Origin of the sequence: Pseudomonas sp. M2(2023), assembly GCF_030263955.1 — a bacterium.
Taxonomy (GTDB): domain Bacteria; phylum Pseudomonadota; class Gammaproteobacteria; order Pseudomonadales; family Pseudomonadaceae; genus Aquipseudomonas; species Aquipseudomonas asiatica.
The window spans coordinates 2,326,100-2,436,670 of sequence record NZ_CP127114.1; the positions used below are offsets into that span (position 1 = coordinate 2,326,100).

111 protein-coding genes (2 of these 111 only partly in view) are annotated in these 110,571 nt (G+C 62.6%); 62 read left to right on the forward strand and 49 right to left on the reverse strand.

Annotated elements, in window-relative coordinates; genetic code table 11:
• On the reverse strand, positions 1–229 hold the 5' end (the start) of the coding sequence (locus QN085_RS10710) for an MFS transporter (protein ID WP_023661146.1). Its footprint begins 998 nt before the window's first position; 229 of the gene's 1,227 nt are visible here — the first part of the coding sequence; its start codon is at positions 227–229; the stop codon falls past the left edge of the window.
• Positions 230–572: 343 nt separating this feature from the next.
• Complete coding sequence (locus tag QN085_RS10715; protein WP_015270020.1) at positions 573–1,448, reverse strand: universal stress protein; 876 nt, start codon at positions 1,446–1,448, stop codon at positions 573–575.
• A 245-nt stretch (positions 1,449–1,693) separates the two neighbouring features.
• Here QN085_RS10715 and QN085_RS10720 point away from each other — a divergent pair, with 245 nt between their 5' ends.
• Positions 1,694–1,927, forward strand: coding sequence for a hypothetical protein (locus QN085_RS10720; protein ID WP_013972143.1), 234 nt, complete (start codon positions 1,694–1,696; stop codon positions 1,925–1,927).
• 101 nt (positions 1,928–2,028) lie between these two features.
• On the opposite strand, the gene QN085_RS10725 is transcribed toward QN085_RS10720, so the two are convergent.
• Positions 2,029–2,406 carry a hypothetical protein gene (locus QN085_RS10725; RefSeq protein WP_024086821.1) on the reverse strand — a complete coding sequence of 126 codons (378 nt, stop codon included), beginning with the start codon at positions 2,404–2,406 and terminating at the stop codon, positions 2,029–2,031.
• Between the two features lie 289 nt (positions 2,407–2,695).
• Here QN085_RS10725 and pstS point away from each other — a divergent pair, with 289 nt between their 5' ends.
• The 11 genes from pstS (at position 2,696) to QN085_RS10780 (ending at position 13,064) form a co-directional block, all read left to right on the forward strand.
• Positions 2,696–3,727, forward strand: a complete 1,032-nt coding sequence (gene pstS, locus QN085_RS10730) for a phosphate ABC transporter substrate-binding protein PstS (protein WP_003259756.1) — start codon at positions 2,696–2,698, stop codon at positions 3,725–3,727.
• A 72-nt stretch (positions 3,728–3,799) separates the two neighbouring features.
• A complete protein-coding gene (gene pstC, locus QN085_RS10735) occupies positions 3,800–4,765 on the forward strand; it encodes a phosphate ABC transporter permease subunit PstC (RefSeq protein WP_023661148.1) in 966 nt (321 codons plus the stop codon).
• On the forward strand, positions 4,765–5,658 hold the full coding sequence (gene pstA, locus QN085_RS10740) for a phosphate ABC transporter permease PstA (RefSeq protein WP_023661149.1): 894 nt from the start codon (positions 4,765–4,767) through the stop codon (positions 5,656–5,658). The genes pstC and pstA overlap by 1 nt, the downstream gene beginning before the upstream one ends.
• Positions 5,659–5,733: 75 nt before the next feature.
• Positions 5,734–6,495 carry a phosphate ABC transporter ATP-binding protein PstB gene (gene pstB, locus QN085_RS10745; protein ID WP_031324478.1) on the forward strand — a complete coding sequence of 254 codons (762 nt, stop codon included), beginning with the start codon at positions 5,734–5,736 and terminating at the stop codon, positions 6,493–6,495.
• A gap of 93 nt (positions 6,496–6,588) precedes the next feature.
• Complete coding sequence (locus QN085_RS10750) at positions 6,589–7,287, forward strand: hypothetical protein (RefSeq protein WP_041506078.1); 699 nt, start codon at positions 6,589–6,591, stop codon at positions 7,285–7,287.
• A complete protein-coding gene (locus tag QN085_RS10755; protein ID WP_024086825.1) occupies positions 7,287–7,886 on the forward strand; it encodes a trehalose-phosphatase in 600 nt (199 codons plus the stop codon). The genes QN085_RS10750 and QN085_RS10755 overlap by 1 nt, the downstream gene beginning before the upstream one ends.
• A 160-nt stretch (positions 7,887–8,046) precedes the next feature.
• Positions 8,047–8,601 carry a helix-turn-helix domain-containing protein gene (locus QN085_RS10760; RefSeq protein ID WP_013972148.1) on the forward strand — a complete coding sequence of 185 codons (555 nt, stop codon included), beginning with the start codon at positions 8,047–8,049 and terminating at the stop codon, positions 8,599–8,601.
• Positions 8,602–8,628: 27 nt separating this feature from the next.
• Positions 8,629–9,975, forward strand: a complete 1,347-nt coding sequence (locus QN085_RS10765; protein WP_041506077.1) for a glutamine synthetase family protein — start codon at positions 8,629–8,631, stop codon at positions 9,973–9,975.
• Between the two features lie 79 nt (positions 9,976–10,054).
• On the forward strand, positions 10,055–10,828 hold the full coding sequence (locus QN085_RS10770; RefSeq protein ID WP_031324703.1) for a gamma-glutamyl-gamma-aminobutyrate hydrolase family protein: 774 nt from the start codon (positions 10,055–10,057) through the stop codon (positions 10,826–10,828).
• A 70-nt stretch (positions 10,829–10,898) separates the two neighbouring features.
• Entirely contained in the window at positions 10,899–12,257 is a 1,359-nt protein-coding gene (locus QN085_RS10775; protein ID WP_023661869.1) for an aspartate aminotransferase family protein, read from the forward strand.
• A 252-nt stretch (positions 12,258–12,509) separates the two neighbouring features.
• Entirely contained in the window at positions 12,510–13,064 is a 555-nt protein-coding gene (locus QN085_RS10780; RefSeq protein WP_013972152.1) for a helix-turn-helix domain-containing protein, read from the forward strand.
• A gap of 26 nt (positions 13,065–13,090) precedes the next feature.
• Here QN085_RS10780 and QN085_RS10785 read toward each other — a convergent pair whose 3' ends face one another.
• Entirely contained in the window at positions 13,091–13,861 is a 771-nt protein-coding gene (locus QN085_RS10785; protein ID WP_023661870.1) for an SDR family NAD(P)-dependent oxidoreductase, read from the reverse strand.
• Between the two features lie 158 nt (positions 13,862–14,019).
• Here QN085_RS10785 and QN085_RS10790 point away from each other — a divergent pair, with 158 nt between their 5' ends.
• From QN085_RS10790 to QN085_RS10800, 3 genes are read left to right on the forward strand one after another with little or no spacing between them, the layout of a single operon-like run.
• Positions 14,020–14,541 (forward strand): chalcone isomerase family protein, encoded by a 522-nt coding sequence (locus QN085_RS10790; RefSeq protein ID WP_023661871.1) that lies wholly within the window; start codon positions 14,020–14,022, stop codon positions 14,539–14,541.
• Between the two features lie 43 nt (positions 14,542–14,584).
• Positions 14,585–16,111: a cryptochrome/photolyase family protein gene (locus QN085_RS10795; RefSeq protein ID WP_023661872.1), complete on the forward strand. Its 1,527-nt coding sequence runs from the start codon at positions 14,585–14,587 to the stop codon at positions 16,109–16,111.
• On the forward strand, positions 16,108–16,290 hold the full coding sequence (locus QN085_RS10800) for a DUF2256 domain-containing protein (RefSeq protein ID WP_285690831.1): 183 nt from the start codon (positions 16,108–16,110) through the stop codon (positions 16,288–16,290). Before QN085_RS10795 ends, QN085_RS10800 begins: the two co-directional genes overlap by 4 nt.
• On the opposite strand, the gene QN085_RS10805 is transcribed toward QN085_RS10800, so the two are convergent.
• The 7 genes from QN085_RS10805 to QN085_RS10835 all read right to left on the reverse strand — a co-directional run bounded on the left by QN085_RS10805 (position 16,228) and on the right by QN085_RS10835 (position 21,733).
• Complete coding sequence (locus QN085_RS10805; RefSeq protein ID WP_013972156.1) at positions 16,228–16,716, reverse strand: DUF2878 domain-containing protein; 489 nt, start codon at positions 16,714–16,716, stop codon at positions 16,228–16,230. The two genes, QN085_RS10800 and QN085_RS10805, sit on opposite strands and share 63 nt — an antisense overlap.
• Complete coding sequence (locus tag QN085_RS10810; RefSeq protein ID WP_023661873.1) at positions 16,716–17,978, reverse strand: SAM-dependent methyltransferase; 1,263 nt, start codon at positions 17,976–17,978, stop codon at positions 16,716–16,718. The genes QN085_RS10805 and QN085_RS10810 overlap by 1 nt, the downstream gene beginning before the upstream one ends.
• On the reverse strand, positions 17,953–18,762 hold the full coding sequence (locus QN085_RS10815; RefSeq protein ID WP_023661874.1) for a DUF1365 domain-containing protein: 810 nt from the start codon (positions 18,760–18,762) through the stop codon (positions 17,953–17,955). Before QN085_RS10815 ends, QN085_RS10810 begins: the two co-directional genes overlap by 26 nt.
• Entirely contained in the window at positions 18,759–20,006 is a 1,248-nt protein-coding gene (locus tag QN085_RS10820) for an NAD(P)/FAD-dependent oxidoreductase (RefSeq protein WP_013972159.1), read from the reverse strand. Before QN085_RS10820 ends, QN085_RS10815 begins: the two co-directional genes overlap by 4 nt.
• Positions 20,007–20,012: 6 nt before the next feature.
• Positions 20,013–20,765 (reverse strand): SDR family NAD(P)-dependent oxidoreductase, encoded by a 753-nt coding sequence (locus QN085_RS10825; protein WP_013972160.1) that lies wholly within the window; start codon positions 20,763–20,765, stop codon positions 20,013–20,015.
• Entirely contained in the window at positions 20,762–21,184 is a 423-nt protein-coding gene (locus tag QN085_RS10830; RefSeq protein ID WP_013972161.1) for a nuclear transport factor 2 family protein, read from the reverse strand. The genes QN085_RS10825 and QN085_RS10830 overlap by 4 nt, the downstream gene beginning before the upstream one ends.
• A gap of 102 nt (positions 21,185–21,286) precedes the next feature.
• Positions 21,287–21,733, reverse strand: coding sequence for a PAS domain S-box protein (locus QN085_RS10835; protein ID WP_013972162.1), 447 nt, complete (start codon positions 21,731–21,733; stop codon positions 21,287–21,289).
• A 154-nt stretch (positions 21,734–21,887) separates the two neighbouring features.
• Here QN085_RS10835 and QN085_RS10840 point away from each other — a divergent pair, with 154 nt between their 5' ends.
• The 4 genes from QN085_RS10840 (at position 21,888) to QN085_RS10855 (ending at position 27,460) form a co-directional block, all read left to right on the forward strand.
• Positions 21,888–22,775 carry a MerR family transcriptional regulator gene (locus tag QN085_RS10840; RefSeq protein WP_013972163.1) on the forward strand — a complete coding sequence of 296 codons (888 nt, stop codon included), beginning with the start codon at positions 21,888–21,890 and terminating at the stop codon, positions 22,773–22,775.
• A 217-nt stretch (positions 22,776–22,992) separates the two neighbouring features.
• Positions 22,993–24,177 (forward strand): porin, encoded by a 1,185-nt coding sequence (locus tag QN085_RS10845; RefSeq protein WP_003257627.1) that lies wholly within the window; start codon positions 22,993–22,995, stop codon positions 24,175–24,177.
• Positions 24,178–24,429: 252 nt separating this feature from the next.
• Positions 24,430–25,593 (forward strand): nitric oxide-sensing protein NosP, encoded by a 1,164-nt coding sequence (nosP, locus tag QN085_RS10850; RefSeq protein ID WP_013972164.1) that lies wholly within the window; start codon positions 24,430–24,432, stop codon positions 25,591–25,593.
• Complete coding sequence (locus tag QN085_RS10855) at positions 25,562–27,460, forward strand: PAS domain-containing hybrid sensor histidine kinase/response regulator (RefSeq protein WP_003257629.1); 1,899 nt, start codon at positions 25,562–25,564, stop codon at positions 27,458–27,460. Before nosP ends, QN085_RS10855 begins: the two co-directional genes overlap by 32 nt.
• 45 nt (positions 27,461–27,505) lie before the next feature.
• On the opposite strand, the gene QN085_RS10860 is transcribed toward QN085_RS10855, so the two are convergent.
• The 6 genes from QN085_RS10860 to QN085_RS10885 form a co-directional block, all read right to left on the reverse strand.
• Entirely contained in the window at positions 27,506–28,171 is a 666-nt protein-coding gene (locus QN085_RS10860; RefSeq protein ID WP_013972165.1) for a response regulator transcription factor, read from the reverse strand.
• A 57-nt stretch (positions 28,172–28,228) separates the two neighbouring features.
• Positions 28,229–28,789, reverse strand: coding sequence for a PQQ-dependent catabolism-associated CXXCW motif protein (locus QN085_RS10865; protein ID WP_023661936.1), 561 nt, complete (start codon positions 28,787–28,789; stop codon positions 28,229–28,231).
• A gap of 292 nt (positions 28,790–29,081) precedes the next feature.
• The gene (locus QN085_RS10870; RefSeq protein WP_013972167.1) at positions 29,082–29,873 is read right to left on the reverse strand and encodes a lanthanide ABC transporter permease protein PedC; all 792 of its coding nucleotides are present in this window, start codon (positions 29,871–29,873) and stop codon (positions 29,082–29,084) included.
• Positions 29,870–30,610, reverse strand: coding sequence for a lanthanide ABC transporter ATP-binding protein PedB/LutE (locus tag QN085_RS10875; protein WP_038409366.1), 741 nt, complete (start codon positions 30,608–30,610; stop codon positions 29,870–29,872). The genes QN085_RS10870 and QN085_RS10875 overlap by 4 nt, the downstream gene beginning before the upstream one ends.
• Complete coding sequence (locus QN085_RS10880) at positions 30,607–31,596, reverse strand: YVTN family beta-propeller repeat protein (RefSeq protein ID WP_013972169.1); 990 nt, start codon at positions 31,594–31,596, stop codon at positions 30,607–30,609. The genes QN085_RS10875 and QN085_RS10880 overlap by 4 nt, the downstream gene beginning before the upstream one ends.
• Before the next feature lie 31 nt (positions 31,597–31,627).
• Positions 31,628–32,821 (reverse strand): lanthanide ABC transporter ABC transporter substrate-binding protein PedA1, encoded by a 1,194-nt coding sequence (locus QN085_RS10885; RefSeq protein WP_013972170.1) that lies wholly within the window; start codon positions 32,819–32,821, stop codon positions 31,628–31,630.
• A 151-nt stretch (positions 32,822–32,972) separates the two neighbouring features.
• On the opposite strand from QN085_RS10885, the gene QN085_RS10890 reads away from it, so the two are divergent.
• Both QN085_RS10890 and QN085_RS10895 read left to right on the forward strand, forming a co-directional pair.
• The gene (locus QN085_RS10890) at positions 32,973–34,247 is read left to right on the forward strand and encodes a HAMP domain-containing sensor histidine kinase (protein WP_015270048.1); all 1,275 of its coding nucleotides are present in this window, start codon (positions 32,973–32,975) and stop codon (positions 34,245–34,247) included.
• Positions 34,247–34,885: a response regulator gene (locus QN085_RS10895; RefSeq protein ID WP_003257635.1), complete on the forward strand. Its 639-nt coding sequence runs from the start codon at positions 34,247–34,249 to the stop codon at positions 34,883–34,885. The genes QN085_RS10890 and QN085_RS10895 overlap by 1 nt, the downstream gene beginning before the upstream one ends.
• A 161-nt stretch (positions 34,886–35,046) precedes the next feature.
• On the opposite strand, the gene QN085_RS10900 is transcribed toward QN085_RS10895, so the two are convergent.
• Both QN085_RS10900 and exaA read right to left on the reverse strand, forming a co-directional pair.
• The gene (locus tag QN085_RS10900) at positions 35,047–35,706 is read right to left on the reverse strand and encodes a pentapeptide repeat-containing protein (RefSeq protein ID WP_013972173.1); all 660 of its coding nucleotides are present in this window, start codon (positions 35,704–35,706) and stop codon (positions 35,047–35,049) included.
• Positions 35,707–35,773: 67 nt separating this feature from the next.
• Positions 35,774–37,669 (reverse strand): quinoprotein ethanol dehydrogenase, encoded by a 1,896-nt coding sequence (gene exaA, locus QN085_RS10905; protein WP_013972174.1) that lies wholly within the window; start codon positions 37,667–37,669, stop codon positions 35,774–35,776.
• Between the two features lie 254 nt (positions 37,670–37,923).
• Here exaA and pedF point away from each other — a divergent pair, with 254 nt between their 5' ends.
• The 10 genes from pedF to QN085_RS10955 all read left to right on the forward strand — a co-directional run bounded on the left by pedF (position 37,924) and on the right by QN085_RS10955 (position 48,453).
• Positions 37,924–38,385 (forward strand): cytochrome c-550 PedF, encoded by a 462-nt coding sequence (gene pedF, locus QN085_RS10910; RefSeq protein ID WP_013972175.1) that lies wholly within the window; start codon positions 37,924–37,926, stop codon positions 38,383–38,385.
• 5 nt (positions 38,386–38,390) lie between these two features.
• On the forward strand, positions 38,391–39,266 hold the full coding sequence (locus QN085_RS10915) for a substrate-binding periplasmic protein (RefSeq protein ID WP_015270051.1): 876 nt from the start codon (positions 38,391–38,393) through the stop codon (positions 39,264–39,266).
• A gap of 178 nt (positions 39,267–39,444) precedes the next feature.
• The gene (locus QN085_RS10920) at positions 39,445–40,212 is read left to right on the forward strand and encodes a quinoprotein dehydrogenase-associated SoxYZ-like carrier (protein WP_041506076.1); all 768 of its coding nucleotides are present in this window, start codon (positions 39,445–39,447) and stop codon (positions 40,210–40,212) included.
• Between the two features lie 39 nt (positions 40,213–40,251).
• A complete protein-coding gene (locus QN085_RS10925; protein WP_013972178.1) occupies positions 40,252–41,190 on the forward strand; it encodes a quinoprotein relay system zinc metallohydrolase 1 in 939 nt (312 codons plus the stop codon).
• A 162-nt stretch (positions 41,191–41,352) separates the two neighbouring features.
• Entirely contained in the window at positions 41,353–43,137 is a 1,785-nt protein-coding gene (gene pedH, locus QN085_RS10930) for a PQQ-dependent alcohol dehydrogenase PedH (RefSeq protein ID WP_024086834.1), read from the forward strand.
• A gap of 162 nt (positions 43,138–43,299) precedes the next feature.
• Positions 43,300–44,820, forward strand: coding sequence for an acetaldehyde dehydrogenase ExaC (exaC, locus tag QN085_RS10935; RefSeq protein ID WP_024086835.1), 1,521 nt, complete (start codon positions 43,300–43,302; stop codon positions 44,818–44,820).
• A gap of 272 nt (positions 44,821–45,092) precedes the next feature.
• Complete coding sequence (pqqA, locus tag QN085_RS10940) at positions 45,093–45,164, forward strand: pyrroloquinoline quinone precursor peptide PqqA (RefSeq protein ID WP_003253598.1); 72 nt, start codon at positions 45,093–45,095, stop codon at positions 45,162–45,164.
• Positions 45,165–45,216: 52 nt separating this feature from the next.
• Complete coding sequence (pqqD, locus tag QN085_RS10945) at positions 45,217–45,489, forward strand: pyrroloquinoline quinone biosynthesis peptide chaperone PqqD (protein ID WP_003257646.1); 273 nt, start codon at positions 45,217–45,219, stop codon at positions 45,487–45,489.
• Positions 45,490–45,578: 89 nt separating this feature from the next.
• On the forward strand, positions 45,579–46,742 hold the full coding sequence (gene ercA, locus QN085_RS10950) for an alcohol dehydrogenase-like regulatory protein ErcA (RefSeq protein WP_013972181.1): 1,164 nt from the start codon (positions 45,579–45,581) through the stop codon (positions 46,740–46,742).
• Entirely contained in the window at positions 46,726–48,453 is a 1,728-nt protein-coding gene (locus QN085_RS10955; protein ID WP_015270056.1) for a PAS domain-containing hybrid sensor histidine kinase/response regulator, read from the forward strand. The genes ercA and QN085_RS10955 overlap by 17 nt, the downstream gene beginning before the upstream one ends.
• Positions 48,454–48,666: 213 nt before the next feature.
• On the opposite strand, the gene QN085_RS10960 is transcribed toward QN085_RS10955, so the two are convergent.
• Entirely contained in the window at positions 48,667–50,319 is a 1,653-nt protein-coding gene (locus QN085_RS10960; RefSeq protein ID WP_031325238.1) for a SulP family inorganic anion transporter, read from the reverse strand.
• A 234-nt stretch (positions 50,320–50,553) separates the two neighbouring features.
• Between QN085_RS10960 and QN085_RS10965 the strand changes: the two genes are divergently transcribed.
• From QN085_RS10965 to QN085_RS10980, 4 genes are read left to right on the forward strand one after another with little or no spacing between them, the layout of a single operon-like run.
• Positions 50,554–50,691, forward strand: a complete 138-nt coding sequence (locus QN085_RS10965) for a hypothetical protein (protein WP_023662445.1) — start codon at positions 50,554–50,556, stop codon at positions 50,689–50,691.
• A 17-nt stretch (positions 50,692–50,708) separates the two neighbouring features.
• Positions 50,709–51,878: an efflux RND transporter periplasmic adaptor subunit gene (locus QN085_RS10970; RefSeq protein ID WP_038410393.1), complete on the forward strand. Its 1,170-nt coding sequence runs from the start codon at positions 50,709–50,711 to the stop codon at positions 51,876–51,878.
• Positions 51,875–55,048 (forward strand): efflux RND transporter permease subunit, encoded by a 3,174-nt coding sequence (locus QN085_RS10975; protein ID WP_041506075.1) that lies wholly within the window; start codon positions 51,875–51,877, stop codon positions 55,046–55,048. The genes QN085_RS10970 and QN085_RS10975 overlap by 4 nt, the downstream gene beginning before the upstream one ends.
• Complete coding sequence (locus tag QN085_RS10980) at positions 55,045–56,427, forward strand: efflux transporter outer membrane subunit (protein ID WP_041506074.1); 1,383 nt, start codon at positions 55,045–55,047, stop codon at positions 56,425–56,427. Before QN085_RS10975 ends, QN085_RS10980 begins: the two co-directional genes overlap by 4 nt.
• A 39-nt stretch (positions 56,428–56,466) precedes the next feature.
• Here the strand turns inward: QN085_RS10980 and QN085_RS10985 are convergent, their stop codons facing one another.
• The 6 genes from QN085_RS10985 to QN085_RS11010 all read right to left on the reverse strand — a co-directional run bounded on the left by QN085_RS10985 (position 56,467) and on the right by QN085_RS11010 (position 62,576).
• Positions 56,467–57,777, reverse strand: a complete 1,311-nt coding sequence (locus QN085_RS10985) for an MFS transporter (RefSeq protein WP_013972187.1) — start codon at positions 57,775–57,777, stop codon at positions 56,467–56,469.
• A 64-nt stretch (positions 57,778–57,841) separates the two neighbouring features.
• Positions 57,842–58,822, reverse strand: a complete 981-nt coding sequence (locus tag QN085_RS10990; protein ID WP_003257656.1) for a transketolase family protein — start codon at positions 58,820–58,822, stop codon at positions 57,842–57,844.
• A 3-nt stretch (positions 58,823–58,825) separates the two neighbouring features.
• On the reverse strand, positions 58,826–59,713 hold the full coding sequence (locus QN085_RS10995; protein WP_003257657.1) for a transketolase: 888 nt from the start codon (positions 59,711–59,713) through the stop codon (positions 58,826–58,828).
• 48 nt (positions 59,714–59,761) lie between these two features.
• Complete coding sequence (locus tag QN085_RS11000) at positions 59,762–60,853, reverse strand: glycerol dehydrogenase (protein ID WP_023663394.1); 1,092 nt, start codon at positions 60,851–60,853, stop codon at positions 59,762–59,764.
• Positions 60,854–60,995: 142 nt separating this feature from the next.
• A complete protein-coding gene (locus QN085_RS11005; protein ID WP_013972190.1) occupies positions 60,996–61,688 on the reverse strand; it encodes an SDR family NAD(P)-dependent oxidoreductase in 693 nt (230 codons plus the stop codon).
• Positions 61,689–61,772: 84 nt separating this feature from the next.
• Positions 61,773–62,576, reverse strand: a complete 804-nt coding sequence (locus QN085_RS11010) for a shikimate dehydrogenase family protein (RefSeq protein ID WP_013972191.1) — start codon at positions 62,574–62,576, stop codon at positions 61,773–61,775.
• 306 nt (positions 62,577–62,882) lie between these two features.
• Between QN085_RS11010 and QN085_RS11015 the strand changes: the two genes are divergently transcribed.
• The 8 genes from QN085_RS11015 (at position 62,883) to QN085_RS11050 (ending at position 72,897) form a co-directional block, all read left to right on the forward strand.
• Positions 62,883–64,079, forward strand: a complete 1,197-nt coding sequence (locus tag QN085_RS11015; protein ID WP_003257662.1) for a glycerol dehydrogenase — start codon at positions 62,883–62,885, stop codon at positions 64,077–64,079.
• A gap of 4 nt (positions 64,080–64,083) precedes the next feature.
• On the forward strand, positions 64,084–65,256 hold the full coding sequence (locus tag QN085_RS11020; protein WP_013972192.1) for an iron-containing alcohol dehydrogenase: 1,173 nt from the start codon (positions 64,084–64,086) through the stop codon (positions 65,254–65,256).
• Positions 65,257–65,377: 121 nt separating this feature from the next.
• Complete coding sequence (locus tag QN085_RS11025; RefSeq protein ID WP_041506073.1) at positions 65,378–66,652, forward strand: carbohydrate porin; 1,275 nt, start codon at positions 65,378–65,380, stop codon at positions 66,650–66,652.
• Between the two features lie 68 nt (positions 66,653–66,720).
• Positions 66,721–68,229, forward strand: a complete 1,509-nt coding sequence (locus QN085_RS11030) for an aldehyde dehydrogenase (protein ID WP_128637201.1) — start codon at positions 66,721–66,723, stop codon at positions 68,227–68,229.
• Positions 68,230–68,261: 32 nt separating this feature from the next.
• Positions 68,262–69,503, forward strand: coding sequence for a sugar ABC transporter substrate-binding protein (locus tag QN085_RS11035; protein ID WP_038410395.1), 1,242 nt, complete (start codon positions 68,262–68,264; stop codon positions 69,501–69,503).
• Between the two features lie 53 nt (positions 69,504–69,556).
• Entirely contained in the window at positions 69,557–71,068 is a 1,512-nt protein-coding gene (locus QN085_RS11040; protein ID WP_023661900.1) for a sugar ABC transporter ATP-binding protein, read from the forward strand.
• Complete coding sequence (locus QN085_RS11045) at positions 71,061–72,101, forward strand: ABC transporter permease (RefSeq protein WP_023661901.1); 1,041 nt, start codon at positions 71,061–71,063, stop codon at positions 72,099–72,101. Before QN085_RS11040 ends, QN085_RS11045 begins: the two co-directional genes overlap by 8 nt.
• Before the next feature lie 118 nt (positions 72,102–72,219).
• Positions 72,220–72,897, forward strand: coding sequence for a GntR family transcriptional regulator (locus QN085_RS11050; RefSeq protein ID WP_013972198.1), 678 nt, complete (start codon positions 72,220–72,222; stop codon positions 72,895–72,897).
• Positions 72,898–73,068: 171 nt separating this feature from the next.
• Here QN085_RS11050 and QN085_RS11055 read toward each other — a convergent pair whose 3' ends face one another.
• Positions 73,069–73,857: a formate/nitrite transporter family protein gene (locus QN085_RS11055; RefSeq protein ID WP_013972199.1), complete on the reverse strand. Its 789-nt coding sequence runs from the start codon at positions 73,855–73,857 to the stop codon at positions 73,069–73,071.
• A 913-nt stretch (positions 73,858–74,770) separates the two neighbouring features.
• Here QN085_RS11055 and QN085_RS11060 point away from each other — a divergent pair.
• Positions 74,771–75,385: a hypothetical protein gene (locus tag QN085_RS11060; protein WP_031324729.1), complete on the forward strand. Its 615-nt coding sequence runs from the start codon at positions 74,771–74,773 to the stop codon at positions 75,383–75,385.
• A 472-nt stretch (positions 75,386–75,857) separates the two neighbouring features.
• Here QN085_RS11060 and QN085_RS11065 read toward each other — a convergent pair whose 3' ends face one another.
• The gene (locus QN085_RS11065) at positions 75,858–76,088 is read right to left on the reverse strand and encodes a hypothetical protein (RefSeq protein WP_003257675.1); all 231 of its coding nucleotides are present in this window, start codon (positions 76,086–76,088) and stop codon (positions 75,858–75,860) included.
• 292 nt (positions 76,089–76,380) lie between these two features.
• Here QN085_RS11065 and QN085_RS11070 point away from each other — a divergent pair, with 292 nt between their 5' ends.
• The gene (locus tag QN085_RS11070; RefSeq protein ID WP_003257678.1) at positions 76,381–76,623 is read left to right on the forward strand and encodes a hypothetical protein; all 243 of its coding nucleotides are present in this window, start codon (positions 76,381–76,383) and stop codon (positions 76,621–76,623) included.
• Positions 76,620–77,414: an exodeoxyribonuclease III gene (xth, locus tag QN085_RS11075; protein ID WP_013972201.1), complete on the forward strand. Its 795-nt coding sequence runs from the start codon at positions 76,620–76,622 to the stop codon at positions 77,412–77,414. The genes QN085_RS11070 and xth overlap by 4 nt, the downstream gene beginning before the upstream one ends.
• Positions 77,415–77,432: 18 nt before the next feature.
• Here the strand turns inward: xth and QN085_RS11080 are convergent, their stop codons facing one another.
• From QN085_RS11080 to QN085_RS11115, 8 genes are all read right to left on the reverse strand, one after another.
• Positions 77,433–77,861: a hypothetical protein gene (locus tag QN085_RS11080; protein ID WP_013972202.1), complete on the reverse strand. Its 429-nt coding sequence runs from the start codon at positions 77,859–77,861 to the stop codon at positions 77,433–77,435.
• A 26-nt stretch (positions 77,862–77,887) separates the two neighbouring features.
• Entirely contained in the window at positions 77,888–78,997 is a 1,110-nt protein-coding gene (locus QN085_RS11085) for a mechanosensitive ion channel family protein (protein WP_023661904.1), read from the reverse strand.
• Between the two features lie 86 nt (positions 78,998–79,083).
• A complete protein-coding gene (locus tag QN085_RS11090; protein ID WP_023661905.1) occupies positions 79,084–79,257 on the reverse strand; it encodes a hypothetical protein in 174 nt (57 codons plus the stop codon).
• Between the two features lie 45 nt (positions 79,258–79,302).
• Positions 79,303–79,548: a hypothetical protein gene (locus QN085_RS11095; RefSeq protein ID WP_023661906.1), complete on the reverse strand. Its 246-nt coding sequence runs from the start codon at positions 79,546–79,548 to the stop codon at positions 79,303–79,305.
• A complete protein-coding gene (locus QN085_RS11100) occupies positions 79,548–80,012 on the reverse strand; it encodes a PA2171 family ribosome-binding persister protein (protein WP_004376291.1) in 465 nt (154 codons plus the stop codon). Before QN085_RS11100 ends, QN085_RS11095 begins: the two co-directional genes overlap by 1 nt.
• Before the next feature lie 148 nt (positions 80,013–80,160).
• Entirely contained in the window at positions 80,161–80,604 is a 444-nt protein-coding gene (locus tag QN085_RS11105; RefSeq protein WP_004376294.1) for a DUF421 domain-containing protein, read from the reverse strand.
• Between the two features lie 9 nt (positions 80,605–80,613).
• A complete protein-coding gene (locus tag QN085_RS11110; protein WP_023661907.1) occupies positions 80,614–81,120 on the reverse strand; it encodes a hypothetical protein in 507 nt (168 codons plus the stop codon).
• Positions 81,121–81,156: 36 nt separating this feature from the next.
• Positions 81,157–81,660, reverse strand: coding sequence for a CinA family protein (locus QN085_RS11115; RefSeq protein WP_013972207.1), 504 nt, complete (start codon positions 81,658–81,660; stop codon positions 81,157–81,159).
• A 186-nt stretch (positions 81,661–81,846) separates the two neighbouring features.
• Between QN085_RS11115 and QN085_RS11120 the strand changes: the two genes are divergently transcribed.
• Entirely contained in the window at positions 81,847–82,080 is a 234-nt protein-coding gene (locus QN085_RS11120; RefSeq protein ID WP_004376302.1) for a PLDc N-terminal domain-containing protein, read from the forward strand.
• Between the two features lie 297 nt (positions 82,081–82,377).
• Here the strand turns inward: QN085_RS11120 and QN085_RS11125 are convergent, their stop codons facing one another.
• Positions 82,378–83,577, reverse strand: a complete 1,200-nt coding sequence (locus QN085_RS11125; protein WP_013972208.1) for a zinc-dependent alcohol dehydrogenase — start codon at positions 83,575–83,577, stop codon at positions 82,378–82,380.
• 218 nt (positions 83,578–83,795) lie between these two features.
• Here QN085_RS11125 and QN085_RS11130 point away from each other — a divergent pair, with 218 nt between their 5' ends.
• Both QN085_RS11130 and QN085_RS11135 read left to right on the forward strand, forming a co-directional pair.
• Entirely contained in the window at positions 83,796–84,491 is a 696-nt protein-coding gene (locus tag QN085_RS11130) for a DUF2238 domain-containing protein (protein WP_023661909.1), read from the forward strand.
• A 199-nt stretch (positions 84,492–84,690) separates the two neighbouring features.
• Entirely contained in the window at positions 84,691–85,176 is a 486-nt protein-coding gene (locus QN085_RS11135) for a glycine zipper domain-containing protein (protein ID WP_013972210.1), read from the forward strand.
• A gap of 48 nt (positions 85,177–85,224) precedes the next feature.
• Here QN085_RS11135 and QN085_RS11140 read toward each other — a convergent pair whose 3' ends face one another.
• A complete protein-coding gene (locus QN085_RS11140) occupies positions 85,225–86,055 on the reverse strand; it encodes an AraC family transcriptional regulator (protein WP_013972211.1) in 831 nt (276 codons plus the stop codon).
• 130 nt (positions 86,056–86,185) lie between these two features.
• Here QN085_RS11140 and QN085_RS11145 point away from each other — a divergent pair, with 130 nt between their 5' ends.
• Together QN085_RS11145 and grxC are read left to right on the forward strand one after the other, a co-directional pair.
• Positions 86,186–86,704, forward strand: coding sequence for a carboxymuconolactone decarboxylase family protein (locus QN085_RS11145; RefSeq protein WP_023660544.1), 519 nt, complete (start codon positions 86,186–86,188; stop codon positions 86,702–86,704).
• A 13-nt stretch (positions 86,705–86,717) separates the two neighbouring features.
• Positions 86,718–86,972 (forward strand): glutaredoxin 3, encoded by a 255-nt coding sequence (gene grxC, locus QN085_RS11150; RefSeq protein ID WP_024086844.1) that lies wholly within the window; start codon positions 86,718–86,720, stop codon positions 86,970–86,972.
• A gap of 120 nt (positions 86,973–87,092) precedes the next feature.
• Here grxC and QN085_RS11155 read toward each other — a convergent pair whose 3' ends face one another.
• The 3 genes from QN085_RS11155 to QN085_RS11165 form a co-directional block, all read right to left on the reverse strand.
• Positions 87,093–88,109 (reverse strand): GlxA family transcriptional regulator, encoded by a 1,017-nt coding sequence (locus QN085_RS11155; protein WP_023660545.1) that lies wholly within the window; start codon positions 88,107–88,109, stop codon positions 87,093–87,095.
• A gap of 223 nt (positions 88,110–88,332) precedes the next feature.
• Entirely contained in the window at positions 88,333–89,718 is a 1,386-nt protein-coding gene (gabP, locus tag QN085_RS11160) for a GABA permease (RefSeq protein WP_285690858.1), read from the reverse strand.
• An 83-nt stretch (positions 89,719–89,801) separates the two neighbouring features.
• Positions 89,802–90,575, reverse strand: a complete 774-nt coding sequence (locus QN085_RS11165) for a creatininase (RefSeq protein WP_023660546.1) — start codon at positions 90,573–90,575, stop codon at positions 89,802–89,804.
• Positions 90,576–90,906: 331 nt separating this feature from the next.
• On the opposite strand from QN085_RS11165, the gene QN085_RS11170 reads away from it, so the two are divergent.
• Positions 90,907–91,470: a type 1 glutamine amidotransferase family protein gene (locus QN085_RS11170; RefSeq protein WP_023660547.1), complete on the forward strand. Its 564-nt coding sequence runs from the start codon at positions 90,907–90,909 to the stop codon at positions 91,468–91,470.
• A gap of 199 nt (positions 91,471–91,669) precedes the next feature.
• Entirely contained in the window at positions 91,670–92,881 is a 1,212-nt protein-coding gene (gene creA, locus QN085_RS11175; protein WP_013972218.1) for a creatinase, read from the forward strand.
• Positions 92,882–92,973: 92 nt separating this feature from the next.
• On the opposite strand, the gene QN085_RS11180 is transcribed toward creA, so the two are convergent.
• Positions 92,974–93,354, reverse strand: coding sequence for a cupin domain-containing protein (locus tag QN085_RS11180; protein ID WP_023660548.1), 381 nt, complete (start codon positions 93,352–93,354; stop codon positions 92,974–92,976).
• A gap of 110 nt (positions 93,355–93,464) precedes the next feature.
• Between QN085_RS11180 and QN085_RS11185 the strand changes: the two genes are divergently transcribed.
• Positions 93,465–94,316, forward strand: a complete 852-nt coding sequence (locus QN085_RS11185) for a LysR family transcriptional regulator (protein ID WP_013972220.1) — start codon at positions 93,465–93,467, stop codon at positions 94,314–94,316.
• Between the two features lie 99 nt (positions 94,317–94,415).
• Here the strand turns inward: QN085_RS11185 and QN085_RS11190 are convergent, their stop codons facing one another.
• Positions 94,416–95,315, reverse strand: coding sequence for a LysR family transcriptional regulator (locus tag QN085_RS11190; RefSeq protein WP_024086846.1), 900 nt, complete (start codon positions 95,313–95,315; stop codon positions 94,416–94,418).
• Positions 95,316–95,421: 106 nt separating this feature from the next.
• Here QN085_RS11190 and QN085_RS11195 point away from each other — a divergent pair, with 106 nt between their 5' ends.
• Positions 95,422–96,423, forward strand: a complete 1,002-nt coding sequence (locus QN085_RS11195) for a zinc-dependent alcohol dehydrogenase family protein (RefSeq protein ID WP_031324212.1) — start codon at positions 95,422–95,424, stop codon at positions 96,421–96,423.
• A gap of 122 nt (positions 96,424–96,545) precedes the next feature.
• Here the strand turns inward: QN085_RS11195 and arsJ are convergent, their stop codons facing one another.
• The 5 genes from arsJ to QN085_RS11220 all read right to left on the reverse strand — a co-directional run bounded on the left by arsJ (position 96,546) and on the right by QN085_RS11220 (position 101,060).
• A complete protein-coding gene (gene arsJ, locus QN085_RS11200; RefSeq protein ID WP_023660550.1) occupies positions 96,546–97,769 on the reverse strand; it encodes an organoarsenical effux MFS transporter ArsJ in 1,224 nt (407 codons plus the stop codon).
• Between the two features lie 9 nt (positions 97,770–97,778).
• The gene (locus tag QN085_RS11205) at positions 97,779–98,783 is read right to left on the reverse strand and encodes an ArsJ-associated glyceraldehyde-3-phosphate dehydrogenase (protein ID WP_023660551.1); all 1,005 of its coding nucleotides are present in this window, start codon (positions 98,781–98,783) and stop codon (positions 97,779–97,781) included.
• A 23-nt stretch (positions 98,784–98,806) separates the two neighbouring features.
• Positions 98,807–99,523, reverse strand: coding sequence for an arsenical resistance protein ArsH (gene arsH, locus QN085_RS11210; RefSeq protein WP_013972225.1), 717 nt, complete (start codon positions 99,521–99,523; stop codon positions 98,807–98,809).
• Positions 99,524–99,527: 4 nt separating this feature from the next.
• The gene (gene arsB / locus QN085_RS11215) at positions 99,528–100,589 is read right to left on the reverse strand and encodes an ACR3 family arsenite efflux transporter (protein ID WP_013972226.1); all 1,062 of its coding nucleotides are present in this window, start codon (positions 100,587–100,589) and stop codon (positions 99,528–99,530) included.
• Positions 100,590–100,703: 114 nt separating this feature from the next.
• Entirely contained in the window at positions 100,704–101,060 is a 357-nt protein-coding gene (locus QN085_RS11220) for a metalloregulator ArsR/SmtB family transcription factor (RefSeq protein ID WP_013972227.1), read from the reverse strand.
• Positions 101,061–101,444: 384 nt separating this feature from the next.
• Between QN085_RS11220 and QN085_RS11225 the strand changes: the two genes are divergently transcribed.
• The 3 genes from QN085_RS11225 to tcuB all read left to right on the forward strand — a co-directional run bounded on the left by QN085_RS11225 (position 101,445) and on the right by tcuB (position 105,130).
• A complete protein-coding gene (locus QN085_RS11225; RefSeq protein WP_013972228.1) occupies positions 101,445–102,365 on the forward strand; it encodes a LysR family transcriptional regulator in 921 nt (306 codons plus the stop codon).
• A gap of 148 nt (positions 102,366–102,513) precedes the next feature.
• A complete protein-coding gene (gene tcuA, locus QN085_RS11230; protein ID WP_023660552.1) occupies positions 102,514–103,968 on the forward strand; it encodes an FAD-dependent tricarballylate dehydrogenase TcuA in 1,455 nt (484 codons plus the stop codon).
• Complete coding sequence (tcuB, locus tag QN085_RS11235) at positions 103,949–105,130, forward strand: tricarballylate utilization 4Fe-4S protein TcuB (RefSeq protein WP_023660553.1); 1,182 nt, start codon at positions 103,949–103,951, stop codon at positions 105,128–105,130. Before tcuA ends, tcuB begins: the two co-directional genes overlap by 20 nt.
• Before the next feature lie 60 nt (positions 105,131–105,190).
• Here tcuB and QN085_RS11240 read toward each other — a convergent pair whose 3' ends face one another.
• On the reverse strand, positions 105,191–106,084 hold the full coding sequence (locus tag QN085_RS11240) for a LysR family transcriptional regulator (protein WP_013972231.1): 894 nt from the start codon (positions 106,082–106,084) through the stop codon (positions 105,191–105,193).
• Positions 106,085–106,231: 147 nt separating this feature from the next.
• Here QN085_RS11240 and QN085_RS11245 point away from each other — a divergent pair, with 147 nt between their 5' ends.
• The 4 genes from QN085_RS11245 to QN085_RS11260 all read left to right on the forward strand — a co-directional run.
• Positions 106,232–107,311 carry a 4-oxalomesaconate tautomerase gene (locus QN085_RS11245; RefSeq protein WP_015270082.1) on the forward strand — a complete coding sequence of 360 codons (1,080 nt, stop codon included), beginning with the start codon at positions 106,232–106,234 and terminating at the stop codon, positions 107,309–107,311.
• A gap of 73 nt (positions 107,312–107,384) precedes the next feature.
• Positions 107,385–108,698, forward strand: a complete 1,314-nt coding sequence (gene dctA, locus QN085_RS11250; RefSeq protein WP_003256769.1) for a C4-dicarboxylate transporter DctA — start codon at positions 107,385–107,387, stop codon at positions 108,696–108,698.
• 123 nt (positions 108,699–108,821) lie between these two features.
• A complete protein-coding gene (locus tag QN085_RS11255; RefSeq protein ID WP_013972233.1) occupies positions 108,822–110,126 on the forward strand; it encodes a CitMHS family transporter in 1,305 nt (434 codons plus the stop codon).
• A 58-nt stretch (positions 110,127–110,184) separates the two neighbouring features.
• On the forward strand, positions 110,185–110,571 hold the start of the coding sequence (locus QN085_RS11260; protein ID WP_015270083.1) for an OprD family porin. Its footprint extends 867 nt past the window's final position; 387 of the gene's 1,254 nt are visible here — the first part of the coding sequence; it begins with the start codon at positions 110,185–110,187; its stop codon lies beyond the right edge, outside the window.

Here is a 110,571-nt window from a genome sequence, read left to right on the forward strand (position 1 = left end):
GGGCGGCGAGGGCGGCCATGATGCCGGGCAGGGTAACCATCAGGCCGGCGTGGCCTGCACTGATGCCAAGGTCGCTAGCGACATCGTTGAGTACGCCCACCGGCAGGAACTCGCTGGTCACCAGGGCGAAAGCGCCGACGGCGACCGAAAGGATTGCCAGCCACTGCTGGCTGACGCTTTGTTGATCATGTTCGGGGAGGCCACGAGGGGCCTGGCTGGCACTTGGCATGGTATTGGATTCCAAGAGAGGGATGTCGCCTGAAGCAGGCGCAAGGAGCGGGGGAAATTTGCCGGGGATTATAGGGGGCGGTTTCGCCTGGCCAACATGCGGGTCGCTCGATAGTAGTCATCAGCGCAATCGATGAAACGCCTTGCGCAGAGGGCCCGCTGTTGGAGGGGAGAAATGCTGTGGTGCCTGAAGCCAGAAAAAACTGAGGGCGCTACGGTCGTGCCCACAACCTGAAGGCCAGCGCGATCCATGTGGGAGCGGGTTTACCCGCGAAGCAGGCGCCGCGGTGGATGACGGGTGCTTCGGTGGAGGACACGCAAGCGTCCTCCACATCACTTGCATCCTATGGCGATACCAGCACATCGCACTGGGATTCGTTCAGCACATGCTTGGTGACGCTGCCTATCAGCAGCTCTTCAAGCGCGCTTTCCCCTTGCTTGCCAACCACGATCAGGTCGCATTCCAGTTCTTGTTCCTGCTCGGCAATCCGCCAGGCAGGGTCGCCATGCACCACGATTTGCCGAGCATCTGCCACTCCGGCGGTTTCGCTCAAGGCCGCGAGCTGCTGGACCGCATCCTTGCGGATGACATTGCGGTAGTGTGCAAGGGTCTCATGGTCGATGTGGGCGAAACGCATGCTGCCTTCGAACGGCGCTTCGTAAACATGCAACAGAATGATCTCGGCCTGTGGGGCAATGGCTTTTGCCAGTTCGATGGAGCGCAGTGACGAAGGCGAAAAATCAACTGCAACCAGCAAGGTCCGGTAGGCATCGCGTGGCGCCTGCTTGACCACCAGCAAAGGGCAGGGCATGCGGTTCAGCATCTTCTGCACCGTGGAGCCCAGCAGCAGGCGCCGCGCGACGCTCTGGCCCTTCGCCCCGCATACCAGCAGGTCGCTGCGTTTATCCTGCACCACACGGGTGATCTCCGTGGTCACCGAGCCATGCGCTACCTGCACGCCAGCGGCGATGTCATGGCGCTGGAACAGCATTGCAGCCAGTGCGCGGATTTTTTCGCCAGCGGTATCCAGCACGCGCTTCAGCAGATCATCACCAGGTGCGACCAGCTGCTTCAAGCGCTCGAAGGGGGCCGGGTTGGCAACGTACAGCAGGTCCAGCGATGCCTGCTGCGCCTTGCTCAGGTGCGCAGCGCGCTCTGCCGCGTTGCGGGCGGAGGTGGACAGGTCGGTTGCTACCAGTACGTGGTTCAGGTGGCTCATGTGGGACTCCTTATCCAAGGCCGCGCACAGTGATCGATGGCGATGGCCTTGAGCACAATGCGCATGGCGGTTTTCGATTCGTTCCTTGCTGACAGCCATCGTCGCGCGAACCCGGCCCAGCGGCTTGACGTGCGTCAAGGGAGCACTTCGGCTGATAGGCTCGCAGGGCTATTGCGATTGTTTGCATGAGTCAACTTGATGCTTTCCCGTAGCAGTACTAATACTAAGAGACTGCCGGGAGGGGGATGATCATGCAGATGCGCTTTGTTGTGGTTCCCGCTGTGCCGCTCAAGAAAGAGATTTACCCGCGTAGTATTGGCTTTCCCGCAACGTTAGGGGAGGGCTATGACCTTTATGACACACAGGAAAAGCTGCGCCTGACCCTCAACTACCCCACACGTGCCGAGGCGGAATTCGTATGCGCATCCCGCAACAGTTGCCGGGATGCCGACACGGCGGATATCGCCGGGAATGGTTGATGCTGTGGCGGACACCGGCGTAGCCGGTGCCATGCATCACATTGCGTTCTTCGCGGGCACGCCCGCTCCCACAGGGATTGCGCCCGGTTCAGGGCTTGCGGTCATGCGTGCTTGAGCGCTTCCACCAACTGTGCCTTGGTCATGGTGGAGCGCCCTTTGATGTTTTTGCTGCGCGCTTCCTTCATCAGGCTTTGCTTGCTCTGGGTTTCCAGGGAGCTGCCCGATGTGCGGGAATGACCTTGGCGCGACTTCGCCGCCCGTTTGGCCGAGTCCGACCGGGCAGTTTTCTTCTCGCTGGAGGATGTAGCCTTACCCGAGCCACCTTTCTTCTCGCCTCCACCGGACTGTTTGTTCACGGTGGCCCAGGCACGCGCTTCGGCCTGGTCTTTCGGCACGCCTTTGTGCTCGTAGCTTTCCTCGATATGTTCGGCCTTGCGCTTCTGCTTGTCGGTGTATTTGTCCTTGTCGCCGCGTGGCATGGCATTCACTCCCGTCTGGTTTACATGAGCGGTTGAATGCCGCGGCAACGCCAGAGTGCCCGGTAATCGACCAGCGGTGCCAGCAAACCGGTTGCCCACTCTAAACAGTCATTCAACCGACACATCGAAGCCGTAGGGTTCAGACAGGAACCGCTCCAGGGCTCTGGCCCCTGATGTTGCCGTGATGGCGCCGCCAGACGGCTCTACCGTGCGGCCTGCCATTCATCGGTCACAAAGCTGTAACATTGCTGCTGCAAAGTGTGCCGGCCATCACACGGAGCGCTTTTCGATGATACGCCTGATGAAATCTGCTGCACTCGCCGTTGCCGTTTCTCTTTGCGCCACTTCGGCATCCTTTGCCGCAGAGAACATCCGCCTGACCGGTTCCGGCGCAAGTTTCCCGGCACCGATCTACCTGACCTGGTTCAAGGCCTTCAGCAAGGAAACCGACGGTGTCACCGTTGACTACCAGTCCAAGGGGAGCGGGGCGGGTGTTCAGGACTTTCTGAACAAGACCGTCGACTTCGCCGCCAGCGACTCGGCAATGAAAGCCGAAGAAATCGCCAAGGTCGGCGAGGGCGTGCAGTTGCTGCCAATGACCGCCGGTGAAATCGTCCTGGCTTACAACCTGCCAGGCAACCCCAAAGGGCTGAAGCTGCCACGCGATGTGTACTCCAACATCTTCCTCGGCAAGATCACCCAGTGGAACGACCCGCAGATCGTCGCGGCCAACCCTGAGCTGAAACTGCCAGCTACCCCGATCACCGTGGTCGTGCGTGCCGACTCCAGCGGCACCACTGCGGTATTCACCAAGCACCTGTCGGCCATCAACGCTGACTTCAAGCAAGCGCTGGGTGAAGGCAACACCGTCAACTGGCCGGCAAGCGACAAGTTCATCAAGTCGCCGAAGAACGATGGCGTAACCGCCACCGTCCGCCAGACCCCAGGTGCCATCGGCTACATCGAATACGGCTTCGCCAAGCTGGCCAAGGTCGACTTCGCCCAGCTGCAGAACAAGGCCGGCCAATACGTAGTGCCGAACGCCGAGAGCGGTGCCGAGGCGCTGGCTGCGGTGAAGATGCCGGAGAACCTGGTGGCCTGGCTGCCTGACCCGGACGGTGCCAAGTCCTACCCGATCACCTCCTACACCTGGATGATCTTCCGCAAGGACAACGGTAACCCGGCCAAGGCCAAGGCCATGCGCGAAATGGTCGAATACAGCCTGACCGAAGGCCAGAAGATCGCCGACTCGATGGGCTACATCCCGCTGCCAGCGTCGGTTGTCGACCAGGTACGCAAAGCGTCCGCCAACATCCAGTAACACGTCCAGGCGCTCCCGGTGTGGTCTGGTGGCCATGCCGGGTGTGTTTGCCCTCTGTCCCGGAACTTGCCCATGAACACTCCTTTTGCCATCCCGGCTAACCCCGACTCCGCGTGCCAGCCACCGTCTGCGAAAGACTTCCTGGTTGATCGCACCTTCCGTGCGCTTGCACGCATCGGTGTGGTGCTGGTGCTGGCGCTGGTCTTCGCGCTGGTCTACGAAGTGGGCCGCAAGGCACTGCCAGGCATCGAGAAGCACGGTTTTGACGTGCTGTTCGGCAGTGTCTGGGACGTCAACCAAGGCAAGTACGGTATTCTGCCAGCGATCTGGGGCACGCTCTACAGCGCCCTGATCGCCCTGTTGATCGCCGGTTTCTTCGGCGTCAGCATGGCCATTTTCCTGACCCAGGACTTCCTCCCGGCCCGGCTGGCGGCGGTGTTTCGCACCATCGTCGAGCTGCTTGCTGCCATCCCCAGCGTCGTCTACGGCCTGTGGGGGATCTATGTGGTCATCCCGGCCATTCGCCCGCTGACCACCTGGCTGAACAGCGAGCTGGGCTGGATTCCCTTTTTCGGTACTTCCCTGAGCGGCCCAGGGCTGCTGCCTGCCGCGCTGGTGCTGGCGATCATGATTCTGCCGACCATCGCCGCCGTTTCGCAGGACGCCCTGACCAGCGTGCCGATGAAGACCAAGCAGGCCGCCTACGGCCTGGGCGCCACCCACTGGGAGGCCATTCTCAAGGTAATGGTGCCATCGGCAGCCACCGGTATCTTTGGTTCGCTGGTGCTCGGCCTGGGCCGTGCGCTGGGTGAAACCATGGCGCTGGCCATGCTGGTGGGCAATGCCAACAACATTTCCCTGTCCTTGTTCGCCCCGGCCAACACGCTGGCGGCCTTGCTGGCCCTGAACTTCCCGGAGGCCGGCCCGAACGAGATCGAGGTGCTGATGTACGCCGCACTGGTACTGATGTTCATCACCCTGGCGGTGAACGTACTCGGCTCGATGATCATGCTCTACGCCCAGCGGGGTAACAAATGATGACCAACCTCACCACCCCTGCAAACGCGTTGCCCAGCCTGCAGCGCAAGCTGGAAGGCCGTTCCCTGCGCAGCCTGTTGTTGACCACGCTGGCATGGTTCGCGGCACTGGTGGCCAGCGTGCCGCTGATTTCCGTGCTGTACATGCTGATCACTCGCGGTGGCGCACGCCTCAACCTGGAGGTGTTCACCGAGCTGCCACCCACCGGCTTCGAGATGGGCGGGGGCTTTGGCAACGCCATGGCCGGTACTTTCGTCATGGTCGGCATTGCTGCTGCCATCGCCGTCCCGGTCGGTATCCTGGCCGCGGTGTTCCTGGCCGAACTCGGCCCGGACAGCAAGCTGGCCAACGCCGCGCGCTTTGCCGCCAAGATGCTCACCGGCCTGCCGTCGATCCTGGCTGGCGTATTCGCCTATGCCCTGGTGGTGATGACCACCGGCACCTACTCCGCGCCGGCAGGTGGTGTGGCCCTGGCGGTACTGATGCTGCCCATCGTCGTGCTGACCGCTGAAGAGTCGATGAAGATGGTGCCCAAGATCATGAAGGATGCTGCCTACGGCATGGGCTGCACCCGTGCCCAGGTGATCTGGAAAATCGTCCTGCCCACCGGCCTGCCGGCCATCCTGACCGGCGTCATGCTGGCCGTGGCCCGTGCCGCCGGCGAGACCGCGCCGCTGCTGTTCACCGCGCTGTTCAGCAACTACTGGATCCTGCATGACGGCGACCTGGCGGTCATGAACCCGACGGCCTCGCTGGCTGTACTGATCTACAACTTCTCCGGCATGCCATTCGACAACCAGCTCGAGCTCGCCTGGGCGGCCTCGCTGGTACTGGTGATGATCGTGCTGGTAATCAACATTCTGAGCCGAGTATTCGGCAAGCCCAAGTATTGAGAAAGGGAGCATCCGACCTTGAACGTATCCACTGCGCCAAAAGCCGCTCCCGTGGTCAGCGAAGCCCCCATCGTCATGGACTGCAAGCTGGACAAGATCTTCTACGGCAATTTCATGGCCGTTCGCGACAGCCATGTGCCGATCCGCAAGAACGAGATCACCGGTTTCATCGGGCCGTCTGGCTGCGGCAAGAGTACCGTCCTGCGTAGCCTCAACCGCATGAACGACCTGGTGAAGGGCTTCCGTTTCGAAGGCCATGTGCACTTCCTGGGCCAGGACGTCTACGGCAAGGGCGTCGACCCTGTGGTGGTGCGCCGCTACATCGGCATGGTGTTCCAGCAGCCCAACCCGTTCTCCATGAGCATCTTCGACAACGTCGCCTTCGGCCTGCGCCTGAACCGCTACAAGGGCGACATCGGTGACCGCGTCAAGCACGCGCTGCAGGGCGCCGCGCTGTGGGACGAGGTGAAGGACAAGCTCAAGGTCAGCGGCCTGGCACTGTCCGGTGGCCAGCAACAGCGTCTGTGCATCGCCCGCGCCATCGCCACCGAGCCGGAAGTGCTGCTGCTGGACGAACCCTGCTCGGCACTCGACCCGATTGCCACCCGCCGGGTGGAGGAGCTGATGGTCGAGTTGAAGAAGGACTACACCATCGCCCTGGTGACCCACAACATGCAGCAGGCAATTCGTGTGGCCGACACCACCGCGTTCTTCTCGGTCGATATCTCCAAGGGCACCCGTACCGGTTACCTGGTCGAGATGGGCCCGACCACGCAGATTTTCCAGAACCCGCGTGAGCAGCTGACCGCCGACTACATCAGCGGCAAGTTCAGCTGAGGCCGCACGTGCCAAGGTGGCCGGGTGTTGCAGTCAGGAAGGCTGCAACACCCGGCCGCATTACCTTCCGTCAAGTGTTACCAGGGATTTCCAATGCCAGCGACGCGTCGTATTGATCTGCCAGCGGTAGAGCGCGCACTGCGTGAGGTGCAGGCCCGCTTTGCCGAACTCAGCCAGCATTTCACCGAACCGCGCGATCCGTTTACCGACGAGGTGCTGCTGAATGTGGTTGAAGGCTATGCCCTGATTGACGACTATGTCGCCCGGGGTGTCGACCTTTTCGACCTTCAGCAACTGAACCTGATGCTGGAGATCAACGCCACCGTGCTGTGCGGCAGCGACCCGGCACGCAGGCTGGAGTTTGCCCCGCACCTGGCGGCGACCGAGGCGCACTTTTTCAACAACGTGGAGGGCGGCATCAAGGACCTCTACAACTGGTATTGCTCGTACGGCAGCGATTCGATCTGGAAGCGCGCGGCGGGTGTCTACGTTCGAATTCTGAGCAAGCCGCAGCTGTTCATCGAAGGCAACAACCGCACAGGGTCGCTCATTGTCAGCTACCTGCTGATGCGCGCGGGGTTACCGCCATTCGTGTTGTCGCTGGACAATGCCGAGGGTTACTTCAACCCATCCTCGGTCATACGCAACTCTGCCAAGCATGGTGTCAAGGCTTTGTACGAACTACCCAAGATCAAGAAAAAGTATGCAGCTTTCCTTGAAGCGCACGCGCCTGAGCCCGGCAAGTTCTTCCTGGACGTCACATCCATGCCTGCGCGCGAGAGGTGCCGCTGATGCAAAGCTCTTCTCTGTTCCAACGCGGGCGGCAAGCCATCGAGCGCACGTTCAACCGCCCGCAGATACGCATTTCGTTCGATATCGACGACACGCTCGCCTGCCAGGCCGACCATGCCGCCGCCGAGGACAGCAAGCTGCCGGCGTTCCTCCACCGCTGGTTGGGTGAACCCCTGCGCAGTGGCACGCGCTCGCTGATCCGCGACTTGCGCCGCCAGGGCTGCAGCATCTGGATCTACACCTCGTCGGGGCGCACGCCGTCCTACATACGCCGTTGGCTGATGCTCTACGGTATCCGCGTCGATGGCGTGGTCAACAGTGACCGGCACCAGCATATCCTGGCCGTGAACGGGCTTGAGAATGCGCCTTCCAAGTTGCCGTCGGCCTTCGATATCGACCTGCATGTCGATGATTCCGAGGGCGTGCGGCTGGAAGGCGTGGACCACGGTTTTCGCGTGGTGGTGGTGTGCCCCAAGGATGAGAACTGGGCGCAGAAAGTGATGGATGCGGCGGTCGATGTCCAGGCACAGCTGGCCTGGCAGCAACCGCACCGCTATGAAATGCCGGTACAGCAGCGTTCGCAGGCCCTCGCTTCCTGAGGGCCTCAAGGTACTTTTCTCGTTACGCCTCTTCGCTACTTGTTGCCCCCCAACACCTCCATTCGCGGCTTCCCATTTTCAGCTTCGGCTTGACTCGTGAAATTTTTCATGTAATTTTTCATGAAAAATAACTCTAAAAATTTCACGGCAGTCTCAAACGATGAAGATGCACGAAGAGGTTGAAGCCCTCGCGATCCTTATTCACGACCTGCGCAAATTCAAGAACCTGACCCTGGGCGAACTGGCCGAGCGCATCAACCGCTCGGTCGGCTTTCTGTCCCAGGTCGAGCGCGGTGTTTCGCGCCCTACCGTGGCCGATCTCACCGCCATCAGTGAAGCGCTCGGCGTATCCACCGCGTACTTCTACAACCTGAGCAAGCCCCGCAGCGTCAGCTGGGTCACGCGCCCCCACGAGCGGCGCACGCTGTACCTCGAGTCGGGCATCACCGATGTGCTGGCTTCGCCCACCATCGGCGGCGCGTTCTCCATGCTCGACAGCCATCTCGAGCCAGGCGCCAGCAGTGGCGAGCTGTACCTGACCGACCGATCCGAGCAGGGCTGTTTCGTGCTCGAAGGCGAACTCACGGTCTGGCTGGACCACGGCGACGCCGTGACCCTGCAGGCCAACGACTGCTTCCAGCTGCACCCCCACGCGCAGTTCCGTTACGCCAACCTGACGGAAAAAACCACCCGCGTGCTCTGGGTCTTCAACTGAATTCGTTCACCTCACAAGGACAAGAAGATGAGTGTCGTCTTTCCGGATCTGCTGACTGAAGTGCGCTCGTTCCGAGCGAAACACCCAGAAATACGTTATGTCGACCTGATTGCGCTGGATATCCCCGGGCACTTCTACGGCAAGCGCTACCCCATGGACATGCTGGAAAAAGTCGCAGCCGGCACGCCGCTGAAGTTGCCGCAGAACTGCGTGTTGCTGGGCACCCAGGGGGGGCTCTACCCGATCGGTGACTACTGCTTCGCCGACGGCGACCCGGATGCCGCCCGCCGCCTGGTGCCGGGTACCCTCAGGCCGGTGCGCTGGGAAAAGGAACCGATCGCGCAGATGCTCATCACCTCCGACGGCACCGCCAAGCCCATCGAGTTCGAGCCCCGTGAAGTGCTGGCCCGGGTGATCCAGCGCCTGGCCAGGCGCGGCATTCGCCCGGTGGTGGCCTTCGAGCTGGAGTTCTACCTGTTCGACCGCAAGCTCGATAACGGCCTGCCACAGTACCCACGCGACAAGGCGACCGACGACCACGACGACCAGCCGAACATGCACATCGAGCGGCTGTCGCGCTTTGCACCGGTGCTGCACGAGATGGTCGATGGCGCCAACGAGCAGGGCGTGCCGGCGAACGTGATCACCGCGGAGCTGGGCCCCGGCCAGTTCGAGATCAACTTCTCGCACAGCGACGATGCCATGAGCGCGGCGGACTGGTCGGCGCTGTTCTGCCGCAGTACCCGCGGTATCGCGATGAAGCACGGCTACCGAGCCAGCTTCATGAGCAAGCCGTACCTCGATGCGCCGGGCAGCGGCATGCATGTGCACGTCAGCCTGTACGACAACGCCGGCAACAACATCCTCGCCGGCGATGACCAGCGCAAGCTGCGCCATGCGGTGGCAGGGTGCCTGGAGTTGCTGCCCCACTGCATGCCGATCTTCGCCCCGAACCACAATGCCTACCGCCGTTACGGCGCCATGGTAAACGCGGCGAGCAAGGCCAGCTGGGGTTTCGAAGATCGCGATGCGTGTATTCGCATCCCCGAGTCCGACCCCCGCAACCTGCGCATCGAACACCGCCTCGCCGGTGCCGATGCCAACCCGTACCTGGTGCTGGCGGCCATCCTGACCGGGATGGAGCATGGCCTGGAGCGTGGCGTCGAGCCCATTGCCCCGCTGAACGACAACCGCCAGAGCGGCATCGAGTTCCCCAAGGATGCCTTCAGTGCCCTGGCGGCCATGCGTCACCACCCGGAGGTGAACGAGGGCCTGGGCAGTGAATTCGTGATGGTCTACTGCGAAAACAAATACCAGGAGCAACTGGACTTCATGCGCCACATCGATGCCCGCGAATACCGCTGGTTCCTGTAGGTGCCGGGGGCAGCGCCGCTGCACCCTGCCTTTCTACCGTTTCAATACAACGCGCAATATGGATTTGCCGGAGGAAGATATGCCACGTGTGCCCGTTATCGGCATTACCGCATGCACCAGCATGATCGAGCTGCATGCAACCCAGACCATCAGCGAGAAGTACGCGCGCGCGGCGGCCAAGGCAGCGTGTGGGCTGCCCATCGTGATACCCAGCCTCGCAGACCTGATGGACAGCGCCGATGTTCTCGACGTGGTGGATGGGCTGATCTTCACCGGTTCGCCGTCCAACATCGAACCGTTCCACTACAACGGACCGGCCAGTGCAGCGGGCACCCATCACGATCCGCTGCGTGATGCCACCACACTGCCACTGATGCGTGCGGCCATCGCCGCCGGAGTGCCGGTGCTGGGCATCTGCCGTGGTTTCCAGGAAATGAACGTGGCGCTGGGTGGCACCTTGCACCAGAAAGTGCATGAGACCGGCATGTTCATGGACCACCGCGAAAGCAAGGGTGAGCCCATCGAAAAGCAATACGGCCCGCGTCACGCCCTGCATATAGAGCCCGGCGGCATGCTCGACCGCATGGGTTTGCCAGCGGTCATCGATGTCAATTCCATCCACGGCCAGGGCATCGATGTACTGGCCCCCGGGCTGAGGGTGGAGGCGCTGGCACCCGATGGCCTGGTGGAAGCTGTTTCGGTCGAGAACAGCAAAGGCTTTGCCCTGGCCGTGCAATGGCACCCCGAGTACCAGGTCATGGACAACCCGCATTACCTGACCATCTTCCAGTCCTTTGGCAAGGCCTGCCGGCATCGCTCGGTACTGCGCCAGATGCTGTTGAAGACCGCCTGACAGCGATCTTTCCCAATTACAAAAAAAGTACCTGCGCAGCACGGCTGCGCAACTTGATGGAGTGAAGTCAATGAGTGAGCAGAATTCGCAGACCCTTGCCTGGCAAGCCATGAGCCGCGACCACCACCTGGCCCCGTTCAGCGATGTTCGGCAGCTGGCCGAGAAAGGCCCGCGCATCATCACCTCGGCCAAAGGTGTGTACCTCTGGGACAGCGAGGGCCACAAGATTCTCGATGGCATGGCGGGCCTGTGGTGTGTGGCGGTGGGCTATGGGCGCGATGAGCTGGCCGACGTCGCCAGCCAGCAGATGAAGCAGCTGCCGTACTACAACCTGTTCTTCCAGACCGCGCACCCGCCCGCGCTGGAACTGGCCAAGGCGATCGCCGATGTGGCCCCGCAAGGCATGACTCACGTGTTCTTCACCGGCTCTGGCTCCGAAGGCAACGACACCGTGCTGCGAATGGTCCGCCATTACTGGGCGCTCAAGGGCCAGAAGAACAAGAAGGTCATCATCGGCCGAATCAACGGTTACCACGGCTCCACCGTGGCCGGCGCGGGCCTGGGCGGCATGAGCGGCATGCACCAGCAGGGCGGGCTGATCCCGGATATCGTGCATATCCCGCAGCCATACTGGTATGGCGAAGGCGGCGACATGACCGAGGCCGACTTCGGCGTGTGGGCGGCCGAACAGCTGGAGAAAAAGATCCTCGAAGTTGGCGTGGACAACGTTGCCGCCTTCATCGCCGAACCGATCCAGGGCGCTGGCGGGGTGATCATTCCACCGCAGACCTACTGGCCGAAGGTGAAGGAGATCCTGGCCAGGTACGACATCCTCTTCGTCGCTGACGAAGTGATCTGCGGCTTCGGCCGTACAGGCGAGTGGTTCGGTAGCGACTACTACGACCTCAAGCCCGACCTGATGACCATCGCCAAGGGCCTTACCTCCGGCTATATCCCCATGGGCGGCGTGATCGTGCGAGATGAAGTGGCCAAAGTCATCAGCGAAGGCGGCGACTTCAACCACGGCTTCACCTATTCCGGCCACCCGGTGGCGGCTGCGGTCGGCCTTGAGAACCTGCGGATCCTGCGTGACGAAAAGATCATCGAGCAGGTGCACGACAAGACCGCGCCTTACCTGCAACGACGCCTGCGCGAGCTGGCGGACCACCCGCTGGTAGGCGAGGTACGCGGCCTGGGCATGCTCGGTGCGATCGAGCTGGTGAAGGACAAGGCCACCCGCGCGCGCTATGAAGGCAAAGGTGTCGGCATGATCTGTCGCCAGCACTGCTTCGACAACGGCCTGATCATGCGTGCCGTGGGCGACACCATGATCATCGCGCCGCCGCTGGTTATCAGCATCGAGGAGATCGACGAACTGGTGGAAAAAGCCCGCAAGTGTCTGGACCTGACGTACGAGGCTGTTCGCTGAGCGTCTGGGTCTGATACCTGTAGGAGCGGGTTTACCCGCGAAGCAGGCGCCGCGGTGGATGGCACGGACTTCGTCCGTGTTCGCGGGTAAACCCGCTCCCACAGGGATCGCACAAACTTCTGGAGTCTGGGCTAGACAGTCGCAGGCATATCGTCGCCGGCATCTTGCAATGCCGCGAAGCATCTTGCTTTGTGAAATGAATCATGTACTTTTCAGGGCATCAATTTTCCCATCCGTAGTCGCGATTCAACCATGAAAGTGCACGAAGAGATCGAAGGCCTGGCCGTACTGATTCGCGACCTGCGCAAGTTCAAGGGCCTGACACTGGGCGAACTGGCGCAGCGCATCGGCCGTTCGGTGGGCTTTCTGTCCCAGGTCGAACGGGGCGTATCCCGCCCAACCGTGGCCGACCTCACGGCTATCAGCGAAGAGCTCGGCGTCTCCACGGCCTATTTCTACAAGCTGGACCAGCCCCGCGAGCTCGACTGGGTCACCCGCCCTCACGAGCGTCGTACCCTTCACCTGGCCGGTGGCATCACCGATGTGCTGGCATCCCCCACGATAACGGGCGCGTTCTCCATGCTCGACAGCCACCTGGAGCCGGGGGCCAGCAGTGGCGAGGAGTACCTGGATGACAGCTCGGAGCAGGGCTGCTTCGTGCTCGAAGGCGAACTGACCGTCTGGCTGGATGGCGGCGAGCCGGTAACGCTGCGCGCCAATGACAGTTTTCAGCTGCAACCCCACGCGAGCTTTCGTTACGCCAACCTGACAGACAAGCTCACCCGCGTGCTCTGGGTATTCAGCTGAGAGGGGAATCCAGGCTGGCTCTGGAGTCACCAGGCAATCGGTGTCCCGTCCCACGCCCAGAATGTACCGCTCTGTTCCGGGCCGTGTCGGCTCACCAGCGCTAGGATGCATGTCGCTGCAAACGCCGGCGAGAACAGTTTTCCTGGCGCCACATTGCCCTGAAAGGGTTGGGAAAGGCGGGTGTCGGTGGTCCCGGGATGCAGCAACAGTACCGTGGAAGCAGGGTTCAGTCGCTTGAGCTCGATGCTCGCGGTACGCATAAGCTGGTTGAGCGCGGCCTTGCTGGCGCGATAGCTGTACCACCCGCCAAGATGATTGTCGCTGATCGACCCGACCCGCGCCGACAGCGCCACATAGGTCATCGGTTGCTGTCGCAACAAGGGCAGCAAGTGCCTGAGCAGCAGGACAGGGGCGAAACAGTTGGTCGTGAAGCTGGCCAGCAGCCCCGCCATATCTACCTGTGTCAGCGCTTTTTCGGCCCGCGCGGGCGGCGCTTGCAGCACCCCAAGCGTGCAAAATACAAGGTTCAAGTGGTTGCAGCAGGCTCCCACCCGCGCCGCCAGTGTTTGCAGTGCCACTTCGGAACACGCGTCGCAGTCGATGCGAACCAACTGTCGTGGGTGCTCGGCGAACAAAGCATCCAGCGCAGGGCTGCTGGTGGCATGTCGCGAGACGGCAAACACCCGTCCGATGTCGTCGCGCGCCAGCAGCTGGGTGCACAGTGCAAGGCCGATCCCCTGGCTGGCTCCGCAGACCAGCACGTTGGCGGGGGTATGAAGGTTATTGATAAGGCTCACTGAACTGCCTCCTTTGCCGGCGCCGACGCTGGTATGCCACTGTCACTGGCTCTGCCGAAACAAGGCCCTGAGACCCGCAAGTAAAAGTTGTACAACCTCATAAAAAACTGTACATAGTTTCTAATATTGTATAGGTATTTCACGTGCTCGAGGTCAGTATGGGGCACACAACTCGTTGGGCCTGGCTTTGCCTGCTATTGACTGCCCTGTCGGAGGCGGCGGACTGGCGAGCGGAGCTGCCGGCAGCGCAACGGCTGGGCGTCGGTGAGTTCAGCTGGTTTGGCTTGCGCCTTTACACCGCACAGCTCTGGGCGGCAGGTCCGGTCCAGGACTGGAGCCGGCCTTTTGCCCTTGAGCTGGCCTATCACCGAAGCCTGTCCAGGGACACGCTGGTACAGGCCAGCCTCGAGGAAATGTACCGGCTGGCACCTGAAAACGTGACGCCGCAGCGGCGCGCGGCGTGGTCCCAAGCCATGCAGCAGGCGTTTGTGGATGTACAGCCAGGCATGCGCATCACCGGCTTGTACATGCCGGGGCAGGGCTGCCGCTTCTACGTCGATGGCAAACTCAGCCGGGCGGTCGCCGACCCCGTTTTTGCACGGGCGTTCTTCGCCATCTGGCTCGATCCGCGGGCCAGGGATCAACAACTGCGTCAGCGTCTGCTGGGGGGCATGCCATGAATCTGCATAACGGTAACGCTGACCAGCCAGGGGTAGCCTGAAGATGCGCCTGGGTCTGGTACTGGGTGACCAGCTGTCCTTCGACCTGGCAAGCCTCAACGCCCTCGATCCTGCCCGCGATGCTGTGCTGATGGCGGAAGTGGAAGGGGAGGCCAGGTACGTGCCGCATCATCCGCTGAAGATCGTCCTGATCTTCAGCGCCATGCGGCACTTCGCACTGGCACTGCGCGAGCGCGGTTGGCAGGTGCATTATGTGCAACTCGATGATGACGGCAACAGCGGAACCATCGTTGGCGAGTTGCGGCGCTGGCAGCAGGCCCTGGGAGCCACGCATATTCACCTGACCGAGTGCGGAGAGTGGCGCCTGGAGCAGGCGTTGCGCGATGCCGCACTGCCGCTTGTGTGGCATCGCGACACGCGATTTCTATGCTCTCGCGAAGCTTTCGCGCGCTGGGCCCGGGAGCGCGGCCAACTGCGCATGGAACACTTCTACCGTGGCATGCGCAAACGCACCGGCCTGCTGCTGGAGCCTGACGGCAGCCCGGCAGGTGGAACCTGGAATCTCGATGGCGACAACCGCAAGGCCTTGCCTCGCCAGCTACGTGGCCCCTTCGCCGCACATTTCGCACAGGACGACATCACAGCTGCAGTCATAGCCCTGGTACGGCAACGCTTCAGCGACCACTACGGAGCCATCGACGGTTTCGACTACCCGGTGACCCATGCCGAGGCACAGCAGCTCTGGCAACACTTTCTGGATTTCGGCCTGGCGGCTTTCGGTGACTACCAGGATGCGATGGCCGAGGGCGAGCCGTACCTGTTCCATGCGCGCATCAGTGCAGCACTCAACATCGGGCTTCTTGATGTGCGTTTTCTATGCGACGGGGTCGACAAGGCCTGGCGCGAGGGGCGAGTGCCGCTCAATGCCGCAGAGGGCTTCATCCGCCAGCTGATCGGCTGGCGTGAGTATGTACGCGGCATCTATTGGCTGCGCATGCCGGAGTATGCCGCGCTCAATTACCTGGGTAACGAGCGAGCGTTGCCGGAATTCTACTGGACCGGTCGCACCCGCATGCGCTGCATGGAGCAGGCCATCGGGCAAACCCTTCGCTTGGGTTACGCTCACCATATCCAGCGCCTGATGGTCACCGGCAACTTCGCCTTGTTGGCCGGTATCGCGCCCACCGCAATCTGTGAGTGGTACCTGGCTGTCTACATGGATGCCTTCGACTGGGTCGAACTGCCCAACACGCTTGGTATGGTGATGTACGCCGACGGCGGCTACCTGGGCTCCAAGCCTTACTGCGCCAGCGGTCGCTACATCCAGCGCATGTCCGATCATTGCAAGGCCTGCAGTTACAGGGTTGACCAGGTGGCCGAGGAAGGTGCCTGCCCGTTCAATGCCCTGTACTGGCATTTTCTCATCCGTCATCGCCACCTGCTTTCGGCCAACCCGCGTCTGGCGCTGGTCTATCGAAACCTCGATGGCATGTCGGCTGACCGTCGCGATGCCATCTGGCAGCGTGGCCAGTCACTTTTGGCGCGACTCGATGCGGCGCAACCGATATGAAAAAGGGTCTTTTGCCCAGCAAGGTCTGCGTGGTGTGTGGGCGGCCGTTAAGCTGGCGCAAGCGCTGGTCACGTTGCTGGGAGCAGGTGCGCTACTGCTCCGAACGATGCCGCAAGTCAGCACCGCACCGCAAGGCGCACGAGCAGGGGGAGGGTAACGGCCCATATCGGCATCAGTAGCAGGCCGGTTACCAGTGGGCCCATGGGCAAGTCGACATTTGCCAGCCCCGCTCCGCCTACATAGGCCAGCGGGCCGCCAACTGCACCCAGCAGTGCACCGAGCTGCCAGTGCCTGTCGGCCCATGCCAGGCTATGGCGCATGCCGCTGGCCAGTACCAGCCACAGCAGCACAAGCCACAGCGGCAATGGCCAGGTGTCGAAGCTGAACACGCCCAGCGCGCCCAGCACGCTATCCAGCACACACCCGACCGGCGTTACCAGCAACAGCGCCTTGACCTCTGCGTGGACGGCCGGGCACAGGCTCAGATGCACGGCCAGGCCAGCAATCACCAGCATCGACAGGAAGGGCTTTTCGGCCCCCAGTACGCATAGCCACCAGCCAGCCTGTAGCCACAAGGCATTGGCGAGCAGCCAGCCACGGCTCATCAGGCACTGCCAGGCAAGGGCGCGCGCCGTGCCTGGGGCGCTGCCCAGAGCAGATGCGCGACACCGATGGTGCGCTCCTCGAAACCGCCTTGGCAGTAACACAGGTAGAACTCCCACAGGCGCTGGAACATGTCGTCGTAGCCCAGGTCCGTCAGCGCTGCGCGTGCCTGGCGCAGGTTTTCTCGCCAATGCCGCAATGTGTGGGCATAGTCCTGGCCGAAATCTTCCATGTGCAAGAGGTTGAGTGCGGTGTGCCGGCTGGCAGTTTCCAGCATCACGCTCAATGAAGGCAGTGCGCCACCGGGGAAGATGTAGCGCTGGATGAAATCGACCGACCGCCGCGCCTGCTCATAGCGCTGGTCGCGTATGGTGATCGCTTGCAACAGCATCAGGCCGTCGGCCTTGAGTAGCGAGGCGCACTGGCGGAAATACACCGGCAGGTAACGGTGGCCGACAGCCTCGATCATCTCGATCGAGACCAGTTTGTCGAAGGTGCCTTGAAGATCGCGGTAGTCTTCGCGAAGCACTTTCACCCGCTGCTCCAGCCCCAGGGCCTGAACGCGTTGCAGGGTATGGCTGTACTGCGCCTCGGAAAGCGTGGTGGTGGTGACCTTGCAGCCATATCGGGTGGCGGCGTGGATCGCCAGGCTGCCCCACCCGCAGCCGATCTCCAGCAGGTGGTCGGCAGGGCTCAGCTCCAGCTTCTGGCAGATGCGCTCCAGCTTGTGCAGCTGTGCTTGCTCCAGTGTCTGCCCCGGGTGTTCGAACTGAGCTGCCGAATACATCATGGTGGGGTCGAGCAGCCGCTCGAACAGGGCATTGCCCAGATCGTAGTGCGCCAGAATATTGCGGCGGGCACCACGCCTGTTGTTGCGGTTGAGTTTGTGCTGCAACCGCAGGGCAGGGCGGCCCAAGCGGGCCAGGCCCCCCTCGAGGGCGTCAAGTACCTCAAGGTTTGCGACGAACAGACGAGTCACCAGCGCCAGGTCGGGACTGCGCCAATAGCCGTGAATGTAGGCTTCGCCAGCACCGATCGAGCCATTGCCGGCTATCAGGCCCCAGGTGATGTCATCAAGGATCTCCACCTCGGCCTGCAACGGGCTGTGGGCGTCACCGAAACTCCACTGCTGCCCGTGGCTGAGCAGGCGCAGGTGGCCATGGCGCAGCCTGCCCAGCCGGGCGAGCACGGCATTTCGTGCCAGCCCGCCGAACAATGGCCCGAGGCCTGCGAACTTGCTAACGCTCAGGGTGGGGTTCGACATCATCAGGGTCCTCGCAGGAATGGCCGAGCGCCAGGTCACGCTGGCTGGCCGTGTGGTCATGGACGGGTGTGCGTTTGAACAGCAGGCGCAATGCCTGCCAGTAAATGGCCGAGACGGTGCGCAGGCTCATCCATGGGAAGGCCAGTACGTATCGGTGCACAGCGGCTCTATCCAGCGCCTGGCGTTGCAAGGCCAGGTCGGCCTCGAACACCTTGCTATCGCCTTGCCAGTTCTCCATGTGGATGCGCACATGTTCAGCGTCCAGGGCGAAGCGCAAGCGATAGTCCATGTGCAGTGGCATGAACGGCGACACATGGAAGGCCTTGGCGACGGTGAAGGGCCCGGCAAGGTTTCCGCGCACCGGCAGCACGTAATGGAAGCGTTCACGCCATGGTGTGTTTCGCACCTCCAGCAGGATTGCCGTCAGCCGTCCGTCGCGGTCATGGCAGAAATAGAAACTGACCGGGTTGAACGACAGCCCCCAGCAACGCAATTGCGTGAGCAGGTGCACCGGCCCCTCAGGCATTTCTCCCGTCGCGCTGCGCACCAGCAAACGTGCGGCCTGGGCCAGGGTCTCGCCCCGGCGGGTCTGGGCTGGCAGGTAATCTGCCTGGTTCCAGCTCAGCGGCGCCAGGCGCCAGCGCCACAGCCAGCGTGACAGGCCTGTCAGCAAGGCTTGCTCGTCCAGGTCCAGGTAGAACATGCCGATCCTGTAGCGGAAGGCGTGGGGGCGCGGCGCCAGGCGCCGGTGGCTGACCCAGCCCACGCAAAGGCTGCTGTTCACAGGTGCTCTCCGAAATGCGCGGCCACCTTCAACGCACTGACTACGCCATCCTCGTGAAAGCCGTTGCCCCAGTAGGCGCCGCAGAAGTAACTGTGGCGCTGGCCCTGCAGCTGCGCCTGGCGCGCCTGCGCGGCGCACGCCGCAAGGCTGTATTGCGGATGGTCGTACTGGAAGCGGGCAATGATCTGCGCCGGATCCACCAGCGCGGTCTGGTTGAGGCTCACGCAGAAGGTCGTCGGTGCCTGGATACCTTGCAGAATGTTCATGTTGTAGGTCAGCGCGGCAGGCGCCTGCTGCGGCCCGCCGAGACGGTAGTTCCAGCTGGCCCAGGCGCGCTTGCGGCGGGGTAGCAGACGGGTATCGGTGTGCAGCACCACATCGTTGCTGGCATAACCGATGGCGCCGAGCACTTCCCGTTCCTGCACGCTCGGCGCTTCGAGCAAAGCCAGGGCCTGGTCGCTGTGGCAGGCGAACACCACATTGTCGAAACGCTCGGTACCGGCAGCGCTCGTCAGGGTGACGCCACCTTCGTCGCGGCTGACCCGGAAAACCTTGCAGTCGAGGCGGATGCGCCCGGCAAACGGCCGGCACAGCGGACTGACATAGCTGCGCGAACCCCCTTCGATCACGCGCCACTGTGGACGTTGGTTGACCGACAACAAGCCGTGGTTGCGACAAAACCGCACAAAGAACGCAAGTGGGAAGCCGAGCATGTCCGCGCGGGACATCGACCAGATCGCCGACCCCATCGGTACGATGTAATGGTCGATGAAGCGCTGTCCATAGCGCTGAGCCCGGAGGTAGGCGCCCAGGGTCGCGTTGGCATCGATACGCTGGTTATCCAGGTCGGCGAGTGCCTGACGATTGAAACGCAGAATATCCCGTAGCATCCCCCAGAACCCCGGGGACACCAGGTTGCGGCGTTGGGCGAACAGGGTATTCAGGTCGTGCCCGTTGTATTCCAGGCCAGTGACCGGATCATGCACCGAGAAACTCATTTCGGTCGGCCGTGAGGCGACCTTCAGGTGGTCGAGCAAGCGGATGAAGTGCGGGTAGGTCCAGTCATTGAAGACGATGAAGCCGGTATCTATTGCATGGCGTTCACCCTGCCAGATCACATCGAGGGTATGCGTGTGGCCCCCGATCCATTTCTCGGCTTCGAAAACCGTCACCTCATGCTTGCGTGACAGCAGATGAGCGCAGGACAGCCCTGCAATGCCGCTGCCGATGATTGCTATACGCATGGATCATCATTCCTGTTCATGACGGGCAAGGCGTTGCCCAAGCCCCAGGCGCAGGCGCGCGGGCAGTGCGCCAAGCAGGCGCAATACCAGGATGAAAAGCCGGGGGAAGTTGATTTCCAGCGGGCGCTCGGGAAGGCGTTTGGCAATATGGCTGGCTGCGCGCTGCGCCGACCACAGCTGCGGCATGGGGAAATCGTTGCGACGGGTCAATGGCGTGTCGACAAAGCCCGGGTTGACGAGGGTGACGGCGATGCCTTCGCGGGCCAGGTCGATGCGCTGCGATTCCACCAGATAACGCACGGCTGCCTTGGACGCGCCATAGGCGCCGGCACGGGGCAAGGCCAGCCAGGTCACCGAACTGCCCATGACCACCAGATGAGGGCGTTGACCGGCGCGAAGCAAGGGCAGGGCCGCTGCCAGGCAGTAGCTGACAGCAAGGAAATTGGTACGGACCACACGCTCGACCAAGGCAGGGTCGAAATGGTCCGGCTCCAGGTACTCGCAGGTGCCTGCATTGAGGATCACCCTGTCCAGCGCTCCCCAGGCCTGCTCGATACGGGTTGCGATCCCGGCGACCTGTACGGGGTCGTCCAGGTCGCCAATGGCCAGCAGCACCTGCCCGGGAAAACGTTCAGCCAACGGGGCCAGACGATCTGCATGCCGTGCGCCCAAGGCGACCTGGTGGCCTTGCTCCAGCAGGCATTGTGCAAGTGCGGCACCGATACCGCTGCTTGCGCCTGTCAGCCAGCAGCGGCTCATGCCATCCGGCCTTTGAGCCATCGAATCGCACCGCCCATGACCGGAACATGTTCGTAGAGCAGGGCTGCTGCGTCGAAATAGTCCTGGTGAAAATGGACCCGGTCATGCCATTGCAGGTAACTGCATCCCTGCAAGCTGATCTGCTGACCGCGGGCCAGGCGTGGGTGGCGAAACTGCAGGGTCCAGCGCAGGTAACCTTGCCCGGGCATCACTTCGTCGATGCTGGAAAAGGCATAGCGAATGTCATGAGCGTTGGCGTACAACTGCGCGAAATAGGTTCGCAGAGCCCGCAGCCCCTGGATCTGATGCAACGGATCGCGAAAGGTGACATCGTCGCTGTACAGCTTTTCAAGGGGGCCGAGGTTGCCCCCGTCGAGTCTGCTGAAGTGCTCGGCGAATTGCTGCAGATACGCTGACATGCTGGACTCCAGGAAATCCTGTACAGAAATGGCTTGTTGTACAGGTATATCTGAAGTCTAAGCGTAAATCTATACAAGTCAACGATCTTGTATAGGTTTTGTTCAGCGCTCCGCCTGGCCCAGTTGTCGGCGCAATTCAGCCACCTCGGCCTCCAGCTCGCGTAGTTTCTCCTCAGCGAAAATCTGCGCTGTGACATCGCGCTGGATGCCGATGTAGTACGTCAACTGGTCCGCCTCGTTGTACACCGGCGTGACGGACAACTCGTTCCAGAACAAGCTTCCGTCCTTGCGGTAATTGCGCAGCACCTGGCAGCACGGCAGGCCTCCACGGATCGCCTCGCGGATGTTGGCAAGGCCGGCCTGGTCATGATCGTCGCCCTGCAGAAAACGGCAGTCCTGATACAGGATGTCCTCGGCGCGATAGCCGGTCAGGCGCTCGAAGGCGGGGTTGGCGTAGATAAGGATGCTGTCGTCGCCCTCCTGCTCTGCGACGACGATGCCATCGTTGGAATGCTCGACCATCAGTTGCATGAGTTTCGCGTTGATCATGGGGCCCACCTACAGGCATTTAGGATGCGAAGTGCGTAGCCTGGCCTGCGTGCAGAAGGCCTCGGCGCCGTTTGTTGCATGATGACCCAAGGAGGCTCGCCGCAGAAGGTGCATATGGGTTTAGAATGTGCCACCCCCCAGATAAACCCTCATCATGACTGACGCCACCCCAGCCGATTTGCTACCCATGCGCGATGTGGTCAGCCTGACCGGCATCAATCCGGTGACCTTGCGGGCATGGGAGCGGCGCCATGGGTTGATAAGCCCGCAGCGCACCGAGGGCGGCCATCGCCTTTATAGCGCTCGCGATGTCCAGCGCATACGCGACATCTTGCGCTGGACCGGCAATGGGGTGCCCATCAGCAAGGTAGGCGGCATGCTCGCAGGCCAGCCGGATGCGCCGGTGCAGCAGCACTCGGCGTTCGACGACTGGCGCGCTGCCGTGGAGCGTGCAACCAAGGCATTCGATACACAAGCGCTGGAAAGCATCCATGGGCAGTTGTTCACCGTCCTGCCCAAGGCCACCGTGCTGCGTGATGTGCTGATGCCAGTCTGGCATGGCCTGGCCTCAGGCATTGCGCCGGGCCAGCGTAGCCAATGGCTGTTTCTGGACATGTTCCTGCGCGCCCGCCTGCTGATGCGCCTGCAGATGAACCAGGCCGATGCACCGCGCGTGCTGCTGGCAGGCACCGAGGGGCAAGCCGAACTGCAGGTGTTGTGCACCGGGCTGCTGTTGAGCAGCGAGCAGCAACGCATCGAAGTGCTCGGTTGCGGGCAGCCGCTGGAAGAAATACCCATGCTGTGTGCAGCAATGCAGCCCGCGGCAGTGGTGATCAAGGTCCAGGTGCCGGTGGACCCTGCCTTGGCCAGGCGGCTGCGTTCGCTGCAAATGGCAATCGTTTGTCCGCTGGCCTTGATTGGCGAGGGATTGGCCGATTTACAACCAGCCTGGCAAGGCCTCCCGCTGTGTCTGCTGGACGAGCAGCGCGCTGACGTCGCACCCATGCTGAACGCCTTGCTCAGTGGTGCCCTGGACCTTTGACAGGGGCCCGCCGTAGTCTGCCGTACTGATCCTCGCCTGCTCCTGTGGGTTACGCCAGAAGTCTTGCCTCTGGGCGTAACCCGGTCCTGGGCCGGAATCATCACGCCGCGCGCGCAGGCCCAAAGCATCTGGCAGCCCCCTCCAAGGCAGCGTTTCTGGCTGTTTGCCAGCTTCTGATAATCGCCTCCGACATCCCGTCCCCGTTTCGGAGCGCGCCATGTACAACAATAAGAATCTGTCCCCACGTTTGCTGGCGGCTGTTACCGTCAGCCTGTCGACCCTTTGCCTGAGCAGCCTGGCCCAGGCCGAGATCATGCTGTACGACAAGGACCAGACGACGTTTTCCACCGACGGCTATATCAACGCCTTCTACGTCAACAGCGATGTCGATCGGCAGGGCGAGCAGTTCGATCGCCGCCAGTCACGGGTGAAGATGGGCTTTCTGCCCAACTACCTGGGCTTCAACATGGGCAAGCAGGTGGATGACCTGAAGCTCGGCGCGCGAGCCTCGTTCTGGGTGACCATCAACGACAGCGAAACCAACGGTACCGACACCGCCATCGACGTGCGCCAGTTCTACGGCACCGTGGCCAACCCCGAGTGGGGTGAGGTGCTGATCGGCAAGGACTTCGGGCTGTTCGCCCGTTCCAATATCCTGCTCGACGAACTGCTGGCCGGTTATGGCCAGGTCAGTGACACCCTGGGGCTGGTTGACGGCGGCGGGGTCTCGTTCGGCAACATCGGTAGCGGCTACCCGTACCCGTTCCCCACCTCGCAGATCACCTATCGCACCCCAGTGATGGACGGCCTGCGGGTGGCGGTGGGCATCATGGACCCGGTGGACACCAACGACAGCAGCCCGACCGGCAAGGCCTACCAGGAAAACCCGCGTACCGAAAGCGAGATCACCTACCAGTTCGACCTGGGTGGGGCGCAGATCTACAGCTGGCTCAACGGCAGCTACCAGACCTCCGACAACACCGACCCGGCGGTGCAGTCGGTCACCTCCAAAGGTGTCGGCTACGGTGTGCAGGCGAAGATGGGGGGGCTGTCGCTGACCGGCTCGGGGTTCCAGGCCAAGGGCATCAACCCGTTCTTCACCAACAACGCTGGCGAACCGACCTTGCGCAATGTCGACAGCGACGGCTACCTGCTGCAGGGCTCCTACAAGGTCGGCAAGAACCGGGTGGCGCTGTCGTATGGCAAGACCAAGGACGATGGCAACGGTGCGGTGGGCAGTGGTGCGGATTATGAAACCCGTGGCGTGGCGCTGTTCCATGACGTCAACGACAACCTCAAGCTGGTTGCCGAGTACAACCAGTTTTCCATCGACGGCCATGAAACCAGTGACCAGAACGAAGACACCGATACCTTTGCGGTGGGGGCGGTGTTGACCTGGTAAGCCCTCGGCCTCGACTCAAGACTGCTGGGGCTGCTGTGCAGCCCTTTCGCGACGCAAGGCCGCTCCCACATCGACCGCGCAAGCCCATGTGGGAGCGGCCTTGCGTCGCGAAAGGGCCGCGCAGCGGCCCCGGCAATCTTCAGGAAAAGCTATTACAACCATGGAACCGCCCACCCGCTACCCAAGTAGCATTCGTCCTCGATGATCGCCTTCGTACACTCATCACTCAGCCACCCCGCGCCGGAGACCACGATGCAGCAGGCTCACAACGACGGTGTGGTCAGCGCCATGTCCCAGGCAACCGATGCCCGGCAGGCAGCCCAGGAGCTGGCGGCGCAGTTGCTGCACCCGCACCTGGGCTTCGTGCTGTTCTTCTGCTCCGCCGAATACGACCTGCAGGCCCTGGGCGAAGCCCTGGAGCAGGGCTTTGGCGGCATCCGCCTGGTCGGTTGCACCAGCGCCGGGGAAATCACCCCGCAGGGCTATGGTCGCAACTGCATAACGGCAGTGGGGTTCGATCATCGGCACTTTTCCATCGCTACCGAGCTGATCGACGAAATGGAGCGCTTCAGCCTGATCGACGCCCAGCAGATGGTCGAGCGCCTGGTCGGCACCTGCCGCAGCAATAACCTGGCGCCGATCAAGGGCCACAGCTTTGCCCTGACCCTGCTCGACGGCTTGTCCAGCCGCGAGGAAATGGTGCTTGCCGCCCTCAGTGCGGCCCTGGGCGACATCCCGCATTTCGGCGGCTCGGCCGGCGACGACAACTACCTGACCCGCACCCATGTGTATTTCGGCGGCGCGTTCCACCACGGCGCGGCGGTGGTGGTGCTGGTCAATACCTGGCTCGACTTCGAAGTGTTCACCACCCACCACATCCTGCCGCGCCAGGAAAAGCTGGTGGTCACCGGCGCCGACAGTGCCCAGCGCCGGGTCTTCGAACTGAATGCCGAGCCAGCTGCCGAGGAATACGCCCGGCACATCGGCGTGCCGGTGGCCGAGCTCGATCATCGTGTGTTCGCTGCCCATCCGCTGGCCGTGCGCATCCACGACCAGTATTACGTGCGGGCGATACAGCAGGTGCACCCGGACCTGAGCCTGAGTTTCTACTGCGCTGTGGAAAACGGCATCGTGCTTACCGCCATGACCCCGGGCCCGCTGTTGCCAAACCTGCACCAGTTGTTCGACGGCTTGCAGCAGCGCCTCGGCCCGCTGCTGCTGACCATCGGTTGCGATTGCTTCCTGCGGCGGCTGGAGCTGGAAGCCCGGGACGGGCTGGAAGCGGTCGGTGCGTTCCTGCGCGAGCAGCGGGTGATCGGCTTCAACACCTACGGAGAACAGTTCGATGGCATGCACATCAACCAGACCTTCACCGGAGTCGCCATTGCCCGCAACCGGCCTCCTGTCGGTCGCTGAACTGCAGGCCGAGGTCGCCCGGCTGCAGCACCAGAACCACAAGCTGCAGCGTATCAACGGCGCCCTGATCGAGCGTATCGAGTCCGGCGTCACGCGTGGCAATGACCCTTATGCCGCGTTCCAGCATTCGGTGGTGCTGGCCGAGCAGGTGCGCGAACGCACCGAAGCGCTGAACCAGGCCATGGCCGAGCTCAAGGCCGTCAACCACCTGCTCAGCGAGGCCCGGCAGCGGGCCGAGACGGCACACCAGCACCAGATTCGCCTGATCACCGACCATGTACCGGCGCTGATCGCTTACCTGAATGCCGACCTGGTCTACGAATTCACCAACAAGGTCTATGAAGAATGGTATTGCTGGCCTCGCGGCGTGATGCTGGGCCAGAGCCTGCGCGAAGCCCACAGCGAGCAGCATTACCAGCGCCTGGAGGCCTACGTGGCGCGGGCGCTGGCGGGGGAGAGCGTAACCTTCGAGTTTGCCGAAACCAACATCAACGGCCAGGAACGCTACATGCTGCGCTCCTATGTGCCGAACCGCCTGGCCAATGGCGAAGTGGTGGGCATCTTCGTGTTGATCCGCGACATCACCGAGCGACGCAATACCGCACAGGCGCTGCACCAGGCATATCAGCACCTGGAGCAACGGGTACGCGAGCGCACGGCCGAGCTGACCAGCCTCAACGAGCAGCTGCTGCGCGAAATCGAGGAGCGCAGCCGGGTGGAATCGCGCCTGCGCGAGGCCAAGCGCGAGGCCGAGCAGGCCAACCTGTCGAAAACCAAGTTCCTTGCCGCCGTCAGCCATGACCTGCTGCAGCCACTGAACGCGGCACGGCTGTTCACCAGCGCCTTGCTCGAACACCGCGAGCCGCACAACAGTGCCCATTTGGTGCGTAATGTCAGCAACTCGCTGGAGGATGTGGAGAACCTGCTAGGTACCCTGGTGGATATTTCCAAGCTCGATGCTGGCGTGATCAAGGCCGATGTCGCCCCGTTCGCCCTGCGCGAACTGATGGACAACCTCGCTGCCGAATACGCCCAGGTGGCGCGCAGCGAAGGGCTTGAACTGCATTTCGTGGGCTGTTCCGCCGTGGTGCGCAGTGACATCCAGCTGCTGGCGCGGATCCTGCGCAACCTGCTCAGCAATGCCATTCGCTATACCCGCAGTGGGCGCGTGGTGCTGGGCTGCCGGCGCCAGCGTGGCGGCTTGCGGATCGAAGTATGGGACAGCGGGATCGGTATCGCCGAAGAGCACCTGGAAGAAATGTTCCAGGAGTTCAGGCGCGGTGATGTGCAGCGTCCGGACCAGGACCGTGGCTTGGGCCTGGGCCTGGCGATCGTGGAAAAGATCGCCGGCATTCTTGGCCACCGGATTCGGGTGCGTTCATGGCTTGGCAAAGGCTCGGTGTTCGCTGTCGAAGTGCCGCTGAGCACCACCGCGCCCAAGGCCCAGCCGAGCCAGGCAATCAGCGAGCCGATGCTCGAACGCCTGCGCGGGGCGCGGGTGTGGGTACTGGATAACGATGCCGCGATTTGCGCCGGCATGCGTACCCTGCTGGAGGGGTGGGGCTGCCGGGTGGTCACCGCTCTGTCGGAGGAAGACCTTGCGCGTCAGGTGGACAACTACCATGCCGAGGCCGACCTGCTGATCGCCGACTACCACCTGGACAACGACTGCAATGGCGTCGACGCCGTGGCGCGGATCAATGCCCGCCGTACCCAGCCCTTGCCGGCGATGATGATCACCGCCAACTACAGCAACGAGCTCAAGCAACAGATCCGCGAGCAGGGCCACACCCTGATGCACAAGCCGGTGCGGCCGATGAAGCTTAAGGCGGCGATGAGCCATTTGCTGGGCAGCAGTGTGGCATAGCCGCCGGCCTCTTCGCGGGCAAGCCCGCGAAGAGGCCGGAATAGGTCAACGCCGCAGGTAATCACCGAAATCGATATCACCGGCACTGAGGATGGCCTGTACCCGGTTGTGTACGTTGAGCTTGCGCAGGATCGCCGAAACGTGGGCCTTGACCGTGGTCTCGGCGATATCCAGGGTGTAGGCGATCTGTTTGTTCGACTCGCCCTTGGTCATGCGCTCGAGCACCAGCAGCTGCTTGCGGGTCAGGGCCTGGAGCATCTCCGGCGGGAAGCTCGGGGCATCGTTCAGGCGCCGGCTGGTGCTGCTTTTCTGGGCTCGGATGATGTCGGGCGGCAGGTAGACATTGCCGTTGAGGATCTGCTCGATCGCTTCGATCATCTGTGAACGTGGCGAGGACTTGGTGATGAAGCCCACCGCGCCATAAGTGATGGCCTGCAGCACGATCTGCTTTTCCTGCTCGGCCGAGACGATCACCACCGGCGTGGTCGGTGCCTCGTTGCGCAGGGTGATCAGGCCATTGAGGCCATGCATGCCGGGCATGTTCAGGTCGAGCAGGATCAGGTCGAGGTCGTCATGTTCGTGGGTCAGCGCCAGGGCGCTGTCCAGGTCGGCAGTTTCCATGACTTCGCTGCCCTGGAAGCCATCGCTGATAACGTTGTGGATGGCTTCGCGAAACAGGGGGTGATCGTCGGCAATCAGAATTTTGTACATGGCCTTTTCACCTCGTTTTTATTGGATGGAGCGGGCACGCGTTTGCAGGCGATGAATTCAGGGGAAGGGTTCCGGCTGCGCTGGCTGCAGCGGCAGGTTGGCCTGTTGCCAGGCGTCCAGGCCATCGCGGTACCAATACAGATTCTTATAGCCCAGGGCTTTCGCGCGTTTTACCGCGTTCCAGCTTAACCAGCAATCGGAGCGACAGTAAAAGACCAGCGGTTGCTCCGTGCGCCCGGCGGTGGCTTGTTGCAGGTTGCGCACGAAGTAATCGTGCCACGCCGGGCTCAGCTCGCCGTCGCCGGTGTTGGCCAGCCAGCGGCTGCCGGGGATGTTGGCGTGGGGTTCATCTTCGATGAAGCGGCCTTGCAGCCATTGGCGGCGATAGACGTCGATCAGCACCGGCTTGGGGGTGTGCCCCAGCAGGTCTTGCAGCATGGCGGTGTCGATGACCTGGCCGCCCTCGACCTGCTGTGGGGTCGGGCTGCGGTAGAGGGTGGTGCGGTAGCCGTCGGCAGAGAATAGCGGCGTGGTATCCGCCTGGGCAGCGCCTAGCGTCAGGCTCAGGGAAAGCGCCGCCAGCAATGGGCGTGGCAGCCGGGGCAGGGCACGTGGCATGGGGGTTGTCCTTTTTGTTATAGGCCCATTACATGCCAGTGGCGGTGCATTGTGAATGCGACGATCAGACAGCAAAGGCAGTACCAAAGTAGTAGAAAGCCGGGCGCCTCTGGCCTGATCCTGCCCAATATCTGAATGCAGGCGCGATCCCTGTAGGAGCGGGTTTACCCGCGAACACCGGCGTAGCCGGTGCCATGCACCGCGTCGCCTTCTTCGCGGGTGAACCCGCTCCCACACGGACCGTGTTCCTTCAACGGGTTCGGCGAAAGGTCCGATGGGAGACAGCTGCCGCTCAGCGCGGCTTGCGCAGCGCCGCATGCTGGGGGTTGAAGGTGAGGATCGCCAGCAGGGTGAACAGCACGGTCAGCCCCAGGCATACCGCCAGCGCCAGCGGGTTGAAGCGCTCATACAAGGCAAAGCGCACCAGCTCCACGGCATGGGTGAACGGGTTCACTGCACACAGCCAGTACAGCCACTGGCTGGCCTCGCGCATCTTCCACAACGGGTACAGCGCCGAGGACAGGAAGAACAGCGGGAATATCACGAAGTTCATCACCCCGGCAAAGTTCTCCAGCTGGCGAATCGCATTCGATAGCAACAGGCCCAGGGCGCTGAGCATCAGCGCCACCAGCAACAACGCCGGCAGCGCCAGCAACAGGCCCGCAGCCGGTGGCTGCACACCATACAACCAGGCGATGGCAAGGAAGGCGTACACCTGCAGCAGGGAGATCAACGAGGTCGCCAGCAGCTTGCTGCCGAGCAGGAAGGGCCGCGGCAACGGGCTGGTCAGCAACACGCGCATGCTGCCCATCTCCCGGTCATAGACCATCGACAGCGAGCCCTGCATGCCGTTGAACAGCAGGATCATGCAGGCAAGGCCCGGAATGATGTACACCTCGTAGGGGATGTAGGTGTCGTAGGGCTCGATGATCGCAATGCCCAGGGCCGCGCGAAAGCCGGCGGCGAACACCAGCAGCCACAGCAGCGGGCGCACCAGGGCGCTGAGAAAACGGGTGCGTTGCAGGACGAAACGCAGGCATTCGCGCAGGAGAATGCCGTTGAAGCACTGCCAGTAAGCGTTCATCGGGCATTGGCTCCTGTGGGGGCGCTGGTCAGGCGGGCAAAGGCATGGTCGAGGTCACCGCCGTGCTCCAGGCTCAGGGCATCGGCCGTGCCGCTGGCCACCAGGCGCCCTTGATGCAGGATCAGCAGGTCATCGCTGGGCTGCACTTCGTCCAGCAGATGGGTGGTCCACAGCACACTGAGGCGCTGCTCGCGGCACAGCAGCCGCAGGTGCTGGTTGAGCGCCAGGCGGCTGGCCGGGTCGAGGCCGACGCTGGCCTCGTCGAGCAACAGCAAACGCGGCTCATGCAGGAGCGCGCGGGCAATCTCCACCCGGCGCCGATGGCCGATGTTCAGCGCCCGGACCGGTTCGCGCCGCCGCTCATCGAGGCCCTGGCGGGCCAACTCGGCATCGACCCGAATATTGCCCTGGCGCCGCGACAGGCCGTGCAGCGAGGCGTGGTAGCGCAGGTTCTGCTCCACGCTCAGGTCCAGGTCGAGGGTGCTTTGCTGGAACACCACGCCCAGCTGGCGCAAGGCCGGGCGTGTGGCGTTGCGCAGCGAGCAGCCGCACACGCGGATGTCGCCATGCTGCAGGTCGTACAAGCGGGTGAGCAGGGCGATCAAGGTCGACTTGCCGGCGCCATTGGGGCCCAGCAAGGCGGCAAAGCGCCCGGGCGCCAGGCTGAAGCCGACTTGCCTGAGCGCCTCGCGCTGGCCGTAGGCAAAGCTCACGTCACTGACTTCGAGGGTATTCATGGCGTCACCACCACGCCCCAGGGGTAGCGGCCGACCTTCACCGACTTGAGCACCTTGAGGTTTTTTGCATCGATCACCGAAACGTCGCCACTGACCCCGTTGGTGGCCAGCAAATGGCTCTGGTCCGGGGTGAACGCCAATTGCCAGACCCGCCGGCCCACCAGCAGGTAGTCGAGTACTTCGTAGGTCTTGGCATCGACCACCGCCACATGGTTGGCCGGGCCCAGGGCGACGAACGCGTACTTGCCATCGGCGCTGAGCTTGATGCCTACCGGCTGGACCTTGTCCGGGTGCACGCCCTTGATCTGGAAGTTCAGGGTTTTCAGCACCTGGCGGCTGGCCACGTCGAGGATGGTCACCGTGCCGCCGATTTCTGCCGAGGCCCACAGCCGCGAGCCGTCCTGGCTGAACTCGACGAAGCGCGGCCGCTGGTCCACCGGGGTGCTGTCCGCCAGGGTCTGGGTGCTGGTGTCGATCCAGTGCAGCATGTTGGTGGTTTCGCTGGTGTTGACTGCCCATTTGCCATCCGGGCTCACCGCCATGCCTTCGGGCTCGATGCCGACGTCGATCTGCCCGAGCACCTTGTCGGTCTGGGTATCGATTACCGTCACCAGCGCGTCGTCCTCGTTGGACACATACAACCAGCGGTCGTTGGGGTGCAGGGCGAACTGCTCGGGGTCCTTGCCGGAGGGCAGTTCCTTGATGATCTTGCGGGTGGCCACATCCATCACTTGCACCCGGTCCGAATCGCTGGCGCAGATGTACAGCAGCGTGTTGTCGTGGGACAGCAGCAGGCCGCGCGGGCGCTGGCCCACTGGCAGGGTCTCGGTGACTTGCAGGGTCTGCATGTCGATCAGGCTGAGGCTGTTGTCCTTCTCGTTCGATACCCAGGCGGTGGCGGCCACGGCGTGCCCGCTGGCAAGGGCCAGGGCGCCGGACAGCAGGCTGGGGTAAAGCAGTGCCCGGTGAAAAGGGGAGCGACGCATGGCGAAATCCTTTTTTGTTTTGGTTATCGGGTCAGGGGTAGCCGCAGGTCACTTCGGGCCTGTCGTAGCCCAGGCTGTCCATTTCGTTGAACGGGTGCAGGAAGCCCTCCTGCGGTGAGGTACTGACCAGGGCCCGCGGCTGCACCAGCGGGATCGGCTGGCGCAGCTCGCCGTTCCACGGGCGGTAGCTGAGCTTGCGGCCCTTGAAGCCGTCCAGCGGCAACTGCTCGCTGAGCAGCAGTTGCTGCAGGGCGCGGGGCTCGGCCTGGCGCAGTTTGCTCACTGCGCTGGCGACGCTGCGCACGGCCATCCAGGCGGCGAAGTCGCGGTCGTTCATCCAGCGCCCGGCCTGGGCTTCGAAGCGCTTTTGCAACTGCGCCGCGCCGAAGGTTTCAACGGTCTTGTGCCAGCCGGTGGGGGTCAGGCCCTGGGTGCCGGCTACCGGCCGCGGATACCAGGTCTGGTAGGGCAGGTACTCGCCGAAGTCGCCGCGTTCGTCAGCCACCAGCACCACGTCGTACTCGGCGGTTTGGGTGAACAGCGGCATGTCGGCCTGGGCGCTGCGGCGCTGGTCGTTGTCGAATGTCCAGGCTTTCTCCGCGACCAGCTGCATGCCGAAGCGCTTCATGGCGCGGCGCAGGGCCGCCGCATAGGCCCGGTCATCGTCGGTCTGGCCGACGACCAACAGCGCCCGTTGCCATTTGCGCATTACCAGGAACTGCGCCAGGGCATCGGCCAGCATGGCGCGGCTGGGCAGGCTGTGCAGCACATTGCCCAGGCACTGGCTGCTGCGCAGGCTGTCGTCCGGGCTGCCGGCGTTGAACAGCAGGCTGTCGGGCAGGGCGGCAGATAGCGCGCGCAGGCTGGCGGCGGGGGCATTTACCACGAACAGCCGCAGGCCCTGGTCATGCTGGGCCTTGGCAGCCTGCAGCAGGGCTTCGGGGCTTTCGACCGTGGCATTGGCCAGGTGGAATTCCTGTTTGAGAAAACGCCCGCTGCTGTTGCTGTCGACAATCGCCAGTTCGGCGCCCTGCAGCCCGGCATCGGTGGGTTCGGGAATGATGTTGGACAGCAGCGGGCCGGGAGCGGGGCGATAGCCGAGATAGCCGATGCGCACTTGCAACGGTTCCCCGCCCGGGGCCTGCGCGGCGGGTGCCGGGCTTGCAGAAAACGTCGCGGCCAGGGCCAGCAGGCAGGTCATGGCAAGGTGGGCAGGCAGGCGCATAAGGCAACTCCACGGCAGATGGCGCCAGCATAGGAAGCGCGCCGGGAGGGGGGAATATGCAGAAAGTAGCGCTCGCCCGGTACCAAGGTAGTAATTCACCACATGGGCGCGGGTTTTACGATGGCCGCAGCAACCCCGAGGAGAACTGCCCATGCGCCTTGTCAACCTTTCGGCCCTGTGGCGGATCAACCTCTGGGTCACTTGTTGCTTCGCGATGTTGACGCTGGCCTGTGCCGTGGTGCTGTTGCGCCAGGCGGTGGCTGACGTGGAGCGGGAGCTGCAGTCGGCGCAAGCCGTGGTGGCATACCTCGGCGACACTGCCGAGCGCGACCCGCAGAGCCTGCAACCACGGCTGACGCAAAGCCTGCGCCATGTGCGGGTGCACTGGCTGGCGGCGGATGAACCTGCGCGGCTGCCGCAAGCAACCGGCCTGGATGCCTGGTTGGGCCGCCAACTGCTTGGGCAGCGCCACGACAGCAGCCGGCTGCTGGAGCTGGGGGATGGTCGCCGGGTAATGATCGCCGTGGATGCACGAGATGAAATCGACGAGGTGCGTGACTCCCTGCAGCAGTTGTTGGTCTTGTGCGGCCTTGCGTTGCTGCTGAGCTTGTTGACCATCCGTTGGGCGGTGCGGCGGGGCATGGGCTTGCTGGACGATCTGCTGCAGGCCTTGCGCCAGGTCTCGGGTGGGCAATTGACCGCACGCCTGCGCGAGGCCGGCCTGCCGGAGGCGCGCCAATTGGCGGAGCACTTCAACCGCATGACCGCGTCTCTGGAGCAGGCCCGCTGCGACAATACCCAACTTACCCAGGCCCTGCTGGCGGTGCAGGAGCAGGAACGCACCCAGTTGGCGCAGACCCTGCACGACGACCTCGGGCAATACCTGGCGGGTATTCGGGCCCAGCTCTGCCTGCTGCGCATGGTCGCCGACCAGCCAACCGCGGTGGCGCAGACGACACGCACCCTGGAGCTCGATTGTGAACGCCTGCAGCAAGGTTTCCGCGCCCTGGTACATGACCTGTACCCGCTGGCGTTGCAGCACATGCCGCTGGCCGAAGCCTTCGGCCTGCTGGTGAGCCAATGGCAGGCCAGCCAGGGTATCGATTGCCGCCTGCGGGTAGGCGAGCATTTGCCGGCACTACCCGGGCCGAGTCGCACGCATTTGTATCGTTTGCTGCAGGAGGCGTTGACCAACGTCGCCCGTCACGCCGGCGCAAGCCAGGTGCGGGTGCGCCTGCAACGCAGCGCCAAGGGCTTGCGCCTGCTGGTTCGCGACAACGGTTGCGGTGCCAGCCAGCCCCAGCGCCCCGGGGTAGGCCTGCACTCGATGGCCGAGCGCGCCCGCAGCCTGGGCGGTGAACTGCGCATCCTCAGCCGACCGGGTGCCGGCTGGGCGCTGGCCCTGAACATTCCCATGGAGGTGTGATGAATATCGTGTTGGTCGATGACCACGCCGTGGTCCGCCAGGGCTATGCCAGCCTGCTGCGAGCGGTGCTGCCGAAGGTACAGGTGCGTGAGGCTGCCAGTGGCGAAGAGGCGCTGGCGCGGGTTCAGGAACAGGTGCCCAACCTGGTGATCATGGACTTTGGCCTGCCAGGCATCAGCGGGCTGGAAACCACCCGGCGCCTGCGTCAGCGCCTGCCGCAGTTGCGGGTGCTGTTCTTCAGCATGCATGACGAACTGCCGCTGGTGCGCCAGGCGCTGGATGCTGGTGCCTCAGGATACCTGACCAAGAACTCGGCGCCCGAAGTGCTGATCGAGGCGGTGCAGCGGGTGTTGGCCGGGCATGCCTATATCGAACAGCCCTTGGCCACCCAGTTGGCCTGCACGTCACAGCAGAATGCCAGCGACCCGCGCCTGCAGCGCATGACCCAGCGTGAGCTGGAAATCTTCGTGATGCTGGCCAAGGGCACCCCGGTGCGAGGGATTGCCGAGCAGTTGTGCATCAGTGCCAAGACCGTGTCCAACCACCTGACCTTGCTCAAGAGCAAGTTGCAGGTCAGCTCCCATGCGGAGCTGGTGCATCTGGGGATTGATCTGGGGGTGGTGCGGGTGGCGGGGTGAGGTTTCTTTGAAGGCCAACATATGACTGATGGATTTAGCAGTGACTCTGTGGGAGCGGGTTCACCCGCGAATGAGGCGACTCGGTATATGGCACCGGCTTCGCCGGTGTTCGCGGGTGAACCCGCTCCCACAGGGGAACAATGTGCCCAAGCACGCTTTGCTCAATTGTCCCAGGTCTCGGGGCACCCCTTGCACCCCTCCATGTTGGCCTCTTGAAAATTCCCGTAATGCTGCCGCGCCCCGCGCAAGTCGGCGCGGGCCAGGTTGCTCTGGCCAAACTTGGCCTCCTGCAGGTTGGCATCGCCAAGGTCGGCCCCTTGCAGATCAGCCTTGCTCAGCCAGGCCATTTCCAGGTCCGCCGCGCGCAGGTTGGCCTGCTGCATCTTCGCCCCTGACAACCTTGCGAACTGCAGGTAGGCCGCGCTGAGGTCGGCCTTGGCAAATTGCGCACCCTGGGCAAACAGGCCCCAGCCCTGAATCGCAACGAGCCGGCTTTGGCTCAGGTCGGCCAGGCGCAGGTTGCTCTGCTGCAGGCTGGCGCGGGTCAGGTTGGCGCCTTGCAGGTTGGCCTTTTCCAGGTTGGCCAGGTCCAGCCGGGCATGGCGCAGGTCGGCATCGCGCAGGTCGGCGCCGGCCAGGTTCATCTTGCGCAGGTCCTGGTTGGCCAGGTTGGCGCCCCGCAGGTCGGCCCCCGGGCACTGGCTGGCTTCGGCAATCACGCAGCCGTTGATGGTCAGGGGGGTATCGTTGCCAGCGTCGTCGGCATTCTCGGCCATGGCAGGGGTCAGCACGATCAACAAGGCAAGTGGCAGGTAGTTCATGGCGAAAGGCTCTTGGCAGGAGAAAGGCAGAAGCGGGGAGGGGCGCAGGCCCGCTCCCCGCTGCAAGTCAACGCTGTGCAGTCTTGTTGTCCCAGCTTGGGATCTTGAACACCCAGAACGAACCACCCTGGGCCACCGGCTTGGTCAGTTCGGCCATGTCGCCGCCCCACAGCGGTACCGCGCCGCCGTAGCCCACGGTCACGCCGATGTACTGCTCGCCGTCCTGTTCCCAGGTGATCGGCGGCGAGACGATGCCGCTGCCGGTCTGGAACTTCCACAGCTCCTTGCCCGTCTTGGCGTCGAAGGCCTTGAAGAAGCCGTCGCCGGTGCCGGTGAACACCAGGTTGCCCTTGGTCGCCAGCACGCCGGCCCACAGCGGCAGGTGCTCCTTGTGCTCCCAAACCAGCTTGCCGGTGGTCGGGTCCATGGCGCGCAGGGTGCCGACGTGGTCGTCGTACATGCGCTTGATGCGGAAGCCCATGCCCAGGTAGGCCGAGCCCTTCTTGTAGTTCACTTCCTCGGTCCAGTACTCCTCCTTCCACTGGTTGCCGGGGATGTAGAACAGGCCGGTGTCCTGGCTGTAGGCCATGGGGTTCCAGTTCTTGCCGCCAAGGAAGGGTGGCGAGACCTCCACCGGCTTGCCCTTGGTTTCTCCCGGCAGCGGTTTGGCCGGGCGCTGCCCAGGGTTTTCCACCGGGCGCCCGGTCTTGAGGTCGATGTGGCTGGCCCAGGTGATGTTGTCGACGAAGGGGAAAGCGTTCTGCAGTTTGCCGTTGCTGCGGTCCACCACGTAGAAGAAGCCGTTGCGGTCGGCGTGGCCGGTGGCCTTGACCAGCTTGCCGTCCTTGCCCTTGTAGTCGAACAGCACCAGCTCGTTGTTGCCGGAGAAATCCCAGGCATCGTTGGGCGTGTGCTGGTAGAACCACTTCACTTCACCGGTGCTCGGGTCGACGCCGACCTGCCCTGAGGTATACAGGCTGTCGAAGTCATGCGGGTTGCCGTCCTTCGAGGTGCGCGCCCAGGTGTTCCAGGGGCCAGGGTTGCCGGCGCCGACAATGATGGTGTTGGTCTCGGGGTCGAAGCTGGCGCTTTGCCAAGGCGCGCCGCCGCCGTGGCTCCAGGCTTCGACCTTGCCGGTTTCGGTAGTGGGGTCGTCCGGCCAGGACGGCGCCTTGACGTCACCGGTCGGCGTGCTGTCCTTGCCGTTCAGGCGGCCCATGTGGCCCTCGACGAAGGGCCGCATCCACACCTCTTCACCGGTGTCCGGGTCGCGGGCGAACAGTTGGCCGACCACGCCGAATTCATCGCCGGAGCTGCCGTGGATCAGCAGTACCTTGCCGCTGGTCTTGTCCTTGATCAGCACCGGGGCACCGGTCATGGTGTAGCCGGCGGCGTGGTCGCCGAACTTCTTGTTCCACACCACTTTGCCGGTGCGCTTGTCGAGGGCGATGACCCGCGCGTCGAGGGTGCCGAAGTAGATCTTGTCGCCGTAGATCGCCGCGCCGCGGTTGACCACATCGCAGCAGGGGCGAATGTTGTCCGGCAGGCGGTGGTTGTAGGTCCACAGGCGTTTGCCGGTTTTCGCATCGAGGGCGAACACCCGCGAATATGAGCCGGTAACGTAGACCACACCGTCGCTGACGATGGCCTGGGATTCCTGGCCGCGTTGTTTCTCGTCGCCGAAGGAATAGGACCACGCCGGGGTCAGCTTGAACACGTTCTTGTCATTGACCTGGGCCAATGGGCTCCAGCGCTGGGCGTTGGTACCCATGCCGTACTGCAGCACATCCTGGGTGGTCAGGTGGTCGTTGGCGATGTCTTCCCACGTCACGTTCTTGCTGGCAGGTGCCGCAGGGGTGGTGGCTGCCGTGGCCACGCTGCCCAGGGCCAGGCTACCGGCCAGCAGCAAGGCCCGCACGCTCAGGGCCAGAGGGGAAAGGGCGGGTAGCGTTCTTGTTGTCATGGTTGCAGTTCCCAGTGGAGGTTTTGGCCTGCACAGGGTGGGACGGGGCGGGCCTTGCGGGATACGGAAAAAATCCCGCCCTTGCCGGGAATAGTTCCCACGGGGCACCTCATTTGGCCCTTCGCCACAAGCCCTACTACCAAGGGAGTAAGGCGCGGCCACCAAAGCAGCATTCGGCCGCCTGCGGGCTGTTTCTAAGATGGCGACACGGCCTCTGTGGTTGAGGCCTTGCGTGCAATCGTGAGGGCATAAAAATGACAACAAAACGCAACGTCTTGCTGGCTGCCGGGCTGCTTGCCAGTGCAGTGCTGACCGGCACTGCCTGGGCACATGGCAATGTGGTGCCCCAGGCCGTGGAAACCAAGGGCCTGACCCCGATCAAGGACGCTGGCGTAACCCTGGACGGCGATGGCTGGGCAGCGGTCAACCCGTACCGCAGCTCTCCCGAGCACGACAAGGCCGTGGAGATCGGTGCCTCGGCCTACAACCAGAACTGCGCCGCCTGCCATGGCCTGGAGGCCAAGTCGGGGGGCATCGCCCCGGATCTGCGCATGCTCGATGCCGGCGAGGCCGGGGATGAGTGGTTCGTCGAGCGGGTACGCCACGGTGCGGTCCGCGACGGCCGGGTGTACATGCCGAAAATGGCCGACTACCTGAGCCAGGAGGCCCTGTGGGCGGTGCGCACCTACCTGGACAGCGTGCACGTCGAGGAATGACGGCCATGCGTCTGTTGGCGGTGCTGTTCAGTGGCTTGCTGCTGTGCTGCGCGGCGGCGCAGGCGCAGGTGCGCAACTACGATGCGATCATCGCCGCCGGCGAATTGAAGGTGGCTGTGTACAAGGACTTTGCGCCCTACAGTTTCGAGGACCACGGCCAGCCGCGAGGTGTCGACGTGGAGCTGGCGCAGGCCCTGGCCACGGCGTTGGGGGTGCGCTTGCAGCTGATCTGGGCGCCACCCGGGGAAAAGCTCGACGACGATCTGCGCGACTACATCTGGCGCGGCAGCCCGTTGCGCCACCAGCAACTGGCCGACCTGATGATGCGGGTGCCATACGACCATGCCTATGCGCAGCGACGCAACGAGGTAGGCGAGCTGGAAAACGCCCAGGTGGTCATGTTCGGCCCTTATCAGGAGGAGCGCTGGCAGGTCGCCTATGATCGCCGCCGCCTGCCCTCGGTGGCCAGTGTCGCGGTGTTCCAGCAGCACCCGATCGGGGTCGAGGTGGACAGCGTACCGTCGTTCTATCTGACTTCTGTGTTCAACGGCATGCTCAGTGCCAGGACCCATCACTACCCCAATGTGCAGCAAGCTTTCGGCGCCATGCAGGCCGGCCAGGTGGACGCGGTGATGGCGATGCGCGGCGAAGTTGACTGGCAACTGCATCAAGCTGCCGACCCGCAGCTGGCCCTGGCGGAAAACGCCTACCCGAACCTTGGCAAGCAGGCCTGGGAGATCGGCATGGCGGTGCATGAAAGCAACCGGCAGCTGGCCTATGCGGTGGAGGAAGCGCTTGAGACGCTGATTCGTGATGGGCGGATGAAGGCGATTTATGCCAGTTATGGCCTGCGTTACCAGGTGCCGGAGATGTATCAGTAACAGGCTTCGCAGGCTTGTGAGTTTGTAAAAGCAACACATCCCCCTGTGGGAGCGGGTTCACCCGCGAAGAATGCGACGCGGTATATGGCACCGGCCTCGCCGGTGTTCGCGGGTGAACCCGCTCCCACAAGGACCGTGCACTGTCAGCCAGGTTTGCGTTGATCAAAAGGAGTGGGCGATGAACTGGCGAGCGACTTTCCTGCTGGCCTGCTGGGTGCTCTGGGCCGCACAAGCCCTGGCCAGCGAGCCAGGTAGCCAAAAGGACCCGGTGCCGTCGGTGATGTGGGACTTCTACCACAAGCAGCTGCTGGGCCAGGCCGCATTCGTGTTCGATGATCGGGTCAAGCTGCTGGCGCCACCCTTTGCCGAGGACGCACGCCAGGTGCCGTTGGAGATCGACGCTCGGGCGTTCAGCGGTGAAGTGGTGCGGATCATCGCCTGGGCCGAACTCAACCCGCTGCCGCGTATCGTCGACTTCCAGCCTGGCGAGCGCGTGCTGCCCTGGTTGTCGATCCGCATCCGCGTCGAACAGGCCACACCGCTGCGTGCCGCGGTGCTGACCCGCGACGGCCTGTGGCATGTCGGCTCGACCCTGATCGATGCTGCCGGCGGCGGTTGTACCGCGCCCAGCGTGGTACGCACTCAGCCCGGCTGGGAGGAACACCTTGGCGAAGTCCTGGGCGGACGCTACCCGCGCGGCGACAGCAGCCGCTTGCGCCTGCAGGTGGCTCACCCCATGGACAACGGCCTGGTCAGCGGCGTTCCCGAATTCTTCCTCAACCATGCCGAGTTGCAAGGCGCGGACGGCCAGCGCCTGGCCAGCCTGGAACTGTACCCGGCGGTCAGCGAAAACCCCAACCTGGGCTTCGACATCCAGGGCTCCGGGCCGACCCGGCTGTTGTTGCAGGACAACAGCGGCAACCAGTTCGAGGCGGCAGTGCCCTGAACGCGTTGCCGACTCCATCCCTGACCAGAGGCGCCCGTCATGCGTTGCATTCTGCTGTTGCTACTGTGCCTGGGCCTGCCGGCCTGGGCAGACCTGGACTATCGGCTCAAGCCCCGGCAGATCGCCGAAGGCACCTGGCTGCTGGAGGGCAGCACCGACAATTTCGCCAAGGATAACGGCGGCAATATCGTCAACACCGCGTTCATCGTCACCGACAGCGGGGTGGTGGTGATCGACAGCGGGCCGTCGAAACGCTACGGCGAAGCCTTGCGCCAGGCCATTGCCGCCACCACCGACAAGCCGGTAGTCGAAGTGCTGCTGACCCATCATCACCCCGACCATGTGCTGGGCAACCAGGCCTTTGCCGATGTGCCCATCGGCGCCCTGGCCGGTACCGGCGAGCTGTTGCGCCAGCAGGGGGAGGCCATGGCCGAGAACATGTACCGCCTGGTTGGCGACTGGATGCGCGGTACCGAGGTGGTGCTGCCGACCCGCGTGCTGGAGCCAGGTATTCACGAGGTGGGTGGGCACCGCCTGCGGCTGCTGGCGCTGGGCGGGCACACCGGTGCCGACCTGGCGATTCTGGATGAAAGCACCGGTGTGCTGTTCGCCGGCGACCTGGTGTTCTACGAGCGCGCATTGACCACGCCCAACAGCCCGGGGCTGGAGGTGTGGCTGAAGGACCTGGACACCTTGCAAGCGCTGCCCTGGAAGCAGCTGGTGCCTGGTCATGGCCCGCTCGCCAGCGATGCCCGGCCGTTTGCCCAGATGCGTGATTACCTGGGCTGGCTGGACGGGCTGATGCGCGACGGCGCGGCGCGTGGCGATGACATGGCCGAGATGATCCGCAGCCCCATACCCGAACGGTTTGCTGCTATCAGCCTGACCCGTTACGAGCTGATTCGCAGTGTCAGCCACTTGTACCCCCGTTACGAACGCCAGCAGCTGCGGCGTGTCGACGCCAAGCCCCCAATCTGAGGGTGTAACGCGGCCCCCTGTGGGACCGCGCAAGTTCACTGCTACCAAGGAACTAGAAAACTCAGCACTGCGGGCAATTGTTGGCAAGCAGGTCGGGACCAAGAATTCCCGACACACCGGGAAGTTTTCCCGGATACAACAAAAAAACCAAAGGTAGCCGTCATGACCCGATCCACACGTCGTCCCGTGTTCGCCTTGAGCCTGGTGCTCAGCGCCATGCTGCTTGCCGGTGCAGCCCACGCCGCTGTCAGCAATGAAGAAATTCTCCAGGACCCGAAGAACCCGCAGCAGATCGTGACCAATGGCCTGGGCGTGCAGGGCCAGCGCTACAGCCCGCTGAACCTGCTCAATACCGACAACGTCAAGGACCTGCGGCCGGTCTGGGCATTTTCCTTCGGTGGTGAGAAGCAGCGCGGCCAGCAGGCCCAGCCGCTGGTCAAGGACGGGGTGATGTACCTGACCGGCTCCTACTCACGGGTGTTCGCCGTGGACGCCCGTACCGGCAAGAAGCTGTGGCAATACGATGCGCGCCTGCCCGATGACATCCGCCCGTGCTGCGACGTGATCAACCGCGGCGTGGCGCTGTACGGCAACCTGGTGTTCTTCGGCACCCTTGATGCCAAGCTGGTGGCGCTGAACAAGGACACCGGCAAGGTGGTATGGAGCAAGAAAGTGGCCGACCACAAGGAAGGCTACTCCATCAGCGCCGCGCCGATGATCGTCAACGGCAAGCTGATCACCGGCGTCGCCGGCGGCGAGTTTGGCGTGGTGGGCAAGATCCAGGCCTACAACCCGGAAAACGGCGAGCTGCTGTGGATGCGCCCGACCGTGGAAGGGCACATGGGCTACGTGTACAAGGACGGCAAGGCGATCGAAAACGGCATTTCCGGCGGCGAGGCGGGCAAGACCTGGCCCGGCGACCTGTGGAAGACCGGTGGTGCGGCGCCTTGGCTGGGCGGCTACTACGACCCGGAAACCAACCTGATCCTGTTCGGTACCGGCAACCCGGCGCCGTGGAACTCGCACCTGCGCCCGGGCGACAACCTGTATTCCTCGTCGCGCCTGGCCCTGAACCCCGACGATGGCACCATCAAGTGGCACTTCCAGAGCACGCCGCATGACGGCTGGGACTTCGACGGCGTCAACGAGCTGATCTCGTTCAACTACAAGGACGGCGGCAAGGAGGTCAAGGCCGCCGCTACCGCTGACCGCAACGGCTTCTTCTACGTGCTGGACCGCACCAACGGCAAGTTCATCCGCGGCTTCCCCTTCGTCGACAAGATCACCTGGGCCACCGGCCTGGACAAGGACGGCCGGCCAATCTACAACGAGGCCAGCCGGCCGGGGGCGCCGGGTAGCGAGGCCAAGGGCAGCTCGGTGTTCGTCGCCCCGGCGTTCCTCGGGGCCAAGAACTGGATGCCGATGGCCTACAACAAGGACACCGGGCTGTTCTATGTGCCGTCCAACGAGTGGGGCATGGATATCTGGAACGAAGGCATCGCCTACAAGAAGGGCGCGGCGTTCCTCGGTGCCGGCTTCACCATCAAGCCGCTCAACGAAGACTACATTGGCGTGTTGCGCGCCATCGACCCGGTCAGCGGCAAGGAAGTGTGGCGCCACAAGAACTATGCGCCACTGTGGGGCGGGGTGCTGACCACCAAGGGCAACCTGGTGTTCACCGGCACGCCGGAAGGCTTCCTGCAGGCCTTCAACGCCAAGACCGGTGACAAGGTCTGGGAGTTCCAGACCGGTTCCGGCGTGCTCGGTTCGCCAGTGACCTGGGAAATGGACGGCGAGCAGTACGTTTCGGTGGTTTCCGGCTGGGGCGGCGCGGTGCCGCTGTGGGGCGGTGAAGTGGCCAAGCGGGTCAAGGACTTCAACCAGGGTGGCATGCTCTGGACCTTCAAGCTGCCCAAGCAACTGCAAACGGCAAGCGCCAGTCGCTAAGCCTGCAACCTGCCGCTTGCTGCCAGGGACCCTGTGGCAAGCGGCCCTACTACCAAATGACGAGAGCCCCGCTGCCAACGATGCATTCGCCCGGCAGGCGGGGCTTTTTACCATCGGCTCATCGCCTGTCGCCGGACAGGCATCGACCCACAGAGGCTCAGCATGATCTACGCACAACCCGGAACCCCAGGCGCCGTCGTGTCCTTCAAACCACGCTACGGCAACTTCATCAACGGTGAATTCGTGCCGCCGCTGGGCGGCCAGTACTTCACCAATAGCTCGCCGGTCAATGGCCAGCCGATTGCCGAGTTCCCGCGCTCCGGCGCCCAGGACATCGAGCAGGCCCTGGACGCCGCGCATGCCGCTGCCGAGGCCTGGGGCAAGACCTCGGTGCAGGACCGCGCCCTGGTACTGCTGAAGATCGCCGACCGCATCGAACAGAATCTCGAAGTACTGGCCGTTACCGAGAGCTGGGACAACGGCAAGGCCGTGCGCGAAACCCTCAACGCCGACGTGCCGCTGGCGGCGGACCACTTCCGCTACTTCGCCGGCTGCATCCGTGCCCAGGAAGGCGGCGCCGCCGAAATCAACGAGGGCACCGTGGCCTACCACATCCACGAGCCATTGGGCGTGGTCGGGCAGATCATTCCATGGAACTTCCCGCTGCTGATGGCCGCCTGGAAACTCGCCCCGGCGCTGGCAGCCGGCAACTGCGTGGTGCTCAAACCGGCGGAGCAGACGCCGTTGTCGATCACCATTTTCGCCGAGCTGATCGCCGACCTGCTGCCAGCAGGCGTGCTGAACATCGTCCAGGGCTTTGGTCGCGAAGCCGGTGAGGCACTGGCCACCAGCAAGCGCATCGCCAAGATCGCCTTCACCGGTTCCACCCCGGTGGGCTCGCACATCATGAAGTGCGCGGCCGAGAACATCATCCCGTCCACCGTCGAACTGGGTGGCAAGTCGCCGAACATCTTCTTCGAAGACATCATGCAGGCCGAGCCCGCGTTCATCGAAAAGGCAGCCGAAGGCCTGGTGCTGGCGTTCTTCAACCAGGGCGAAGTGTGCACCTGCCCGTCGCGGGCGCTGATCCAGGAATCGATCTACGAGCCGTTCATGGCCGAGGTGATGAAGAAGATCGCCAAGATCACCCGTGGCAACCCGCTGGACACCGCGACCATGGTCGGCGCCCAGGCCTCGGAGCAGCAATACGACAAGATTCTTTCCTACTTGCAGATTGCCCGGGAGGAGGGCGCGCAGCTGCTCACCGGTGGCGCTGCCGAGCGGCTCGACGGCGACCTGGCCAGCGGTTACTACATCCAGCCGACCTTGCTCAAGGGCAACAACAAGATGCGCGTGTTCCAGGAGGAGATCTTCGGCCCGGTGGTGGGCGTGACCACCTTCAAGGACGAAGCCGAAGCGCTGGCGATCGCCAACGACAGCGAGTTTGGCCTGGGCGCGGGGCTGTGGACCCGTGACATCAACCGTGCCTACCGCATGGGCCGCGGGATCAAGGCCGGGCGCGTGTGGACCAACTGCTACCACCTGTACCCGGCGCATGCCGCGTTCGGTGGCTACAAGAAGTCCGGGGTGGGCCGCGAGACGCATAAGATGATGCTTGATCACTACCAGCAGACCAAGAACCTGCTGGTGAGCTACGACATCAACCCGTTGGGCTTCTTCTAAAGCCTGAGCTGGCCTCGGGGGCTGCCTTGCAGCCCATCGCAGGCAAGCCAGCTCCTACAGGGACCGCGCAGGCTATGGATCTTGTGCAGTCCCTGTGGGAGCGGGCGAGCCCGCGAAGAGGCCGGCACTGCCATGCACAAATCCAAAGTTGCTCCGTGTTACCCCTACCAACGCACCCCGCAAACCTGTCCCAAAGTAGCATTCGGCCCCGTCGCCCCTCGTGCATTAATGCCTCTACCGGAATCGCCCGGCACCAAGAAGAGGAATGCCCCATGTGGACTAAACCCGCCTTTACCGACCTGCGCATCGGCTTCGAAGTGACGATGTACTTCGCCAATCGTTGATGCCTGTCCGGCCATCAGCGCGATGGCCGGTTCTTCATTGAGCATGCCCGTTGTGAACCTGATCGATCGCGAACAAGCCCTGGCCTTGCGCAAGGGCTTCCGCCTGCGCTGGGAGCCCTGCCGGGCCTGCCATGTGCTGCTGTACCCGGAGGGCACCATCGAACTCAATGCCAGTGCCGGCTGGGTGCTCGAGTTGCTGGACGGCCGGCGCAGCGTGGCGGCGGTCATCGACCGCCTTGCACAGCGCTTCCCCGGGGTGCCGGGGCTGGACGAGGACATCCTGGCGTTCCTGGAGGTGGCCCGTGCCAAGTACTGGATCGAATGAGCCGTGGCCAGGCTTTGGTCTGGTTGCTTTCGCTGCGGGATGCTTTACGCTGGCGGTTACCTTCCAGAACAATAAGAACAGGCTTCCCGATGAGCCAGAGTTTCAGCCCGCTTCGCAAGTTCGTTTCGCCCGAGATCATCTTTGGTGCCGGCTGCCGGCATAATGTCGCCAATTACGCCAAGACCTTCGGTGCGCGCAAGGTGCTGGTGGTCAGCGACCCCGGTGTGATTGCCGCCGGTTGGGTGGCGGACGTGGAGGCCAGCCTGCAGGCCCAGGGCATCGACTACTGCCTGTACAGCGCCGTATCGCCCAACCCGCGTGTGGAAGAGGTGATGCTTGGCGCCGAGATCTACCGGCAAAACCACTGTGATGTGATCGTCGCGGTCGGCGGCGGCAGCCCGATGGATTGCGGCAAGGCCATCGGCATCGTGGTCGCCCACGGGCGCAGCATCCTCGAATTCGAAGGCGTGGACATGATCCGCGTGCCCAGCCCGCCGCTGATCCTGATCCCGACCACGGCCGGCACCTCGGCGGACGTGTCGCAGTTCGTGATCATTTCCAACCAGCAGGAGCGCATGAAGTTCTCCATCGTCAGCAAGGCGGTGGTGCCGGACGTGTCGCTGATCGACCCGCAAACCACCCTGAGCATGGACCCGTTCCTGTCGGCCTGCACCGGTATCGATGCGCTGGTGCACGCCATCGAAGCCTTCGTTTCCACCGGCCACGGCCCGCTGACCGACCCCCATGCGCTGGAGGCCATGCGCCTGATCAACGGCAACCTGGTGGAGATGATCGCCAACCCCACCGATATCGCCCTGCGCGAGAAGATCATGCTGGGCAGCATGCAGGCGGGGCTGGCGTTTTCCAATGCGATCCTGGGTGCGGTCCACGCCATGTCGCACAGCCTGGGCGGGTTCCTCGACCTGCCGCATGGCCTGTGCAATGCGGTGCTGGTGGAGCACGTGGTGGCGTTCAACTACAGCTCGGCACCGGAGCGTTTCAAGGTGATTGCCGAAGTGCTGGGTATCGACTGCCGCGGCCTCAACCACCGGCAGATCTGCGCGCGCCTGGTGGAGCACCTGATCGCGCTCAAGCGTGCCATCGGCTTCCATGAAACCCTGGGCCTGCATGGGGTGCGCACGGCCGATATCCCGTTCCTGTCGCAACATGCGATGGACGACCCGTGCATCCTCACCAACCCGCGTGCGTCGAGCCAGCGTGATGTCGAGGTGGTCTATGGCGAGGCCCTCTGACGAGCAGCAACGGGCGCTGGCCGGGCTGCTGGGGCTGGGCGACCACTCGGCGCGCAAGAGCCATTACCCGGAGCTGGCGGCGCGCCTGGACGAACTGGAGGCCGAGCGCAACCGCTACAAATGGTTGTTCGAAAACGCCGTGCACGGGATTTTCCAGGCCAGCCTGCAAGACGGCATGCGTGCCGCCAACCCGGCGTTGGCACGCATGCTCGGTTACGACAACCCGCAAGCGTTGCTGTTTCCGCTGACGGACCTTGCCGCCAACCTGTTTGTCGGCGGGGCCGAAGAGTTGCACGCCATCACCGCGACCCTCGCCCGTGAACGCAGCCTGCACGGTTATGAAACCCGCTTGCGGCGCAAGGACGGCAGCCACCTTGATGTGTTGATGAACCTGTTGCTCAAGCCAGGTCAGGAAGGGCTGGTGGAAGGGTTTGTCGCCGACATCACCGAACGCAAGCTGGCCCAGCAGCGCCTGCAGCAACTGAATGACGAGCTCGAGCAACGGGTGGCTGCCCGTACCGATGAGCTGCTGGAGGCCAACCGCAACCTGCAACAGCAGATCGCCGAGCGCAAACAGATCGCCCGCGCCCTGCGCGATGCCCGCGACGCCGCGGAAACCGCCAACCGCAGCAAGGACAAGTACCTCGCTGCCGCCAGCCATGACCTGCTGCAACCGCTGAATGCCGCGCGGCTGCTGATCTCGACCTTGCGCGAAAGACCGCTGCCAGAAGCGGAAAAAGTGCTGGTGGAGCGTACCCATCAGGCGCTGGAGGGCGCTGAAGACCTGCTGACCGACCTGCTGGACATTTCCCGGCTCGACCAGGCGGCGGTCAAGCCGGACGTGGCGCTGTACCGCCTCGATGAGCTGTTCGGGCCACTGGTCTCGGAGTTCCGCACGGTGGCCGATGCGGCAGGCCTGAAGTTGCGTGCGCGCATTGCCGACTACGCCATCAGCACCGACCTGCGGCTGATGACGCGTATCCTGCGCAACTTTCTCAGCAACGCCTGCCGTTATACCGATGAGGGCAGGATTCTGCTGGGCGCCAGGCGCCGCGGCGATCACTTGCGCCTGGAGGTGTGGGATACCGGGCGGGGCATCGCGGCCGATCGGCTGCAGGCCATTTTCCTCGAGTTCAACCAACTTGACGTAGGCCGTGCCGCCGATCGCAAGGGTGTGGGGCTGGGGCTGGCGATCGTCGAGCGGATCGCCAAGATTCTCGGCTATCGCGTCGAGGTGCGTTCATGGCCGGGGCGTGGCTCGATGTTCAGTATCGACGTGCCGATCGGCGAAGCCATGCCGCTGCCTATCCACCAGGCCGCGCCGCAGCCTGGCGCCGGCAACCCGTTGCCGGGCCGCCGCCTGCTGGTACTGGACAACGAAGTGAGCATCCTCGAGAGCATGGGCGCGCTGCTCGGACAGTGGGGCTGCGAAGTGGTCACCGCGACCGACCAGGCCGGGGCCTTGCTGGCCTTGCAGGGGCGGGCACCGGAATTGATCCTGGCGGACTTTCACCTGGACCACGGTGTTGTCGGCTGCGAGGTGGTCAGGCACTTGCGTGAACATTTCGGCGCCGCCATTCCCGCGGTGATCATCACTGCCGACCGCAGCGATCAGTGCCGACGCTCCTTGAACAAGCTCGGTGCGCCGTTGCTGAACAAACCCGTCAAACCGGGGAAGTTGCGTGCGGTGTTGAGCCAGTTGCTGGGCTGAAGTCTCAACCCCATGGCCTTGCGTGACAGATAACTGAATTCGCAAGCGATCCTCGTACCCTGTGGGAGCGGCTTTAGCCGCGAAGAATCCAACGCGGTGCATGGCACCGGCTGCGCCGGTGTTCGCGGCTAAAGCCGCTCCTACAGGGGGGGCGCGCAGTGCCAGGTGGCTGTTCCTGAAATGGGACTCTGTATGGCCCTGGTGGATCACAAGTCAGTTGTGTGCCGCCGGTGCCTTTGCCTCCAGCAGGGCGGTACCGAGCGTTTGGTGATAGTGCCCGGGGCCAAGCAGGCGCAAGATTCCGGCCTTTTCGAGCTTGCCAAGCACCTTGCCGTTGGCTTCGCACAGTTTCACAACGATCTGGCGTTCATGCAGTTGCTGGATCACTTCCTCCAGGGTCTGCAGCCCGGTGATATCCATGAAGGGCACCCGCTTCAGGCAAATTACCAGCAGTTCAGGGTCGGTATGCGTTTGTGACAGAGCGCGCTCGAAGGTTTCAGCGGCGCCAAAGAACAGCGGGCCTTCGATGGTGTACACCAGCACGCCGGGGGGCAGCGATTTCTGGCCGTTGCTGTGCAGTTGATTGGCCAGTTCCTCTTCGACCACCTGCTGGACTTCGACGGACGATGCCATGCGGCGCATGAACTGAAGCATGGCGAGGATGACGCCGATATTCACGGCGATCACCAGGTCGCTGAACACCGTCAAGGTGAAGGTGACGAGCAGGATGGCGATGTCGGCTCTCGGTGCGCGCTGCAGCATGCGCTTGAAATGCTTCAGCTCGCTCATGTTGTAGGCGACGACGAACAGGATCGCTGCCAGTGCGCAGAGTGGAATGTTCGACGCCAGTGGCGCCAGGAACAGAATGATCAGTACCAGTGTCAGCGCATGGATGATGCCGGCCAACGGCCCGGTAGCACCATTGCGGATGTTGGTCGCTGTCCGGGCAATGGCACCTGTGGCGGCAAAGCCCCCGAACAGCGGCACTACCAGGTTGGCGACCCCTTGGCCGATCAGTTCCTGGTTCGAGTCGTGCCTGGTCCCTGCCATGCCGTCGGCGACAACAGCAGAGAGCAACGATTCGATGGCCCCCAGCATGGCGATCGCAAAGGCTGGCCCGATCAGTTCGATCACCCGCGCCAGGGAGACTTCGGGCCAGGTCAGTGACGGCAAACCTTGTGGGATAGCCCCGAAGGCGGTGCCGATGGTAGCCACACCGTCAAAATGAAACAGGGATTGGACCAGCGTCGCGAACACCATGGCTACCAGTGGCCCGGGCAGGCGTTTCAGCACGGGCAGCCTTGGGGCCAGGATCAGCAAAGCAAGGCTGCATGTCGCGAGCAGCGTCGTGGCAATGTGGAGGTCCGGCAGGGCTAGCAACAGATGCCACAGTTTTTCGTGGAAGTGCCCACCTTCGATTTCGGGCAGGCCGAAGAAGTCACGCCATTGCCCAACCCAGATGATGATGCCGATGCCGGCGGTGAAACCTACGATCACCGGGTCGGGAATGAACTTGATGACTGCACCCAGGCGGGTAATGCCAAGCACCAGCAGTATGGCGCCAGCCATCATCGTGGCCAGTTGAAGGCCTTCCACTCCGTACTTCGCCGTCACCCCTGCGAGGATCACGATGAAGGCCCCGGTCGGTCCGGCGATCTGCAATCGACTGCCGCCCAGCAAGGAAACCAGCAGCCCGCCTATGATCGCCGTGTAGATGCCTTGCTCCGGCTTGACCCCGGAAGCGATGGCGAAGGCCATGGCGAGGGGCAGCGCAACAACCCCGACGATGAGGCCGGAGACAAGGTTGCGCATCCAGTGTTCACGCTTGAACAGGCCGGCGTTCCAGGCTTCGCGAACCGCGATCATTGCAGGCTCCTTGATAAGGTGCATGCACATAGTATTTAGCATGCCATGGGCCTGTTGTGCCTCTGAACGAACTGATCGAGCTGAACGAGGCGGAGCAGGGTAGGCGCGGCATCTGCACCCTCAAGCGTTCATATTCGTGAACAGTGCACAATATTGATTTGTTCGCGGCGCTATTTCTCTTGCCCCCGCAATTCCCAAGAATTCGCCTCACTTTCAAATACCGAGGCTTTCCCCATGACCGCCATCAAGCACGCCCTGCTCGCGTTCGCCACCCTGGTCACCCTGTCGTCCACCCTGGCTGTTCACGCCGAGGAGTCGTCGGCATTCGTCGAGCGCAACCATTCCCTCAACGCCCACGCCTTCAGGAAATGACGCCGGTTATGGAGATCATGAACGTGAAACTGCCCGTAACGGGCAAAAGGGCGCTGTTCGCCTTGTCGCTGGCGGCATTGCTGGTCGGCTGTGGCCCGCAGGCGCAGGAGAGTGCTCCGGCGGCGCCGAGTGTGGTGGTGAGCCAACCGTTGAAGTCGACCATCAGTGACTGGGACAGCTTTACCGGCCGGTTCGAGGCAACCGATTCGGTAGAGGTACGCTCGCGCGTCAGCGGCTACCTGGAGAAGGTAGCCTTCCGGGACGGTGCAATCGTGAAGAAGGGCGATCTGCTGTTCGTCATTGATTCGCGCAGCTTCCAGGCGGCGGTGACCCAGGCCCAGGGCAAACTGGCCCAGGCCCGTTCGCAACAGGCTCTGGCCGAACAGGAGTATGCCCGCGCCAAGGTGCTGATCGATTCCAGGACCATTGCGCAGAGCTTGTACGACCAGCGCCTGCAAGCGCGCGAGGCGGCCCGCGCCGAAGTGCTCAGCGCCGAAGGCGCGCTGGCCAGCGCTCGTCTGGACCTCGAGTTCACCCGTATCACCGCGCCCATGAGCGGGCGTATCAGCCGCAAATTGATCAGCGAAGGCAACCTGGTCAACGGTGGCAGCAACGATGCCACCCTGCTGACCACCATCGTCTCGCTCGATCCCATCGACATCTACTTCGACATCGACGAGCAGAGCTACCTGAAGTACCGCCGTCAGTCGGCCGGCAACATTGCCGGGAGCCAGGTGCGCATCGCCCTGCCAGGCGAGCTCCAGGCATCGCTGAGCGGGCGCATGGATTTCATCGACAACCGCCTGGACCCATCCACCGGCACCCTGCGCCAGCGCGCGCGGGTCAGCAACCCGGACCTGGCGTTGAGCCCGGGCCAGTTCGGCCGCGTGCAGTTTTCCGCGCGCCCGGCCTATGAGGCCTTGCTGGTGCCGGATACGGCCGTAGGCATCGATGCCACGCGCAAGGTGCTGTATGTGCTCGATGCACAGAACCGCGTCGAACTGCGCCCGGTACAGCTGGGCAAGCTGCATGACGGCCTGCGCGAAGTGGTCAGCGGCCTGCAGGCCGACGACCGGGTCATTGTCGATGGCCTGCAACGGGTACGCGCCGGGGATACTGCTATCGGTGAACAGCGCAGCCTGACCCGGGTTGCCGCCGCCAACCCGGCCCAGGAGGCGACGCTATGAACCTGGGACGCACCTCGATCGACCAGCCGGTGCTGGCGATCGTCCTCTCGGTGGTGCTGATGATCGTCGGCGGCCTGGCCTACCTGGTGCTGCCGACTGCCGAGTATCCCGACATCGCGCCACCCACGGTAGTGGTCCAGGCCACCTATCCGGGGGCCTCGGCGCAGACCGTCGCCGAGACTCTGGCGATCCCGCTGGAGCAGGAGGTCAACGGTGTCGAGGACATGCTCTACATGTACAGCCAGGCCACCTCCGATGGCAGCCTGAACCTGACCGTGACCTTCAAGGGCGGCACCGACGTCGACAAGGCCCAGGTGCTGGTGCAGAACCGCGTGGCCCTGGCCACACCACGCCTGCCCGAACCGGTGCAGCGCAGCGGTGTGTCGGTGCGCAAGTCCTCGCCGACCCAGCTGTCGACCATTTTCATTTCCTCGCCCAAGGGCACCTATGACCAGCTGTACGTGTCGAACTTCGCCATTCGCACCGTGGCCGATACCCTCAAGCGCATCGACGGCGTTGGCGACATTAACCCGCTGGGCGCGCGTGAGTATTCGATGCGCATCTGGCTGGACCCGGAGCGCGTCGCCGCCTTCGACCTGACCCCGGGCGACATCATCGCCGCCGTGCGTGCGCAGAACACCCAGGTGGCCGGCGGCGTCATCGCCCAACCACCGGTGGCCTCCCAGGCGTTTCAGCCGAACCTGATCTTCGAAGGGCGGCTCAAGGAGCCGGCTGACTTCGACAACATCGTGCTCAAGTCCGGCGAGGCGGGCCGCCTGGTGCGCCTGAAGGACGTGGCGCGTACCGAGATCGCCGGGCTGGCCTACGTCAACAACACCTACTACCTGCGCAACCCGGCCATCGGCCTGCAGGTGCTGCAGCGTCCGGGCGCCAATGCCCTGGCGACCATGCAGGTGGTGGAGCAGACCATGCAGCAACTTAGCAAGGACTTCCCGGAGGGCATCGAATACAGCATCGGCTACAACCCCACGGCGTTCATCGCAGACAGTATCGGTGAGCTGGGCAAGACCATCTACGAGGCGGTAATCCTCGTGGTGCTGGTGGTGCTGTTGTTCCTCCAGGGCTGGCGGCCGTCGATCATTCCGATCCTGGCCATCCCGGTGTCACTGGTGGGTACCTTCGCAGTGATGGCGCTGCTGGGTTACTCGATCAACAACCTGACCCTGTTCGGCCTGGTGCTGGCGGTAGGGATCGTGGTCGACAACGCCATTGTCGTGGTGGAGAACGTCGAGCGCCACCTGGGCGAGGGCAAGAGCCCGCTCCAGGCGACCATCGTCACCATGCAGGAGATTGGCGGTGCGCTGGTGGCGATCACCCTGGTGCTCTGTGCGGTGTTCATTCCCACGGCGTTCATCCCGGGGATTTCCGGCGAGTTCTTCCGCCAGTTCGGCGTGACCATCGCGGTGGCCACGGCCATTTCGCTGTTCAACTCGCTGACCCTGTCGCCGGCGCTGGCGGCGATGATCCTGCGCCGTCACGGTGGCCATGCGCCGCTGCGTGCCGGTCTGCCGGGCCTGCCGCGGCGCGCTGCCGAAGCGTTCAACCGGGGCTTTGCCCGGCTGTCCAATGGTTATGCCGGCAGCGTCCGCGGCCTGGTTGCCAGGACGCCGCTGATGCTGGCCGTGTATGCCGTACTGATCGCCGCTACCGCCTACCTGATGGTGTCCACGCCCAAGGGCTTCATCCCGGCCCAGGACCGTGGCTACCTGGTGGTGATCGTGCAATTGCCCGACGGCGCATCGCTGGAGCGTACCAACGCGATTTCCCAGCAGATCGAAGCCATCGCCCTGCAGGTGCCGGGTGTCGACAGGGTGCCGACCTTCTCGGGCTTCTCGATGGTCACCGGGACCAACTCGTCCAATTCGGCGGGCCTGGCCCCGGTGTTCGAACCCTGGTCCAAGCGCAAGCTGAAGGGCCGCACATCGGACGTGATCGCGGCCGACTTGCGCGAACGCCTGAAAGCGGTCAGCGGTGCGTCGGTGATTGTCGCCACGCCGCCGCCGGTGCAGGGGCTGGGCAGTACCGGTGGTTTCTCCCTGCGTCTGCAGGACCGTGCCGGGCTAGGCAGTGACGCGCTGGCCAAGGCCACGGCGCAGCTGATTGCCGCCGCCAACGCCACACCGGGCATGACGGGCGTGTATTCGCCGTTTTCGGCCAGCACTCCGCAGGTGTTCGTCGAGCTCGACCGTGAGCGCGCCGAGATGCTGGGCGTGCCAAGCAGCCAGATCAACCAGGCCATCGAGACCTACTTCGGCTCGACCTACATCAACGACTTCAACCTGGTCGGCCGCACCTACCGTGTCACTGCCCAGGCCGACCTGCCTTACCGGGTCACGCCAGAGGACCTGGCGCGGGTCAAGGTGCGCAATCAGGCCGGGCAGATGGTTCCGCTGGCCAGCGTGACGCAGCTGCACGAGGCCCTGGGGGTAGAGCGCTTCCCGCGTTACAACCTGTTCCCGACCGCCGAGATCAACGGTGACACCTTGCCAGGCCTGGGTTCGACCTATGCCATCGAGACCATGGAACGCCTGGCCAAGGTGAATCTGCCGGCGGGCATCAGCTACCAGTGGACCGACCTGAGCTACCAGCAGACCACCGCCGGCAACATGGGCCTGCTGGTCTTCCCGCTCTGTGTGGTGTTCGTCTACCTGGTGCTGGCGGCGCAATACGGCAGCTGGAGCCTGCCGCTGGCGATCCTGCTGATCGTGCCGATGTGCCTGCTGGCCGCGGCCGTTGGCGTGCGCCTGATGGGCCAGGACATCAACATCCTCACCCAGATCGGTTTCATCGTCCTGGTGGGCTTGGCGGCAAAGAACGCCATCCTCATCGTCGAAGTGGCCCGGCAACTGGAGAAGGAAGGGCAGGGTACGGTCGAGGCGGTGGTGGAAGCCTGTCGCCTGCGCCTGCGGCCGATCCTGATGACCTCGCTGGCGTTCATCCTTGGCGTCTTGCCACTGGTGCTGTCCGAGGGGGCCGGTTCCGAGATGCGCCTGGCGGTGGGGGCTGCGGTGTTCTTCGGGATGATCGGGGTAACCCTGTTCGGCCTGGTGTTCACACCGATTTTCTATGTGCTGGTTCGTCGCCTTGCCGGCGGCGAACGGCAGGTATCGTCACAGCCTTCGGCTGTCGAACAGGACTTCCAGCGATGAACATGCGTCTTCGTTTCCCCGTACTGGGTTTTACTGCGGCGCTGCTGGCTGCATGCGCTGCCCCGAGCTTGCCGCCGCCCAGCGCTGCACCTGTGCAGCATTACCTCAATGCCCGCTCCGAAGCACCGCTGGCTGTGACCGAACAGTGGTGGCGCGGCTATCACGATCCGCTGCTCGACCGCCTGGTACAGCGGGCACTGGATGATAATCTCGATCTGCAGGTTGCCCTGGCGCGCATCGATGCAGCCCGGGCCCTGAGGGCAGTCAGCGCTGCGGCCGGCAGCCCGGCCCTGGACTTCGGCGCCAGTGCCGCACGCCAGCGTACCTCGGCTTACCAGACCGGCTACAGCGAGGCACTGATCGATGCGCCGATCTCGTTGGGCCTGGGCGCCAGCTGGGAGCTTGACCTGTTTGGCCGCATCCGTGAAGGCGTCCGCGCTGCTGACGCCGAGGTGACGGCAAGTGAAGAGCAAGCCCATGCAGTAAAGGTTGCGCTAGTGGGTGAAGTGGTCCAGGCCTATGCCCAGGCCCGAGGCCTGGAGCAGCGCCTGGAGATCGTCCGCCAGAGTGCCCAGAGCCAGGCCGAGACCTTGCAGTTGAGCGAGCAGTTGTACGCGGCGGGCAGCAGCCCGGAGGCCGACCTGCTGCGGGCCCGCGCCCAGGCCGACCGCACTGCGGCCCGGGTGCCGGCGCTGCGCCTGGAGTGGCAGCGCACCGTGCACCGGCTTTCGGTGCTGCTGGCCATGCCCAGTGCCGAGTTGTACGGGCAGATGCATGCCAGCCCGGCGAGTGTGCGTGAGGTGGCCTTGCAGGATGCTGGCACGCCTGCGGACCTGCTGCGTCGGCGTCCTGACGTGAAGGCTGCCGAGGCACGGGTGGTTGCCGCCTATGCGCGGGTTGGCGTGGCCAAGGCAGAGCTGATGCCACGTCTGAGCCTGTCGGCGGCGTTGGGTTCGTTGATCAATGGCATGAGCGCGGCCACGCTGGCCAACTCGACCTTCTGGCTGGCCGGCGTCAATGCCAGCGCGCCATTGTTCGATGGTGGCCGGCGCAAGGCGCAGGTGCAGGTCCGGGATGCCGAGGCGCGGGAGGCGTTGCTGAGTTACCGGCGCACGGTGCTGGTGGCGGTGTCGGAGGTGGAATCGGCACTCGCGGCGGCACAGCGCAATGCGGAGCGCCAGGTACTGCTGGCACGTGCCAGCGAGCAGTCGACCTCGGCCTTCGAGCAGATCCGCCGTTCGTGGCAGGCTGGCGAGGCGCCGTTCCTTGATGTGCTGGAGGCCCAGCGCAACCAGCTCAGTGCCCTGGATGCCCTGGCCACGGTACGCACTGCCCAGTGGCAGAACCAGGCGGCACTGGTCAGTGCGTTAGGCGGGTAAGCGTAATGGGGGCTGCCTGGCAGCCCCAGCGTCTACGACTCAAACCTGATCGATCGGAATGCCGTGGTTGTTCTTCCACATCAGTACCACGCCACTGGCAATCAGCGCCACGACGATCAGGTAGACGTTGAACACCCAGCCAATCTGCTCCGAGTAAAGCCAGGTTGTCACATACGACGCAGTTCCCCCGAATACCGCCACACCCAACGAAATGCACACACCGAACATCCGCGTGCGATAACGGGTAGGGACTTGCTCGGAAATCGATGCGGGCTTGCAGCCGGTGATGAAGGCCACCAGCATCAGGCCGGCAGTCTGCGCCACCATCAGGGTCCACGGCTCGCTGGAGATCATGCCCCACAGAGGGAACAGGGTTGCCGCGATACCCAGCAGCGAAATCAGTGCACAGACCTTGCGCCCCACCTGGTCCGAAACCCAGCCGCAGACCGGCAGGAAGGCGAGATAGATGACCTGGGCGACGCAGCTCATCATGAAGGCGTTGTGCGGGTCCATGCCCTTCACGCTCATGGCATAGATCGATGCCGACGTGACCCAGGTGTAGTAGGTCAGGGTGGCGCCTGCTTCATACAGGAACAACCGCACACCATGTTGCAGTACCTGCCCGCGGCTCCAGCAAGTAGTGTGCTGCGTTGCGCTGGCAGTGCTAGGGCTGTGGTCGCTTTCCATCATGTTGCGGCGCAGCCACAGGGCAACCACCGCCAGCAGGCCACCGGTGGCGAAGGGGATGCGCCAGCCCCAGTCCTGCATCTGCTCGGTGCTCAGCATCGAGGTCAGCAGGGCCATGTAGAAGGTTGCCAGCAGCGAGCCGCTGCCCACCGCGAAGAACACCGTGCTCGACCACAACCCCCGGCGCTTTGGCGGGGCGATCTCGGCGATGTAGGCGTAGGACGTGGTGGTCTCTCCACCGTGGGCGAAGCCCTGGACCAAGCGCGCACAGAGCAGCAATCCGGAAGCCCAGCTGCCGATAGATTCATAGGAAGGGATGAACGCGATCAGCAGGCTGGCGCCAGCCATCAGCAGCATGGTGCTGAGCAGCACGGTGCGTCGGCCGAGGCGGTCGGCGAGGATACCGAAGACGATGCCGCCCAATGGCCGCAACAGGAAACCTGCGGCGAACACCGCCAGGGTGGCGAGCAGCGCCGAGGTGGGGTTGCTCTTGTCGAACAAGGCACTGGCAATGTAGACGGAGGCAACGGTGTAAAGGGTCCAGTCGAACCACTCCAGCAGGTTGCCGACGCCGGTAGCAAGCAAGGACTTGCGACGCAGGCGCGTGGCGTCAGGTGCAGCGTAGGCAACGCTGCCTGGCAGGGTCTCGGTCATGTTGTTCATTGTAGTCTCCGAGCGAATGGGGCGGGCAGCACCCAAGACGGCGCTGCCCGTATTGCGGGGCGGGTCAGCTCGCCATGTGGGCCAGGGCCACTTCCTCGATACCGGCGGCATCGAGCTTGTAGTGCTGGTACAGGTGGGTCGGCGGCGCGATCAGGCTGTATTCGTCGTAGATGCCATGACGCTTGAGCTTGACCCCGACGCCTTCGTCGGCCAGCACCTCGGCCACCGCGGCGCCCAGGCCACCGAGCACGTTATGCTCCTCGACGGTCATCATCCGCTTGCTGCGCGCAGCGGCCTGGAGGATCGTCTCGCGGTCGATCGGCTTGATCGAGGCCATGTCGATCACGCCCACCGAACGGCCTTCGGCATTGAGCTTGCGGGCCGCGGCAAGCGCCGGGTGTACGGTGATGCCACAGGCGATGATGGTCAGCTCTTCACCCTGCAAGTGCTCGGTGGCCTTGCCGAACTCGAAGGTTGTGCCGTGCTCGTAGATGATCGGGTCGCGGCCGCGACCGATACGGAAGTACACCGGTTTGTCGTAGCTGGCCGAGGCCTTGATCGCTGCCGCCAATTGCGGGCCGTCGGAGGGCGAGACCACCGCCAGGTCGGCGATCGAGCGCATGGTGGCGATATCCTCGGTGGCATGGTGCGAGGTGCCGTAGAAGCCCAGCGAGATCCCGGTATGGTGGCCGATCAGGCGCACCGGCTGGGCCGAATAGGCCACGTCCATGCGGATCTGTTCGCAGCACAGCAGGCCCAGGAACGAGGCGAAGGTCGCCACGAACGGCATCACCCCGCAGGTGGCCAGGCCGGCGGCAGCGGTGACCATGTTCTGCTCGGAGATGCCGAACTGGATGTAGCGGTCGGGAAACGCCGTGGCGAACTTGTTCAGGCCATTGGAATACTGCAGGTCTGCCGAGCCTGCCATAACCGGATGGCCTTCACGGGCCAGCTCGATCAGGGCATCGGAGAGGTAGGACAGCCCTGGGTTCATGGCATTCAGGCCACGGTATTGCCAGGAGTTGGGGGACAGGGGGGCGTTCATGTTTCAGATCTCCTTGGCTTCGATTTCAGCGATCGCGCGTTTGGCGTCTTCAGGGTCCAGGTAGCCCAGGTGCCAGCCCGGCTCGGTTTCCATATAGGAAACACCTTTGCCCTTGACGGTCTTGGCGATGATGCACACCGGCTTGTCGCGGTTTTCGTCGGCCTTGACCTTGCGCAGGGTGGTGGCAACCGCGCGGATGTCGTGGCCATCGATGACGTGCACTTCCCAGCCGAAGGCGCGCCATTTTTCGTCCAGCGGCTCGACGCCGATCACGTCGTCGACGCTACCGTCGAGCTGGAAGCCGTTTCGGTCGACGATCGCGATCAACCGGTTGGCCTTGTGGTGGGCGGCACCCATGGCAGCTTCCCAGACCTGGCCTTCCTGCATTTCGCCGTCACCGAGCATGACGAACACGTCGTAGCTTTCGCCAGTGAAACGCTGGGCCAGGCACATGCCCAGGCCCCCGGAAAGGGCGTGGCCAATGGAGCCGGAAGAGAAGTCGATGCCGGGTACCTTGCGCATATCAGGGTGATCACCCAGAGGGCTACCCAGTCGCGTGTAGTCATCCAGCCACGCCTTGGGGAACATGCCGAGGTCGGCAAGTATCGGGAACTGGCCAACGGCCGCGTGGCCCTTGCCCATCAGGAAGCGGTCGCGCCCGGCCCAGCCCGGCTCCTCGGGGCGCAGGTTCATCACGTCGTAGTACAGCGCCGAGAACAGTTCGGCAGCGGAGAACACCGAGGTGTAGTGGCCGGTCTTGGCGATCTCGATCAGGCGAATGGTTTCCAGGCGGACGAATTTCGCCCGTTCGCGCAGGTGGGCGACGGTCTCGGCGCTGGGCACGAAATCGCTGGCTTTCCAGGCCTCAAGGGTTTTACGGGGTGTAGCCATCTCTACCTCCAAATGCAGGCATAGCAGGGTGGGTGTTGCCGGGGGAAATCAGCGGGTCAGGGATTCGAGTGCGCGCATGGCTTCGATCAGTTCACCGCTGTGTAGGGGTTGGCCGTTGCCACGCACGAAGTTGCGTGCGTGGGGGGCTTGCAGGGTGGGTTCGGCGACCTTGAGCAAGGTGGCGTCGTCGACGCCCGTCACACCTAGTTCGGCCAGGTTGCAGGGCAGCCCGATGCGTCGGTAGAAGGCCAGCAATTCGGCCATGAAGGCCGCTTCGCGGTCTTCAAGTACCAGTTGCACCAACAGACCATAGGCAACCTGCCAGCCATGCACCTGGTCGCGGGCACCGGGGATCTTCGACAGGCCACGGGTCATCGCGTGGGCGATGGACAGGCCGCCACTCTCGAAGCCCAGGCCGCTCATCAGCAGCACGGCTTCGATCAGGCGTTCGAACGCTTCGTTGACCTGGCCGCTGCCGGCCAGCGCCAGGCCCTCTTCGGCATGGGCGCGCAGCACGGTATAGCATTCGCGGGCCAGGGTGACCCCGGCAATCGACGGGCGAGCGCCAAACATGTTCACGCCGCCGGCTTTGAGGCATTGCTCGGCTTCGAACTTCTTGGTCAGTGCGTCGGCGATGCCGGCCAGAAGGAAGGGGCGCGGGGCCTGGGCTATCAGGCGGGTGTCGACCAGGACATAGCGTGGGCTGCTGAGCAGGTGGCCGACTTCGCTGAGTTGGTGATGCTCGTCGTATACCACGAAGTTTTTCGAAGTAGGCGCATCGTTGGAGGCAACCGTGGGCATGCTCACCAGCGCCGCACCGCAGGTGTGGGCCAACGCCTTGCCGGCATCGATCGATTTGCCGCCACCGACCGCCAGGACCACGTCGAAGTCGAAGCGCGCGGCCGATTGGCGCAGGCCGGCGATGCCCTTGGCGGTGATTTCGCCATCGAAGGTGATGTAGTGCAGTTGCACATCGGCGCGAGCGCAGGTGGCGTCGAGGCGCTCCTTGACCAAGCCGATCACGAAGCTGTCGATGACCACCACGGCTCGGCGGCCGCAATGGGCCAGGTACTGGCCTGCCTCGTCAAGAACATCGGGGCCTTGCACATAGCGCCCGGGTGAGCCGAATACCAGATTCATACGGCACCTCTTTATGACTGTTTGTTGTTGTTATGCGAGACCTCAGGGGATCTGCGTCATTTGTGATGCATCATATATCATGCGTGATGGCCGTCAAGCTTGTTCGGGGGCAGTGGTAGCCATCTGTCTGTCGAATGGGATATCAGGCGATGGAGTAGCCGCCATCGACGGCCAGCGTGGTGCCGGTGATATAGCGGGCGCTGTCAGACGCCAGGAAGGCGATGGCATTGGCCACGTCCTCGGGTTGGCCCCAGGCGTTCATCGGGATGCGTGACAGAATGCCGGCCGAGCGGGTGGGGTCTTCATAGGCTCGGCGCGACAGCTGGGTGAGGATCCAGCCCGGGGCCACGGCATTGGCGCGCACACCGTCGGCGGCCCAGGCCACCGCCTGGCAACGGGTCAGCTCGCTGATCGCGGCCTTGCTCGAGGCGTAGGCGGGGGTCTTGGCCGAGCCGAAGATGCCCCACATCGAAGCGAAGTTGATCACCGCGCCGCGCGCCACTTTCAGGCCCGGCAAGGCGGCATTGCTGATGCGCAGGACGGCGGTCAGGTTGACGTCGAGCACGCGGTTGAAACCGTCGATTTGCCATTCCCGGTTGTGGTCGATCACGCCGGCGGCATTGACCAGGGCATCGACGCGCTCGAAGCGGCTGAAGAAGCCATTGACCTCGGCATCGCTGGTCACGTCCAGCACCTGATAGTGGATGCCTTCGACCCGTGCTTCAGGTTCGCCCAGGCCCAGGGTGTGCACCTGATAGCCATCGGCAAGCAGGCGCTGCGCGGTTGCCAGGCCGATGCCCGAGCCGCCGCCGGTGATGATTGCAATCTTGCTCATGGGTGTAGCTCCTTTCGGGATGTGTACATGGGGGGGGCCTGACCCAGGCGCCCCGCGAACAGGCCGACAAAGGCACAGGGCGCGTCAGCGACCGGGCGCTGCGCCAAACAGGTAATCGGCCAGCAGCTCGAGCTGCCCGGTGAGCATGTGCACGCCCTTGTGGATGGGGCAGCCACGGGCCTGGGCCGCTTCGAGCAACGGGGTGACATCAGGATTCATCACCACCTCGCCCACCAGCGTGCCTGGCTGCAGGGTATCGGCCGCCAGCGGCAGCGGATCGTCCGCCTTCAGGCCCAGTGCGGTGGCGTTGATCACCACATCGAAGCCGCGTGCATCGGCCGCACCCGCAGCGATATCTCGACCAGGCATCAGCGTGCGCAACTGCGCGGCGAGTGCTTCAGCCTTGGCCAGCGAACGGTTGGCGACCACCAGCCGGGTGATCGGCTCACTGAGCAGGGCATGGGCGATACCGGTGGCGGCACCACCGGCGCCGAGCAGCAGCACACGCCGGCCGCCCAGGTCATGGCCCTGGTTCTTCAGGCCACGTACGAAGCCTTCGCCATCGAACATGCGCCCGACGAAGCGGCCATCGGGCAGACGACGCGCGACGTTGCACACCTTGAGCACTTCGGCGATGCCCAGCAGCTCGTCGCACAGGTGGGCCACTTCGATCTTGTGCGGCACGGTCACGATCACCCCGGCGAGGTTTTCGATACCACGCAGGCCAGCCCAGGCCGAGGCCAGGTTGTCGGGCGAAACCTCCCAGGGGACCAGCACCCCGTCATGCCCCAGGCGTTCAAGAAGCGGGTTGAACAAGGACGGTGTTCGCAGGTGCTTGGCTGGGTAGGTGAGATGTACCACCACCCGGGTAGTGCCGGTGACAGGCATGGCTGTTTCCTTGAAAGCTGGCGTGAAAAGGCAGAGCGCGGGCCAGCGCCGCGTTCGTTATTAGATTCATAAATGCATCATATATCATTAGTCAATCCCCATCCTGGCCGCAAAAGTCTTTTGCATGAAAGTCAAAAGACTTGATCTTGCGATTTAAAAATCAAACATGATATATCATACCTCCAGTCGGCTGCGGCCGCTGAACGTCCTGATATCAAAAACAACAAGGCCTTCTACGAAAGGCGAGGATGACCTCATGCACGGAATGCTTCATGCATTGCCGGCCCTGCGTGACGGGAGGTGCGAATGACCCAGATATTCGCCGCGCCCGGTCGCTACATTCAGGGCTACAAGGAACTTGAACGCCTTTACCGGCATATCGCCTGGTTTGGCCAGCGCTTCCTGATCATCACCAGCCAGGGCCGTCTGGATAGCCTGCAGCAGACCCTGGCCATCAGCTTCGACAAACCTGAACATGCCCTGCGTTACGCCGTATTCGAAGGCGAAGTCACCCGAGCCGAGGTGCAGCGGCTGTGTGCGTTGCGCGAGCGACTGGGCTGTGACGGGGTGGTCGGGGTGGGTGGTGGCAAGGTGCTCGACGCTGCCAAGGCGGTTGCCCAGCAGGGCCGGCTGCCGCTGTGTATCGTGCCCACGGTGGTCTCCAACGATGCCCCCACCAGCGCCTTGTCGGTGCTCTACCACCCGGACGGTGCCTTCGACGATGTACTGTTCCACGAGCGCAGCCCGGACGTGGTGGTGGTGGACACCTGGATCATCGCCCAAGCGCCGGTGCGCCTGTTGGTGGCTGGCATCGGCGATGCTCTGGCGACCTACTACGAGGCACGCACCTGCGTGCAGGGCGACCACGACAACTTCCTTGGCCTGGCCGGCGGTGGCCTGCAATCGAGCGCGGGCGGCGGCAAGCCGACCCTCACATCGATGGCCATCGCCCAACTGTGCCACCAGGTTTTGCAAGCCGATGCGGTGCAAGCCGTGCGGGCCTGTGCGCAGCAGCAGGTGACCAAGGCGCTGAACCGGGTGATCGAGGCCAACGCACTGATGAGCGGCATCGGTTTCGAGAGCAACGGGGTGGCCACCGCTCATGCCGTGTATTGCGGCTTCAGTGAGCTGGGTCCACGGGCCACGGCCTACCACGGCGAATACGTTGCCTTTGGCACCCTGGTGATGCTGGTGCTCGAGGGTGCGCCGGCCGGTGAACTGGATGGCCTGCTGCGACTGTGCCTGGCGGTTGGCCTGCCGGTGTGTTTCGCCGACCTGGGCCTGGCGGACCTCAGCGAGCAGGAGCTGCAACGGGTGGTGCAGGTGGCGGCCTCGCCGCAGCAGACCAGCCGCGTCGAGCCCTTCGACGTCACTGAGTGGGAGATGCGCGCAGCGCTGCTTGCCGCCAGCGACCTGGGGGAGTTCTACAAGAAAGGCGGATCGGTTCTGGCAAGTTCGGCCAGCCCGCGTTTGCCATCGGTCATTCGCCACGAACAGAGGTAAGTAGATGAAAGCATTTCAGGCAAGCCTGCCGGTCAAACTGGACTTCGAGGCCGGTGCAATCCGCCGCATGGGTGAAAAGGTCGCGCCGTTCGGCAACAAGGTGCTGTTGATGGTCGACCCGTTCCTTGAAGGCAGCGAGCTGGTCGCCCAGGTGCTCGGCAGTTTCGCCGAGCGTGGCATCACTGTCCTCGAGTTCTACGACATCGTGCCCAACCCGCGCCATACCACCATTGACCGCGCAGTGGCGCTGGTGCGTGACAGCGGCTGCCAGGCTGTGGTGGCGATCGGCGGCGGCAGCGCCATCGACTCGGCCAAGGCCGTGGCGTTCGTCGCTGTACATGGCGGCCGCTGTTGGGACTACACCGAGCGTCTCGGTGAGCCGGTGACGAGGCCGCAGTCCCGTGGTCTGCCGCTGCTGGTGGTGCCGACCACCTCTGGGACCGGGACCGAGGCGACACCATTCGCGGTGATCAACAATCCTGAGCTGGGCCTCAAGTGTGCCATTGTCAACCCGCACATCTACCCGGATGTGGCGTTGATCGACCCGCAAATCCTGGTTTCCAAGCCGCCACGGCTGACGGCGCTGACTGCCGTGGATACTTTCTGCCACGCACTGGAAGCATTCATCAGCATCCATGCCACACCCTGGGTGGAAATGGTCGCGCTGGAGTCGATCCGCCTCTTTGCCGCCAATGCCCTGCGCTGCGTGGAGCATGGGGACGACCTGGAGGCGAGGGCGCGCATGGCCTTTGCGTCGACCCTCGGCGGCATGGCCATTGCCGGCGCCGGGGTCACCGTATCCCATGCGCTGGGCCAGCCATTGGGCGCCATGACCGATGCGCCCCATGGCGGCACGGTGGCAGCCAGTACGCCGCAGGTGATCCGCTGGACCCTACCGGTGGCCGAGGACAAGTTTGCCCGGGTGGCCGAGATCCTCGACCCGGGCACTCATACCTTGCCGCTAAGCGAGCGCGCCGCGCGCCTGCCTGACATCGTCAGCGCCCACTTCACCCGCCTGGGCGTACGGGACACGTTCGGCAGCTATGGCCTCAAGCCCGAGCAGGTCGATGAGTTCGCTCAGGTGGTGTGGACCAGCTTCAACCAGGACCTGGCCTGCCACCCCAAACCCATTCGTGACCAGCAGGAGGTGGCCGAAATCGTCCGCCAATGCCTGTAGTTGGCGTCACCCAGCCCTGGCCGCCTTGCGCGCGGCCAGGTCAGTGACGCCAGGCGCCCTCGTTGCACGCTCGCAAAGCTGAACAAAAACCACAAGAAAACAGTTTCGGGAACAGATCGCAATGACAAGATCCACCTTGATCGGGGTCGGGTTGCTGGGCGTATGCGCCTTGCAGCAGGCCCAGGCCGACAACTACTCACCCGGCAATTTCCTGTTCGGTGACTGGCAGGGGCAGCGCACCCGTCTGCATGAGAAGGGGGTAGACCTGCAGTTCACCTATGTCAATGAACTGGCCTACAACACCCAGGGAGGGGCGCAGCACAAGGGCACCTACAGCGACCAGCTGATGGCCGATGCCCGCTTCGACCTGCAGCGCCTGTTGGGCTGGCAGGGGGCCGCGTTTCGCATCACTTTCACCAACCGCAACGGTGAAAGCCTGACCCGCGAAGCCGACACCGGCACCCTGTTGGCCGCCCAGGAAATTTACGGCTATGGCAGTGTTACCCGGCTGGTGCAGTTCTATTACCAGCAGGCACTGCTCGATGAGCGTTTGCTGTTCAAGATCGGCCGGCTGCCCATGAGTGGCGATGTATTTCCGTTTTCCTGCACGTTCCAGAACCTGACCTTCTGTGGAACGGTGCCTGGCTACATCACCCCCAACTGGTTCACCTGGCCGGTCAGCCAATGGGGCGCGAGCCTGGCGGCGCAGTTGGCCGATGACTGGTGGCTGAACACCTCCGTGTACCAGGTCAACCCACACTTTACCGAGAACAGCCAAGGGTTGAACTTCGGCAGCCCCTCGGGCACCACCGGTTACCTGGCGGTTGGCGAACTGGCCTGGAAGCCGGTGCTTGGTGGCCTGCCTGGCAGCTACCGGGTTGGCGTGTGGCGCAATACTGGCGACTTTGATGACCTGTACCAGGACATCGATGGGCAACCCATCGGCTTGACCGGCGCGGCACCCGCGCAACACGACCAGGCAAGCGGCTACTACGCCATGGCCGAACAGCAGGTCTACCGCAACCCGGATAATGCTGCGCGTGGCCTGACGCTTTTCACCAACTTCATCCAGTCCGACCGGGACGTTTCCAGTGTCGAGCGGCTCTGGCACCTGGGCGCGTTCATCCGTGGGCCCCTGGCCCAGCGCCCGCAGGACGAGATCGGGCTGGCGTTGGGCCGCCTGGAGGTCAACCCGCGTTCGGCGCGGCGTGTGCAGCAGGCCAGCGGCGTGCCCCGGCGGGCCGATGTCGAGTACCCGGTCGAACTCTATTACGGGTTGCGGCTGACACCGGCACTGACCCTGCGCCCCAACCTGCAGTACGTACGCAACCCCGGCGGCTTCGAGCATGACCGCAGTGTGGTGGTCTGGGGCCTGAAGACCGAAATCAGCTTCTAGTGCAGTGCCGGCGTCAGGCCGACGTCTCGCTGTTTTTATGATGCATCATGTATCCAATGGAGAATCCCATGAGCCTTGCCAGTTTCATTGACCTTACCACCGTGCAGCAGCGTGCCAGCGAACTCCAGCTGCTCGGCCAGGCCTTCATCGACGGCCGCTTTGTCGATGCCTTGAGTGGCGAGACCTTCGCCAACATTTCGCCGCGCGACGGGCGCGTGCTCAACCAGGTTGCCTCGTGCCAGGCCGAGGATGTGGAGATGGCCGTGAAGGCCGCGCGGCGTGCCTTCGACAGTGGTGTGTGGTCGCAGCGCACACCGAAGGAGCGCAAGCGCGTCATGCTGCGCTTCGCTGCCTTGTTCGAGCAGCACATGGAAGAGTTGGCGTTACTGGAAACCCTCGACATGGGTAAGCCCATCAGCGAGAGCGCCGGGTTCGATGTGCACGCGGTGCTCGATTGCCTGCAGTGGTACGCCGAAAGCTGCGACAAGCTGTATGACGAAGTCGCGCCGTCGGGGCCCTCGGCCGTGGGCTTGGTGACCCGCGAAGCGATCGGCGTGGTGGCGGCGGTCACCCCCTGGAACTTCCCGATGCTGATGGCCATGTGGAAGGTCGCACCCGCCCTGGCCATGGGCAACTCGGTGGTCCTCAAGCCCGCCGAGCAATCACCGCTGACTGCCCTGCGCATTGCCCAGTTGGCCGCCGAAGCCGGTATCCCGGCGGGTGTGTTCAACGTGTTGCCGGGCTTTGGCCCCACCGCGGGCAAGGCGTTGGGCCTGCACATGGACGTTGATACCCTGGTGTTCACCGGCTCCGGCGAGGTCGGCAAGCTGTTCCTGCAGTACGCGGGGCAGTCGAACATGAAGCGGGTGTGGCTGGAGTGCGGCGGGAAGACCCCGAACATCATTCTCGATGACTGCCGTGACCTGGAGAAGGCCGCGACCACTGCGGCGCGCTCGATGTTCTTCAACCAGGGCGAAGTCTGCGTGGCGCCCTCGCGGCTGATTGTCGAAGCTGGCATCCGCGCCGAGTTCGTTGCCGAGGTGCTCAAGGTGGCACGCACCATCGCCGTCGGAGATCCACTGGACCCAACCACCCAGCTTGGCGCCATCGTCGATGCCAGCCAGTTGCAACGGGTATTGGGTTATATCGACAAAGGCGTGCAGGAGGGCGCACAGCTGATCCTCGGTGGTGAACGGGTCAAGCACGGCCTGGGCGCCGAGGGCTTTTACATCCCGCCGACCATTTTCGACAACGTCAGCAACGACATGACCATCGCCCGAGAGGAGATCTTCGGCCCGGTACTTTCGGTCATCACCGCCCGTGACCACCTCGATGCCCTGCGCATCGCCAACGATACCCCGTATGGCCTGGCCGCCAGCCTGTGGACCCGCGACCTCTCGCGGGCCCACCAAATGGCCCGGGGCCTGCGTGCCGGCAGCGTGTGGGTCAACTGCTTCGATGGGGGCGACATCAGCATGCCGTTCGGTGGCTTCAAGCAGTCCGGCAACGGTCGCGACCGCTCGTTGCATGCCCTGGACAAGTATTCGGAGCTCAAGTCCACCTGGATCGAGTTGTGACCTTTTGCCTGGCAACCCTGGAGAACAACAATATGAAAAGCACAGTTGCCCGTACCCTGGCCACCTTCGGCCTTGCCACGCTGCTCGCCGGGCCGACCGCCGCCGAGGCGCGCCACCCACTGTACCAGCTGATACCTAACACGGCGTTGTCCGGCCTGGTGGACCCGCAAATGGCCGATCGTACCGACATCGACAAGGGCTTGCCCTTGAAGCAGAAGGGGGAACGGTTACGCATTGGCTGGACCGACATCACCCTGGGTAACCCCTGGTTCGTCTCGATGATCGACGACGCGCGCAGCCTGGCCGAGCGTTACGGCTATGACATGCAGGTGCAGGTGGCCGACGGCGATGTGGCCCGCCAGAGCGCCCAGGTCGACAACTTCATCACCCTTGGGGTGGATGTGATCGTCATCGACCCCACCGACATCCTCGGTTCCGTTGCCGATGTCGAGCGAGCGGTGGCGGCCGGGATCCCGGTAATCACCGTCGGCACTGCACCCGACGCGCGAGCGCCGGTGATCACCACCAGCACCGGAAACCCCTACGGCAGCGGTGTCGAGGCCGGGCGCTATGTGGTCGAGCACACTGACCCGGGCAGCGAAATCAACGCTGCCATGGTCATCGGTGTAATGGGCAACTCGACCTCCGAGAGCCGCCTCAACGGCATGATCTCGGGGATCGTCCAGGCCCGTGCCGAGCAGCGCCAGCTCGGCCTGTCGAAGGAGGATGCGCTGCTTAAGGGGTTCGAGCTGTTCCAGCAGGTCAAAGCCAAGGGCAGTTTCAGCTGGCCTGAAGGGGGCTTCAACGTGCTGGCCTGGGGCCGTGGCGAATGGACCGAGGAGGGCGGCCTGGCCGCCACCGAGGACATCCTCAGTGCCCATGGCGAGCGCCTGAACCTGATCCTGGCGGAGAACGACTTCATCGCCATCGGCGCCATCAACGCTGTGGACAATGCCGGCAAGGCCGGGCAGGTACGGGTCGCTGCGGCAGCTGGCAGCTTCAAGGTTGCGCTGGATCTGATCAAGCAGGGCAAGCTGCTGGTTAGCGCCAGTAACAGTGGTTCGCAGACCGGGGTGGCGGCCATCGAGCTGATCCACCAGATACTTGACGGCCGGCTGCAGGCCAACAACCTGCCGTTGGCGTCGTACTTCCCGGTGGAGCTGATAACCCCTGGCAACGTCGACCACTTCATCCAGCTCGAACAGGGCCCGGCCACGGTCGAGCGGCTACCCGCATTCCGCTCAATCGACCAGCTCAAGGCAGCCATGCGCTGATCCGAAGGTTGCGGCGCCTGCCTGGCAACGCGCCGCTTGCAGAGGTAAGACCGATGAATGCAATACACAAGACCGCCGTCGAGTTGCGCGACATTCACAAGGCGTTCGGCGGCATCAGTGCGCTCAGTGGTGCGAGCTTCAGTGCCAACGTGGGTGAAGTGCATGCGCTGATGGGTGAGAACGGCGCGGGCAAATCGACCCTGATGAAGATCCTCGCCGGCGCCTACGTGCGCGATGCTGGCGAGGTGCTGTTGCACGAGCAGCCGGCGAGTATCGGCAAGCCGGCCGATGCGCTTCGCCTTGGCGTATCGGTGATCTACCAGGAGTTTGCCCTGGCGCCGCACCTGTCGGTGGCTGAAAACATCTGCATCGACGACCTGGGCGCGAACAGGTGGCGGGTGCAGTGGCCGATGCTGCGTGACAAGGCGCGGTGCATACTCGATGAGCTGGGGTTTGCCAACATCGACGAACGCCGGGCAGTGGGCGAGTTGCCGGTGGCCCATCAACAGGCGGTGGAAATCGCCAAGGCCCTGTCGCGCAACGCCTCGGTGCTGGTGTTCGACGAACCGACCGCGGTGCTCACCACCCACGAGGCCGAGCAGTTGTTTCGCATCCTGGGGGAATTGCGGCGCAAGGGCGTGTGCATCATCTACGTCTCGCATCGCATGGACGAGATCTTCCGCATCTGTGACCGCGCCACGGTGCTCAAGGATGGCCGTACCGTCGGCACCCTGCCGCTGTCAGCCATCGACGAGCGCGGGCTGGTGCAGATGATGATCGGCCGTGAGCTGAGCGACCTGTTCCCGCCACGCCAGGCAAGCATCGGCGAGGCCCGCCTGCGGGTCGAGGGGCTGAGCGCCGGGCCACTGGTACGCAATGTGAGTTTTCAGGTACACGCCGGTGAGGTGCTGGGCTTCAGCGGACTGGTCGGCTCGGGGCGCACCGAAACCATGCGCGCGCTGTTCGGCGCCGAGCGCAGCAGCGCCGGCACTGTTCACCTGGATGGCCGCCAACTGCGCAACCGCAGCCCGCGCGAAGCGATCGGCAATGGCATCGGGCTGCTGCCCGAAGACCGCAAGCAGCAAGGCGTGCTGCTGGAGATGTCGATCCGCGTCAACGCAGCTTTACGGCCCGGCTCGCCCTACTCCAGTCGCTTTGGCTGGATCGATGGTGCCCGCGAGCGCGCCGGGGTCGAGGCGCTACGTCAGCAGTTGCGTCTGAAGACCGGCTCGATCGAGCAGGCGGTGGGCGATCTGTCCGGGGGTAATCAGCAGAAGGTGGCGCTGATGAAGTGGATCGACGCCGGCTGCCGGGTGCTGATCCTCGACGAGCCGACCCGTGGTGTAGATATCGGCGCCAAGACCGAGATCTACCGGGTCATCAACGAACTGGCCGAGGCCGGGGTGGCGATCATCCTGGTGTCCTCGGAAATGACCGAGCTGATCGGCATGTGCGACCGGGTGCTGGTGATGCGCGATGGTGCCATCGCCGGCGAGCTTGGCGGTGATGCAATCGAAGAACACGCAATGATTTGTCTGGCGATGGGAGTCGAACACCATGGATAACAACTTGAGCAAACTGGCCGCCCCCTCGCTGTCGGGCGAGTCCAGGCAGCCGCTGGGGCGCGTTGTGCGCCGGCTTTTTCTGCAACACAACGCACTGGTGATGCTGCTGGTGCTGGTGGCCGTGGCCAGCAGCCTTTCGGCGGACTTTTTCACCTGGCAGAACCTCGGTAACCTGCTGCGGCAACTGACGCCGCTGATACTGGTCAGCACTGGCATGCTGATCGTCATCCTCACCGCCGGTATCGACTTGTCGGTTGCCTCGGTGGCAGCGGTGGGCGGGGTGGTCGTGGCGATGAGCCTGAATCTGCTGCCGCTGGAGGACAGCCTCGGGTTGTTGCTGGCGGTGGCCATCGCGGTGGGGGCAGGGGTGTTGATGGGCCTGGTCACCGGCAGCTTCGTGGCCTACTTTCGCATGGCCCCGTTCATTTCCACCCTGGCGATGATGACCATTGCCCGAGGGCTGGCGTTCATCCTCTCCAACGGCCAGCCACAGCGGCTGGCCGACAGCCAATCGGCTGCCAGCCTGTTGCGAGACTTCGGTCGCCAGGCCGATGGAGTGTTCGGGGTGCCTTGGCCGGTGTGGCTGGCGGTGCTGGTGATTGGCATGTTCGCCCTGATCCTGCGCTACAACGCTTTTGGCCGGTTGATCATCGCCAGCGGCAGCAATGAGACTGCCGTGCGCCTGGCGGGGATTGCAGTGGAGCGCTACAAGCTGGCGGCCTATGCGATTTGCGGCGGGCTCAGCGCCCTTGCCGGGGTGGTCATCGCCTCGCGTTCCGGGGTCGCCACGCCCAGTGCCGGCATGGCCCTGGAACTGGATGCCATTGCCGCCTGCGTGATCGGTGGTGCGCTGTTGTCCGGCGGCAAGGGTAGTTTGTTCTACACCGTGGTCGGGGTGCTGGTGCTTGGTTTGATCGGCAACATCATGAACCTGCTCAGCGTCCCGGCGTACCCGCAACAGATCATCAAGGGCGCGATCATCGTGGTGGCGGTGCTGCTGCAAGGGGTGGGTCGACGCGACACGCGGATCTGAACCGTTCGCACGAGATGGCACGGCATGGGCGATGATGTATCATGCGTCTTCGCCATGTCGCCCAGTGTTTCCTCCGGCGGTTGGCCCTGTGCTATTCATCAGACAAGAGAGAACAAGCGTGACAGTTCACAAGCCACTGGATAAAGGCAACCTGAGCGAGCGGGTCTACAGCATCATCCGCACGGCATTGATGGACGGCCAGTATCAACCGGGTGACCGCCTGCGCATCAGTGCCTTGGCCGAGGAGTTTGGTGTGTCGATCACGCCGGTGCGTGAGGCGATCTTCCGCCTTGTCAGTGATCATGCACTGGACATGAAGGCCGCTACCTCCATCTATGTGCCGGAGCTGACCGTCAGCCAACTACGGGAAATCCAGCTGATCCGCCATCTGCTGGAGGGCGAGGCGGCGGGCATGGCGGCCGAGCGAATTTCCGCCGCCGAGCTGAAGCATCTGGAAGAGGTGCAAACGGCCTTCCAGGCGGCTGTCAGCACCGACTACAAACAGGCTTCGCTGCTCAACCGCGAGTTCCACTTCGGTCTGATTGCCGCCGCACGCATGCCGGTGATCTTCAAGACCCTGGAGAACATGTGGGTGATGATGGGGCCGCTGCTCAGCACCTTCCATGCCGAAGTGCCCAAAGCGGAACTGGCCAGCGCCAAGCACAAGCACTTCGAAGTACTCGAAGCCTTGCGCAAGCGCGATTCGGCAAAGGCCAAGGCGGCCCTGCAAGCGGATATTGCATGGGGGGAGTTGATGGTGGAGTGGTTGGAGCGCAAGTCGCTGGCCCAAGGTTGATGGCGGATGCCTTGATCGCCGTCCGGTCCCCAGTGAGTCGGCGATGACATGACCGCCGTCAGCATCCGGCCGAACATCGTGTCGCCCAGCGTGGCCCAAGGATAGTGACGAACGGTCAAGCAGGCTTGTGCAGGGCACATCACCTGCACAAGCGTGCCTGACCGCAATGCCTCACTGCACCTCGCACGCTTCCTGCGAAGGCACACCGTAGGACACGTAGTACGCCAACCCCACGAAGATCGCCCCACCCACCGCATTCCCCAGGAACACGGCCATCAGGTTCTCCACCAACTGCCCCCAGCTCAGGTAGCCGGCAAAGATCGCTGCCGGAATCAGGAACATGTTGGCTACCACATGCTGGAAACCGATGGCGACGAACGCCATGATCGGGAACCAGATGCCGAGAATCTTGCCGCTCATTTCACGGCTGGCATACGACAGCCACACTGCCAGGCACACCAGCCAGTTGCAGCCGATTCCGGACACGAAGGCGTGGAGGAAGTCGGCGTTGGTCTTGCTGGTCGCAGCCGCCAACACCTTGTTCAGGTAGGCCCCCTCGGTCAGGCCCAGCAGGTGACCGAAGCACCCGGCAACGAACAGTGCACCGAACAGATTGGCGACGGTCACCAGCAGCCAGTTGCGCGCCACGGCGCCTGGGCCGATACGCCGGGCGAACATCGCCAACGGCAAGCTCATCATGTTGCCGGTGAGCAGTTCGCCACCGGCCAGGATCACCAGGATCAGGCCGATGGGAAATACCGCGGCGCCCAGCAGCGTGCCGAACGAGGCCCACTGTACCGGGATCATGGTGCTGACGTGGATAGCCAGGAGAAACCCTAGCGAAATGAATGCACCTGCGAGGAACCCCAGGACCAGTGTCGCATGGGTGGATAGGTGGGCTTTCTTGACGCCGCTCTCGATGACGAGCTCGGTGATACGGGTGGGGCTATTGACGGACATTTCGGAAACTCGAACACGGTGACGGCGACGCGACTGGCGCGCACGCCGTGGTGGGGCTTGATCAGTACGGGGGTAGGCTACGCAACTGGTGCAAAGGTGTAACGCGCACCTTTGAGCCAGCGGCGAAGAGGGCGGCAAGCTACATGAGTCAATTTGACGCGGTCAAATCGATGGAATGGATGATCTGATAGACCGCGTCGATGAGGCTTGCAGGTCTGCGCGCATGGATCTGCTTCCCGGCAAACCAGGCCTGGAACATCACTTGGGGGTTCACCCAGGGCAAATTGAGCCCGCTGGCAGGCTGAAGATGACAGACGGGTTGCCGACCGCCCGTTATGATCGGAATGTAGCTTGCCGGGCCTGACTGATGGCACTTTAGGCACGGTCACCTGGAAAACGAGATCTGCGAAACAGCGGAATAGAGCATTCAAAGTCATTTGCGAAGTTTGGATCCAGTTGTCGATAAAACTTTCCGCTCGGTCAAATTACAACAACTTAGCAAACTAACTAACTTGATTTAGTGTACCGCCTGTCGGTCGTTTTGCTCGAGAAATGAACGATTTGGGTGACGCTGACTCCTATTTGCCAGCAGGTGCCTTCAATGTGATTGCACCTCGCGCCTTTCCCCCAGAACTTATGGACGTTCAACCTCATTAGCATCGCAGGGATGCTCATGGGGCTTTTTTTTCCTGAATAGTGGAGCAACGCCATGCCCAACCGAGGCTCTTCGGGTGAGCCACCGTGTGTATTGAATAATTATCTGCTTTTTCATTTAACGATTCGAATTTGGCTTTGCCACTGCGATTAAATCGTTCGCACGCCTATTGCAAGGTCATCTAGCGCTAACGCATTACGTGGAGAAAACGTCGTGGAGATTAATACAATTATTAGCCTGTTCGGGCAGAAAGAATCCATGGAGCTGGTGCGGTTGTCTGTTATTTACGTTCATTTATTGGCCTGCTGCATTGCCATCGGCATGGTATTCGCCAGTGACGCCGAGATGGTCAGGAACTTGTTGAAAGGTCATAAAGAAGCCGGGCATGACAGTAAGCATATGACGAGCTTGCAGAAGTCCGTGGCCAATGCCCTGATATTCTTGTGGCTCACGGGCGCCGCAGTGATTGGAATTGACTACCTTGATAAAGGTATGAACTATTTTGCCAATCCGAAACTTCAAGCGAAGGTCATTATTGTCATGTTGCTGACCTTCAATGGCATGCTGTTGCATCGTTATGTATTGCCTGCCCTGCTCAAAGCGGGCAACTTGCTCGACCTTAATTTTGGCGTGCGGATGTTCGCACTGTTCTCCGGCGCACTGTCGGGTGTGTCCTGGCTGTATGCGGCGATGCTGGGTGTTGGTCGCCCACTGGCCTGGAAATACTCGCTGACCGAATTGCTGCTGGCTTATCCGGTACTGATCCTGCTGGGCTTTGCCATGATGGCTGCCCTGACCCAGTGGGCACGCAAACGCAGCCAGGCCGAACCGGCTCCGGCGCCTGTCTGGCGGCTGGCTGGCATTCCTACCTGATTGCCTGAGTAACGCTTCGGTTGCGCCGCGAACCGGGAAACCTGGTTCGCGGCGAGCTCGTTTCATGCGCAGCCTCTGGGCGGTTCGGCTGGCGGTTGGTAAAGGCCTGAAGTGATGTGTCGCCTGATCTGGCCTCTTCGCGGGCGCGCCCGCTCCCACAAGGTCCCGCGCAGTTCTGTGGGAGATCGCCCAGTCCTTTGGGCTGCGCTGTCGCGTAGGGAACTGAATCCGCAAACAGTGCGCGTACCCTGTGGGAGCGGCTTTAGCCGCGAAGAATCCAACGCGGTACATGGCACCGGCTGCGCCGGTGTTCGCGGCTAAAGCCGCTCCCACAGAGTCCCGGTTAATTCAATGAGTTATGTGCAGTTCTGTGGGAGCGGGCGTGCCCGCGAAAGGGCCGGAACAGGCAGTCGAGAAATTTCAGGACTTTCACTTCTACCAAGATTGCGAACCAGCCCCATCCGCTGACGGGTCAGGCGCGAACCAATAGAAATATCGCCGGTAGCAGCTGCCCATCGTCAGGCGGCAGGCCGCCTGCATTGGTTTTTTGCGCTCGTTGCAGCGTGGTGGCGATGGTGATTTCCGTTCGCGACTCGATACTCCGCGCCACACCTCCCACCGAGCCTTCACCGAAGCCCAGCAGCGAGCAGCCGTTGTTGATGAGCACGAAGAAAACGATCACCCAGAATGGGCCGCAGTTCATGGTGCAAGCCCCAGGGCGTCGATGGCTGCGCACGAAACGATGGAAACGCTATCGCCAAGGTCCGCTACATCAGCGCCTTGTCTCATTGAGTTGAAAATGGGGGAGGCCATGTACCCGCTCCAGATGTTGCTTGTGGAGCTAATGGTGACGGCGCGGTGATTCAATGAAAAACGATGCTCAGTGATCCAGGATATCGATCCGCTTGATCATTGAACGTAGCGATCAGCGTTGGATTTGAACGTCGCTGCATGGTTGAGGTTCTTAATGCAAAGGACACCGTGAGGGCTCCATCATGAGCATTGAACGCAGCATCCCCGAGCTCGAAGCCTGGTACGCCCAATACGACGACATCAGTTACCGCCGTGAGTCGCCGGATGCCTACCACCATGAACTGCTACGCACGGCCGAGGCGCTGCGTGACGATGGTGCCATCGACTGGGACGACTGGCTGGCACTCAAAGCATTGGCCGATGACGCCCATGTGCGCGCCCTGGAAGATGCCGTGCAGGCCCATGTCAGCGACCCCGACGCATGAAAGCGCTGAAGATTGCCACGTTCAACATCAACGGCATTCGTAGCCGGCTGCCGGCACTGCTGGCTTGGCTGGAGCGGGAAAAGCCCGACATCGCCTGCCTGCAGGAACTCAAGGCGGCGGATCAGCAGTTTCCTCGCCAGGCGCTAGAAACGGCGGGTTATGGTTGCCTCTACCAAGGGCAGCCTTCGTGGAATGGCGTGGCCATTCTGGCACGGGGCAGCGAACCGCTGGAAGTACGTCGTGGCCTGCCTGGCATGGAGGACGACAACCAGAGCCGCTACCTCGAGGCAGCGGTACAGGGAGTGCTGGTGGCTTGCCTGTATCTGCCGAACGGCAACCCGCAACCGGGGCCGAAATTCGATTACAAGCTCCGCTGGTTCGAAAGCCTGATCGCCCATGTGAAAGGGCTGCATGACAGTGGCCATCCCGCGGTGCTGGCGGGTGATTTCAATGTGGTGCCTACCGACATGGATATCTACAACACGCGCTCCTGGATGAAGGACGCGCTGCTGCAGCCCGAATCACGCGCGTGCTACCAGAAACTGCTCCAGCAAGGCTGGCTCGACGCCATTCGCCATCTGTATCCGGACGAGCGCATTTACACCTTCTGGGATTATTTCCGCAACCACTGGGCACGCAACGCCGGGTTGCGTATCGACCACCTGCTGCTCAACCCCGAGCTCGCGCCTTACCTGAAGCGGGCTGGTGTCGATGCCTGGGTGCGTAACGAACCCAAGGCCAGCGACCATGCGCCCGTCTGGATCGAGCTGGGCACGCGTCGCCGGCCATAGGGCAGTTCGAGCGAACCTTCAACTACCGGAACCACCGCTGGAGCCCGAACCACCAGAGCCTCCGGTCCCGCTACCCGTCCCGGTGCCGCGTTCCGATCCACTGCGGTCACTACCGGATCGGTCGGTGGTGCCATCGCCACCGGTATTGTCAGTGTCATTGCCATCGGTTCCGCCGGAACCTGTCCCCATGGCATCCGCAGGCGTGCCGGAGCCGGTCGCTCCGCCTTGGTTGTTCATGTGCCCGCTGTCATGCGGCTGCGTGCCAGGAGCACGCTGATCGTTCAGGTCGGTGGCTGCCAGCACCACAGGTGCGCTGAGCCCCAGGCACAGCGCGAGCAGTAACGAATGAGGCTTCATGATCTTCATGGCGATACTCCGTTGCGGGTTGGTCACCTTCTGTTCGGCCTGCATCACCCACGGGCGTGCCGTGAAATCGACGGAATGCATGGAGCGCAGACATGCACGGGGGCGGGTTACCCCACGTGAATACTTTGAGGCCCGCGCTTCGATTCCTCTGGCAAGGCCGTGACCTTGATCGCGCGTACCGGTACGGCGAATTTTGCACCGACCTTCGAAAAGCGCTCGAGCAGGTGGAAATTGATGGCTTGCTGGATGTCCATGTACAGGTTGTAGCCCGGGTCCTTGACGATATACACGCACTCGAATTCCAGCGCCTCCTTGCCGAAGCCGCGCAGGTGGGCACGGTCGAAGCGCACCTGCTGTTGTGCCTTGATCGCTTCCTCGACGATGGCGGGTGCCTTTTTCACGGCCTCGGTTGGCGTGTCGTACGACAGGCCGAACTCGAACACGATCCGTCGTTCCTGCAGGCGCTTGTAGTTCTGGATGGTGCTGCTGATCATGCTGGCATTGGCCATGACGATCTGCTCGCCGCCCAGGCTGCGGATGCGTGTGGTCTTCAGCCCCACGTGCTCCACCGTGCCGGCCAGCGGGCCGATGACGATGAAGTCGCCCACCTCGAACGGCTTGTCGACGGCGATGGACAACGAGGCGAACAGGTCGCCGAGGATGTTCTGCACGGCCAGTGCAACAGCGATACCGCCTACCCCCAGGCTGGCGACGAAGGCGGTGATGTTCACGCCCAGGTTGGACAGCATCGCCAGCAGCACCACTGACCACAACAGTACCCGCGCACCCCATGCCGACAGCGTGGCCAGCGCGCTGCCCTGGTTCAAGCCGTCGGTGCGATGCCGGGCGAAGTAGCGACTCAGGCCCAGGCCGATGGCGCGGTTGGCCCACAGCCCGATCTGCAATGCCGCGACCACGAACCACAGGCTACCGACCCGGGTCAGCCAGCGCTCGGGCAGGTCGAGCATGCTCAGGCCCACCAGCAGCGAGGCAAGGAACAGCAGAAAATTGCTGGTCCCGGCGAGCACCTTGGCCAGTACCTGGCTGAGCGCGCCGTCATGCTCGGACCAGCGCCTGACCCGATGCAGCATGAAACTGATGGCCGCCCGCGCCACGACGAATGTCAGCAGCGCTACCGTCAGTGCCAGCAACAAATTGAGAACGGAAACTCCGAACAGTGTGGTATCGGTGAACAAGGCGATGATGCGATCACTCATGAGACACTTGCCTCCTTCCATAGGATTGGGTGACTGGTGGAGCGGCATTGCCGGCGAAGCAGGCAATGCCGCTCGCCAGGTGAGCCTCAGCCGTCGGACTGCTCCTCTGGCGGCACCTGGCCTTCGGGCCAGTCGGGTGCTTCCTTCTCCTGTTCCTGTTCCTGTTCCTGTTCCTGTTCCTGTTCCTGTTCAGGCACAGGCTCGCCCGGGTTGTGCGGTACTTCGTCCACGTACGGGTCGGGTTGGTTGGGGTCGATCATGGTCTGGCTCCTCGCCGTTGGGCTTTCAGGCATGTGTCCGGGCGTTCAGCCCGGCTCCACGGCAGTGTTTTTCTTCCAGCCCCGCAGGTTCATGGCGCACAGGCAACCCTGCAGGATGATCAGCGCCCAGGCTTGCGCCTGCCACCCCCAGGCGGCCCACAGCACGTTGCTGGCAATGAAGCAGCAGAAACCCAGCTTGCGCCGGCCTGGGCGCCGTGAGCCGATGCACCAGGCGGCAAGTACCGTCAGGGCCATGGCAGGCCATTCAAGAAAGTCGATCCAGGCTTCCATCACGCAGCACGCTGTTCGCCCTTGAGCAGTTTTTTCTGCGCTTCCATGGCCTGGCCGAGCTCATCCAGTTGCTGCTTGCCCAGCAACTTGCGGGCGGTCGGAAACAGCTCGCTTTCTTCTTCCTCGATATGGTGTTCCAGCAGTTCCTTCATCACTTTGACCCGCCCGGCGAACTCGACGGTGCCGGTCTCGGTTTGCAGCAGGTCCGGCAGCACCAGGGAGTCCACGGTGCGGTGTTCCTCCTTGGCTTCGTAGTACATCTTCGCTTCTTCCTTGCCGCCGGCCTGCTTGATGGCCGGATACAGGATTTCTTCTTCCAGGGCGGTATGGATGCTTACCTCCTGCTTGATGCGTTCGAGCAACTCGGCGCGCTTTTTCACCGCGCGCTCAGTGGTGGAGGAGAGTTCCTCCAGCAGCTTCTTCACCAGCTCATGGTCCTGGATCAACAAATCGATAGCGTTCATGCGACACCTCTTCGGGGCTGAAAAAATCACGATTGCCTTCGATGGAGTAGGGGCCGCGCGCCAAGGTTCAAAGCGGATGATCAGCGTACTGCTGTCGCGAAAGGCGGCTCTCACCGGAATCCGCGCGGGTTGCGCCGGCCAGGCAGGGTCACTCCTGCGGAATGATCGAGATCTTGCCGTTGCGCTCGACGATGGCGAACTTGATCTGCCCGACGCTTTCGATTCCCTGGCTGTCCCGGGCGGACTCGAGAATGTCGTCTTCGGTCAGCCGCGCCCGCCGCATTCGGTGGTGGAGAAAGCGCCCGTGATCCACGACCAGTGTCGCGTGGCCGTCGACCAGACGGGCCAGGCGCTTGGAGTTGAGCTTGGCCAGCGACAGGCCGACATCCAGGACGATCAGCGTGGCGATCACCAGCATGGCGTTGGTGAACGAGAAGTCCTCGCCGAGCAATGCCTGCTGGGTTGCTTCGCCGATGATCAGCAGCAGGACGAAGTCGAAGGTGGTGAGGTCTGCCAGCGAGCGCCTGCCAGCCACGCGAAACAGCAGCATCAGCGCGATGTACATGCCGGTCGCACGAAGAATGGAGTCCATGTCGCGCTCCTACGGGTAGAGAAAGGTGGAGAAACGCACTGCGCTGCCTGGGCCGGCGCTGACAATACCTTCGAGAGTGCCGACATGTTCGCTGCGCAGGGTCAGGTAGAGGGTGGCGATACCCTCTTTGCTGGTGCCAAGCTGGAGCAGGAGCGACCTGCCATGGGAAAGCGATACTTGCGGCTCTGGCTGCAGCGTTTCGATGCTGGCTTCGCGTAGCAAGGTCCCCCCGAGCAGCAACATCACAGGCTCCCCGGCATTGCCGCGAACCGTGATGCGCAGGTTATCGGTGGTGCCGCTGCGGCTGAGGCGCTGATACTCCACATGCACCCGGCCGTCGTCGCTCATGACCTGGGCGTCACTGAGCGGACCGTTGCCGAACAGCCCGGCCAGGCCCAGCATCACGACCAGCACCAGCGCGTACCATCCGACCCGTTCGAATCGCCAGACCCGCTGCTGCATGCGCATGTCTTCCTCGACGGGGTGATGCCTTGAAGCCAACTCGTCTTCGTCCATGCTTGCAGCCTCTCACATAGCCTCTCACGTAGCCCCTCAGGCGCGCTCACCGCGCAGCCAGCGTTGGTGGTAATGGGCCAGGTGCGACAAGCCGTAGAGCGCGCCTTGGCGGATTACATCCGCGCGCTCGCCAAAAAAGCGCTGGCTGCGTGTGAATACCGCCAAAGGCTCGCCGGCAAAGGCCCAGGCAAAGCACACAGTGCCCGGGGCGATGCCATCCTGCGGCTGTGGCCCGGCGACACCCGTGCTGGCGATGGCGACGGTGGCGTCGCTGTCTTTCAATGCGCCGAGGGCCATCTCCCAGGCTACCGCCTCGCTGGTCAGGCCGTAGCGTTCGATAGTCTGTGGGCTGACGCCGAGCAGGCGTTTCTTGGCGCTTGGCGAGTACACCACGTAGCCGCTTTCCAGAACCTCGCCGGTCCCCGGCACTGCTGCCAACAGCGCAACCATGGCACCGGCCGTGCAGGATTCTGCGGTGGTCAGTACCAGCTTGTGGGCCTTGAGGTAATCAAGGGCCTCGAGTACGGGGTCGGTCGTCATGGCCGGTCACTCGTGCGTTGTTTTTTGGTGGACGTGTTTCCTGCGGGATTGGTTCATTGCTTGTGTGCCACCCATCAATGGTGGGGAAAGCTTCCTGAACTTTGTTCCGTTTGCCGGCTTCCTCTAGGTAGGAGGGCGGCGGTGCGGGCCTCGCGCTGCGGCCGGACTAACAGAGGAGAAGCGATCATGACCGAGCCTGTGACATATTTCTGGATCGCTGTTGCAGCGATCATCGTGTTGCTCGATCTGTGGGCCATCGTCAGTGTTTTCCGCAGTGACAAGAGCGACGTGACGAAGGCGATGTGGGCACTGTTGCTGTTGGCGTTGCCCATCGTCGGCCTGGCCATCTGGGGCGTGCTTGGGCCGCGTGGAATCAAACGCGGTACCGGGCCGTCGTCGCCTGAACATAGCAAGGGGTAGGAGGGTAGATGAAGAAAGGATCGGAGACACCTCGTAGCGGAACCCGAGGTGAAGAGGAACGGGACAATGATGCGCAGCGTCCTGATGGGTCAACTGGCACGTCCCATGATTCCACTGCGCAGAAAACAGCTCGTGATGAAACGCAACGCAAGCGTTGAGCAGGTCGGTGTGAAGAACTGAATTCGCAAGCGGTCCGCATAGCCTGTGGGAGCGGCTTTAGCCGCGAAGAATCCAACGCGGTGCATGGCACCGGCTGCGCCGGTGTTCGCGGCTAAAGCCGCTCCCACAGGGTCCCTGCTAATGGTCAGGTCCCAATGTACCGGCAGCAGCGCCCGGCACGAGGATGACCTTGCGGCAGTCGTCCTGTTTCTGGTCGAACAACTTGTAACCCAAAGCCGCTTCTTCCAGGGCCAGACGGTGGGTGACGATGAGTTCCGGCTCCAGACGCCCGGCCTCGATATGTTCGAGCAGTTCAGGAAGGAACTTCTGCACGTGGGTCTGGCCCATCTTGAACGTCAGGCCCTTGTCGAAGGCATCACCAAACATGAAGGCGTGGATAAAACCCGCATAGACCCCAGGCACGCTGACCACGCCGCCCCGGCGCACCGCGGCGATACTCTGGCGCAGCGCCTTGCCGCTGCTGCTCTCGATCTTCAGAGTGGTCAGTACCGTTTCGGTGGTACTGCCCTTGGCCTCGAAACCGACCGCATCGATGACGGCGTCCACGCCGCGCATGCCGGGGGTCAGGCGGATGATGGTGTCGGCCGGGTCGTCATCCTGCTCGAAGTTGATCGGCACCACGCCGTAGGCATCGCGGGCGAACGCCAGGCGGTAGTCATTGTCGTCGACCATGAAGATCGTCTGGGCGCCCAGCATGCGCGCGCAGGCTGCGCTCAGCAGGCCTACCGGCCCGGCGCCATATATCGCAACTGTCGAGCCTGAGCCGACCTGCGCATTGGTGACGGCCTGCCAGGCTGTGGGCAGGATATCCGAGAGGAACAGCACCTTGTCGTCCGGCAGGGCGGTAGGCACCTTGAACGGGCCGACGTTGGCCTTGGGCACCCGCACGAAATCCGCCTGGCCACCGGGCACACCGCCATACAGATGGCTATAGCCGAATAGCGCGGCCCCTGGCGGGATGCCCTTCTTGTTGATGATTGCACCACGGCCGGTGTTGGTCGTTTCGCAAGCGGCGAACTGGTCGAGTTGGCAGAAGAAACAGCTGCCGCAGGCGATCACGAAGGGAATCACCACGCGGTCACCGACCTGCAGGTTGGTCACCCCGCGGCCGGTATCCTCGACGATACCCATGAACTCGTGGCCGAAGATATCTCCCGGCTCGGTCTGTGGAATCTTGCCATGGTAGAGGTGCAGGTCGGAGCCGCAGATGGCGGTAGCGGTGACTCGGAGGATTATATCGTCCTCGTCCTGGATGAGTGGGTCGGGGACATTGTCGACCCTGACGTCCTGGGTTCCGTGGTATGTCAGTGCTCTCATTGGTTCATCTCCTGGGGCCGGGTGGTCTATGCAGGGGAAGCCAAGGAGGGAGGTAAAGTTCAGGTGGAATCATCCATCGGTAATTTTCAGTGCTACTGGCCCCAACAACATCATGAAGAACTGTCGTTGAGGTGACATGGCATCAGGTGAAGCCGGCGCCCGGAGGAAACTTTAGCTGCCCTGCGAGGCTCAACCGTGCTCAAGCCGAGCGTAAAACCATGAACAGGAATCCAACATTGCAAACAAGCTTTGCCCCTTCGGCCACGCCACGCCAAGCCGCGGGCTTGCTGACATCGGCCATGTTGCTGATGCTTGCCTCGGGGGTTGCGCCGCTTGATCGTGCGGATTGGTGGCTCGAAAACGTTTTGCCGCTGGCGCTTCTGCTCACCTTGGCTGCGACCAGCCGTTATTGGCGCTTTTCTCGGCATGCTTACCTGGCAATCGTGGTGATGCTGGCGATTCACGAGCTAGGAGCGCATTTTACCTATGCCAAAGTCCCCTATGACGCTTGGCTGCGTGCGCTTACCGACCACTCTCTGAATGCCTGGATGGGCTGGCAGCGCAACCAGTTCGATCGTCTGGTGCATCTGAGTTACGGCCTTTTGTTCGTCCTGCCGATCAGGGAGCTGCTCCAGCGCCAGGCCCGGTTGCGAGGTGGTTGGTTGGCGTTGTGTACCGTTTCCTTCGTCCTTGCCACATCGGCGCTGTACGAGCTGCTGGAGTGGATAGGTGGCCAATACCTGGGTGATGACCAGGCACAAGCCTTTCTCGCGACCCAGCAAGACCCTTGGGATGCACAAAAGGACATGGCCCTGGCTTTGCTTGGTGCACTTGTCACCTTGTTGATCCAGCGGTTTGGGGCAAGCAAGGTCTGGGGCAGAAGGGTAGTGAGTTTGGAGGGGGAGCACGGGTGACGGGTAGAAATAAAAGGCTTCTCCACCACTGGAAAGGCTTTTTGCAATCAGCCTGTGACCGTTGAAAAACCCTTAAGTTTCCATCGGGAAAACAATAACTTGGAGAATTTTTCCAAGTCGTGTCACTCGTCGGATTTCCATTGTAAGCCCCTGTCCAGAGCCTCAGGATCGCCTCCGTATCCCTCTGAGGCTTTCACAAATGAAGTACTCCTCGATTCTGTTGTTGTCACTTGGCCTGCTTAGCGGCGTTGCGTCGGCAGGCGGCAATACCGGAGCAGGTATAGGTGGCGCATTGGGTGGAGTATTGGGCTCGGTAGTCGGTCAGTCGATCGGCGGCAGCACCGGCTCGGCAATCGGCGCCGGCCTGGGTGGCGCGGCCGGTGGTGCGGTGGGTGCCGACAAGCACAGCCGTGGCGAGGCGGCCATTGGCGGCGCACTGGGTGCAGCTGGCGGCAACGTGGTGGGTCGCAAGATGGGCGGCACCACTGGCAGCATGATCGGCGCAGCAGCCGGTGGCGGTGTGGGTGGTGCCTTGGGCAACCACATGGGCCGGGAATACGATGACGAGAGCGGGCATCGCTACCGGGATTATGACGACGATGACGACGACCGGGGCTGGCGCCGTCACCGCCACGACCGTGGCCATCATTATGGCTGGCGCAACAATCACCGCTACGACGACTGATCCCCGCGTTACTGGCCCATCGCCGGGTTGGCTGCAGCTGTCACTCGGCTAGGCATCATGCGTGCTCTGCTGTAGCCACTCCCTCGGGCTTGCACCCACCTTGCGGCGAAAGGTGCGGGCCAACGCAGACGGGCTTTCGTAGCCGACCTCATCGGCAATCAGGGCGATGGGGCGGCCTTCGCGCAGCCGTTTCTGGGCAAGGCTGATTCGCCAGTTCGCCAGGTAATCGGCAGGGGTGATGCCCACGGTCTCGCGAAAGTGCGCAGCAAAGCTCGCGCGCGACATGCCTGAGCGGTCAGCCAACTCTGCCACGGTCCAATTGTGCTGTGGCTCGTTATGGATACCCACGAGCGCACGGGACAGCTGTGCATTGGCCAGCCCGGCCATCATCCCCGAAGCAATGCTGCGGCTGGCGATCAGATGGCGAAGTAGCTGAATCACCATCAACTCGAACAGCCGATTGAGAATGACATCCCGTCCACACTCGTCGCCGAAGGCTTCTTCGAACAGCCATTCGAGGGTGCCATCGAGGCCCTGCAATTCGCGCAACGGCTTGATGATGAAGTCCGGCAAGGCCTGGGTCAGCGGATTGTTGGCGCCACCATCGAACTGCAAGGTGGCGCACACCAACTCCGCTTCGTCTGCTTCGATCGCCAGCAACTGATGCTCCTGCGGACGTACCGCAAGTATCAGGCTTGGCTCCGCCAGCTCCATGAGCTGACCACGTTTGTCACTGAAGGTCAGGCGACCCGAACGAAGCAGGTGCGCGTGACCGGAACTTTGCTGCCCATGAAAGCGGGTCGTTCCACAAAAACCACCGTGGTGGAAGGTAGACGCATGCAGGTTGAAGTGCTTGAGCAGTGTCGATAGTCGGTCCATGGGGCGCTCAGGTTTGGACGATCGGTTGCATAGATTCGACGATCTGAAGCCGAAAGGATAGTCGTCTTCCCTAGTATTGACTCCAGGCTTGATCGACAAGCTGGTTAATCACCCTACTGGAGAAACTACCATGACTCGTATCGCTGCTCTCTCGCTGGACCAGGCCCCTGCTGGCTCGCGCACTGCGCTCGAAGGCATTCAGAAAGGCCTTGGTTTCATACCCAACGCCTTCAAGACCCTGGCTCACTCCCCAGCCGCTCTCAATGGATACCTGGGCCTCGCCCAGGCTCTGGGCAAGAGCTCACTGAGCGCCGCGGAGCGCGAAGTGGTTGCGCTTGCCACCTCGGAAATCAATGGTTGCGACTATTGCCTGGCGGCACACAGCTTTTTTGGTGCCAAAGCCGGCTTGAGCGATGAGGCCATTAGCCAGGCGCGTAGTGGCACGCTCAGCGCGGTCGCCGCGCTGGCGCATCAGATCACCAAAAGCCGCGGCCAATTGAATGACGATCAGGTCGCCGCAGCACGCGAGGCCGGTCTGAGCGATGGCAAGATCGTGGAGGTGGTGGCACAAGTCACGCTGTTGACCCTGACCAACTACCTGAACAACATCGCCACCACCGATATCGACTTCCCGCCGTCGGCACACTAGGAGGGCAACCGACATGAGCCAAGTGACAATCTATACCACCCAACACTGCCCTTACTGCGTGAGCGCCAAGCGACTGCTGGCGCACAAGGGGGTCAGTGCCGTGGAAATCGATATCGAGGCTTCGCCGAACCATCTGGCCGAGATGCTGCTGCGATCCAGGCGCAGGACCGTGCCGCAGGTCTTTGTGGGGAGTGTCCATGTGGGAGGTTTTGATGATCTGAAACGCCTCGATCAAAAGGGCGAGCTCGAAGTATTGCTCAGTGCCTGAAGGGCTGATTCAGCGATATTTGCCTTTGGCCGTTAGCCGCCCTTGGCAAGGGCAGCTAACGGTTCAAAGCGGTCACTTGCGATCCCTGTTTCACCGACGCTTTGTTGCATTCGTCGATGATCAGCACTGAGCCGCGGCAACCTGCTTGCGTTCACCCATGGGAGAGACGCCGAAGAAACGGCTGTAGCATTTGGAGAAATGCGCCGGCGAAACGAAACCACAGGCAAGGGCGATATCCCGTACTTGCGATTCGCTGTGCAGTAACAGTTGTCGGGCGCGCGACAGGCGTAATTCAAGGTAGTACTGGCTAGGGGTACTTTGCAGATGCTTGTGGAACAGGCGCTCCAACTGCCGAACTGAGATGTCGTTCAACTGCGCCAGTTCCTCCAGGGTCACAGGGTCTTCGAGATTGGCCTCCATGATGCTGACTACCTGGCTGAGCTTGGGTTGGGACGTCCCTAGCCGCTGTCGCAGGGGCACGCGCTGGCGCTCTTGCGAACTGCGAACGCGGTCGCACAACAGCAATTCGGCCGCATGTTCGGCAATCTCTCGCCCGCCGGGTTCGCGTGCGATCAGTTGCAGGCACATGTCCATTGATGCCACCCCACCCGAGCTGGTGTACCGGTCACGGTCAAGTTCAAACAACTGGCTGGAAATGATGATCCCGGGAAAGCGCTCTTTCAGCGCTTCGATATCTTCCCAGTGGATGGTGCAACGGTAACCCGTGAGCAGATTGGCACGCGCCAACAAATGGCTACCCGTGCAAATGCCACCCAATGCCACTTGGTCATGGGCCAGCTTGCGCAGCCAGTTCACGATGGCGCGGGTATTGTGGTCGGAGACGATGGGGTTTGGCCCTACCACAAACAGCATGTCCAGCTTGGGCGCATCCTTGATGGTGTATTCAGGCAGGATGCGCATGCCGTTGCTGGCGCTCACCGGCTCCATGTCGGCGGCGATGATGAGTGTCTGGAACATGGCCCTGCGCGCAGCAAGGTTAGCCATGCGCAAGGTCTCCACCGCAGAAGCGAACCCGATGGTGGTGAAATTGGGGATCACCAGAAACCCGACGATCTTGGGTGTGGGGGCATCGACAGGGTAACCCGTGGCCAGCGGGGAGGATCTCGGCGTAGCCATCAATACGACTCCTACAATGCAAGATGACGTGTTCAGCGCCTGTCTCCCGATACAGGCAATTTTTTGTGTAAAAGGGCTCCAAGCCTGCGGCGGCATACTACACGCAGCAATCAGGCTACAGGGTGCGCACTGGCCGATATTCGCCCCCTGTTTTCGGTTTGACGCAAAAAGGCGACACCCTGCGAACGCATAGCCTTCGCAGGGCGAAGCGGCTGAGCCAGCCTCAGGCCGATTTGGTTGCGACACGGGGTAGTGGGCGCTTCTTGGGCGAGAAGATCGAACTCATGCACACGATGGCAATTGCCAGCGCGCCGGTTGTCATTACTTCCATGCGGTGGCCGGGCATGATCAGCATCATTGCCAGAATCCCGATGATGGAGGCGACGACCAAGTAGCTCAGCCAGGGGAACAACCACATCTTGAAGGCCATGACCTCACCTCGACGAGCCATCTGCTTGCGCAGGATCAGTTGCGATACCGCGATGGCCAGGTAGACCAGCAGTGCCACGGCACCGGAACTCGCCAGCAGGAAGGAGAACACCTCGTCCGGCGCAAAGTAGTTCAACGCGGTGGTGAGGAAGCCTACAGCGGTGCTGGCCATGACCGCGACGAATGGCACACCGGCCGATGAGGTGCGCTGGAGAACGGCAGGGCCGTCGCCACGTCTGCTCAGCGAGTAGACCATGCGCGATGCGGTGTAGATTGCCGAGTTGAGGCAGCTGGCCACGGCAATCAGCACGACGACATCCACGATCATCTTGGCGTGAGGGATGTTCATCAGCTCAAGGGCCCTCTGATAGGAGCCGACCTGCACCAGCATGGGGTCGTTCCAGGGCACGATCGAGACGATCAGGAACACCGAGACGATGTAGAAGATGCCCATGCGCCACACGACCGAGTTGGTAGCGCGGGTGATCTGTCTGGAGGGGTCCTTGGATTCTGCGGCGGCGATGGTGACGATTTCGGTGCCCATGAAACTGAACACCGTGGTCAGCATGGCGCCAATCACCGCTGCCATGCCGTTGGGCATGAAACCGCCGAAGTCGTTGCTCAGCTTGGCCACGCCACTGACGCTGAGGTTTGGCACCACGCCGGTCAGGGCCAGCGCACCCAGGGCGATGAAGGCCAGTACGGCGATGACCTTGAGCATGGCGAACCAGAACTCGAACTCCCCGTAGCGCGCAACGCTGAACAAGTTGGTCAAGGTGAGCAGGGCAGTAACGGCCAGTGCGAATTCCCAGGTTTCGATCGCGGGGAACCAGGCATGCAGGATTGCCGCTGCGGCAATTGCCTCGATGGGAATGACCAGCACCCAGAACCACCAGTACAACCATCCAATGGTAAAACCGGCCGAACGACCCATTGCGCGTTCGGCATAGGTGGAAAACGAACCGGTATCAGGGGAAGCAACTGCCATTTCACCGAGCATGCGCATGACCAGCACAACCAGTGTGCCGGACATGATGTAGGCCAGGATGGCCGCTGGGCCGGCCGCTGCAATTGCATGCCCCGATCCGATGAAAAGGCCGGCACCGATAGCGCCGGCTATCGAGAGCATGGTGACGTGGCGCTGCTTGAGGCCGGGGGCCAGAGTTGAATGGCTGGACATTATCATTACCCTTGTTGTTATAGATGGCGGGTTAACAGCTAATGCGAATCGTGCTCTGGTAGATCAATGCGGTGTTGTGGCGCTTAACTGAATGCCTCGCGGACAGCGTTGCTGATGCCTTCGGTGCAGACACGCAGAATCAGTTCGCCTTTCTCGCGGCTGGCGCCTTTTGGCGATGACAAGGTTCCACACGCCGGCGTGCGCTCGGCAATGATCGGGAACACATCGTAGGGGGGGAAGGTGGCTGGCGGATGATCGATGGCACGGGCCAGGTCGACTTTCTCGGGGTGCAGGGCCAGCATCAACGAAGTCTCGAAGACGCCACCGTGTTCAATGTCCCAGCCGAGGAATCCGTCAGGGTAGAGTTCCTGGATGACCTCAGGTGCATTGACGAAGTCCCAGTAGGACAGGACCACGACCTTGAAATCGGTGATGCCGGCATAACGGAGTTCGCGCAGCGCCAGGTCGATGCCTTCCACGATGAACATGGAGTTCTCGTAGTGCCCGTTCATCATCACCAGCTGACGCGCGCCGTGCCGGGCCAGCTCCCTGATGATGTCCTGGATGGTATGTGTCAGTGTTGCGCCATCCAGGCTGGTGGTGCCGGGAAAGTGGTTTCCGCCGCCCGATTTTTGCTGCGACTTGTAGCCGTAGGCCAATGCGGGGAGCACCAGGCCGTCGACATTGCGCGCTACGGCCTTGCACAGCGCGGTCGGTAGCAGTACATCCACTTCCATGCACATGTGGTGGCCGTGTTGCTCCAGGGCGCCTACAGGCAAGAATATCGGGCTGCCGGATGCAACACGCCGGGCGTACTCGGGCCAGGTGAGTTCGCCAATTACAACGCTATCGTTCATCGGGTGGTCTCTCTATGTTCTTGTAATTGCAAAAGCTCGTCCGGTTTGCAGCAGTAGCAGATGTCCCAATTTGATCAGATCGCCATCGGCTGGAATTGTCAGTTTCCGACCTGGAATTGACAAAAGCTGCCGTGGCTCTATCCCGTAGGTCACGGCATGCGTTGATTCACGAGTTCAGGGGCGGCGAAAACGTTCATGTCGGACGAACTGATTTGCTTGCCCATTCTGCCTGGCAATTAGGGGTCGAAATCTGACATATCTGGCCAGGCAACTACCGGGACAATATTACTGTTCGCAGTAGACGCTGCGTGGGTAAAGTTGGAGGTAGTACATGCAGCAATTGACCGAAGTGGGCCAGCCATTGGCAAGCACAGTGCGCATTGGTTTCCTGTTGAGTGAAGGGTTTGATTTCTATGCGTTGGCCGCCGCATTGGAGCCGTTGCGCATCGCCAATGAAATTGCCCGGTGCGAAGTGTGCCAGTGGCAGATCATCAGCCTTGGCGGCCGGCCGTTGAAGGCCAGCAACGGTATTTCCACGGCCACCGTGGAACTGAGCCAGGCAAAACCGCTGGATATACTCATTGTCTGCCCGGGTGATGAAATGCGTTCACGCACAGGCACCCCGCATCTGCGCCACCGTGTATCGGGGCCGAAGGTGCGCTGTGCGGCAAAACAGATGACGTGGTGGTTGCCCACCGTTGACGATTACGCAGACCTGCCTGTCGGCCAGATCAAATGTGTGCATGCACCGGCCAGTGTTTCGGAACAAGTCAAGAAGACCCTGGCTTTGTTCCCGCCGTCTACATCCCACCTGCTTGGAGTCAGCGAACTGGCAACGCTGATCGGCGTTTCGCGGCAACTTCTCGAGCGCTTGTTCGCGCACCGACCCCACTGAATCCTCACTATCGGTTGATTGCGCTGGCGCCTCGGATTCTGCGTCGCCTTTGCGGTGTTTGGCCTCGTTTGCAGGGCGACGGATCTGGTCATTTACGGGTCGGATTCGCGCAAAAAACCATTCGGCTTATCTGGTCGAATGGTCACCAGTGGCACCGATAAACAAGTTTCTCCGCTGTTAACTACAAGGAATAAAAAACATGCAAATGCCAAAAACCATTCAGATCAAGAACGGCGAAAAAGTCAAACCGACGTTCTCGCAACAGGAATATGCCAACCGTCAGTCCAAGTTGCGCACTTACCTGGCACAAAACAATATCGATGCTGCGGTCTTTACCTCCTACCACAATATCAACTACTACAGCGACTTCCTGTACTGCTCGTTTGGCCGCCCCTATGCACTGGTTGTCACTCAGGAAGCCGTCGTGTCGATCAGTGCCAACATCGATGGTGGCCAGCCATGGCGCCGTACGGTCGGTACCGACAACATCATCTACACCGACTGGCAGCGTGATAACTATTTTGTCGCGATTCAGCAGGCACTGCCCAAGGCCGGGCGCATCGGCATCGAGTTCGACCACCTGAACCTGATGAACCGGGACAAACTGGCCAGCCGTTACCCGCAGGCCGAGCTGGTGGACATCGCCGCGCCGTGCATGCGCATGCGCATGATCAAGTCGGCTGAAGAACACGCGATCATCCGCCAGGGCGCCCGGGTAGCCGACATCGGTGGCGCTGCAGTGGTGGAGGCCCTGCGTGACCAGGTACCTGAGTACGAAGTGGCATTGCACGCTACCCAGGCGATGGTGCGTGAGATCGCCCGCACCTACCCGGACTCCGAGCTGATGGATACCTGGACCTGGTTCCAGTCGGGCATCAATACCGACGGCGCCCACAACCCGGTGACCTCGCGCAAGGTCAACAAGGGCGACATCCTCAGCCTCAACTGCTTCCCGATGATCGCGGGTTATTACACCGCACTGGAGCGTACGCTTTTCCTGGACCACTGTTCCGATGAGCACCTGCGCCTGTGGGAGGTCAACGTCAAGGTGCATGAGGCTGGCCTTGAACTGGTCAAGCCCGGCATGCGTTGCAGCGACATCGCGCTGCAGCTGAACGAGATCTTCCTGGAGCACGATCTGCTGCAATACCGTACGTTCGGTTACGGCCACTCGTTCGGTACGCTTAGCCATTACTATGGTCGCGAGGCAGGCCTGGAGTTGCGTGAGGACATCGACACCGTACTCGAGCCGGGTATGGTGGTGTCGATCGAGCCGATGATCATGCTGCCCGAAGGCCTGCCGGGAGCTGGCGGTTACCGTGAACACGACATCCTGATCGTCAATGAGCACGGTAGTGAAAACATCACCAAGTTCCCGTACGGTCCGGAACACAACATCATCAAAAAGTGATTGAACCCGCCGCACAGTCACCCTGTGCGGCTTTCTCCCTGCACCGGCGATTTGCGCGGTGCGCCTGAAGGCGTGAACCGCGGTTGACTGAATTACGCCGGATATAACTGCTCCTCTATCGAAACCGTGAGTGATGAAGTCTCTGCGCCGGTGTGGAGGGTGGTATCCGTTTCGATCAGCATGACCGCACATTCTTCCTCGGCAATCGGCCGGTGTCGCATTTGCTTTGGAATCACGCAGAATTCTCCTGCGTTCAGGACAATGGTGCGGCTTTCGAGCTCGATGCGAAGCGTGCCAGAGACCACCGTAAACATTTCGTCTTCATGTTCATGGGCATGCCAGACGAACGCGCCTTTCAATTTCGCAACCTTGATGAAATGGTTGTTGACGCGGCCGATGACCTTGGGCTTCCAGTATCCGGTCAGCGTATCCAGTTCATGTTGCAGGTTGATGCTGTCCACCGTGTTGATCATGCGCGTACTTCCTTCTGCAAGTCAGTCTGAGGCTTGCAATCTAGAGCGGCGCGTGGCTTTTGCGTAGCTACGAATTACAATACCGGTATTAACACTGCTAATGGCCTGGCATGAACAAGAACCACACCCTTGATCTGGCGCTGCTCAGGGCCTTTGTCGAAGTGGCGGATACCGGAAGCATGAGTGTTGCATCGGTAGGCCTGCACCTGACACAAGGGGCTGTCAGCCAGCGAATCAAGCGGTTGGAGGCATTCCTCGGCTGCCCATTGCTGATGCGTGACACTCAAGGCAGTAGCCTGACTTGGCAGGGGAGGTCGTTGTTGCCTGACGCTCGTCGCCTGCTGCGGATGCATGATGCATTTTGCGCCAGTGTCGGGGCCAGGGAATCAGACGCCCCGGTGCGTCTCGGGCTCCCGTTCGATATGGCCGGCGCGCCGCTTGCTCCCGTGCTGAAGGCGTTCGGTGATGCCTTCCCCAAGGCCGAGGTAAAGATCTTCAGTGCTTCGTCCGTGGACCTCGACCAGGTGTTCGCCACGGGCGAACTCGATCTGGTGCTCAGCCAAGGCCCGGTTGATGTCGAGTTGGGCGAACGCCTGGCTGTTGATCAGCTGGTGTGGCTGGGCAACGAGACTGCATCGGCACGGCGCCCATTGGCTCTGTGCTTCCTGACGGCGAATTGCGCCTTTCGCGACACCGTTTTCCGGTGTCTTGGCGAAGCAGGTATCGTGGCAAAGGTGGTATTTGAAAATGCGTCGGTCGATACCACGTTGACCATGGTTCGCAACGGGCTGGCGGTTACGCCATGGCTGCAAAGTCTCGTTCCTGAAGATATCAGCCTGGCTGCACCTGAATGTGGGTTACCAACACTGCCCGCGTTCGCCGTGCGGTTGCAGACGGTCGAGGATGCCAGTCGTTCCGTTTCTGGCCTCGCGGACATTATCCGGGAACATTTCAAGCGCTGAGACGGCTGCGTTTCTCATCACTGCGAAGCCGGTCCAAATGAGCAGTGCCAGATTGTTTGTTGACGTTGCTCCACGCCTGTGCACCCGACTGACGCAGGCCTACGGCTCTTGCGCAAGACCGTGCAGGTGCTCGCGCAGAAAGTCGATGAAGGCCATCGCCCGTGCCGAATGTCGCCGCTCGCGGCTGAACACCGCGCTGACGGGCAGTGCCGTGGCTTTGTAATCGTCAAGCACGCTTAGCACGCTGCCGCGTTCAACGTCTGCTTTGAAAAGCCATTGTGGGGAGAGGGAGATGCCCAAACCGCACAGCACCATTTCCCGAATGGCCTCGCTGCTGTTGCTGGTGACGTTGCCTGTGATGGCGATATCGAACGCGTCCGACCCCCGTGTGAAGCGCCAGCGATCGTATTGCTCCAGCAACGTGAAGCCGATGCAGTTGTGGTTTGCCAGTTCGCCAGGCTCCAGTGGCAGGCCGTGGCGTTCCAGATAGGCAGGCGAGGCGTATACCTGCCGCAGGGTGTTGCCGAGCGGTACCGCCACCAGGCCCTCGTTTTTCACTACGCCTATCCGGATCGCCACATCTATGTCCTCCATGAGCAGGTCTTCGTTGTGATCGTTCAGCCGGAGGTCAAGCCGCACATCGGGATAGCGCTGCAGAAAAGTCCCGATCAGAGGCGCTATGCACAAGCGTCCGTAGCTGACCGGTGCGGCGACGCGCAGGGGCCCCGCTATCTGCTCCTGGCCACTGGCAAAGCTGCGTGTGGCACTTTCGAGTTGACCGAGAATTTCCTGGCAGTGGCGGTAGAAACGTTGCCCTTGGTCGGTCAGCGCCAGGTGGCGGGTGCTGCGGGCGAATACTGGCCCGCCCAGGTATTGCTCCAGCGCACGGACCTGCTTGCTGATTGCCGGCTGCCCCATGTTCAGCTCCCGGGCCACTGCCGAGAAAGACCCACGCTCCACGACGCGTACGAAGATGCGCATGCTGTCGAACAGATCCATTGCCACCTGGCCTCTACTGGGAATGAGTAATATGCAAATTCAGCTTCTTATCGGAATGGGTGAGGGGGCGCAACCTGTATGCATCCACTGAACAGAGGTATCCGTCATGAGTCAGACCATGCTTGCCGCCATCGCCGAGTCCGCCCAAGCCCCACTGGTCGTTCGCCGCATTCCTCGCCCGGTTCCCGCTAGAGGCCAGGTCCTTGTCAGCGTTCACGCCGCTGGAGTAAACCCGCTCGATACCAAGATTGCCTCTGGTGCAGGGGCGCACGCCCGTCAGGCGCTGCCAGCGGTGCTTGGTCTGGATCTGGCCGGTACGGTCGTCGAACTGGGCGAGGCGGTAGAGGGCTTCACGCTCGGCCAGGAGGTTTTCGGCATGGCCGGCGGAATCGGCGGGGCCCAGGGCACCATGGCCGAATACATTGCCGTGGATGCCCGGCTTATCGCAGCAAAACCGCACACTCTGGGCATGCATGAGGCAGCAGCCTTGCCTTTGGTGTTCATCACCGCCTGGGAAGGTCTGGTTGATCGAGCCAATGTCCGGGCTGGCCACACCGTGCTTGTTCACGGTGGTGCAGGTGGGGTAGGCCAGATGGCCATCCAGCTGGCGAAAGCTCGCGGGGCCAAAGTCTGTGCCACCGGTTCGGCCGGCAGCCTCGATTTCATACGTTCACTGGGCGCTACGGCGATCGACTACCAGGCGCAGAGCGTAGAGTCCTGCGTCGAGCAGCATACCGCAGGAGCAGGTTTCGACATTGTTTATGACACTGTGGGCGGTAGCACGCTGGATGCGTCATTCAAGGCGGTGAAGCCCTATACCGGTCACGTGGTGAGCTGCCTTGGTTGGGGCGAGCACAGTCTTGCGCCGCTCTCGTTCAGAAGCGCCACTTATTCGGGGGTGTTCACCCTGGCCCCGTTGCTCACGGGCCAGGGCCGCGAACACCATGGCGCAATCCTGCGCGAGGCGGCCGAGCTGGCAGATGCGGGGCAACTGACGATCCGGGTGGATCGGCAACGGTTCGCACTGGACGAGGTAAACGACGCCTTCCGCCAGGTCGCAGAAGGCCGCGCCAAAGGCAAGACAATCATCCAGTTGTTGAGCGAATAGAACCGAGAACGTTGAACGCCAAGGTATCCGCCGATGGGGGCAGCTTTATCGAGCGGCCCCTGACTTTGTCGTGCTGAGAGCAGATTTCGGGGGACGCGATTCTATGGCACACGCTGAGTGGGTCAATTGCAATCGCTGGCATGCCTTGGCAATGCACTCGATATCAGTGCTGCCAGCAGAACAAATACTGTGGAGATCCACAGGCAGGCCTCCAACCCGTAAGCCTGGAATACCCAGCCGGAAAGCAGCGTACCGACCAGCCGCCCTAGCGCGTTGGACATGTAGTAGAACCCCACATCCAGCGATACCCCGTCTTCCTTGGCATAGCTGACGATAAGGTAGCTATGCAGTGACGAATTCACGGCGAACAGCACGCCGAACAGCATCAGCCCGCCAAGCACCATCACCTGGGCCGACCAGCCTGCCGACAGGCCCACGGCGATGAGCGCCGGCAGCCCGGCAAGGGCAATGGCCCAGATGAAAGCCGCGCGACCGTCGGGCACCTGGCCGCGTTTCTTGCCAGTGATGTGGGGGGCAAGCGACTGGACGATGCCGTAGCCGATTATCCATGCAGCCAGGAAGCCGCCGACCAGCCAGAAGTCCCAGCCAAAGGCCGTGGTCAGGTACACCGGCAATGCCACGACGAACCAGACGTCACGGGCGCCAAAGAGAAACAGCCGTGCGGCCGAAAGAATGTTGATGGCCCGGCTCTTGGACAGCATGTCGCGGAACTTCGGCTTGGCCTTGGCCTTGCCCAGGTCCTTCTTCAGCAGGATCAGGCTGCCGACCCAGATCAATGCCAGTACCGTCGCCATGGCCAGCACCGCCAGGGTGAAGCCGAGCAGGGCGAGCAGGGCGCCACCAAGGAAGAAACCCACGCCCTTGAGCGCGTTTTTCGAGCCCGTCAGGATGGCCACCCACTTGTACAGGGTGCCTTGCTGGCTGCCTGGCACCAGCAGCTTGATGGAGCTCTTGGCACTCATCTTGTTCAGGTCCTTGGCGATGCCGGACAACGCCTGGGCCGTCATCACCCACGGCACTGTCAGCCAGGCTGCTGGCACCGTGAGCATCAGCAAGGCCAGCACCTGCATGCCCAGGCCGATGTTCATGGTGCGGTTGAGCCCCAGGCGGGCGCCGAGGTAGCCGCCCACCAGGTTGGTGATCACGCCGAACACTTCATAGAACAGGAACAGCGCCGCGATCTGCAGCGGCGTGTAGCCCAGCGTATGGAAATGCAGTACCACCAACATGCGCAACGCACCGTCGGTGAGGGTGAAGGCCCAGTAGTTGCCGGTAACCAGCAGGTACTGACGCACGTGTGCAGGCAGGGCTGACAACGCCTTCATGATTGCCGGTTACTCCGCCGTGCCGACCATTCGGGCCAGTTCCGCTGCGCGGTTGGCGTAGCCCCACTCGTTGTCATACCAGGCGTAGATCTTCACCTGGGTACCATTGACCACCAGGGTCGATAGCGCATCGATGATGGAGGACCGCGGGTCGGTGCGGTAGTCGATGGACACCAGCGGTCGCTGTTCGTAGCCCAGAATACCCTTCAACGGGCCTTCGGCAGCCGCCTTCAACAACGCATTTACCTCTTCGGCCGTGGTCTCGCGTGCCACTTCGAACACGCAGTCGGTCAGCGAGGCGTTGGCCAGCGGTACACGTACGGCGTGCCCATTCAGCTTGCCGCGCAGTTCAGGAAAGATCTCGGCGATTGCGGTAGCCGAGCCCGTGGTGGTCGGGATCAGGCTCATGCCCGAGGCGCGGGCGCGACGCAGGTCCTTGTGCGGTGTATCGAGGATGCTCTGGGTATTGGTCAGGTCGTGGATGGTGGTGATCGAGCCGTGGTGGATGCCCAGGTTCTCGTGAATCACCTTGACCACCGGGGCCAGGCAGTTGGTGGTGCAGGAAGCGGCGGTGACGATACGGTGCTGCGCCGGGTCGAACAGGTGCTGGTTGACGCCCATCACCACGTTCAGCGCGCCTTTCTCCTTCACTGGCGCGCAGACCACCACGCGTTTGACGCCCTGGTCCAGGTAGGCCTGGAGCACGGCTACCGACTTCATCTTGCCGCTGGCTTCGATGACCAGGTCGCAGCCCGACCAGTCGGTGTCCGCAATGTTCTTGTTCGCGGTGACCTTGATGCGCTTGCCCTCGATCACCACCGAGTCGCCATCTGCCCCGGCTTCACGATCCCAGCGGCCGTGGACCGAATCGAAATTGATCAGGTGGGCGTGGGTTTCGGCGTCGCCGGCCGGGTCATTGATCTGGACGAATTCGAATTCCGGCAAGCCCCAGGACGCGCGCAGCGCCAGGCGACCGATACGGCCAAACCCATTGATGCCTACTTTGATTGCCATGGTCTTGTTCTCGAGTTGTGACTTCAGATGGATCGTTGATTGACACGCCTGGACAATTCCTCGGCCGACTCCTTGCGCTCGGAGTAGCGGTCGACGAGGTAGTCGGCGCGGTCGCGTAACAGCAGGGTGAACTTCACCAGCTCCTCCATGACATCGACGACACGGTCGTAGTACGGGGACGGTTTCATGCGGCCCGTTTCGTCGAACTCCAGGTAGGCCTTGGGCACGGACGACTGGTTAGGGATGGTGAACATGCGCATCCAGCGGCCAAGCACGCGCAACTGGTTGACCACGTTGAACGACTGCGAACCGCCACATACCTGCATGACCGCAAGGGTCTTGCCCTGGGTCGGCCGTACGGCGCCCATGCTCAGGGGGATCCAGTCGATCTGCGACTTGAACACGCCGGTCATTGCACCGTGGCGTTCCGGCGAGCACCAGACCATGCCTTCGGACCACAACACCAGATCGCGCAGTTCCTTGACCATGGGGTGGTCATCGGGCACGTCATCCGCCAGTGGCAGCCCGGTCGGATTGAAGATGCGCGTCTCGGCACCGAAGTGCTCCAGCAGGCGCGCCGCTTCTTCCGTCAGCAGGCGGCTGAACGAGCGTTCGCGGGTCGATCCGTACAGCAGCAGGATGCGAGGCTTGTGGGTGGACTGCTGCGCGATCGCCAGTTTCTCGGCTGTCGGCACATCGACCAAGTCGTTGTCGATGTTGGGAATGTGGTGTTCGGTCATGGTTTCACTCCTGAGACAAGGCGCCAGATGGCTGATCGAACCAGCGACGCTTGAGCCACCAGGCCACGCCAACCAGCGAGATCAGTACCGGCACTTCCACCAAGGGCCCGATGACGGTGGCAAACGCGACCGGCGAGGCGAGGCCGAAGGTGGCGATGGCCACAGCAATGGCCAGTTCGAAATTGTTGCTTGCCGCGGTGAAGGCCAGCGCAGTGGTGCGGGGGTAGTCGGCCTCCAGCAGCTTGCCCATCCAGAAGCTGAAGAAGAACATCACCACGAAATAGATGGTCAGCGGGATGGCGATGCGCAGCACGTCCAGCGGCAGTTGCAGCACCATGTCGCCTTTCAGGCTGAACATGGCAACGATGGTCAGCAGCAACGCCACGAGCGTCAGCGGGCTGATTTTCGGAATGAAGTGCTCCTGGTACCAGGTGGCACCTTTCCGGCTGATCAGGGTCTTGCGGGTCAGGAAACCGGCCAGGAACGGGATGCCCAGGTAGATCAACACCGATTGGGCTATATCGAGGAAGCTGGTCTCGATGACGCTACCTTCCAGGCCGAACAGTGGCGGTAGCAGGCCCAGGAAGATCCAGGCGTACACGCTGAAGAACAGGATCTGGAAAATGCTGTTGAAGGCGACCAGTCCGGCCACGTACTGGTTATTGCCGCCGGCGATCTGGTTCCATACCAGCACCATGGCGATGCAACGCGCCAGGCCGATGAGTATCAGGCCGGTCATGTACTCGGGCTTGTCGGAAAGGAACACTACTGCCAGCCCGAACATCAGCACCGGGCCGATCACCCAGTTCTGGATCAGCGACAGGGCGAGGATGCGCTTGTCCTTGAAGACCTGTGGCAACTCCTCGTATTTCACCTTCGCCAATGGCGGGTACATCATGACGATCAGGCCGATTGCGATGGGGATGTTCGTCGAGCCCACCGACAGCCCGTTCAGCCACGCTGGCAACCCCTGGAACAGGCTGCCGAGAGCGATCCCCAGGCCCATGGCCAGGAAGATCCAGACCGTCAGGTAGCGGTCGAGGAAGGAAAGCCGGCTTTTGCTCATGGTGTATCTCCCTGAACGTCAGTGCGTTCCGATGATCGCCAGCTCGGCCTTGAGCCCGGCGGCATCCAGTTGTTCGAAAGGCAATGCGAGAAATGCCTTTTTTCTCGGCAGTGGTCAGCAGCAGGCAGCGACGCGCTGAGGGCGGTCACCCATGGTGTCCAGTCGTTTGGCGCTGGTGCTCAACCATTCGCGATTGGCTTCCAGTGTGGTTACCAGAACATCGCGTACCCAGGCGGGAAGCTCTGGATGCAGGCGGTAGTAAACCCATTGGCCCTGCCTGCGGTCTTCAAGCAGGCCGCAGGTGCGCAATTGTGCGAGGTGGCGGGAAACCTTGGGTTGGCTTTCTTCCAGGGCACAGATCAGTTCACAGACGCACAGCTCTTCCTCGCGAGCGATCAGCAGCATCATCCGAATGCGGTTCTCGTCGGCGAGGCATTTGAAGACCTGGGTCGGGGTCAGCGAGTCAGTCATGGGCGTTCTCGGGGCGGGCAGCTGGTGCCTATGGCGGGGTATTCAATGTATATGTTTTTTCGAATATACGGATTTTCGAATGTATTGCAAGGCCGCCGGATCTGTTCTGCGCACCATGTGAAAGCAACGGCCTTGCTCAATTCCCAAAGCTGGCGCGATCCCTGTGGGAGCGGCCTTGTGTCGCGAAAGGGCCGCAAAGCGGCCCCAGGTTTGATGTGCAACAGTTGAAATTGCTGGGGCTGCTATGCAGCCCTTTCGCGACACAAGGCCGCTCCCACAAGGTCCTTGTCAACTTGATGAGGCACAGTGGCGTTCTGTCGATCCAGGCTGTGCAAATACGTTTAACATGCTCCAGGCCCGCCCTCATCGTTGAAAGAGAGTTGTATGGAGTTACGTCAGCTTCGCTATTTCCTGAGTGTTCTGGAGTACGGCAGCCTTGGCAGGGCTGCGGTCGAGCTAGGGGTTGGCGCCTCGGCTTTGAGCCAGCAGTTGTCGAAGCTGGAGAGCGAGGTGAGTACCCGGCTTTTGACGCGTTCGAGCACCGGCGTAGCGCCGACCGCGGCCGGGCTGGCCTTCGAATACCATGCGCGTCTTGCGCTTCGTCAGGCGGAACATGCTGTGCTGGCAGCTCAAAGTGGCCGCATGAGCGGCTATGCCAGTGTGGGGCTGGCACCGACCACTGCATCGATCCTTGGCTTGGCGTTGATCGACAGGATGCGCGAACGCTATCCCGACATCCGGCTGCACCTGGTGGAGATGCTGTCTGGTTATCTGATGAACCAACTCAATGCCAGGCACCTTGACCTGGCGGTGCTGTTCCAGGCAGAGACGGGGCCGCGCCTGGAGGTGCGGGGGCTGCTGACGGAGCGGCTGTTCGTGCTGGTTCCCGCACCGCTGGTCAAGGACGGCTGGGGCGAGTCGCTCACGTTGCAACAGATCGCGACGTTGCCGTTGGTGATGCCCAGCAACCAGCATGGATTGCGCACGACGTTGCGCTCGATTTTCGAGCGGGCAGGGCTGGAGGCCAGCATCGTCATGGAAGTCGATGGCCTGTCGCTGTTGATGGATTGCGTCTGTGCGGGCCATGCCGCCACCATCCAACCTGGCGCGACAGTGGCCCGGGCGCATCAGGCGGGCCTGCGCGTGTTTGCTGTCGACGAAGCCCTGGCGCAGCGTCGCAATGTGATTGTCAGCCTGACTGATGACGAGCTCTCACCGGCGGCGCTGGCTACGCGGATCGTACTGCAGGACGTTGCCCGGGAGCTGGTGGAGCAGGGCCGATGGCCAGGCGCACGGCTGCTTTGACCCAGGCGCCGGGTGCGCTTGTTCCGACCCTTTAGAAAAACTGAATGCCTCCCCCCGACCATCGCGTTTCGCGGTCTGCGGGCGCTCATTAAAGTCCCCGGTCACGAGGAGCAGCCGAACATTCGGCTCTTCGTGATCTGGAGGCGAAATGATCGATGTGCTAGTCATCGGAGGGGGCAATGCCGCCCTCTGTGCCGCGCTGATGGCGCGAGAGGCCGGAGCCAGCGTGCTGCTGCTCGAGGCCGCACCCCGCGCCTGGCGTGGTGGCAACTCACAACACACGCGCAACTTGAGGTGCATGCATGATGCACCGCAGGATGTGCTGGTCGAGGCATACCCGGAAGAAGAATTCTGGCAGGACCTGCTGAAGGTTACCGGTGGCCAGACCGACGAAAAGCTTGCGCGGCTGGTGATTCGCGCGTCCTCCAGTTGTCGCGGGTGGATGCGCCGCCATGGCGTGCATTTTCAGCCCTCATTGTCCGGTGCGCTGCACACAGCAAGGACCAACGCCTTCTTCATGGGCGGTGGCAAGGCACTGGTCAATGCCTACTTTCGCAGCGCCGAAAACCTTGGCGTACAGATACGCTACGACACGCCAGTAGCCGACATCGAACTGCAGGGCGGACGCTTCGTCGCGGCCCATGTGCCGGCGCGTGAGGTTCAGGGGCGACACCTGCCTGCCGAGCGCATCGAGGCGCGTACCTGTGTGCTTGCCGCCGGCGGCTTCGAGTCCAACCGTGAGTGGTTGCGCGAGGCGTGGGGGCAGAACGAGCGAGGGGAGTGGCCTTCGGACAATTTCCTGATCCGTGGCACGCGCTTCAATGACGGGGTGCTGTTGCGCCGCATGATCGAACAGGGCGCCGACACGATTGGCGACCCGACCCAGGCGCACATGGTGGCGATCGATGCTCGTGCGCCGTTGTACGACGGCGGCATTTGCACGCGCATCGATTGTGTGTCGCTGGGCGTGGTGGTCAACCGCGATGGCCAGCGCTTCTACGATGAAGGCGAGGATTTCTGGCCCAAGCGCTATGCCATCTGGGGGCGCCTGGTGGCGCATCAGCCTGGGCAGGTGGGGTTCTCTATCATCGACCAGAAAGCCCTCGGGCGCTTCATGCCACCGGTTTTTCCAGGCGCCACTGCCGATAGCCTGGAGGCGTTGGCCGGCCTGCTCGGTTTGCCTGTGCAGGCCTTCCTCGAAACCGTGCATGCCTACAACCGAGCCTGCCAGGTGGGCACTTTCGACCACACCCGGCTGGACGACTGCCACACCGCAGGCCTGGAACCGGCGAAAAGCCACTGGGCGCGCCCGATCGATACGCCGCCTTACTACGGCTACCCGCTGCGCCCTGGCGTGACTTTCACCTACCTGGGGCTGCGCACCGATGAAACCGCCGCCGTCCATTTCGACGGGCGTCCCAGCCCGAACCTGTTCGTTGCCGGCGAAATGATGGCGGGCAATGTACTGGGCAAGGGCTACACCGCAGGCGTCGGCATGTCCATTGGCACCGCCTTCGGCCGTATCGCCGGGACCAGCGCTGCTGCGGCGGCGGGTTACGAACATCCAGAAAAAGAGAAGAGCCATGACTGCGCAACTGCCTGAGCCACGCCAGCCTGACACCGCCGGGCCGGCCCTCGAACTGATCCCGGTGTTGAATGTCGAGGAGCAGGAAGTGGACCGGCAAATGCGGATCTGCAATGCCTGCCGTTACTGCGAGGGCTTTTGCGCCGTTTTCCCGGCGATGACCCGCAGGCTGGAGTTCGGCAAGGCCGATATCCATTACCTGGCTAACCTGTGCCACAACTGCGGCGCCTGCCTGCATGCCTGCCAGTACGCGCAGCCCCACGAATTCGCGGTGAACGTGCCCCAGGCGATGGCCAAGGTGCGCGGGCAGACATACGCCGAGTACGCCTGGCCGGCCCTCTTCGGGCGGCTGTACAGGCACAACGGTACCTATGTCGCCAGTGCATTGGCCGTAGCCTTGTCGCTGTTCCTGCTGCTGACCTTGTTCGTCAACGGCACGCTGCTGCCCGGGCGGTTGGCTGGGAATTTCTATGCGGTCTTCCCGCACAACACCCTGGCACTGATGTTCGGTAGCGTCTTTGCAGCTGCAGCGCTGGCCCTGGCGGTGGCGGTACGTCGCTTCTGGCGCTCGGTCTCGCCTGCCGAGGCGCTGGCGCAACCGGCCAAAGGGGCAGTGCTTGAGGCATCAAGCGCGGTGTTGACCCTGAAATACCTCGACGGTGGGCACGGCCAAGGTTGCAACAATGCCGATGATCGCTACACGCTTTGGCGCCGTCGCTTCCATCACTTCACCTTCTACGGCTTCATGCTGTGCTTTGCCGCCACGGTGGTCGCCACCGGTTATCACTACCTGCTGGGCCAGCAGGCGCCGTACCCGCTGCTGAGTGCACCGGTGTTGCTCGGAACCCTGGGCGGAATTGGCTTGATTGTCGGGCCGGCCGGGTTGCTGGCGCTGAACCTGCGCAGGGCGCCGGAGCAGGGCGATGTGGCCCAGCGCCCCATGGACCGGGCCTTCATTCTGCTTCTGCTGTTGGTCAGCGCCACAGGCCTCGCCTTGTTGGGCCTGCGTGATACCGCCGCGATGGCGATCGTGCTGGCGCTTCACCTGGGGACGGTGATGGCGCTGTTCATCACGCTGCCCTATGGCAAGTTTGCCCATGGCCTGTTCCGCAGCGCGGCACTGCTCAAGTTTGCAATCGAGAAGCGCCGGCCCAACAAGCTGGGCCTGGGCGGGGAGTGAATCATGAACTCAGTCCGTATTTCCCCTGCGCCGTGCCGAGCCGGAAGCAAGGCATTTCGTTCAACGGTTGGGCCACTTGTCCAGCAGGATCGACACGAACTTCTCCGCTGCCGGCGACAGCGACGCCCCTCTGCGGTAGACCAACCCCAGGGTGCGGGTTACCTGGGGCTCGATCAGCGGCACGCTGACCAGCGTCGGGTGGTCGGCGCTGGGCATGGCCAGGCTGGGCATGGCCGACACGCCCAGCCCGGCCTCGACCATGCCCAGCGAAGTGGACAGGTGCTGAACCTCATAGAACCACTTGGGCCGCAGGTTGAGCCCGGACAGGGCATGGTCCAGCAGCATCCGGTTACCGCTAAGCCGGCCTACGCCGATCAGGCGGTAGTCGGCCAGTTCTGTCCAGGTGACGGCCTCACGGTTCGCCAGCTTGTGGTCCCTGCGGCAGGCCAGCACGAAGTGCTCCTGTACCAAGGAGACGAACTCGATGTCCGGGTGCTGGCCACTCATCATGTTGATGCCGAAATCGGCTTCACCCCGCAGCACGGCTTCGAGCCCGTCGTTGGCACTGAGGTCCAGCAGACGAATGCGAATCTTGGGGTATTGCTCGTTGTAGTCGCGGATCACCGATGGCAGGAAATAGAACGCTGCGGTCGGAATACAGGCGAGGGTTACCTGGCCGGTCTGTCGTTCTGCGAGTTCGCGAATGCTCAGGATCGAGTCTTCGAAGTCATCCAGCAGGCGCCTGGCCTTGGGCAGGAAGTCACGCCCGACGCTGGTCAGGCTGACCCGACGAGTAGTGCGTTCCAGCAACGAAGTGCCCAAGCCTTCCTCGAGCTTCTTGATCCGTCGGCTCAAGGCGGGCTGGGACAGGTGCAGCGCTTCTGCGGCTTCGTGGAAGCTGCCGAGTTCGGCGATTTTCACGAAAGATCGTATGTCTTGCAGCTCATATTCCATCTCGGATCGCTCTTGGCATTGGGTTCGGTATTGATGCTTAAATCGGAACAATAACTACGATATTTGCATTGGATTGATTTATCCATCCCTGTCAATCTTTTGTCCACAGCATCAATGATGTCCATTGATCAACAAGAGTGCGAAATCATGCAACGAATTCCTTGCGTACTCATGCGCGGTGGCACCTCCAAGGGCCCCTTTTTCCATGCATGGGACCTTCCTGCCAATGTGGTCGAACGCGACGAATTGCTGATCAACCTGATGGGTTCCGGGCATGAACTGGAAATCGACGGCATCGGTGGCGGTAGCCCGCAGACCAGCAAGGTAGCGATTGTCAGCCCCTCGCTGCATGCCGACGCCGACGTCGACTACCTGTTCGTGCAGGTCATGGTCGCCCAGCGCCGGGTCGATACCGCGCCCAACTGCGGCAACATGCTGTGCGCCGTTGGCCCGTTCGCCATTGAGCAAGGTCTTGTCAAAGGCCAGGACGGCAAGACGCTGGTGCGTATTCGCAACCTCAACACCGGCACTTTCGTCAATTCGCTGGTGGAAACCCCCGGCGGCATCGTGCGCTATGAAGGCCGCACGGCGATCGATGGCGTACCGGGCACTGCCGCCCCGGTACACCTGACCTTCCTCGATGCGGTCGGCAGCAAGACCGGCAAACTGTTCCCGACTGGCAAGGCCAAGGATGTGATTGACGGCGTTGCAGTCACCTGCATCGACATGGCCATGCCGATGATGGTGGTGGAAGCCAGCCAGCTGGGCGTCACCGGCTCGGAATCCCCGGCCGAACTCGACGCCAACGGCGAACTGCTCGAGCGCCTCGAGGCGTTGCGCCTGAAGGCCGGCAAGGCCATGGGCCTGGGTGATGTCAGCGGCATGGTCATCCCCAAGCCTGTGCTGGTGTCCAAGCCCCGTTATGACGGCACGTTGCAGGTTCGCTACTTCATGCCGCACAACTGCCACCGCGCCTTGGCCATCACCGGAGCGATAGGGCTGGCGACTGCCTGCGTCAGCCCAGGTACGGTGATCGGCGATCTGCTGGGCGAGGGCGCCGTGCAGTTGACCGAAGTGCGTCTGGAACATCCAAGTGGCGGTATCGATGTCGCGCTGTCGCGCAGTGGCGCAGATGGCAAGACGATTCAGGCCTCTGTGGTGCGAACTGCCCGGCGGTTGTTCTCAGGCTTCGTTTACGCGCCTACATTCCGCAGGTTGGCGGGGTAGGCCCAGGCGGTAGTCCAGACCTGTACATTCGCAACAAGCGCATCCGCACAATTTCAACAATGGGTGATGCCTCATGAGACTCGCCAAATCGCTGTACTTCCAGATCCTCTGCGCCGTCCTGCTGGGCGTGGTGGTCGGTCACTTCTGGGCGCAACAGGCCGTTGCGCTCAAGCCTCTGGGTGATGCGTTCATCAAGCTGATCAAGATGATGATCGCGCCGGTGGTCTTCTGCACCATCGTCACCGGTATCGCCGGGATGACCGACAAGCGCTCCCTCGGGCGTTTGATGAGCAAGACCTTGCTGCTGTTTCTGGTATTGACTGTCATCAGCCTGATGATCGGCCTGGCAGCGGTATACCTGTTCCGCCCTGGTGTCGGCATGAACATCGACCCTGCCACTCTCAGCACTGCGGGGCTCGGCCAGTACGCCGCATCTGCGGCGAAGCTCAGCGTGGTCGACTTCTTCATGCATATCATTCCCGACACGTTCATCGGGGCGTTCAACAAGGGTGAAGTGTTGCCAGTGCTGTTCATCGCGGTGCTCAGCGGCTTCGCCTTGTCTTCGATGGGCGAGAAGGGCAAGCCGGTACTCGATGTGCTGGAGTCTGCTTCGACCATGGTGTTTCGCATCTTTGGCTACCTGATGCGTTTCGCACCGGTCGGCGCCTTCGGTGCCCTGGCCTTCACCGTCGGGCAGTATGGCGTGACGTCCCTGGGTGCACTGGCCAAGCTGGTCGGTACGCTCTACATCGCCTGTGCGTTTTTCGTGCTGGTGGTGCTTGGCGGCATCTGCCGTGCCCATGGCTTCAGCTTGTGGAAGCTGCTGCGCTATTTCCGCGAGGAGTTTCTGGTGGTGCTCGGCACCTCGTCCACCGAGCCTGTACTGCCGCGCATGCTGGAAAAGCTGGAGAAACTGGGCTGCAAGAAAGGTGTGGTCGGGCTGGTACTGCCAACCGGTTACTCCTTCAACCTCGACGGTACTGCCATCTACCTGTCGTTGGCGGCGGTCTTCATCGCTCAAGCTTGCAACATCGACCTGAGCCTTGGCCAGACGGTGACGATGCTGGCAATCATGCTGTTGTCGTCAAAAGGCGCGGCGGGTGTGACCGGTAGTGGTTTCGTTGCGCTGGCTTCGACCTTGACCGTCATTCACGACATCCCGTTGGCAGGGCTTGCCTTGCTGATCGGCATCGATCGCTTCATGTCCGAGGCGCGTGCCCTGACCAGCCTGGCCAGCAATGCCGTGGCCACGGTGGTCATCTCGCTGTCGGAGAATGCCTGTGAGCGGGAAACCTTGCTGCGCCGCCTGAACGGCATTCCGGCTGCACCGGACGAGGCGGATATTGCGCAGGCCGACTGGTCTGCCGAGCCTCGGCATCACGGCTGAAAAGCCTCTTCACCTTCCATAGTTGACTTAGAATCCCACTCAGCATCCCTGCGATGCCGAGTGGGGTAGGGGGCCGTCTGCCTTGCCGATGGCCGCAATAGAATAAAAACAAGAGAAAAGACCATGCTCGCACTCCTGGGCCTGATCATGGTGGTGACCTTCACCTACCTGATCATGAGCAAACGCCTGTCGCCAATCGTTGCGCTCACCGTGGTACCCATTGTCTTTGCAGTGATCGGCGGCTTCGCCCCCGAGCTGGGCAAGATGATGCTCGATGGCTTGAAAATGGTGGCGCCCTCGGCGGCCCTGTTGTTGTTCGCCATCCTGTTCTTCGGCCTGATGATCGATGCCGGCCTGTTCGACCCGCTGATCCGCAAGATCCTCAAGCGCGTCAATGGCGACCCGGTCAAGATCGCCATCGGTACCGCGCTGCTGTCGCTGCTGGTGGCGCTCGACGGTGACGGCACCACCACCTACATGATCACCTGCGCGGCCATGCTGCCGCTGTACAAGCGCATCGGCATGAACCCGATGATCCTGGCCACGGTATCCATGCTGTCGCTGAGCATCATGAGTGGCATGAGCCCTTGGGGTGGGCCGGCCACCCGGGCCATTGCCGCGCTCGGGCTGGATGCGACCGAGTATTTCATCCCGATGCTGCCGACCGTGATCGGCGGTGCGGCCTGGGTAGTGTTCACCGCGTTCCTGCTGGGCCGCGCCGAGCGCCGACGCATCGGTAACATCGCCCTGGAGTCGGGTGGCGGCAACTGCTACATCAAGGAAATCCTCGGCGAGAGCCCACATAAGCGCCCACGCCTGGCGTATGTGAACCTGGTGCTGGTGATTGCCGTCATGGCAGCGCTGGTGATGGGCGTAATGCATTCCGCACTGTTGTTCATGATCGGTTTCGTCGCGGCGCTGATGATCAACTACCCGCAGCTGGATCTGCAGAAAGAGCGCATCCTCGCCCATTCTGGCAATGCCATGACAGTGGTACTGCTGGTATTCGCCGCAGGCATCTTCGCGGGGATCTTCTCGGGTACCAAGATGGTCGATGCGCTGGCTCAGACCCTGGTCGACTGGATTCCCGAGGCGTGGAGCCACTGGTTCCCGCTGGTGGTGGCGCTGACCAGCATGCCGCTGACCTTCGTACTGTCCAACGACGCTTACTACTTTGGCGTGGTGCCGATCCTTGCCAACGCTGCGGCCGCCTACGGCATCGACCCGGTTGAAATCGCCCGCGCCTCGGTGCTGGGGCAGCCAGTGCACCTGATGAGCCCGCTGGTGGCCTCGACCTTGCTGCTGGTGGGCATGGTCGATCGCGACATCGGCGACTTCCAGAAGGCCACCGTGAAATGGGCGGTGCTGACATCACTGGTCATCACCGCACTGGCCTTGGTCACGGGTGCCTTGTCCTTCTTCGTCTGATCTGCTTCGGGCGCCGCTGGCGCCCACCTCATCCAAGAACAACAACAGAGTATCGAAAATGTCCCGAACTGTTTTCCGCCGGGCCACCTGTGGCCTGCTCTGCGGCTGGCTGCCTGTGGCCGGCGCTGCCGGATTCATCGACGACGGCAAGCTCAAGCTGCAGCTGCGCAACGTTTACTTCAACGAAAACTTCCGCGACGAACAAGGCATGAGCGCCCGCGCTGCTGCAACTGCAAAGAGCGAGCGGGTGGAATGGGCGCAGGGTTTTCTGCTCGACTACCAATCAGGGTTCACCCAAGGCCCGCTGGGCCTGGGGCTCGATGCCCTGGGGCTTGTAGGCGTACGGCTGGATTCGGGCCGCGGCCGCAGCGGTACCGGCTTGCTGCCGGTGCATGACGATGGCCGTGCCGCGGACGAGTTCGCCAGTGCCGGGGTAACCGCCAAA

What these genes read in the sequence shown, in the direction of transcription:
- QN085_RS10715 (WP_015270020.1), bottom strand. Translation starts at nt 1,448, where the DNA reads ATGAGCCACCTGAACCACGTACTGGTAGCAACCGACCTGTCCACCTCC.
- QN085_RS10720 (WP_013972143.1), top strand. Translation starts at nt 1,694, where the DNA reads ATGATCATGCAGATGCGCTTTGTTGTGGTTCCCGCTGTGCCGCTCAAG.
- QN085_RS10725 (WP_024086821.1), bottom strand. Translation starts at nt 2,406, where the DNA reads ATGCCACGCGGCGACAAGGACAAATACACCGACAAGCAGAAGCGCAAG.
- pstS (WP_003259756.1), top strand. Translation starts at nt 2,696, where the DNA reads ATGATACGCCTGATGAAATCTGCTGCACTCGCCGTTGCCGTTTCTCTT.
- pstC (WP_023661148.1), top strand. Translation starts at nt 3,800, where the DNA reads ATGAACACTCCTTTTGCCATCCCGGCTAACCCCGACTCCGCGTGCCAG.
- pstA (WP_023661149.1), top strand. Translation starts at nt 4,765, where the DNA reads ATGACCAACCTCACCACCCCTGCAAACGCGTTGCCCAGCCTGCAGCGC.
- pstB (WP_031324478.1), top strand. Translation starts at nt 5,734, where the DNA reads ATGGACTGCAAGCTGGACAAGATCTTCTACGGCAATTTCATGGCCGTT.
- QN085_RS10750 (WP_041506078.1), top strand. Translation starts at nt 6,589, where the DNA reads ATGCCAGCGACGCGTCGTATTGATCTGCCAGCGGTAGAGCGCGCACTG.
- QN085_RS10755 (WP_024086825.1), top strand. Translation starts at nt 7,287, where the DNA reads ATGCAAAGCTCTTCTCTGTTCCAACGCGGGCGGCAAGCCATCGAGCGC.
- QN085_RS10760 (WP_013972148.1), top strand. Translation starts at nt 8,047, where the DNA reads ATGAAGATGCACGAAGAGGTTGAAGCCCTCGCGATCCTTATTCACGAC.
- QN085_RS10765 (WP_041506077.1), top strand. Translation starts at nt 8,629, where the DNA reads ATGAGTGTCGTCTTTCCGGATCTGCTGACTGAAGTGCGCTCGTTCCGA.
- QN085_RS10770 (WP_031324703.1), top strand. Translation starts at nt 10,055, where the DNA reads ATGCCACGTGTGCCCGTTATCGGCATTACCGCATGCACCAGCATGATC.
- QN085_RS10775 (WP_023661869.1), top strand. Translation starts at nt 10,899, where the DNA reads ATGAGTGAGCAGAATTCGCAGACCCTTGCCTGGCAAGCCATGAGCCGC.
- QN085_RS10780 (WP_013972152.1), top strand. Translation starts at nt 12,510, where the DNA reads ATGAAAGTGCACGAAGAGATCGAAGGCCTGGCCGTACTGATTCGCGAC.
- QN085_RS10790 (WP_023661871.1), top strand. Translation starts at nt 14,020, where the DNA reads ATGGGGCACACAACTCGTTGGGCCTGGCTTTGCCTGCTATTGACTGCC.
- QN085_RS10795 (WP_023661872.1), top strand. Translation starts at nt 14,585, where the DNA reads ATGCGCCTGGGTCTGGTACTGGGTGACCAGCTGTCCTTCGACCTGGCA.
- QN085_RS10800 (WP_285690831.1), top strand. Translation starts at nt 16,108, where the DNA reads ATGAAAAAGGGTCTTTTGCCCAGCAAGGTCTGCGTGGTGTGTGGGCGG.
- QN085_RS10805 (WP_013972156.1), bottom strand. Translation starts at nt 16,716, where the DNA reads ATGAGCCGTGGCTGGCTGCTCGCCAATGCCTTGTGGCTACAGGCTGGC.
- QN085_RS10810 (WP_023661873.1), bottom strand. Translation starts at nt 17,978, where the DNA reads ATGTCGAACCCCACCCTGAGCGTTAGCAAGTTCGCAGGCCTCGGGCCA.
- QN085_RS10820 (WP_013972159.1), bottom strand. Translation starts at nt 20,006, where the DNA reads ATGCGTATAGCAATCATCGGCAGCGGCATTGCAGGGCTGTCCTGCGCT.
- QN085_RS10825 (WP_013972160.1), bottom strand. Translation starts at nt 20,765, where the DNA reads ATGAGCCGCTGCTGGCTGACAGGCGCAAGCAGCGGTATCGGTGCCGCA.
- QN085_RS10830 (WP_013972161.1), bottom strand. Translation starts at nt 21,184, where the DNA reads ATGTCAGCGTATCTGCAGCAATTCGCCGAGCACTTCAGCAGACTCGAC.
- QN085_RS10835 (WP_013972162.1), bottom strand. Translation starts at nt 21,733, where the DNA reads ATGATCAACGCGAAACTCATGCAACTGATGGTCGAGCATTCCAACGAT.
- QN085_RS10840 (WP_013972163.1), top strand. Translation starts at nt 21,888, where the DNA reads ATGACTGACGCCACCCCAGCCGATTTGCTACCCATGCGCGATGTGGTC.
- QN085_RS10845 (WP_003257627.1), top strand. Translation starts at nt 22,993, where the DNA reads ATGTACAACAATAAGAATCTGTCCCCACGTTTGCTGGCGGCTGTTACC.
- nosP (WP_013972164.1), top strand. Translation starts at nt 24,430, where the DNA reads ATGCAGCAGGCTCACAACGACGGTGTGGTCAGCGCCATGTCCCAGGCA.
- QN085_RS10860 (WP_013972165.1), bottom strand. Translation starts at nt 28,171, where the DNA reads ATGTACAAAATTCTGATTGCCGACGATCACCCCCTGTTTCGCGAAGCC.
- QN085_RS10865 (WP_023661936.1), bottom strand. Translation starts at nt 28,789, where the DNA reads ATGCCACGTGCCCTGCCCCGGCTGCCACGCCCATTGCTGGCGGCGCTT.
- QN085_RS10870 (WP_013972167.1), bottom strand. Translation starts at nt 29,873, where the DNA reads ATGAACGCTTACTGGCAGTGCTTCAACGGCATTCTCCTGCGCGAATGC.
- QN085_RS10875 (WP_038409366.1), bottom strand. Translation starts at nt 30,610, where the DNA reads ATGAATACCCTCGAAGTCAGTGACGTGAGCTTTGCCTACGGCCAGCGC.
- QN085_RS10880 (WP_013972169.1), bottom strand. Translation starts at nt 31,596, where the DNA reads ATGCGTCGCTCCCCTTTTCACCGGGCACTGCTTTACCCCAGCCTGCTG.
- QN085_RS10885 (WP_013972170.1), bottom strand. Translation starts at nt 32,821, where the DNA reads ATGCGCCTGCCTGCCCACCTTGCCATGACCTGCCTGCTGGCCCTGGCC.
- QN085_RS10890 (WP_015270048.1), top strand. Translation starts at nt 32,973, where the DNA reads ATGCGCCTTGTCAACCTTTCGGCCCTGTGGCGGATCAACCTCTGGGTC.
- QN085_RS10895 (WP_003257635.1), top strand. Translation starts at nt 34,247, where the DNA reads ATGAATATCGTGTTGGTCGATGACCACGCCGTGGTCCGCCAGGGCTAT.
- QN085_RS10900 (WP_013972173.1), bottom strand. Translation starts at nt 35,706, where the DNA reads ATGAACTACCTGCCACTTGCCTTGTTGATCGTGCTGACCCCTGCCATG.
- exaA (WP_013972174.1), bottom strand. Translation starts at nt 37,669, where the DNA reads ATGACAACAAGAACGCTACCCGCCCTTTCCCCTCTGGCCCTGAGCGTG.
- pedF (WP_013972175.1), top strand. Translation starts at nt 37,924, where the DNA reads ATGACAACAAAACGCAACGTCTTGCTGGCTGCCGGGCTGCTTGCCAGT.
- QN085_RS10915 (WP_015270051.1), top strand. Translation starts at nt 38,391, where the DNA reads ATGCGTCTGTTGGCGGTGCTGTTCAGTGGCTTGCTGCTGTGCTGCGCG.
- QN085_RS10920 (WP_041506076.1), top strand. Translation starts at nt 39,445, where the DNA reads ATGAACTGGCGAGCGACTTTCCTGCTGGCCTGCTGGGTGCTCTGGGCC.
- QN085_RS10925 (WP_013972178.1), top strand. Translation starts at nt 40,252, where the DNA reads ATGCGTTGCATTCTGCTGTTGCTACTGTGCCTGGGCCTGCCGGCCTGG.
- pedH (WP_024086834.1), top strand. Translation starts at nt 41,353, where the DNA reads ATGACCCGATCCACACGTCGTCCCGTGTTCGCCTTGAGCCTGGTGCTC.
- exaC (WP_024086835.1), top strand. Translation starts at nt 43,300, where the DNA reads ATGATCTACGCACAACCCGGAACCCCAGGCGCCGTCGTGTCCTTCAAA.
- ercA (WP_013972181.1), top strand. Translation starts at nt 45,579, where the DNA reads ATGAGCCAGAGTTTCAGCCCGCTTCGCAAGTTCGTTTCGCCCGAGATC.
- QN085_RS10955 (WP_015270056.1), top strand. Translation starts at nt 46,726, where the DNA reads ATGGCGAGGCCCTCTGACGAGCAGCAACGGGCGCTGGCCGGGCTGCTG.
- QN085_RS10960 (WP_031325238.1), bottom strand. Translation starts at nt 50,319, where the DNA reads ATGATCGCGGTTCGCGAAGCCTGGAACGCCGGCCTGTTCAAGCGTGAA.
- QN085_RS10965 (WP_023662445.1), top strand. Translation starts at nt 50,554, where the DNA reads ATGACCGCCATCAAGCACGCCCTGCTCGCGTTCGCCACCCTGGTCACC.
- QN085_RS10970 (WP_038410393.1), top strand. Translation starts at nt 50,709, where the DNA reads ATGAACGTGAAACTGCCCGTAACGGGCAAAAGGGCGCTGTTCGCCTTG.
- QN085_RS10975 (WP_041506075.1), top strand. Translation starts at nt 51,875, where the DNA reads ATGAACCTGGGACGCACCTCGATCGACCAGCCGGTGCTGGCGATCGTC.
- QN085_RS10980 (WP_041506074.1), top strand. Translation starts at nt 55,045, where the DNA reads ATGAACATGCGTCTTCGTTTCCCCGTACTGGGTTTTACTGCGGCGCTG.
- QN085_RS10985 (WP_013972187.1), bottom strand. Translation starts at nt 57,777, where the DNA reads ATGAACAACATGACCGAGACCCTGCCAGGCAGCGTTGCCTACGCTGCA.
- QN085_RS10990 (WP_003257656.1), bottom strand. Translation starts at nt 58,822, where the DNA reads ATGAACGCCCCCCTGTCCCCCAACTCCTGGCAATACCGTGGCCTGAAT.
- QN085_RS10995 (WP_003257657.1), bottom strand. Translation starts at nt 59,713, where the DNA reads ATGGCTACACCCCGTAAAACCCTTGAGGCCTGGAAAGCCAGCGATTTC.
- QN085_RS11000 (WP_023663394.1), bottom strand. Translation starts at nt 60,853, where the DNA reads ATGAATCTGGTATTCGGCTCACCCGGGCGCTATGTGCAAGGCCCCGAT.
- QN085_RS11005 (WP_013972190.1), bottom strand. Translation starts at nt 61,688, where the DNA reads ATGAGCAAGATTGCAATCATCACCGGCGGCGGCTCGGGCATCGGCCTG.
- QN085_RS11010 (WP_013972191.1), bottom strand. Translation starts at nt 62,576, where the DNA reads ATGCCTGTCACCGGCACTACCCGGGTGGTGGTACATCTCACCTACCCA.
- QN085_RS11015 (WP_003257662.1), top strand. Translation starts at nt 62,883, where the DNA reads ATGACCCAGATATTCGCCGCGCCCGGTCGCTACATTCAGGGCTACAAG.
- QN085_RS11020 (WP_013972192.1), top strand. Translation starts at nt 64,084, where the DNA reads ATGAAAGCATTTCAGGCAAGCCTGCCGGTCAAACTGGACTTCGAGGCC.
- QN085_RS11025 (WP_041506073.1), top strand. Translation starts at nt 65,378, where the DNA reads ATGACAAGATCCACCTTGATCGGGGTCGGGTTGCTGGGCGTATGCGCC.
- QN085_RS11030 (WP_128637201.1), top strand. Translation starts at nt 66,721, where the DNA reads ATGAGCCTTGCCAGTTTCATTGACCTTACCACCGTGCAGCAGCGTGCC.
- QN085_RS11035 (WP_038410395.1), top strand. Translation starts at nt 68,262, where the DNA reads ATGAAAAGCACAGTTGCCCGTACCCTGGCCACCTTCGGCCTTGCCACG.
- QN085_RS11040 (WP_023661900.1), top strand. Translation starts at nt 69,557, where the DNA reads ATGAATGCAATACACAAGACCGCCGTCGAGTTGCGCGACATTCACAAG.
- QN085_RS11045 (WP_023661901.1), top strand. Translation starts at nt 71,061, where the DNA reads ATGGATAACAACTTGAGCAAACTGGCCGCCCCCTCGCTGTCGGGCGAG.
- QN085_RS11055 (WP_013972199.1), bottom strand. Translation starts at nt 73,857, where the DNA reads ATGTCCGTCAATAGCCCCACCCGTATCACCGAGCTCGTCATCGAGAGC.
- QN085_RS11060 (WP_031324729.1), top strand. Translation starts at nt 74,771, where the DNA reads ATGGAGCTGGTGCGGTTGTCTGTTATTTACGTTCATTTATTGGCCTGC.
- QN085_RS11065 (WP_003257675.1), bottom strand. Translation starts at nt 76,088, where the DNA reads ATGAACTGCGGCCCATTCTGGGTGATCGTTTTCTTCGTGCTCATCAAC.
- QN085_RS11070 (WP_003257678.1), top strand. Translation starts at nt 76,381, where the DNA reads ATGAGCATTGAACGCAGCATCCCCGAGCTCGAAGCCTGGTACGCCCAA.
- xth (WP_013972201.1), top strand. Translation starts at nt 76,620, where the DNA reads ATGAAAGCGCTGAAGATTGCCACGTTCAACATCAACGGCATTCGTAGC.
- QN085_RS11080 (WP_013972202.1), bottom strand. Translation starts at nt 77,861, where the DNA reads ATGCATTCCGTCGATTTCACGGCACGCCCGTGGGTGATGCAGGCCGAA.
- QN085_RS11085 (WP_023661904.1), bottom strand. Translation starts at nt 78,997, where the DNA reads ATGAGTGATCGCATCATCGCCTTGTTCACCGATACCACACTGTTCGGA.
- QN085_RS11090 (WP_023661905.1), bottom strand. Translation starts at nt 79,257, where the DNA reads ATGATCGACCCCAACCAACCCGACCCGTACGTGGACGAAGTACCGCAC.
- QN085_RS11095 (WP_023661906.1), bottom strand. Translation starts at nt 79,548, where the DNA reads ATGGAAGCCTGGATCGACTTTCTTGAATGGCCTGCCATGGCCCTGACG.
- QN085_RS11100 (WP_004376291.1), bottom strand. Translation starts at nt 80,012, where the DNA reads ATGAACGCTATCGATTTGTTGATCCAGGACCATGAGCTGGTGAAGAAG.
- QN085_RS11105 (WP_004376294.1), bottom strand. Translation starts at nt 80,604, where the DNA reads ATGGACTCCATTCTTCGTGCGACCGGCATGTACATCGCGCTGATGCTG.
- QN085_RS11110 (WP_023661907.1), bottom strand. Translation starts at nt 81,120, where the DNA reads ATGGACGAAGACGAGTTGGCTTCAAGGCATCACCCCGTCGAGGAAGAC.
- QN085_RS11115 (WP_013972207.1), bottom strand. Translation starts at nt 81,660, where the DNA reads ATGACGACCGACCCCGTACTCGAGGCCCTTGATTACCTCAAGGCCCAC.
- QN085_RS11120 (WP_004376302.1), top strand. Translation starts at nt 81,847, where the DNA reads ATGACCGAGCCTGTGACATATTTCTGGATCGCTGTTGCAGCGATCATC.
- QN085_RS11125 (WP_013972208.1), bottom strand. Translation starts at nt 83,577, where the DNA reads ATGAGAGCACTGACATACCACGGAACCCAGGACGTCAGGGTCGACAAT.
- QN085_RS11130 (WP_023661909.1), top strand. Translation starts at nt 83,796, where the DNA reads ATGAACAGGAATCCAACATTGCAAACAAGCTTTGCCCCTTCGGCCACG.
- QN085_RS11135 (WP_013972210.1), top strand. Translation starts at nt 84,691, where the DNA reads ATGAAGTACTCCTCGATTCTGTTGTTGTCACTTGGCCTGCTTAGCGGC.
- QN085_RS11140 (WP_013972211.1), bottom strand. Translation starts at nt 86,055, where the DNA reads ATGGACCGACTATCGACACTGCTCAAGCACTTCAACCTGCATGCGTCT.
- QN085_RS11145 (WP_023660544.1), top strand. Translation starts at nt 86,186, where the DNA reads ATGACTCGTATCGCTGCTCTCTCGCTGGACCAGGCCCCTGCTGGCTCG.
- grxC (WP_024086844.1), top strand. Translation starts at nt 86,718, where the DNA reads ATGAGCCAAGTGACAATCTATACCACCCAACACTGCCCTTACTGCGTG.
- QN085_RS11155 (WP_023660545.1), bottom strand. Translation starts at nt 88,109, where the DNA reads ATGGCTACGCCGAGATCCTCCCCGCTGGCCACGGGTTACCCTGTCGAT.
- gabP (WP_285690858.1), bottom strand. Translation starts at nt 89,718, where the DNA reads ATGTCCAGCCATTCAACTCTGGCCCCCGGCCTCAAGCAGCGCCACGTC.
- QN085_RS11165 (WP_023660546.1), bottom strand. Translation starts at nt 90,575, where the DNA reads ATGAACGATAGCGTTGTAATTGGCGAACTCACCTGGCCCGAGTACGCC.
- QN085_RS11170 (WP_023660547.1), top strand. Translation starts at nt 90,907, where the DNA reads ATGCAGCAATTGACCGAAGTGGGCCAGCCATTGGCAAGCACAGTGCGC.
- creA (WP_013972218.1), top strand. Translation starts at nt 91,670, where the DNA reads ATGCAAATGCCAAAAACCATTCAGATCAAGAACGGCGAAAAAGTCAAA.
- QN085_RS11180 (WP_023660548.1), bottom strand. Translation starts at nt 93,354, where the DNA reads ATGATCAACACGGTGGACAGCATCAACCTGCAACATGAACTGGATACG.
- QN085_RS11185 (WP_013972220.1), top strand. Translation starts at nt 93,465, where the DNA reads ATGAACAAGAACCACACCCTTGATCTGGCGCTGCTCAGGGCCTTTGTC.
- QN085_RS11190 (WP_024086846.1), bottom strand. Translation starts at nt 95,315, where the DNA reads ATGGATCTGTTCGACAGCATGCGCATCTTCGTACGCGTCGTGGAGCGT.
- QN085_RS11195 (WP_031324212.1), top strand. Translation starts at nt 95,422, where the DNA reads ATGAGTCAGACCATGCTTGCCGCCATCGCCGAGTCCGCCCAAGCCCCA.
- arsJ (WP_023660550.1), bottom strand. Translation starts at nt 97,769, where the DNA reads ATGAAGGCGTTGTCAGCCCTGCCTGCACACGTGCGTCAGTACCTGCTG.
- QN085_RS11205 (WP_023660551.1), bottom strand. Translation starts at nt 98,783, where the DNA reads ATGGCAATCAAAGTAGGCATCAATGGGTTTGGCCGTATCGGTCGCCTG.
- arsH (WP_013972225.1), bottom strand. Translation starts at nt 99,523, where the DNA reads ATGACCGAACACCACATTCCCAACATCGACAACGACTTGGTCGATGTG.
- arsB (WP_013972226.1), bottom strand. Translation starts at nt 100,589, where the DNA reads ATGAGCAAAAGCCGGCTTTCCTTCCTCGACCGCTACCTGACGGTCTGG.
- QN085_RS11220 (WP_013972227.1), bottom strand. Translation starts at nt 101,060, where the DNA reads ATGACTGACTCGCTGACCCCGACCCAGGTCTTCAAATGCCTCGCCGAC.
- QN085_RS11225 (WP_013972228.1), top strand. Translation starts at nt 101,445, where the DNA reads ATGGAGTTACGTCAGCTTCGCTATTTCCTGAGTGTTCTGGAGTACGGC.
- tcuA (WP_023660552.1), top strand. Translation starts at nt 102,514, where the DNA reads ATGATCGATGTGCTAGTCATCGGAGGGGGCAATGCCGCCCTCTGTGCC.
- tcuB (WP_023660553.1), top strand. Translation starts at nt 103,949, where the DNA reads ATGACTGCGCAACTGCCTGAGCCACGCCAGCCTGACACCGCCGGGCCG.
- QN085_RS11240 (WP_013972231.1), bottom strand. Translation starts at nt 106,084, where the DNA reads ATGGAATATGAGCTGCAAGACATACGATCTTTCGTGAAAATCGCCGAA.
- QN085_RS11245 (WP_015270082.1), top strand. Translation starts at nt 106,232, where the DNA reads ATGCAACGAATTCCTTGCGTACTCATGCGCGGTGGCACCTCCAAGGGC.
- dctA (WP_003256769.1), top strand. Translation starts at nt 107,385, where the DNA reads ATGAGACTCGCCAAATCGCTGTACTTCCAGATCCTCTGCGCCGTCCTG.
- QN085_RS11255 (WP_013972233.1), top strand. Translation starts at nt 108,822, where the DNA reads ATGCTCGCACTCCTGGGCCTGATCATGGTGGTGACCTTCACCTACCTG.